This is a genomic window from Prevotella heparinolytica (assembly GCF_002998535.1).
Classification (GTDB): domain Bacteria; phylum Bacteroidota; class Bacteroidia; order Bacteroidales; family Bacteroidaceae; genus Bacteroides; species Bacteroides heparinolyticus.
In genome coordinates this window covers 2,981,443-3,096,785 of sequence record NZ_CP027234.1, presented here as the reverse complement: position 1 = coordinate 3,096,785, position 115,343 = coordinate 2,981,443, and the positions used below count along the sequence as shown (strand labels likewise).

General features: G+C 47.5%; 84 protein-coding genes and 7 pseudogenes (2 of these 91 only partly in view). 59 read left to right on the top strand and 32 right to left on the bottom strand.

The window, feature by feature from the left end; genetic code table 11:
• The 4 genes and pseudogenes from C3V43_RS12310 to queF form a co-directional block, all read left to right on the top strand.
• Positions 1-874, top strand: partial view of an OmpP1/FadL family transporter gene (locus C3V43_RS12310; protein ID WP_106070044.1) — the 3' portion only. It extends 473 nt beyond the left edge of the window; the window shows 874 of its 1,347 coding nt (coding positions 474-1,347); the start codon falls outside the window, past its left edge; it ends in the stop codon at positions 872-874.
• Positions 875-1,106: 232 nt separating this feature from the next.
• Positions 1,107-1,787, top strand: a complete 681-nt coding sequence (locus C3V43_RS12305; protein WP_106070043.1) for a queuosine precursor transporter — start codon at positions 1,107-1,109, stop codon at positions 1,785-1,787.
• Positions 1,788-1,906: 119 nt separating this feature from the next.
• Positions 1,907-2,020: pseudogene (locus C3V43_RS14970) on the top strand (7-cyano-7-deazaguanine synthase QueC); the annotation flags it as partial.
• A gap of 22 nt (positions 2,021-2,042) precedes the next feature.
• Positions 2,043-2,498, top strand: coding sequence for a preQ(1) synthase (gene queF, locus C3V43_RS12295; RefSeq protein WP_106070042.1), 456 nt, complete (start codon positions 2,043-2,045; stop codon positions 2,496-2,498).
• 131 nt (positions 2,499-2,629) lie between these two features.
• Here the strand turns inward: queF and eno are convergent, their stop codons facing one another.
• Positions 2,630-3,910, bottom strand: coding sequence for a phosphopyruvate hydratase (eno, locus tag C3V43_RS12290; protein ID WP_106070041.1), 1,281 nt, complete (start codon positions 3,908-3,910; stop codon positions 2,630-2,632).
• Positions 3,911-3,927: 17 nt separating this feature from the next.
• Positions 3,928-4,266 (bottom strand): DUF6686 family protein, encoded by a 339-nt coding sequence (locus tag C3V43_RS12285; RefSeq protein ID WP_106070040.1) that lies wholly within the window; start codon positions 4,264-4,266, stop codon positions 3,928-3,930.
• A 747-nt stretch (positions 4,267-5,013) separates the two neighbouring features.
• Between C3V43_RS12285 and nrfH the strand changes: the two genes are divergently transcribed.
• From nrfH to ccsA, 4 genes and pseudogenes are all read left to right on the top strand, one after another.
• The gene (gene nrfH, locus C3V43_RS12280) at positions 5,014-5,604 is read left to right on the top strand and encodes a cytochrome c nitrite reductase small subunit (RefSeq protein WP_106070039.1); all 591 of its coding nucleotides are present in this window, start codon (positions 5,014-5,016) and stop codon (positions 5,602-5,604) included.
• 22 nt (positions 5,605-5,626) lie between these two features.
• On the top strand, positions 5,627-7,108 hold the full coding sequence (gene nrfA, locus C3V43_RS12275) for an ammonia-forming cytochrome c nitrite reductase (protein ID WP_106070038.1): 1,482 nt from the start codon (positions 5,627-5,629) through the stop codon (positions 7,106-7,108).
• A gap of 9 nt (positions 7,109-7,117) precedes the next feature.
• A pseudogene (locus C3V43_RS12270) lies at positions 7,118-8,344 on the top strand (cytochrome c biogenesis protein ResB); the annotation flags it as partial.
• Between the two features lie 104 nt (positions 8,345-8,448).
• Positions 8,449-9,240 (top strand): cytochrome c biogenesis protein CcsA, encoded by a 792-nt coding sequence (gene ccsA / locus C3V43_RS12265; RefSeq protein ID WP_106070036.1) that lies wholly within the window; start codon positions 8,449-8,451, stop codon positions 9,238-9,240.
• 19 nt (positions 9,241-9,259) lie between these two features.
• On the opposite strand, the gene C3V43_RS12260 is transcribed toward ccsA, so the two are convergent.
• Together C3V43_RS12260 and C3V43_RS12255 are read right to left on the bottom strand one after the other, a co-directional pair.
• A complete protein-coding gene (locus tag C3V43_RS12260; protein WP_106070035.1) occupies positions 9,260-9,952 on the bottom strand; it encodes a Crp/Fnr family transcriptional regulator in 693 nt (230 codons plus the stop codon).
• Positions 9,953-10,071: 119 nt separating this feature from the next.
• Entirely contained in the window at positions 10,072-10,950 is an 879-nt protein-coding gene (locus C3V43_RS12255; RefSeq protein WP_106070034.1) for a PfkB family carbohydrate kinase, read from the bottom strand.
• A 1,064-nt stretch (positions 10,951-12,014) separates the two neighbouring features.
• On the opposite strand from C3V43_RS12255, the gene C3V43_RS12250 reads away from it, so the two are divergent.
• Genes C3V43_RS12250 through C3V43_RS12235 form a run of 4 tightly spaced genes read left to right on the top strand, consistent with a single transcriptional unit; the run spans position 12,015 to position 14,984 of the window.
• Entirely contained in the window at positions 12,015-12,356 is a 342-nt protein-coding gene (locus C3V43_RS12250) for a helix-turn-helix domain-containing protein (protein WP_097627129.1), read from the top strand.
• 2 nt (positions 12,357-12,358) lie between these two features.
• Entirely contained in the window at positions 12,359-12,748 is a 390-nt protein-coding gene (locus C3V43_RS12245; protein WP_004585374.1) for a helix-turn-helix transcriptional regulator, read from the top strand.
• Positions 12,745-14,793, top strand: coding sequence for a bifunctional DNA primase/helicase (locus C3V43_RS12240; protein WP_039416616.1), 2,049 nt, complete (start codon positions 12,745-12,747; stop codon positions 14,791-14,793). The genes C3V43_RS12245 and C3V43_RS12240 overlap by 4 nt, the downstream gene beginning before the upstream one ends.
• Positions 14,790-14,984: a helix-turn-helix domain-containing protein gene (locus tag C3V43_RS12235; protein WP_013815645.1), complete on the top strand. Its 195-nt coding sequence runs from the start codon at positions 14,790-14,792 to the stop codon at positions 14,982-14,984. Before C3V43_RS12240 ends, C3V43_RS12235 begins: the two co-directional genes overlap by 4 nt.
• A gap of 56 nt (positions 14,985-15,040) precedes the next feature.
• Here the strand turns inward: C3V43_RS12235 and C3V43_RS12230 are convergent, their stop codons facing one another.
• Positions 15,041-16,366: an ATP-binding protein gene (locus tag C3V43_RS12230; RefSeq protein ID WP_074453639.1), complete on the bottom strand. Its 1,326-nt coding sequence runs from the start codon at positions 16,364-16,366 to the stop codon at positions 15,041-15,043.
• A 38-nt stretch (positions 16,367-16,404) separates the two neighbouring features.
• Between C3V43_RS12230 and C3V43_RS12225 the strand changes: the two genes are divergently transcribed.
• From C3V43_RS12225 to C3V43_RS12195, 7 genes are all read left to right on the top strand, one after another.
• On the top strand, positions 16,405-16,632 hold the full coding sequence (locus tag C3V43_RS12225) for a helix-turn-helix domain-containing protein (protein WP_005874658.1): 228 nt from the start codon (positions 16,405-16,407) through the stop codon (positions 16,630-16,632).
• 195 nt (positions 16,633-16,827) lie between these two features.
• A complete protein-coding gene (locus tag C3V43_RS12220; RefSeq protein WP_077083045.1) occupies positions 16,828-18,255 on the top strand; it encodes an ATP-binding protein in 1,428 nt (475 codons plus the stop codon).
• A 67-nt stretch (positions 18,256-18,322) separates the two neighbouring features.
• Positions 18,323-19,441 carry an isochorismate synthase gene (locus C3V43_RS12215; RefSeq protein ID WP_077083044.1) on the top strand — a complete coding sequence of 373 codons (1,119 nt, stop codon included), beginning with the start codon at positions 18,323-18,325 and terminating at the stop codon, positions 19,439-19,441.
• Entirely contained in the window at positions 19,438-21,174 is a 1,737-nt protein-coding gene (gene menD, locus C3V43_RS12210) for a 2-succinyl-5-enolpyruvyl-6-hydroxy-3-cyclohexene-1-carboxylic-acid synthase (RefSeq protein ID WP_235655849.1), read from the top strand. The genes C3V43_RS12215 and menD overlap by 4 nt, the downstream gene beginning before the upstream one ends.
• Before the next feature lie 18 nt (positions 21,175-21,192).
• Entirely contained in the window at positions 21,193-22,017 is an 825-nt protein-coding gene (menB, locus tag C3V43_RS12205; protein WP_021679043.1) for a 1,4-dihydroxy-2-naphthoyl-CoA synthase, read from the top strand.
• Positions 22,017-23,087: an o-succinylbenzoate synthase gene (locus C3V43_RS12200; RefSeq protein WP_106070033.1), complete on the top strand. Its 1,071-nt coding sequence runs from the start codon at positions 22,017-22,019 to the stop codon at positions 23,085-23,087. The genes menB and C3V43_RS12200 overlap by 1 nt, the downstream gene beginning before the upstream one ends.
• A 21-nt stretch (positions 23,088-23,108) precedes the next feature.
• A complete protein-coding gene (locus C3V43_RS12195; RefSeq protein ID WP_106070032.1) occupies positions 23,109-24,191 on the top strand; it encodes an AMP-binding protein in 1,083 nt (360 codons plus the stop codon).
• A gap of 477 nt (positions 24,192-24,668) precedes the next feature.
• Here C3V43_RS12195 and C3V43_RS12185 read toward each other — a convergent pair whose 3' ends face one another.
• The 10 genes and pseudogenes from C3V43_RS12185 to C3V43_RS12140 all read right to left on the bottom strand — a co-directional run.
• Positions 24,669-25,337, bottom strand: a complete 669-nt coding sequence (locus C3V43_RS12185; RefSeq protein WP_106070030.1) for an HAD family hydrolase — start codon at positions 25,335-25,337, stop codon at positions 24,669-24,671.
• 84 nt (positions 25,338-25,421) lie between these two features.
• The gene (locus C3V43_RS12180) at positions 25,422-25,949 is read right to left on the bottom strand and encodes a hypothetical protein (protein WP_014226283.1); all 528 of its coding nucleotides are present in this window, start codon (positions 25,947-25,949) and stop codon (positions 25,422-25,424) included.
• Between the two features lie 10 nt (positions 25,950-25,959).
• Entirely contained in the window at positions 25,960-28,389 is a 2,430-nt protein-coding gene (locus C3V43_RS12175) for a DVUA0089 family protein (RefSeq protein WP_021665022.1), read from the bottom strand.
• Positions 28,390-28,443: 54 nt separating this feature from the next.
• Positions 28,444-29,850 carry a hypothetical protein gene (locus tag C3V43_RS12170; RefSeq protein ID WP_129588763.1) on the bottom strand — a complete coding sequence of 469 codons (1,407 nt, stop codon included), beginning with the start codon at positions 29,848-29,850 and terminating at the stop codon, positions 28,444-28,446.
• A gap of 11 nt (positions 29,851-29,861) precedes the next feature.
• Complete coding sequence (locus tag C3V43_RS12165) at positions 29,862-30,596, bottom strand: outer membrane lipoprotein-sorting protein (protein ID WP_021644789.1); 735 nt, start codon at positions 30,594-30,596, stop codon at positions 29,862-29,864.
• A complete protein-coding gene (locus C3V43_RS12160; protein WP_106070028.1) occupies positions 30,593-32,845 on the bottom strand; it encodes an efflux RND transporter permease subunit in 2,253 nt (750 codons plus the stop codon). The genes C3V43_RS12165 and C3V43_RS12160 overlap by 4 nt, the downstream gene beginning before the upstream one ends.
• 23 nt (positions 32,846-32,868) lie before the next feature.
• A complete protein-coding gene (locus C3V43_RS12155) occupies positions 32,869-33,999 on the bottom strand; it encodes a beta-ketoacyl-ACP synthase III (protein ID WP_023847326.1) in 1,131 nt (376 codons plus the stop codon).
• Positions 33,992-34,555 (bottom strand): hypothetical protein, encoded by a 564-nt coding sequence (locus C3V43_RS12150; protein WP_217349951.1) that lies wholly within the window; start codon positions 34,553-34,555, stop codon positions 33,992-33,994. Before C3V43_RS12150 ends, C3V43_RS12155 begins: the two co-directional genes overlap by 8 nt.
• Positions 34,556-34,842: 287 nt before the next feature.
• The gene (locus C3V43_RS12145) at positions 34,843-35,439 is read right to left on the bottom strand and encodes a TetR/AcrR family transcriptional regulator (RefSeq protein WP_129588761.1); all 597 of its coding nucleotides are present in this window, start codon (positions 35,437-35,439) and stop codon (positions 34,843-34,845) included.
• Between the two features lie 178 nt (positions 35,440-35,617).
• Positions 35,618-37,150, bottom strand: a pseudogene (locus C3V43_RS12140) (helicase-related protein); the annotation flags it as partial.
• Between C3V43_RS12140 and C3V43_RS12135 the strand changes: the two are divergent.
• Positions 37,141-37,338 (top strand): annotated as a pseudogene (locus C3V43_RS12135) (acyltransferase family protein); the annotation flags it as partial. The pseudogenes C3V43_RS12140 and C3V43_RS12135 sit on opposite strands and share 10 nt — an antisense overlap.
• Positions 37,339-37,345: 7 nt before the next feature.
• On the opposite strand, the gene C3V43_RS12130 reads toward C3V43_RS12135, so the two are convergent.
• Positions 37,346-38,524 carry a hypothetical protein gene (locus C3V43_RS12130; RefSeq protein ID WP_106070026.1) on the bottom strand — a complete coding sequence of 393 codons (1,179 nt, stop codon included), beginning with the start codon at positions 38,522-38,524 and terminating at the stop codon, positions 37,346-37,348.
• Positions 38,525-38,652: 128 nt separating this feature from the next.
• Between C3V43_RS12130 and C3V43_RS12125 the strand changes: the two genes are divergently transcribed.
• The 9 genes from C3V43_RS12125 to C3V43_RS12080 all read left to right on the top strand — a co-directional run bounded on the left by C3V43_RS12125 (position 38,653) and on the right by C3V43_RS12080 (position 52,862).
• On the top strand, positions 38,653-39,831 hold the full coding sequence (locus C3V43_RS12125) for an ATP-binding protein (protein WP_106070025.1): 1,179 nt from the start codon (positions 38,653-38,655) through the stop codon (positions 39,829-39,831).
• A 30-nt stretch (positions 39,832-39,861) separates the two neighbouring features.
• On the top strand, positions 39,862-43,422 hold the full coding sequence (nifJ, locus tag C3V43_RS12120; RefSeq protein ID WP_106070024.1) for a pyruvate:ferredoxin (flavodoxin) oxidoreductase: 3,561 nt from the start codon (positions 39,862-39,864) through the stop codon (positions 43,420-43,422).
• A 129-nt stretch (positions 43,423-43,551) separates the two neighbouring features.
• Entirely contained in the window at positions 43,552-44,670 is a 1,119-nt protein-coding gene (locus C3V43_RS12115) for a tyrosine-type recombinase/integrase (protein ID WP_106070023.1), read from the top strand.
• A 398-nt stretch (positions 44,671-45,068) separates the two neighbouring features.
• A complete protein-coding gene (locus C3V43_RS12105) occupies positions 45,069-46,310 on the top strand; it encodes a DUF3575 domain-containing protein (protein WP_106069566.1) in 1,242 nt (413 codons plus the stop codon).
• The gene (locus C3V43_RS12100; RefSeq protein ID WP_106069565.1) at positions 46,307-47,353 is read left to right on the top strand and encodes a DUF5119 domain-containing protein; all 1,047 of its coding nucleotides are present in this window, start codon (positions 46,307-46,309) and stop codon (positions 47,351-47,353) included. The genes C3V43_RS12105 and C3V43_RS12100 overlap by 4 nt, the downstream gene beginning before the upstream one ends.
• 76 nt (positions 47,354-47,429) lie before the next feature.
• A complete protein-coding gene (locus C3V43_RS12095) occupies positions 47,430-48,527 on the top strand; it encodes a fimbrillin family protein (protein ID WP_106069564.1) in 1,098 nt (365 codons plus the stop codon).
• 239 nt (positions 48,528-48,766) lie between these two features.
• On the top strand, positions 48,767-51,466 hold the full coding sequence (locus tag C3V43_RS12090; RefSeq protein ID WP_129588760.1) for a fimbrillin family protein: 2,700 nt from the start codon (positions 48,767-48,769) through the stop codon (positions 51,464-51,466).
• Positions 51,467-51,874: 408 nt separating this feature from the next.
• Positions 51,875-52,411 (top strand): HU family DNA-binding protein, encoded by a 537-nt coding sequence (locus C3V43_RS12085; RefSeq protein WP_106070021.1) that lies wholly within the window; start codon positions 51,875-51,877, stop codon positions 52,409-52,411.
• Between the two features lie 172 nt (positions 52,412-52,583).
• Entirely contained in the window at positions 52,584-52,862 is a 279-nt protein-coding gene (locus tag C3V43_RS12080; protein WP_106070020.1) for a hypothetical protein, read from the top strand.
• A 15-nt stretch (positions 52,863-52,877) separates the two neighbouring features.
• On the opposite strand, the gene C3V43_RS12075 is transcribed toward C3V43_RS12080, so the two are convergent.
• The 11 genes and pseudogenes from C3V43_RS12075 to C3V43_RS12025 all read right to left on the bottom strand — a co-directional run bounded on the left by C3V43_RS12075 (position 52,878) and on the right by C3V43_RS12025 (position 75,000).
• On the bottom strand, positions 52,878-54,443 hold the full coding sequence (locus C3V43_RS12075; protein WP_106070019.1) for a RagB/SusD family nutrient uptake outer membrane protein: 1,566 nt from the start codon (positions 54,441-54,443) through the stop codon (positions 52,878-52,880).
• Between the two features lie 49 nt (positions 54,444-54,492).
• A complete protein-coding gene (locus C3V43_RS12070; protein WP_106070018.1) occupies positions 54,493-57,783 on the bottom strand; it encodes a SusC/RagA family TonB-linked outer membrane protein in 3,291 nt (1,096 codons plus the stop codon).
• 311 nt (positions 57,784-58,094) lie between these two features.
• On the bottom strand, positions 58,095-60,848 hold the full coding sequence (locus C3V43_RS12065) for a substrate-binding domain-containing protein (protein WP_106070017.1): 2,754 nt from the start codon (positions 60,846-60,848) through the stop codon (positions 58,095-58,097).
• A 132-nt stretch (positions 60,849-60,980) separates the two neighbouring features.
• On the bottom strand, positions 60,981-61,868 hold the full coding sequence (locus C3V43_RS12060) for a carbohydrate kinase family protein (protein WP_106070016.1): 888 nt from the start codon (positions 61,866-61,868) through the stop codon (positions 60,981-60,983).
• A 184-nt stretch (positions 61,869-62,052) separates the two neighbouring features.
• Positions 62,053-63,216: an MFS transporter gene (locus C3V43_RS12055; protein WP_106070015.1), complete on the bottom strand. Its 1,164-nt coding sequence runs from the start codon at positions 63,214-63,216 to the stop codon at positions 62,053-62,055.
• A 16-nt stretch (positions 63,217-63,232) separates the two neighbouring features.
• Positions 63,233-65,065 carry a glycoside hydrolase family 32 protein gene (locus C3V43_RS12050; protein ID WP_394336175.1) on the bottom strand — a complete coding sequence of 611 codons (1,833 nt, stop codon included), beginning with the start codon at positions 65,063-65,065 and terminating at the stop codon, positions 63,233-63,235.
• A gap of 184 nt (positions 65,066-65,249) precedes the next feature.
• On the bottom strand, positions 65,250-67,385 hold the full coding sequence (locus C3V43_RS12045; protein ID WP_106070013.1) for a glycoside hydrolase family 32 protein: 2,136 nt from the start codon (positions 67,383-67,385) through the stop codon (positions 65,250-65,252).
• 75 nt (positions 67,386-67,460) lie between these two features.
• Positions 67,461-69,245: a RagB/SusD family nutrient uptake outer membrane protein gene (locus tag C3V43_RS12040; protein WP_106070012.1), complete on the bottom strand. Its 1,785-nt coding sequence runs from the start codon at positions 69,243-69,245 to the stop codon at positions 67,461-67,463.
• 19 nt (positions 69,246-69,264) lie between these two features.
• Positions 69,265-72,335: pseudogene (locus C3V43_RS12035) on the bottom strand (SusC/RagA family TonB-linked outer membrane protein).
• Between the two features lie 83 nt (positions 72,336-72,418).
• Positions 72,419-73,588, bottom strand: a complete 1,170-nt coding sequence (locus tag C3V43_RS12030) for an IS4 family transposase (RefSeq protein WP_106068085.1) — start codon at positions 73,586-73,588, stop codon at positions 72,419-72,421.
• 551 nt (positions 73,589-74,139) lie between these two features.
• Positions 74,140-75,000: a patatin-like phospholipase family protein gene (locus tag C3V43_RS12025; RefSeq protein ID WP_106040735.1), complete on the bottom strand. Its 861-nt coding sequence runs from the start codon at positions 74,998-75,000 to the stop codon at positions 74,140-74,142.
• A 123-nt stretch (positions 75,001-75,123) separates the two neighbouring features.
• Here C3V43_RS12025 and C3V43_RS12020 point away from each other — a divergent pair, with 123 nt between their 5' ends.
• Positions 75,124-76,335 (top strand): C1 family peptidase, encoded by a 1,212-nt coding sequence (locus C3V43_RS12020; protein ID WP_106070011.1) that lies wholly within the window; start codon positions 75,124-75,126, stop codon positions 76,333-76,335.
• Between the two features lie 193 nt (positions 76,336-76,528).
• Here C3V43_RS12020 and C3V43_RS12015 read toward each other — a convergent pair whose 3' ends face one another.
• The gene (locus C3V43_RS12015; protein WP_106070010.1) at positions 76,529-78,439 is read right to left on the bottom strand and encodes a carbohydrate-binding domain-containing protein; all 1,911 of its coding nucleotides are present in this window, start codon (positions 78,437-78,439) and stop codon (positions 76,529-76,531) included.
• 301 nt (positions 78,440-78,740) lie between these two features.
• On the opposite strand from C3V43_RS12015, the gene C3V43_RS12010 reads away from it, so the two are divergent.
• The 7 genes from C3V43_RS12010 to C3V43_RS11980 all read left to right on the top strand — a co-directional run bounded on the left by C3V43_RS12010 (position 78,741) and on the right by C3V43_RS11980 (position 86,322).
• Positions 78,741-79,634 (top strand): electron transfer flavoprotein subunit beta/FixA family protein, encoded by an 894-nt coding sequence (locus tag C3V43_RS12010; protein ID WP_106070009.1) that lies wholly within the window; start codon positions 78,741-78,743, stop codon positions 79,632-79,634.
• A gap of 4 nt (positions 79,635-79,638) precedes the next feature.
• Positions 79,639-80,658, top strand: a complete 1,020-nt coding sequence (locus C3V43_RS12005; protein WP_106070008.1) for an electron transfer flavoprotein subunit alpha/FixB family protein — start codon at positions 79,639-79,641, stop codon at positions 80,656-80,658.
• A gap of 14 nt (positions 80,659-80,672) precedes the next feature.
• A complete protein-coding gene (locus C3V43_RS12000; protein ID WP_106070007.1) occupies positions 80,673-81,494 on the top strand; it encodes an energy transducer TonB in 822 nt (273 codons plus the stop codon).
• Between the two features lie 10 nt (positions 81,495-81,504).
• Positions 81,505-83,211, top strand: coding sequence for an acyl-CoA dehydrogenase family protein (locus C3V43_RS11995; RefSeq protein ID WP_106070006.1), 1,707 nt, complete (start codon positions 81,505-81,507; stop codon positions 83,209-83,211).
• Between the two features lie 493 nt (positions 83,212-83,704).
• Complete coding sequence (gene cysK, locus C3V43_RS11990; protein ID WP_106070005.1) at positions 83,705-84,655, top strand: cysteine synthase A; 951 nt, start codon at positions 83,705-83,707, stop codon at positions 84,653-84,655.
• A gap of 13 nt (positions 84,656-84,668) precedes the next feature.
• A complete protein-coding gene (locus C3V43_RS11985) occupies positions 84,669-85,523 on the top strand; it encodes a tetratricopeptide repeat protein (RefSeq protein ID WP_106070004.1) in 855 nt (284 codons plus the stop codon).
• Between the two features lie 94 nt (positions 85,524-85,617).
• Positions 85,618-86,322: a hypothetical protein gene (locus C3V43_RS11980; RefSeq protein ID WP_129588759.1), complete on the top strand. Its 705-nt coding sequence runs from the start codon at positions 85,618-85,620 to the stop codon at positions 86,320-86,322.
• Positions 86,323-86,329: 7 nt separating this feature from the next.
• On the opposite strand, the gene recQ is transcribed toward C3V43_RS11980, so the two are convergent.
• Complete coding sequence (gene recQ / locus C3V43_RS11975) at positions 86,330-88,141, bottom strand: DNA helicase RecQ (RefSeq protein WP_106070002.1); 1,812 nt, start codon at positions 88,139-88,141, stop codon at positions 86,330-86,332.
• 283 nt (positions 88,142-88,424) lie between these two features.
• Between recQ and C3V43_RS11970 the strand changes: the two genes are divergently transcribed.
• The 16 genes and pseudogenes from C3V43_RS11970 to C3V43_RS11900 all read left to right on the top strand — a co-directional run.
• Positions 88,425-88,892 carry a helix-turn-helix domain-containing protein gene (locus tag C3V43_RS11970; protein ID WP_106070001.1) on the top strand — a complete coding sequence of 156 codons (468 nt, stop codon included), beginning with the start codon at positions 88,425-88,427 and terminating at the stop codon, positions 88,890-88,892.
• A gap of 157 nt (positions 88,893-89,049) precedes the next feature.
• Positions 89,050-91,098: a dipeptidyl-peptidase 3 family protein gene (locus C3V43_RS11965; RefSeq protein ID WP_106070000.1), complete on the top strand. Its 2,049-nt coding sequence runs from the start codon at positions 89,050-89,052 to the stop codon at positions 91,096-91,098.
• Between the two features lie 187 nt (positions 91,099-91,285).
• Positions 91,286-91,954, top strand: coding sequence for a DNA alkylation repair protein (locus C3V43_RS11960; protein ID WP_106069999.1), 669 nt, complete (start codon positions 91,286-91,288; stop codon positions 91,952-91,954).
• Between the two features lie 105 nt (positions 91,955-92,059).
• On the top strand, positions 92,060-92,548 hold the full coding sequence (locus C3V43_RS11955; protein ID WP_106069998.1) for a Fur family transcriptional regulator: 489 nt from the start codon (positions 92,060-92,062) through the stop codon (positions 92,546-92,548).
• Entirely contained in the window at positions 92,545-93,816 is a 1,272-nt protein-coding gene (locus tag C3V43_RS11950; protein WP_106069997.1) for an adenylosuccinate synthase, read from the top strand. Before C3V43_RS11955 ends, C3V43_RS11950 begins: the two co-directional genes overlap by 4 nt.
• A 98-nt stretch (positions 93,817-93,914) precedes the next feature.
• Positions 93,915-95,237 (top strand): alpha-L-fucosidase, encoded by a 1,323-nt coding sequence (locus C3V43_RS11945; protein WP_106069996.1) that lies wholly within the window; start codon positions 93,915-93,917, stop codon positions 95,235-95,237.
• 219 nt (positions 95,238-95,456) lie between these two features.
• Positions 95,457-96,152, top strand: a complete 696-nt coding sequence (locus C3V43_RS11940) for a zinc metallopeptidase (RefSeq protein ID WP_106069995.1) — start codon at positions 95,457-95,459, stop codon at positions 96,150-96,152.
• Positions 96,153-96,351: 199 nt separating this feature from the next.
• Positions 96,352-97,713: a histidine--tRNA ligase gene (gene hisS, locus C3V43_RS11935; protein ID WP_106069994.1), complete on the top strand. Its 1,362-nt coding sequence runs from the start codon at positions 96,352-96,354 to the stop codon at positions 97,711-97,713.
• A gap of 159 nt (positions 97,714-97,872) precedes the next feature.
• Positions 97,873-98,031 carry a hypothetical protein gene (locus C3V43_RS14830; protein ID WP_164996249.1) on the top strand — a complete coding sequence of 53 codons (159 nt, stop codon included), beginning with the start codon at positions 97,873-97,875 and terminating at the stop codon, positions 98,029-98,031.
• A gap of 708 nt (positions 98,032-98,739) precedes the next feature.
• On the top strand, positions 98,740-99,012 hold the full coding sequence (locus tag C3V43_RS11930; protein WP_106070590.1) for a co-chaperone GroES: 273 nt from the start codon (positions 98,740-98,742) through the stop codon (positions 99,010-99,012).
• A 40-nt stretch (positions 99,013-99,052) separates the two neighbouring features.
• Complete coding sequence (gene groL, locus C3V43_RS11925) at positions 99,053-100,690, top strand: chaperonin GroEL (RefSeq protein WP_106069993.1); 1,638 nt, start codon at positions 99,053-99,055, stop codon at positions 100,688-100,690.
• 185 nt (positions 100,691-100,875) lie between these two features.
• Positions 100,876-101,094, top strand: a complete 219-nt coding sequence (locus C3V43_RS11920) for a winged helix-turn-helix domain-containing protein (RefSeq protein ID WP_106069992.1) — start codon at positions 100,876-100,878, stop codon at positions 101,092-101,094.
• A 223-nt stretch (positions 101,095-101,317) separates the two neighbouring features.
• Positions 101,318-102,217 (top strand): IS982 family transposase, encoded by a 900-nt coding sequence (locus tag C3V43_RS11915; protein ID WP_106070589.1) that lies wholly within the window; start codon positions 101,318-101,320, stop codon positions 102,215-102,217.
• 58 nt (positions 102,218-102,275) lie between these two features.
• Positions 102,276-102,740 (top strand): annotated as a pseudogene (locus C3V43_RS11910) (threonine aldolase family protein); the annotation flags it as partial.
• A gap of 84 nt (positions 102,741-102,824) precedes the next feature.
• Positions 102,825-104,045, top strand: coding sequence for an ISL3 family transposase (locus C3V43_RS11905; RefSeq protein ID WP_106069991.1), 1,221 nt, complete (start codon positions 102,825-102,827; stop codon positions 104,043-104,045).
• Between the two features lie 27 nt (positions 104,046-104,072).
• Positions 104,073-104,618 (top strand): annotated as a pseudogene (locus C3V43_RS11900) (threonine aldolase family protein); the annotation flags it as partial.
• Between the two features lie 192 nt (positions 104,619-104,810).
• On the opposite strand, the gene C3V43_RS11895 reads toward C3V43_RS11900, so the two are convergent.
• Both C3V43_RS11895 and C3V43_RS11890 read right to left on the bottom strand, forming a co-directional pair.
• Positions 104,811-107,321, bottom strand: coding sequence for a bifunctional glycoside hydrolase family 9 protein/polysaccharide deacetylase (locus C3V43_RS11895; protein ID WP_106070588.1), 2,511 nt, complete (start codon positions 107,319-107,321; stop codon positions 104,811-104,813).
• A 286-nt stretch (positions 107,322-107,607) separates the two neighbouring features.
• Complete coding sequence (locus C3V43_RS11890) at positions 107,608-107,817, bottom strand: hypothetical protein (RefSeq protein ID WP_106069990.1); 210 nt, start codon at positions 107,815-107,817, stop codon at positions 107,608-107,610.
• Positions 107,818-108,517: 700 nt separating this feature from the next.
• On the opposite strand from C3V43_RS11890, the gene C3V43_RS11885 reads away from it, so the two are divergent.
• The 6 genes from C3V43_RS11885 (at position 108,518) to miaA (ending at position 114,692) form a co-directional block, all read left to right on the top strand.
• Positions 108,518-109,753, top strand: a complete 1,236-nt coding sequence (locus C3V43_RS11885; RefSeq protein WP_106069989.1) for an HD domain-containing protein — start codon at positions 108,518-108,520, stop codon at positions 109,751-109,753.
• 79 nt (positions 109,754-109,832) lie between these two features.
• Positions 109,833-110,873 carry a UDP-3-O-(3-hydroxymyristoyl)glucosamine N-acyltransferase gene (gene lpxD / locus C3V43_RS11880; protein WP_106069988.1) on the top strand — a complete coding sequence of 347 codons (1,041 nt, stop codon included), beginning with the start codon at positions 109,833-109,835 and terminating at the stop codon, positions 110,871-110,873.
• Positions 110,874-110,876: 3 nt separating this feature from the next.
• Positions 110,877-112,262 (top strand): bifunctional UDP-3-O-[3-hydroxymyristoyl] N-acetylglucosamine deacetylase/3-hydroxyacyl-ACP dehydratase, encoded by a 1,386-nt coding sequence (locus C3V43_RS11875; RefSeq protein WP_106069987.1) that lies wholly within the window; start codon positions 110,877-110,879, stop codon positions 112,260-112,262.
• Positions 112,263-112,278: 16 nt separating this feature from the next.
• Positions 112,279-113,055: an acyl-ACP--UDP-N-acetylglucosamine O-acyltransferase gene (gene lpxA, locus C3V43_RS11870; RefSeq protein ID WP_106069986.1), complete on the top strand. Its 777-nt coding sequence runs from the start codon at positions 112,279-112,281 to the stop codon at positions 113,053-113,055.
• A 43-nt stretch (positions 113,056-113,098) separates the two neighbouring features.
• Positions 113,099-113,662: an IS1096 element passenger TnpR family protein gene (locus tag C3V43_RS11865; protein ID WP_106069985.1), complete on the top strand. Its 564-nt coding sequence runs from the start codon at positions 113,099-113,101 to the stop codon at positions 113,660-113,662.
• Between the two features lie 124 nt (positions 113,663-113,786).
• Entirely contained in the window at positions 113,787-114,692 is a 906-nt protein-coding gene (gene miaA, locus C3V43_RS11860) for a tRNA (adenosine(37)-N6)-dimethylallyltransferase MiaA (protein ID WP_106069984.1), read from the top strand.
• A 222-nt stretch (positions 114,693-114,914) separates the two neighbouring features.
• On the opposite strand, the gene C3V43_RS11855 is transcribed toward miaA, so the two are convergent.
• On the bottom strand, positions 114,915-115,343 hold the 3' end of the coding sequence (locus C3V43_RS11855; RefSeq protein ID WP_106069983.1) for a carcinine hydrolase/isopenicillin-N N-acyltransferase family protein. Its footprint extends 813 nt past the window's final position; 429 of the gene's 1,242 nt are visible here — the last part of the coding sequence; the start codon falls outside the window, past its right edge — the gene reads right to left on this strand; the stop codon is at positions 114,915-114,917.

Below are 115,343 nucleotides of genomic sequence, written 5' to 3'. Positions count from 1 at the left end.
TCAATCTGCTCTGAAAAGAGGGCAAGTAGTGACTCCGAATATGTACACCATCAATGGAGGCATGGATGGCAAGCAATATATCTACTCCTTGCAGTTGGGCTTGACTTACAAGGTGAACGAATGGCTCTCTGCATTTGCCGGCGGACGTATGAACTATTTCTTCGGCGGTTACAAAGGATTTGTGGATGCCAATCTGAAGAAAGAGTATGGCGGTGCCGCCCTGATGAACTTGGCTTTGGACTGCGATCAGACCGGATGGGGCCTGACACCGGTTATCGGTGCGAATGCCCGGTTGGGTAAGTTGAACATCGGTGCGAAGTATGAGTTCTTGACTAACCTGAACATCGAGAACAACACGAAAGAGCTGAAAGCGCCGGAGGGTGCGTTGGATGCCTACAAGCACGGCGTGAATACTCCGAACGACATTCCTTCCATGCTATCAGTTGCTGCGGCTTATGAGTTTCTGCCGGTGCTGCGCGCCTCTGTGGAGTATCACTTCTATAACGACAAGAAAGCAGGTATGGCGGGAGATAAACAAAAGTTCCTGACAAAGGGTACGAACGAGTATCTGGCCGGTATCGAATGGGATGTAACTAAGAGGTTGACTTTGAGCTGCGGCGGTCAGATAACGGATTATGGATTGTCTGACAACTATCAGAGCGATACCAGCTTCTCTTGCGATTCGTATTCTTTGGGTTTCGGTGCGAAATTCAAATTGAACGAAAGAGCGAAAGTGAATATCGGTTATATGTGGACTAACTATGAGGATTATAAAAAGACTTCCGCGAATTATAATGGAACCGGACTAAGCGGTACGAACGTGTATAGCCGTACGAATAAAGTCTTCGGCCTCAGTCTGGATTATAGCTTCTAAAACCGAAACTTCGGCATCAGCCATACAATGGATGTTTTGAAACTCAGATAGCTTGCATGGTTATCTGAGTTTTTTCTTGCTTTTAAAAATAGAAATCTTCCGTTGCTCTCTTCTATACGATAGAGAAATTTGTCTGTTTGGAAAAAACATTCTATCTTTGCGCCCGATTAAAAAAGTATGATGCCGCGAATAGCGGTCGTGTATTCTAGAACACCACGTAAAAAACAGGAGTATGAAGCAAAAAGTATCTGTACCTTTTATGCTGCTGGGCATTTTGTTCAATGTCTGTCTGATTGCAGCCAATCTTCTTGAAACTAAAGTCATTCAGGTTTGCGGTATCACCGTGACGGCCGGACTGTTAGTATTTCCGATTTCTTATATTATCAACGACTGTATTGCCGAGGTCTGGGGATTTCGCAAAGCGCGTCTGATTATCTGGAGTGGTTTTGCCATGAATTTTTTTGTGGTAATGCTGGGCCTGTTGGCGGTTGCTTTGCCTGCCGCTCCTTTTTGGGAAGGCGAGGTGCACTTCAATTTCGTCTTCGGCATGGCTCCGCGCATTGTAATAGCCAGTCTGTCGGCTTTTCTGGTAGGCTCTTTTCTGAATGCATATGTCATGAGCCGTATGAAGTTGGCAAGCAACGGGCGAAACTTCTCCGCACGCGCCGTCTGGTCGACGGTGGTAGGTGAGACGGGCGACTCGTTAATCTTTTTCCCCGTAGCCTTCGGCGGAATTATCGCGTGGAACGAGTTGCTGCTGATGATGTGCATCCAGATTGTGCTCAAGTCCATGTACGAAGTAGTGATACTCCCGGTGACCATCCGTGTGGTGAATGCCATCAAGCGGATAGACGGAAGCGACGTCTATGATGAAGGAATCTCTTACAAAGTGTGGAAAATCAGCGATATTTAGAATCTGTGCTGCATTTATTTCTTAGCCTCTTCTGCGTTTGTTTTCTGCTTTTTTCTCCATTTTATTCGTCACATGGTTCGCGAGGCAGAGGTGGAGTTTGAAGCAATGGATGAGCATTATTGACGTGCTATAATGGCATTCAAGGAGACGGCTACGGCTGTTGCCCGACGTGTAAGCTGAGGAATGGAGGGGGGAAGAAGCATCTGGCAGGCAATGACTTAAACGAACTTTAGGAATCTCTTAATAAGAAATGATATGACCGAATTGAAAGAACAACTCTCTTTATTGGGAAGGAAAACCGAATACAGGCAAGACTATGCCCCCGAGGTGCTGGAGGCTTTTGACAACAGACATCAGGACAATGATTATTGGGTGCGTTTCAATTGTCCGGAGTTTACCAGCTTATGCCCTATCACCGGTCAGCCGGATTTTGCGGAAATCCGTATATCTTATATCCCTGATGTCAGGATGGTGGAAAGTAAAAGCCTGAAGCTCTATCTTTTCAGTTTCCGCAATCATGGAGCTTTTCATGAAGACTGTGTAAACATCATCATGAAAGATTTGATTCGGTTGATGAATCCCAAGTATATCGAAGTGACCGGTATCTTTACACCGCGTGGCGGCATTTCCATCTACCCTTATGCCAATTACGGCCGTCCCGGCACGAAGTACGAGCAGATGGCGGGGCATCGTCTGATGAATCGGGAATGATGTTTCCTTTCGATGGTATTTCTTATATATACCGATTGCATTTCCTATATATAATAAGGTATAGGAAAATAAAAATAGCGCCTTTTCCCAAAGACGCTATTCCCTCTTTATGACTTATTCACTACAAAGAGTTATTTTATTCTTTTGTAGCCATAAACAGCAAGGTTGCCCAGCTCTTCTTCGATGCGCAGCAATTGGTTATACTTTGCCATGCGGTCCGAACGGCTCAAAGAGCCCGTTTTGATTTGTCCGCTATTGGTGGCAACGGCAATGTCTGCAATGGTAGCATCTTCTGTTTCGCCGGAACGGTGCGAGGTTACGGTTGTATAACCATGACGGTGTGCCATCTCGATGGCATCCAGCGTTTCGCTGAGCGACCCGATTTGATTGACTTTGATAAGAATGGAATTGGCGCATCCTGTGGCAATGCCCTTTTCAAGGAATTCCACATTTGTCACGAACAAGTCGTCACCAACCAATTGGCAACGGTTGCCGATGCGTTCGGTCAGCTTTCTCCAGCCTTCCCAGTCGTTTTCGCTCATACCGTCCTCAATGGAGTCAATCGGGTATTTATTAATCAAATCTTCCAAGTATGCTATTTGTTCGTCGGCTGTACGTTTTTTGCCTTTCTCGCCTTCAAATATCGTATAGTCGTAGATACCGTTCTTGAAAAACTCGGATGAAGCACAGTCCATGCCGATTTTTACATCCTTGCCCGGCTCGTAGCCTGCTGCTTTGATGGCGCTCATAATGGAGTCCAGCGCATCTTCCGTGCCTGCCAGTGCCGGAGCAAAACCTCCTTCATCGCCGACAGCCGTGCTGAGACCACGGTCGTGTAGAACTTTCTTCAAGGCATGGAATACTTCGGCTCCCATACGCAACCCTTCGCGGAAAGAAGTGGCGCCTACGGGGCGAATCATGAATTCCTGAAAGGCGATAGGCGCATCGCTGTGAGAGCCTCCGTTGATGATGTTCATCATCGGGACGGGCATTACATAGGTGTTTACGCCGCCGATGTATCTGTATAGGGGGATGTCGAGATAGGCAGCCGCCGCTTTGGCCACAGCCAACGAAACGCCCAGAATGGCGTTGGCTCCCAATTTCGACTTGGTGGGTGTGCCGTCCAGCTCCAGCATCTTATGGTCGATGGCGCGTTGTTCCAATGCCGACCGGCCTGCCAAGGCGGGAGCAATTATTTTATTGACATTTTCTACCGCTTTCAACGTTCCTTTGCCGCCATAACGTTTTTTGTCACCGTCGCGCAGCTCCAAAGCCTCGTGCTCGCCGGTTGAAGCGCCGGATGGCACAGCCGCGCGTCCCATGACGCCGCATTCCAGAATTACGTCCACTTCTACTGTGGGATTGCCGCGTGAATCAAGAATCTCACGGGCTACAATCTTTTCAATTTTCATACTTAATATTCATTTAGTTAGTTTAAAGAGTAATGTTCCAGATGTATTGATAAACTTGCTTCGTCTTCTGTCGTTGTAAAGTCCACCAACCTTTTCAATTCGGCCAATTCCTCAGGATGAAGAGCACAGTAAAAACCTTGTATGGGCATTCGCAGAAAGATTTTACGGGCATTTCTCATATCCCGGTTCAGGTTTTTATAATATTCGCCGTCGATAGAGCATATATACCGGCGGAAATGCCGGAACTCATCGTCGGTAAATCTGAAAAACAAATTCCCGAACTCCAGATGATAAGCATTGCACTTGGCGCAAAAAGATACAAAACCGTTGGCAGTCTGTTTCAATAAATTGTCCATAGTCTTTGTTTGAATTGTTGCAAAGGTCGTGCTATTTACGATATTTGTCAATACCTATAAATTGCGGTATTGGGGTGGGGCGAAGCAAGAATTAGGTAGCGGCCGATGATCTGTTTGGTTCTACCGGCTCGAATCTTCGAAGCCGATTCGCTGAAGGAAACTAAAATAAATTTAACCGGAATTCTAAGACTCAGAACTCCGGTTAAATTTGAAACATATTCTCAAAAACAGTTTCTAAAGTAACATCAGCTCGAGATAAGAAAAGTGTACTAAAAGTTGGTAATCTCACTTATTTATAGTTGAATACCAATAACTGTGTAAAAAAAATCCTTTATCCCTGTCATTTGTAAAGATATTCTGTAAGGATTATAATGCCATCATCTTCGTTTTACCATCTTCGTATCATCTTCGTATCAAGTTCGTATCATGTTCGTGTGGAGTTGCTCGCTATAGACACGAAGAAAAGACGAAGATGATAAGAGTGAGTATCAACTTTTTTCAAAGGAAGGAGAGGCCTTTATCGGGTGATGTCTTTTTCCGGAAATAAAAAGAAAGAGTTTCCTCTTGTCAGGGCTGACAGCTTATAACCTGCTACCAAAGAAGCCGTCTATGAATATTGACATTATTGACAAAAGCAGATTTATTGCATAAGATTTATATCGAGTTCGCGTTAAAATATTAAGATGTAATCTTTATTACACTTTTTTTATTTATAATAATGTATTTTCGCCAAAAATATATTGTCGTATGGCGAAACTATCTATCATAAGCAGACTGTTTCCTTCTTATAAATGGAAAGTGACGGCACTTATTGTATGCGGTATTCTTGTTGGCGGGGGCGGATTGTTTATGTATCTTCTCCGGGCTCACACTTATCTGGGCAATGACCCTGCCGCGTGTGTCAACTGCCACATCATGGCTCCTTTTTACGCAACGTGGTTTCACAGTTCCCATAGCCGGAACGCTACGTGCAATGACTGTCATGTTCCTCATGAAAATCCGGTGAAGAAATGGGTGTTTAAAGGCATGGACGGTATGAATCATGTCCGTGTTTTTCTCCTCAAGGGCGAACGGCAGAGCATTCAGGCACATGCGGCTAGTTCGCAGGTCATCATGAATAATTGTATTCGTTGCCATACGCAACTCACTAATGAGTTCGTCGGTGCAGGGAAAGTGGACTACATGATGACACTCGTGGGAGAGGGCAAAGCCTGCTGGGATTGCCATCGAGACGTGCCTCACGGTGGGAAGAACAGCCTTTCGGCCACGCCTGCCGCATTGGTTCCTTATCCGGAATCACCCGTGCCGGAATGGCTTCAGAAATTAATGAACAGATAATAACAACAAATCTTCATATCTTATGGAAAAGAAACTCAAATCATGGCAAGGATGGCTGTTGTTCGGTGGTTCAATGGTTATTGTGTTTGTGTTGGGACTGTGTGTATCGGCTTTGATGGAACGGAGAGCCGAATTGGCGAGTGTGTTCAATAATCGCCGAACAGTTATCGAAGGAATTGAAGCACGCAACGAGGTTTTTAAGGATGATTTTCCGCGCGAATACCAGACGTGGACTGAAACCGCCAAAACAGATTTCCGGACTGAGTTCAACGGGAATATCGCAGTGGATGTGCTGGAGCAACGACCGGAAATGGTGATACTGTGGGCGGGATATGCTTTCTCTAAGGATTATTCCACTCCGCGCGGGCACATGCATGCCATTGAAGATGTTACGATGACGCTACGCACCGGCTCACCTGTAACGGCAACCGATGGCCCGCAACCTTCTACCTGCTGGACTTGCAAGAGTCCGGATGTCCCGCGTATGATGGAAGCCATCGGGGTAGATGCTTTTTATAATAATAAATGGGGGGCTTTTGGTGAGGAAATAGTAAACCCTATCGGGTGTGCCGATTGTCATGAACCGAAAAACATGAACTTGCACATCAGCCGTCCGGCATTGATAGAGGCTTTTGAACGTCAGGGCAAAGATATAACGAAAGCCACGCCGCAGGAAATGCGTTCATTGGTATGCGCCCAGTGCCATGTGGAATATTACTTCAAGGGCGATGGGAAATATCTGACTTTTCCTTGGGACAAAGGTTTTAACATAGAGGATATGGAAGCCTATTATGATGAGTCCGGCTATTGTGACTATATTCATCAATTGAGCCGCACTCCGATATTAAAGGCACAACATCCTGATTTTGAGATTTCCCAAATGGGCATTCATGGACAACGTGGTGTTTCGTGCGCCGACTGCCACATGCCTTATAAAAGTGAAGGTGGTGTGAAGTTCAGCGACCATCACATACAAAGCCCGCTGGCAATGATCAACCGTACTTGCCAGACTTGTCATCGCGAAACTGAAGAAGTATTGCGTCAAAACGTATATGAACGCCAACGCAAAGCCAATGAAATCCGTAACCGTTTGGAACACGAATTGGCAAAGGCGCATATCGAAGCCAAATTTGCATGGGACAAGGGTGCTACAGATGGCCAGATGAAAGATGTTTTAGCGCTGATTCGTCAGGCACAATGGCGTTGGGACTTTGCTGTGGCTTCTCATGGTGCTGCTTTCCATGCACCGCAGGAAACTCAACGTATCTTGTCTCATGGTTTGGATAGGGCTATGCAGGCACGTTTGGCCATTTCCAAAGTCTTGGCAAAGAATGGTTTCACCGGTGATGTGCCTATGCCGGACATTTCTACCAAAGATAAAGCACAGAAGTATATCGGGCTGGATATGGATGCCGAAAAAGCCGCAAAAGATAAATTCTTGAAGACAACTGTTCCTGCCTGGTTGGAGAAAGCAAAGGCTAATAATCGTTTAGCGCAAAAATAAAAGTGTTTTATGTGGAAGAAACCGTGGGGGTATAAAGAAGGCTTTATTTGTGGTGCAGGCTTGTGTGTCACCGGTTTGTTGTTGCAGTGGACCATAGGGGGTGTTTGTTGGCAATTGTTTGCTTGGCCGGTTAACTTTATTGTCTTGATATTATATCTGTGTTTGCTGGCTGTTATGCATGCGCTTCGCAAACGGGTGTATTGTTTTGGCTGGCTCAGCCACTATACGGCTGCGGTTTCTTCTCTTATATGCGTAGCGGTTATCACCGTCGTTATGGGATTGGTGCGGCAAGTGCCGTCCACTCAGCCGCCGGCAGAACTCATCGGTTTCTCAAAGATGCTCTCTTTCTGGCCGTTCGTGTTATTCTATGTGTGGTTGCTTTCCACTTTGGGATTGACTATACTTCGCGTGAGTTCTCCTTTTGAAATGCGGAAGATTCCTTTCCTGCTCAATCATGTCGGTCTGTTCATCGCTTTGCTGGCTGCTACTTTGGGTAACGCTGATATGCAGAGACTGAAGATGATTACCCGGTTGGGACAGACCGAATGGCGTGCAACGGATGAGAACGGCAAACTGATAGAGTTGCCGCTTGCCATTGAATTGAAGAATTTCACGATACATGAGTATCCTCCGAAGCTGATGTTGATTGACAACGAGACGGGACAGGCACTTCCGAAAGATGATATCCCGGAACATCTACTATTGGAGGGTGGGGTGGACAAAGGCAAACTGCAGGATTGGGAAATCGTTGTTCTTCAGTCTATTCCGATGGCAGCTTCTGTTGCAACAGAAGATACACTGAAATTTTCGGAGTTTCATTCAATGGGGGCCACTTATGCCGTTTATCTGAAAGCAAAGAATGTAAAAGATGGACGGTTATGCGAAGGGTGGGTGAGTTGCGGAAGTTTCATGTTTCCTTACAAAGCATTACGCTTGACCGAGCAAGTCAGTCTTGTGATGCCTGAACGTGAGCCGCAGCGGTTTGTCTCGGATGTGACGGTTTATACGCGGGAAGGCAGTGTGATAGAAGATACGATTGAGGTGAACCATCCCTTAAAGATAGCCGGATGGAACATCTATCAGTTGAGCTATGATGAGACGAAGGGGCGTTGGAGCGATGTCAGTGTGTTCGAGCTTGTGCGCGATCCTTGGCTTCCGGTAGTCTATATCGGCATTGTCATGATGATGATAGGAGCTGTATGCCTGTTTGTAAATGCTCCAAAAGGAAAAGAAAAGAAGGTCGATAATAAAGTGAATCCGGAAGAGATGTTTGAAAAAGAGGAAGTATCTGTCCAGACCGAAAGGATATTATGGAGCAGAGAAGAAAAGGAGGAGTGCGTATGAGTTGGAATAGTTTTGCTCCGTTTGCTGTTTCCGCCTTGCTGCTTTGGGGGCTGGGGGCTTGGTCTGCATGGCGCGGTAAGCGGCCGGGAGTTGTGTATGTTTCCACTTTCTTGGGTTTGGGTGTATTCTTCAGTTTTATCGTGGCTATGTGGATTTCGTTGGAACGTCCTCCCATGCGCACGATGGGCGAGACCCGTTTGTGGTATTCGTTTTTCCTTCCGTTGGTGGGGATAATTGTTTATAGTCGCTGGAAGTATAGGTGGATTCTCTGTTTTAGTTTTATTCTTTCATTGGTGTTTATTTGCATCAATATCTTCAACCCCGAGATTCACAATAAGACGTTGATGCCTGCTTTGCAGAGTCCGTGGTTCACGCCGCATGTCATAGTCTATATGTTTGCCTATGCTATGCTGGGTGCTGCTGCACTTATGGCGGTCTATCTGCTTGGATTTAAGAAGAAAGAGATTGATGGCCGTGAGATGGATTTGTGTGATAATCTGGCGTATGTGGGACTTGCCTTCATGACGTTGGGCATGTTGTCCGGGGCAATCTGGGCAAAGGCGGCTTGGGGGCATTATTGGGCTTGGGACCCAAAAGAAACATGGGCTGCCGCCACATGGTTTTCTTATTTGGGATACCTGCATTATCGTCTGGGCAGACCTTTGGCATACCGCAAGGCATTGGTGGGGTTGCTTCTCTCTTTCTTATTGTTGCAGATGTGTTGGTATGGAATCAATTATCTGCCTTCGGCGCAGGGTGTGAGTGTGCATACCTATAATCTGAACTGAAAGAATGTTGGCGACGGCATTACCCGACATATCCCTTTAAAGCAGCTTCATTCAGTACCTCGATACTTTTTCCAGTCATTTGGATGATTCTTTCTTTAGTCATCTTATTGATTTCTTTTGATAGTGCCGGACGGGTCACGTTGAGGTATTCGGCCAGTTCAGATTGTGTATGGGCAATGGGGATGATTCTGCTACAGTTTCCCTTGTTTTCAAAGAGGTAAACTACAAATCTTTCGCGGACGGTCTTGCGAGAAAGGATTTTTAAGCGCGAAACGGTGCAGACGTTGCAATTGCCGGTTATACAAAGGAAATTGTGCAGTACTTTGGGATTCTGACTTATCAGATTGAAAGTGGATTCTTTGGTCGCTGTGAATAAGGTACAATGCTCCATGGCTGTGAAAGTTGCCGGTAATGTAGTGTCGGTTCCGAAAAGATGAGGCGTGGCAAAAGCGCGAGGAGCGATGATGTTTTCTATCATTACTTTGTTGCCCAATCCGTCGATGATGTCTACACGCAGTTTGCCTTCCAGTAATATATAAAGTTTCTTGCAAGGAACTCCTTGATGGGCTATGACGTCTTTCTTTTCTACGGAATAGACGGAGTAGTCCAGCTTGTCAAGTATCGACAGTTTGGCATCTTGTTCCAGTTCCCTTAATAAAGGGATTTGGAACAGCAGCTGCTTATGCTTTTCACTTAACAAGATTTTTTCCATAGCATACGTTTCTCTGACAAAGGTATAAATAATATGCAGATGCAAAGGCCTTTTCAATCGTATTTTTAAGAGCCCCTTTGCAAAATAAGCGTGAAGGGAAGTTTGGAGAGGTGTGACTCTCACATATTGGTAATGCTTCTCACTTGTGCCTCCGTGCCGCGAAACGGACCGTGGGATTGCAATTTCAATGTACACATGGCTGCTGCAAAACAACCTGCTTCCTGATAAGAGGCTCCTTTGTTTCGCATGTACAGGTAGCCCACCATATAGGTATCTCCGCATCCGGTAGCATCTACAACTTGTAGCGTAGGGTAAGCCGGGATGTCATAGAATTGTCCGCTTGCATAAATCAGTGAGCCTTTGTCGCCCAGTGTGAGTAGTACCTCTTTTACGCCCCAATCGGCAATCAGCAAGGCGGCTTCGTGAGGGTCGGTACATCCGGTAAGTACTTCCATTTCTGCTTCATTGGCTTTCAAGGTATAGATATATTTCAATGCTTCCTTTTTCTCCGGCCAATCCACCGGCAATACTTGCTCGTTATCTACTTTACGCAGAAAGCCTTGCACGTCTGCGGAAAGGAGACTTTTTCCTGACAGAAATTTGATGACCTCTAATGAAAAATCATCGGCCAGCAGGGTGCCAAGGTGAATGGTTTTCGCACTAATGTCTTTCAATGCTTCCACTGTGAATGGGTCGGCTTTTGCCGTAACGCGTTGTGTGCGCTCATTCTGGTTTTCGCCATATATATTTTCAAAGCAGACGGAATGGTTGCTGTGTAAAGCTTTCACCTCGATGCCTTCTTTCTTTATTTCCTCCACGACATGCATATCGGCATCAGCCAAGGCAGTCACAAGCAGAAAGCCTTCTGCGCTCAAATGCTTGATGCCATGGGCGAAATAGAAAGAGGTGCCTCCCGGCATATATATAGTACTTTGAGGAGTCACCACTTTATCTTGGGTGATATATCCGATGCAACATAGATTGTGCCGTATGTTCATTATCGACTTTTATTTCTTATTATTCTGATACTCTAAATTTTGCGGCGAAGATACTTCTTTGTGCTCAATGGGAAATAAGTATCGGGAGAATAGACCAATTTTGTCGTGGAATATACGATAAATAGTTGTTCTCATGATTTTTCAGGAATGGATAGAAGAGAGGTTGATGTTTGTTTCCTCTCAGCTAATCTCTCCTGAAGTGCGGGCTTATGCTCTCTAAAGTGCGGGGATGTTCCTCTTTAGGTGTGGGCTTACGTTTCTTTAGGTGTGGGCATAGACTTGCTAAAGTGTGGGTTTAAGTTTACTCTGATGTGAGTTTACATTTACTTATGTGCTTCTCCATTATTGGGAGATCGGACATAAAAAAAGAAGTCTTTAATTGTTTTTGTAATTAAAGACTTCTGATATAATTGCGGTGCGTACGGGATATGAACCAACCCATATCAACAACCTTATTTCCAACTGTTTAATGAATGGCATTTGTCTATTGTAACCAAAATGAAACCATAAGCTGCTTATCTTCGGACGATGTTCAGATGACATCTTTTATCCCTGATCACAAATGCAAAGGTATTACTTTTTTGAACCTAAGCCAAACTTTATGTGAAATAAATAATTGGAAAAATTTTTGGTTACATTTTTAGTGCAAGTGCAAGCTCCCCTTATATATAGGGAGCTTGCACTTGCACTAACGGAACCTGTATCTGTATTATCCTGATTTTAGTTGACTATTAGTCATTAAATCTACGTAAGCCAATTTTATCGGATAATATAATCCTCTCTTTTCTTTCTTCCTTTTTGTGTCATTATTCAAACCTCTAAAATATAATCATAGCAAATAATGAGGTTCTCCTGCATATGTATTGAAAAATCATAACAAATTGCAATGATGTTAAATATTTTCCATTGAACGCAACGGCTTATACTTTAGTCTCATTTTAGATATATAGAGACGTAGATTATAAAAACCATTGCATCCTACGCAAAATTCTTTACGGAAAGCGAAAAAAGATGTGTAATAAAAGTAATGGAAGCTGCCGGGGTGCAACTAACTTTACATTGTTATGCAGAACGTAGGATTAAGACTCAAACAGGAGCGGAACAGAAAAGGCTATTCCTTACAGTATGTTGCTGCTTCACTGAATGTTAGTACCACTACAGTCTATCGGATCGAAGCCGGAAATAAATATTTAAGTATGGAGCTTTTCGACCGGTACTGTGAACTTTTGGAACTGAATCCCGGAGACGTGTTTTCGAATCCTGCAATGGAAGAACGAGACCGGATTGCTCTTGAGATCGGCCGAAGGTTTATAGAGATAATGGAGTTGGGGGTAACAATTATCCTGCCCAAGATTATGAATATCAATATCCGACCCGGGCCTCTGGACAGTAAAATGAAACAATAGATATGATGGAAAGCGATGAAATAAAAAGCATTCAAGAAAACCTCAAAGATATTCAGGGGGTGTTATCGGAGATACATGGTTTTATGAGAGACCTGAAAAAAGATTACAGCCCGGTGGATGAAAGCATCAGTCTGGATTCGAGTATGCTCGCCATGCTTTTGAATGTCTCTCCTACTACTGTTTACCGATGGAGAGCAAGGAATGAGTTGCCCTACACGATTCTGAGCAGCGGAGCATGTGCCTATCGGTTCGACGAAGTGTACGTGGCCGTCAAATGCGGTCGGTTAAGAGCCCGCGGATTCAATCGGATAGAGGCATTAAGGACTTTATCCGTCTATCGGGACGGTATCATCAGAGGGTGTGGTTTTGAAGCAAAGGAAAAAGACGCATGAATCATATCAAGGAACAAATACTGGAAAGAACGGATGGAGGGTTACTTGTATTCAACTACTATATGCCTTTTCCTTTCAAGCCGAAGAAAAAATTTCAAAACCCGCTCTACGAAGACAGACGAGCTTCCTGTTATATCTATAAAGTGGCAAAAACGGGAGTTTACCGGATGAATGATTTTGGCGATCCCAATTATTCGGGAGATTGTTTTTGGTTTGTCGCCGCCATGTATGGCATGGACGTACAAAAAGATTTTGTGCATATCCTGAAAAAAATTGTCCGTGACCTTTCTCTTCCGATAGCTATACCTGCATACTCGAAAGAGCCTTTTCCGGCACGAAACAGAAAACTCCCATATCTCGAACAAACTTTATCAGAACCGAAAGAAGCATCCATGAGACCTTATAAAATCACAGAAAAACCTTACACCCGGAGCGAGCTTTCTTTCTGGGAACAATATGGTACCGGACAAAATATTTTGGATCGATATCATGTCAAATCTCTGCAAACTTTCCAAAGCGAAAATGCCGAAGGGAAAAGCTACTGTTTTACGAATACCTCAAAAGAGCCGATCTTCGGCTTCCTGCGCAAAGACTATGTAAAGGTATATCGCCCTTTCAGTCAATGCCGGTTCGTTTACGGAGGAATATTGCCGGAAACCTACGTGTTCGGGATGGAGCAACTTCCGCAAAGAGGAGATATACTTTTCATCACGGGAGGAGAGAAAGATGTATTATCCCTTGCCTCTCATGGATTCCATGCCATCTGTTTCAACAGTGAGACAGGCAATATCGAAGAATCCGTCATCGAAATGCTTGCACGAAGGTTCAGGCATATTTTCTTTTTGTACGATATGGACGAAACGGGCATAAAAGCCTCTACACGCTGGTGCGAACGTTTTTCTCACCATAAATTACAGCGGATCGAATTGCCTTTATCCGGGAACAAACAAGAGAAAGATATCTCCGATTACTTCAAGCTGGGAAACAGCACAGAAGATTTCAGGAAGCTGATATCCGCCCATTTGGAACAATTATATACACAGACCATTATGCTTTTAAGTTCGTGTGAAATCAATTATAACAATCCGCCCGATCGTTCCAAAACGGTTATTTCCGTGAACGACGTTCCTTTGGGAACCTACGACAATCTGTTCTGCATTACGGGTGGTGAGGGAACTGGCAAGAGCAACTATATCGCGGCGATTATTTCCGGAGTGTTGCATACTGAAAAGAGGGATTTCCCGATAGATCTGCTCGGACTGGATGTTTGTCCGAATATGCGGAGCAAAGCGGTTCTGCACTACGATACGGAACAGTCGGAATACCAACTTCATAAAAACATCGGAAAAACACTCCGAAGAGCCTCTCTTACGTCTGTTCCCGATTTCTATCATCCCATATTTCTTGCAGCTCTTTCACGTAAAGAGAGATTGCAGTTGATAAAAGACAGCATCGATTTGTATCATCACCGGTATGGAGGAATTCATCTGGTCGTCATCGATGGAATAGCCGACTTGATCCGTTCGGCCAATGATGAAAGCGAGAGTATTGCCATTGTGGACGAACTCTACCGGCTTGCCGGTATCTACAATACCTGTATTATCTGTGTGCTCCATTTCGTCCCGAACGGGATTAAACTGCGTGGGCATATCGGTTCGGAGCTTCAGCGCAAGTCGGCGGCCATCCTCTCCATAGAGAAAGATGAGAATCCGGCTTTGTCGGTCGTAAAAGCCCTTAAAGTAAGGGATGGCAGCCCGTTGGACGTGCCTTTGATGCTGTTCGGATGGGACAGGGAAAAGGAGATGCACGTTTACCGGGGAGAGAAATCTCCGGAAGACAAAGAGAAACGGAAACTTACGGAATTGGGACAAATCGCAAAAGAAGTCTTTCACGCCCAAGAGCATTTATCTTACAACGAACTGGTCGAAAGAATCATGCAAACGGTCGACGTCAAAGACCGTACGGCCAAGAGTTATATCAGTTATATGCGAAACAATGGAATTATTGAACAACAAACGAATAATCTTTACAATCTGAAACTATGATAACAGAGAAAAATTTGAAAAAGGAGGAACAAATCTATTACGATGCTTTTGATGTAGCAAGGATTTTGCGAATACATTTCAAAACAGCTTTGAGGTGGGGAAGAAATGGGAAATTACCATCTTTCAAAATTGGGAACCGGCGTTATTTTCCGGCAGAAGGCATTCTGTCTTATAAAAAAACGATATGGTAAGTTTATACAATTCCATTCTACCTCATGTTGCACCCGGATATTAGGTTTTTGTTTATTTATCCAATTGCCTCCGCCACAATATCTTCTAATAAGAATGGTATCACACCCACATACATTACACCATCCTCGTCCGACCAAAGTTTGCGGCTACCGTCCAACACGACAATCTTACGAAAAAAGTCGCCGGTGTTTCTCAGAGAGAAAGTCTCCTGTGCCTTCTTCTCAGGAGTATCCACATTCAATGCCGACTGAATATACACCTTATTATTACCTGCGTTAACCACAAAATCAATCTCGTATTGCGACAACTTACGCTTACCGTCTATTACACGAGTCAACTCTACAATGCCCACATCCACAGAGTATCCTCTGCGAATCAAATCATTGTAAATCATATTCTCCATCAGATGCGAATGCTCTTGTTGTCGAAAATTCAATCTGGCATTCCTTAAGCCTAAATCCATGGCGTAATACTTCAGAATCTTGTCGAAATATTTACGCCCTTTTACATCCCATCGTCTTGCGCTATGGAAAAGGAATGCCTCCTCCAAATAGTCCAGATAGTTCTTAATTGTATTGTGTGAAGGTAACTTCCCCATCAGAGAACCGGCCGTATTGGCAAGTTTATTTGGATTCGTCAGTGAGCCTACCGACGACGATAGAGCATCAACCAAAGCACTTAATATGTTGTCATCTTTCAGGTTGTAGCGTTCCACAATATCCTTGATATAGACATTCGAGAAGAGCCCTTGTAAGTACTTGCGTTTTTCCTTTTCATCCGGTTCAAGAACCGTCAAAGGCATACCGCCGTACATTAGATACTCCTCCAGAGCATCGGCTTTCTCCATCCGGGACACCGACAAGTATTCTGCAAAGGATAGCGGATAAACTTTTATTTCAGAACCACGGTCACGAAAATTAGTCACGATATCATGCGACAACATCTTGGAATTTGAACCGGTCACATACACATCCAGATTCGGGCGTGCCATCAGATCATTCAAGATATCATAGAACGTGATGTAAAGCATGTCTCTGTCCTCTTCAGGCACCAATGATTCGTCAATGTGTTCATTTTTAATCTTATATGATAGCTGTATCTCATCAATCAAAACATAGTATTTCCTGCCCATATCTTTTGTTTGCTCCATGATATAGTCGTATAGGAGATTGGGATTACGATACTTGATATCCGATTTTCTATCAAGAGCTACCTCCACGAAATCTTCTTTTTGAGCTCCTTCCTCAATCAATCGATTCTTAAAGAGAGTGAAGAGTAGGAATGACTTTCCTGAACGTCTTAATCCCGTAACAATCTTCACCTTACCATTCCATCGCTTTGCGAATAACTGTGCAATGTATTCATTTCTGTCTATTATCATAAATAAGGTCTCTTGATGATTTCTCTGAAATTTTAGTCGTGTATTACAACTGTTTTGTCAGTGCAAAGATATTTTTTTGCTTCGAACTAACAAAAAAAATAGAGGAACAAATCTATTACGATGCTTTTGATGTAGCGAGGATTTTGCGAATACATTTCAAAACAGCTTTGAGGTGGGGAAGAAACGGAAAATTACCGTCTTTCAAAATCGGGAACCGGCGTTATTTTCCGGTAGAAGGTATTCTGTCTTATAAAAAGATGTGGTAAATGAAATAGAAACAAAACGGTTAAAAGCACATCTTTGTTTATTTGGATTATCGTACACAAATAAGAAAATTATAGATATATATCTATCGAAATAAAGATTATCGGATTGACAAATCGGAATTTATATTATAATAAATCCTATCGCAAAAAATATTTTCATTTATTTGAAGTATATTTGCCGATATAAATAGGCACATGAGGGAAATAACGCATATTGCTGTAGCCGAATCTGGTGATAGTGACTTCAAAGAACGGCTTGAGACTAAAAATGCTAAAAGCTGGCTGAAAAGTGTAAGCGCTTTTGCCAACGGAATTGGAGGAACGCTCTATTTCAGCGTAGAAGATCGCACGCGCCGGATAATTGGTGTGCAGGATATTCAATTGACAATCAGTAAAATTGCAGAGCTGATTGTGGCTCGTATCACCCCTCGTCCGGTTTTTGAGTGCATCCCCCTGCAACAGAAAGGAAAAGATATTCTGGCTGTCAGAGTGGATTCCGGAAAACATACTCCTTTCTACTATGTTCACGATCATCACCATACAGCATATATACGTATGGGAGACGAATCTGTTCCGGCGACTGATTATCAGCTTAATGAGCTTATACTGAAAGGAAGAAACGAAACATATGACAGTCAAATAACGGAGAGACTGCGCACAGACTATAGTTTTACATTGTTGGAGGCGACATATTTGCATACCTTGAATCAGCATATGTCAGATAGCGACTATGTTTCTTTCGGTCTGGCGGTAGAAGATGGTCGTTTGACAAACGCCGGATTGCTTTTTGCCGATCAATGTCCGTTACCTGACAGCAGAGTCTTCTGTACACGCTGGAATGGGTTGCAAAGAGGATCAGTGCATGAAGATGAGACGGATGATGCAGAATACAGTGGCAATCTGATATACTTGTTAAAAAGTGCCACTGAGTTTATTCGCAGAAATACCCGCAAAGGATGGACTAAAACAGCTAATGGAAGAGTGGAGAAACCCGACTATGCCGAACGTGCTTATTTTGAGGGAGTGGTGAACGCTCTTATCCATAGGACATATGATTTTCGAGGGACTGAAGTTCATGTGGAAATGTATGACGACCGTTTAGTTATCTCATCTCCCGGGGGAATCTATGGAGGGGGAGAATTGGAGCCCATGAGCGACGGTTCTTATATTTCTAAAAGGCGTAATCCGATATTAGCTGACATTTTCAGCCGGCTAAGGTATATGGAACGTCGGGGAAGCGGGATAAAGAAAATCTTTGAAGCAACGAAGAATCTTTATGGCTATACGGAAGAAAAAAAGCCGTTTTTCCTTGTGAATAAACAGAATGACTTCTTCCTGACGATTCCGAATGTTAATTATCGTTCTGAGTCTGTTACCCCACATGACACCCCACATGATGCCATACATGACACCATACATGATAAAATCGCCTTGTTACTTTCCTTTTGTCAAACGCCTCGCAGCAGAGAAGAGATGATGGAGCTTGTTGGGTTAAAAGATCGCGTTCATTTTCATAAGAAATACCTCCGTCCTTTATTAGAGCAGGAAAAGATCGAAATGACCATTCCTGAAAAGCCCCAAAGTAAGAACCAGAAGTATCGAACGAAGGAGGTAGTCAAATAACATATCCATTCTCTAATATTAAGAGTTCAACAAATTGAGTTTTTATAAGAAATATCTTCCTGTGGGTATGAAAGAGGCGGTGACTCATTGTCTGGATTCTTTCGTGCCGTTTTATTTATATCGTTTGCCCGAACGGGAGGGAGGACGGCTGGGTTTCGGAGTTTCGCTGAGCGGACGAATAGAGCGTAAGACGGCGGATTTTTCCGTTCCCGGTTTTGTCGCGGCTCCTTTCGATTCGGAAGAAGAGGCTTACTTCATTCCGGGGGAATTCGAATGCGGGGGAGATTTGACGGATAAGGCGGTGCGGGATTTGAAGGATGCCGTATTCTCCGGTATCCGCATGCCTTGCCCGGAATCCGGAGATATGGATAAGGAAGCTTACTGTACGGCTTTTGAGGAAATCATGCGCCGGATAGATTCCGGGGTATTGGAAAAGGTGGTTTTATCCCGCACCTTGACCCTTAAGAGGGGCGATTCCGGATTCTCCGACGTTTTTTCTTATTGGGAGTTGCTCCGGAAGGCTTATCCCCATGCTTTCGTTTTTCTCTATTTTATTCCGGGAAAGGGAATATGGGGGGGAGCGAGTCCAGAACTCCTGTTGGATTATGCGGAAGGACGCGTGAAGACGATGGCTTTGGCCGGAACCAGACCCATATCTTTCGAAGGCGAGTTGCTTAAGCCGTGGACACAAAAAGAGATAAAAGAGCAAGGAGTAGTAAGGGACTATATCCGGGAAGTGCTTGAAAATCGTTGTCGCAGCGTAGAGATGTCGGAGACCCGCACCTTTATGGCCGGGAATATTTGCCATTTGTGTACGGATTTTACGGCTTTGACCGGAGACGGCTTAGAAAGCTTGCTCAAAGCGCTTCATCCGACCCCGGCTCTCGGCGGATTCCCCCGTAAGGAAGCTTTGGCGTGTATCCGGGAGGTCGAGGTGCATGAACGCAAATTTTACGGAGGATATTTGGGACCTGTGGGTAAGGATGTTGCAAGATTGTATGTGAACATCCGTTCGATGGAACTGTTTCCCGGGGCATTCCGGCTTTATGTGGGAGGAGGTATAAACGGAGATTCGGTGTTCGAAGACGAATGGGAAGAGACCTCGGATAAGGCGGCTACTCTTTTGAATGTGCTTGGAGTACGTTCCGTCGGGGATAAGGCGAATTTTAATGATAATGCAAGATGATGGATTCGGATTATTCGGATAAGAAAGGCGTAAGCGTATTGATGGATTTATTCGCGATGAAGGGCATACGTAAACTCGTTATGTCGCCTGGTTCGCGAAATGCACCTCTTCTGTTTTCTTTCTCCCGGAATCCCGCTTTCGAGAAATACGTGATTGCGGATGAGCGTTCCGCCGGTTTTTTCGCTCTCGGATTGGCTTTGGCCTCGGGTGAAGCCGTAGGATTGGTTTGTACTTCGGGTACGGCCATGTTGAATTATGCTCCTGCCGTTGCCGAGGCTTTTTACAGGGGGATTCCTTTGGTCGCGGTAACGGCCGACCGTCCGGCCGAATGGATCGACCAGGACGAGGGACAGACGATTCGACAGGAGGGAGCTATGGCCGGTTTCGTTAAGTCGTATTGCAGCCTGAGAGCGGAATTCGATACCTCCGCCTCGGCATGGTATGCCAATCGCCGTTTGAATGAGGTGTTGAACCATGCGCTGATGCCCCGGCGAGGACCCGTGCACATCAATATGTCGTTTTGCGAACCGCTATACGGGACTTCCTCCGGATATTCCGGAAAAGAGCGGGCGATAACGTTCGTGAGGGAACGGCAAGAATTGCCGGAAGAGGTATGGGATATGCTCGTAAGGCGGTTTTTAGAAGCTCCCAGAGTGATGATCGTCGCCGGTTTTTATCCTCCCGACGAAGACGTGTCCGCCGCATTGCGGGATATATGCAAATTTCCCCATACGGTTCTGTTTGCCGAGAGTCTCTCCAATATCCGTACGGATACGGGGATATGTACGGTAGACCGGGTATTGGCTGTAGCCGGAGAAGACGAATCGCTTTATCCGGAACTCCTTATTTCTTTCGGAGGCTCGTTGGTTTCCCGTATGTTGAAAACTTTTTTACGGAGGGCGAAACCGGCGGAGCATTGGGGGATAGACGAGAGGTTCCCGGCTCCGGACACTTTCTGTGCGCTTACCCATCATATATGTACGGGAGCTTCGGGCTTTTGGAAGGAATTCGCCGGACGGTTGAAAGACAAGGCACCGGAGTCCCTCTCACCGGAAGGAGTTTCCTATGCCGGCTCGTGGCAGAAGATAAAACGGAAGGCGTACCTCCTGCACCGTACCTTTATGGCGGATGCGGGGTGGAGCGACCTCAAGGCTTTCGAAGTGATTTTAAGGCATATTCCCCATGATGCTGCTTTGCATGTGGCTAATTCCACGCCCGTACGTTATCTTCAATTATTCGAACACGCGCATTATGCGGGAGGAGAATGGAGCAATCGCGGAACCAACGGAATCGAGGGGGCCACTTCCACGGCAATGGGGTTTTCCGAAGTATATTCCGGAACCACCCTTTTGATTACGGGAGATCTGAGTTTTATGTACGATTCCAATGCTTTGTGGATGCCTTATGTAAACGGGCGGATACGGGTGATCGTGATGCGTAACGGCGGCGGCGGGATATTCCGTTTTATTCCCGGGCCGGATTCTTTGAAGGAATTGGAGACCTGTTTCGAGACTCCGCTCGAAGTTCCCGTAAGGGAAATGGCCGGAGCTTACGGATGGAGATATATGAAGGCCGCTTCCGCCGAAGAATTGGAAACGGTGTTACCTTCGTTTTTCGCATCCGGCGACAGGGCGGTCCTGCTCGAGGTGGAAACGCCGAGGTTTGAAAACGCCCCTGTATTGAAATCGTATTTTACATATATTTCGGGGGAGTCTTACCCCGTAAACCGATAGAACTTACAATTAAAATAGATGAATATGAGAGAATGGAAGGAAATAAAGAAATACGAGGATATTTTATTCGGGTATTTCGAGGGAATAGCCAAGATAACCATCAACCGGCCTGAGGTTTATAATGCTTTCCGGCCGCAGACGAATGCCGAAATTCTGGATGCCATGGATATATGCAGGGAGCGTCCGGATATAGGCGTAGTCGTTTTGACCGGAGCCGGCGATAAGGCTTTTTGTTCGGGAGGAGATCAGCATGTGAAAGGGATGGGAGGATATATCGACGGAGGAGGAGTTCCCCGATTGAATGTATTGGATGTGCATAAGGCCATCCGTTCTCTGCCCAAGCCCGTCATTGCCATGGTCAACGGTTATGCCATAGGAGGAGGGCATGTGCTTCATGTGGTATGCGATTTGACGATAGCGGCCGAGCATGCCCGTTTCGGGCAGACCGGCCCCAAGGTCGGGAGTTTCGACGGAGGTTTCGGTTCTTCTTATCTTGCCCGTTGTGTAGGTCAGAAGAAGACGAGGGAGATCTGGTTTTTATGCCGTCAGTATACCGCTGCGGAGGCCGAAGCTATGGGGATGGTAAATAAGGTGGTACCTGCCGCGAGGTTGGAGGACGAAACGGTGGACTGGTGCAAGACGATATTGAGCCGGAGTCCGATGGCGATCCGGATGATTAAACGGGCTTTGAATGCGGAGCTCGACGGTCAGAGAGGATTGATGGAGTTTGCAGGGGATGCCACCCTTATGTATTATCTTATGGAAGAAGCTCAGGAGGGGAAAAATGCCTTTTTGGAAAAGCGGACTCCGGATTTCGACAAGTTCCCTAAATTCCCGGGTTGATGCTTAAGGCCGATTATATCCCCTATACCTTGAAATTCAGGGAGCCGGCAGGGACGTCGCGGGGCGTTTTGCATACCAGGCAGACTTATTTCGTGAGGGTATACGACGATGCATTCCCCTCTCGGGCAGGTTACGGAGAGGCGGCTTTATTCCGGGGATTGAGTGCGGAAGAGGGAGCGGATTACGAAGAGCGGCTGGCGGAGGTTTGCAACGGCGTTTGCGAGTTTACTCCCGACGCCTGGCAGGCATATCCTTCTTTGTGTTTCGGGATGGAAACGGCGCTTGCCGACTTCGAGGGCGGGGGATTGCTTTTTCCCTCGGCTTTCACTTCCGGCGAGGCGGGGATTCCCATAAACGGTTTGATATGGATGGGGAGCTTCGAAGCTATGCGAAGGCGTGTGGAGGAGAAACGGGAGGAGGGTTTTTGCTGTATAAAACTTAAAATCGGGGCTATCGATTTCGAATCGGAACTCGCTTTGGTACGGATGGTCCGCGAGAAATTCGGGAAGGATGCCGTTATTCGTCTCGATGCGAACGGAGCTTTCGAAGAAGAGGAGGCTATGTATAAATTGGAACGTTTATCCGCCTTCGGAATCCATTCGGTGGAGCAACCCGTCAGAGCCGGGAATTACGCGGCTATGCGCAGGATTGCGGCGAATGCCCCTGTTGCCGTGGCCTTGGATGAGGAATTGACAGGCTTATACGATGAAACGTCCAAACGGGAAATGTTAGCTTATATCCGTCCGGCCTGTATCGTACTCAAGCCTTCACTTGTCGGAGGTTTTTACGGCACGGAGCAATGGATAAGGATTGCCGAATCCATGGGGATAGCGTGGTGGATCACTTCCGCTTTGGAGTCGAATATAGGCCTGAATGCCATTGCCCAGTGGACCTATATTCACGGGAATCCCCTGCCTCAGGGATTGGGTACGGGCGCTTTGTTTACGAATAATACGGATACGCCTCTTTATACGGAAGGCGGTTATTTGAGATATGCCGCAGGGAAGAGACCTTCCCGTTGCGATATCGAGGCCTTGTTCCGGGAAAAATACGGGAACGGGGGATTGTAAACGGATATGGAAAGGGGGGGGATGAAAATTCTGTATGAAGACAGGTATTTCGGTTTGTGGGAGATAGCCGCCGGCGCCTTGGGAGATGATGTTCCATGGAAATCCGCATTGCGTGCATTCGTGTCGGAATGGTGCGATTCCCGGGATTTTATAGAGGTGCGTACTTCCGGCTCTACGGGTATGCCCAAGCTTATCCGTCTGCCTAAAAAAGCGATGGCGGCTTCGGCACGGCTGACCAATGCTTTTTTCGACATATCCCGGGATTCCGTACTGATGCTCTCTCTTCCGCTTTCTTATATAGCCGGTAAAATGATGGTGGTAAGGGCATTCGAAGCAGGGGCCGTTCTGTTGCCGGAATCTCCCTCTTCTTTGCCTCTTTCCTCCCTGCATACGAAGGTCAAACTCGGAGCGCTCGTACCCCTGCAGGTGGAGGACATCCTGTCTTCGGGGGAATGCCACCGGTTCGAAAAGGTAGAAAATCTTTTGATAGGAGGAGGCCCCCTGGCACGGACTACGAGAGAGCGGTTGGCGGATATTCCCACCCGTTTTTTCGCTACTTACGGAATGACGGAAACGGCATCCCATACGGCTCTCATGCGATTGAACGGAGAGGGAGCTTCCGCTTGTTTCGAGGCTTTGGAAGGAGTGCGTTTCCGCCGGGACGAATCCGGATGTCTTTGCATACATGCTCCCCATATTCGGGAATCGGAGTTTTGCACCCGGGATATGGTGGAGCTCGTAGATGAAAGGCATTTCGTGTGGAAGGGGCGTTTGGATTACGTAATCAATAGCGGGGGAATCAAATTCTCCCCCGAGGAACTGGAAGACCTCGTTTTCCGGGAGATGGAAGTCCCTTTTTATATCAGTTCTCTGCCCGATAAACGTCTCGGGGAACGTATCGTTATGGTGGTGGAGGATATGGAGTGGTCGCCGGAAAAGCGCAGGAGGATGGATGCGGTTTTCAGAAGACTGTTGCCCCGTCATGCCATCCCCCGGGAGATTATATATAGGGAACGCATTCCGAGGACGAAATCCGGAAAACTTATCCGTTCCCGAAATATGGACTCTTACCCCCCTTCTGATCTGCACACTACGAGACAATAAACCACACACGCCGACCCCGACAAAAAGTAAGGTCGACCTAACAGAGCATTTAGGTCGACCTAACAGAACGATTAGGACGACCTAAAACAGACGGAGGGTCGTCCTTGCCGGAGCGATACGTCGTCCCCGGCAAAATGGCAGGCTCGTCTCTGTTCTTTGTAAACTATCGTTCTTATCGATGGAAAATGACGACTTGTTTTTGTATTTCTATTGATGTATTCGGAGTATATACACTTTTCGGTCTTTTAAGTCCGGTTCTCTATGCTGACTGTGATAAAGATTATCCGGACAAAATAGAATTCTATCCTCCTGTAGAATGTATAAAGGATTGGGAGAACGACTAGGCTGCTTTGCAGGAATCTTTTATTTACGGAAACAAAATTTCTTTCGGACAACTTTTGCTTCGCATTAAAGAATTACAGCAGCGATTCCGAAGTATCGGCACAACGGGCAAGTAGAAAGTTTTTGCAAAATATTCTACTTCCTAAGGGCGTAATCGTTTTCCATATTATCTCTCAAAAGGTCTCTCAAACCCTCGAAAGAGGAGACAATATAATCGGTGTAGGGGTTGGAAAGGTATTCCTTTCTGACCATCAGGACGGTTGTAAATCCCAACTCCCGTCCTGCTTTTATTTCGGAAGCGGGATCATCGCCTACCACATACGTCTTTCGGTCTTTTAGGTCCAATTCCCTGCTTAATTCACGGAAGATATCCAGTTTGCTCGAATTCGCATAGACGGGATCGTTGATGATTATCCGGTCGAAGTCTTGACTTATCTGCAGTTTTCTCAATTTTTCCTCTTGTAATCTTTTGAATCCGGTAGTCACCAAAATCTTATATGCCGGTATCGCTCTGAAAGCGGCGTAGTCCTCATACGGCACCATGGCAGAATGCTCCAGAGAGATACCGTTCAATTCATCCAAGACAGGTAATATCATTGATTTGGGCAATCCGTACTTCTCGCATACCCTGTCGAACGGATTGGATACGATGTCTTGAATGATCGAGAGGATGATTTCCGCGGTAAAGCGTCCTGATAAATAATCGGTTGCTTTGTGAAGCAACGACGCAAACAATTCAGGATCGATGCTCGAAGTATCGAATATCGTGTTGTCCAAGTCGCAAATGATAACCTGATCCTGCATCTTGTTCTTTGTGTTAATGCTTCAATAAAATGAGAGAGGATGCAAGGGAGCCGCATCCTCTCTCTCTACAGGAAAATGATTAAATCATTTGAGTTTGCCTTCCTTCTTCAATTGCTTTAGGAATTTAGCCCATCCGGGAGCTCTTTTCTCCGCATTCCGGCGAGTACCCTCCGGGTCCCAATAATCCGGCCAATTATCGTTCAGAAAATAGGCATTCTTCTCCATGTCATAAAATAACACAAGATTGTTGTACGCCCGATTGACAGCATCACTTATATGCGCAACAATCGTAAAGACCGTTTCTTCCCCTACCTTCATCTCTATTCGTGCGTAGACCGGAATAGAGTTGATCTTTCTGAATCTAATTTCCCGTGTTCTCGGATTGAACCATTCGATATCGTCTCCCGTGAAAGCGAGCCTTGCAGAAATCGAACCATATTGTGATTCATCATCGGATGCTGTTTCATATTCCGAGACGATCCCTTCCACATTGCCGCTCCTTGTGACGGCCGTTATCAAAGATTTCCCTTCGGTAGCCGGTTCATTGTCCGTTTGGCTGCAACCGGCGAAAACGATCAGACATAAAATAAATACATACATTTTTTTCATCATACAATTCCTCCTATAATAATTTATTAAACAATCTTTTTGCGAATTTCTTCACGAACATTTCAGGAACCGGTGCGATATAAGCTCCCTTTTGATTGTACTGATTACGTCTCCAATCATTTTTTATCGCCTCGATTTCTGCACCATATTCTGAAAATATTACGCAAAACATATAGTGGGACACTGCCTTGGTGGCAGTCTCGCGACTATCGTTAAAATACAGGTTGATAAAGAATACCAGAGCCTCCTGTTGTTTTTCCCGGCAATATGCGATCAGGTTTTTCCCTTCCTGAATCTCCATAAGCACATACGGGTTGCTGATATGAGCATATTGAGAAGAGATTTTTTTGTCCCAGGCCTCATACAGCTTTCTTATTTCGGGATTGTTTGCAGTCAACCCTTTCTCTTTGCTTTTCCGTGTGAACGTTTCTTTTTCGACCGGAGTAAGTTCCACCTTTTCAATCACCGTCAAACCTCTCCGTACCGATTCTTCGAAAGAAATGGATTGGGAAGAATTTTTCCTCAAACCGGGATTGGGATAAGGACCGGCCGGCTTATTAGCATCTCTATAATAAGCGAACACTTGACCATACGAATACATGCCTTGACCTCTAAGAGCATCGCGCGGGTGAAAGATTCTTCTGAGTGCTCCGGGTTTGCTTTCCCATGCGTAACCGTGCGGATGGTCATTGGCTGTACCTCTGCACGAGAAATGAGTAACTCCGCTTATGTTTCCGTTATAGGACCATACGGCTACTTCTCCATTGGTTGCATCGGCATTTTCACGTGTGTATACAGTCGCGCCGGCATATCGTTGCGGGTTGTTGGCAAAGAAAGCGTCCCAACTGCTCCATACGTTAGGATCGCCGTAATAAGGACCAACCAAATAGGGACTTGTATTGCTTTCATAGATGCCTCCCCACGTCCAGCCGTATGTTAAGCCTCCGGCCCATGACGCGCAGTTATATACGTTGGTCTCTCCTCCGCTACTGTATATGCCATCGTTTACCATCAAGTTGGGAAAACTGTTGGCAACCAAGTCTCCGGACATTACCTGCTGGCAGGAACCATACACGTCGCAGTTGCCGTAATAAGCACCGAAAGCACCTACGGAAGATATAATCATATTGTATCGGGCCTGACTCGATGGCTTCGTCAACCTCACGCGTGCATCGTTGAACCACATCTGTTCCATGGGGGGAACGTAGAAATAGGATTCGCCGAAGAATTTCACTTTTTTGCTTCCTTTTTCTTCCAGAAAGAACTCTGCTATACCTGTCGTGTACGCTGTAAAATAGTTGATGATACCCGTGTTCGGAGAATCGACATCCACGGAATAACCGGCTATCGGACATTGTGAATTCAGGATATAACCATCCTGGAAGACATTGACCAAGCCTTGTCTTCCCGTCGTAGTAGAGGCATAATAACTGCTGTATGCCCGGATAACCAGATAGTATTCTCCGGCAGGTAATGTTGCGGTTATTTGGGCGTGATGTCCCAGCCCGGAGGCATCATCATTATAATACGTATAGTTGTGAGGATCATCGATTTTGTATAAATACATAACCGGATCGACGGTGTAATAGCTGTCTCCTTCGATGGGAGTGGTCATAAATGTATGCGTTCCGCTGCTCAATGACAGCTTGCGATGATAAGTATAAGTTACCGGGACACAAACCAGGTGCCTGTAATTTCCGTCGGGATTACTGAGTTCGCGTGGGGTCACTTGCCAGTTCCAGCCCTGGTCATAAGCTGACCTGCCCACAGAGTGGGAAAAAGCACTTAGTCCGTCGTCGCTCTCCGATGTCATCCGGATGATTTCTTCCTGCTCCAACTTGCTCGTCGAAGCATTCCGCTGTTGTTTCAATAGAGCGATAAAGGCATTATACTGAGGATCTTCTTTTATGAGTGCCTGCCGCGCCGATTCAACTTGAATAGCGTCTATTTCGGGAAAATACGGCAAAGAGGACAAGAAAGTAATTTTGTTGGCTCCTTGACGCAGCCGGACTGTTTTTCCATCCTTGAGCGTAACAAAATCCCATTCGGCTTTACGAATGTCAAGCTCTCCGGCATATTCGTCATTAACCCACACTTCGATTTGCTGCAATGTTCCATCCTTATCGGTATAACATGCCATGACGTGTACACCTAAGTAATTGCTCCCCACAGAACCGGTCTGAATGTTAAATGTACGGGCCAGCATTTTCCTTTCTGCTCCGGATCGACTGTCCGAAACCACTTCATCCGAACTTGTCAGGTAAAAATTACGGCCCAGGTATTCTCTGCCGTTATCTGCTTCACCTACGGTCGAGCGTGTCCGGATTTCCGCTTCTTGCGGAATGTCCTCCAAGTCAAACCGGTTTTCGCACCCTGTCAGAAATACCATCAGAACAGCAGCAGCGAAAAATAGTCCAATACTCTGTAACGATAACTTTTTCATCTTTTTACTCTTTTAGGGGTTAGTATTTTATATTGCTTCTCGGTATGATTGTTCCTAAAACGAGTATTTCACTTTCAGATATGCATCTCCGTTTTTTCTTATGGGGTAAAACGGAGCATCTTTTCCGGCGAAGATGCAGTGTGCACCGGCCTTGAGTTCGACATTGTCGACCGGCTTATACGAAAGCTCCGGCAACCAGAACAATGTGCACCCTTCTTTGATGTTATTGAAATCGGCAACCTGAAAAGCTCCGTTCAACAATGATAATTTCAGTTTTTCATCAGCCGATTTCCATTCGCATGTCCACGCCAGCCAGTCGGTCAGGCTCTTCCTCCCTTCCTCGTGAAAGAACCCATGTACGTATTGTACATTCAGGTAGATATTAGCCGGAAAAGTGTAATCGAATCCGAGTGTATATTTCAAATACGGATTGCCGTCAAAGATTGTACTGTCGGGAAGAACCGGATTAAATGTTCCCATAGGACTTTCTATAGAGACCGAACGCGTGAGTATCGTTTTTTCAGGAATAAATAAAGCCGCCTCTCCCCATACGCCCACACTTCCGAGGGAACCGGAAAAATCGGCACTCACGACGTTGCGCAACGAGTATGAGAGCATTGCATCGACAGTCGTATTCATCGGAACAGGCATATCAGGGGAAGTGGGCAGGCTCGTTATTTTCCCTTGAACGGATAAACGGGTCAATACCGGAATCGGTGCATATTGGCGCAACCATCCGAACGAAACGGTATAATTACGTATATCCCGGGCTATTTTGACAGCATAAGTCGATGCTTTCAGTTTCCGTTCGGGCAGATTTTCCATCGGGGAAACAGACAGAGGCTGAAGCCATATATCCGTCATCGTCCCGTCAGGCAACGGCATTTGCCAGCGATCGGGAACTTCAGGCATAAACGCTGCTTTCCAACTTTGGTCGGGAAGTAAGGATGGAGAAAACCGGGGCGTGAATACAGCCGTAAGTGTGAACCCATTCCAATAGTATTTGGCAAGAAGACTATTGGTAGGTGTATGCCGTCCGAAATCCCAAAAGTCCTCCAGCTCCCAAGGGTTGATATTATCCGAAGGGTTGAGCCGGTCGGCCGTTCCCCAGGCAATGCGCTGTCGGCCGATACGGACATCGATATGCTCACTTAAAAAGCCGTATAAATCGACGTATGCTTCTCGAAGCTGTACATTCTCGACCGGTTGGTCGAAAGGTGAAGCTGTGATAAGTTTGCGAATCCAAATATCGGCATGGAGCCGTGCCTTATCGTTTACCTTATACACGGGTTGCAGGCTCATCCGGTATTCCTGCCAGTCAAGCCCTCCGCTTTTCAGGCGGATACGGTCATCGAGTTGCAGACTGCCATTCAACTCGAAAGGTTTATCTTCAACGATTTGAGCGTGCGCCTTGGCAAATATCGTCAGACATGCCATCAGGATAAACAGAAGAAATCTCATGGTTCAATGGTTTATTTCATCAGATTCCGTTCGGTGAAAACATCGTCTTTTAAGCCTGTATTCAGTTCCACATGCTGAAGATGCGTTTGTGTCGAACTGCCTCCTGAAAGGTCTTTCATTTCAGATGTTTTGGCAATAAGAAAACCTTTGTGATTGGAGATTTCCGAGACGGTCATCCGTTTGGAAGCCACTCCTTTCTTGTTGTAGAAAACAACTTCCACGGGGAAATAGGTATCCGCTTTTATCCGGATATCCATCTTGGCATAATCTGTCTTGACCCCCTTTTTCGGTGTAAGCGACAATGTGTATTCGCCGGCTGACCGACTTTTCAGTTCTGCATCCCATTTATCGGCATAACGTTTGGCCTCCAAATCTTCATAGGTGTAATCCGTTCCGGCAAAACGGGTGTTCTTTACGTGCGAAGCTATCCGACGCGTTTTTCCGAAAGCCGGCAAATAAAGAATCTGATTGTCGTTGGGGAGCGAGAGAAAAGCGATGCCCTTCTGATCTGCAGGCGAGAGGAACCGAACCAACCGTTTGTCGGTTCCTTTCTGAAAGACCTGCATGGTGCGGACACTCCGACTGCCGTTTTTGGCAGTGATTGTCATCGTGCTGGTTGCTGTCACATCTTTAGGTGCATTCAGCACACTGTCTGCTTTTTCTAAAATGGTTGTAGCATTTTGAGCCGATGCTGCCGAATACGAAAGCAGAAAGGCAGCCATGAAGAAGAAAGATAATTTTTTCATTGTTTCTGAGTTTTATTAAGATTGATATGAAAACATAGAATTATCGAAGGCAGGAGGAGAGTTGCCGCCAAGCCGGATACGAACATGGTAGCAAACATGATCAGACCGAACTCTTTCAATGGTACGAGATCTGCAAACACCAAAACCAGAAAACCGAATGCAACAGCCGTTACATTGAACAGGATGCCCTTTCCGGAAGTCTGAAGTGTTTGGATGACAGCTTCATTGCATTCTTTCCCCGATACGAGCGCATTCCGGTAACCGGAAATAAAGTGGATGGAATAGTCTACCCCAATCCCTACGGCAACTCCGGCAATCAGCACAGTCGCCAGATTAAGGGCGATGCCGAGATAGCCCATCAGTCCGAAGATGAAAAGGATGGCACTCATAAGCGGTACAAATCCGACAAGGGCGCTTTTAAGCGATTTGACCAGAAATGTCATACAGATAAATACCAATATGCAGGCTAACAGCAGACTCCAGAAGAGATTCTGCATCAAATTATAGTCAAAATTCGAATAGATGGAAGGCAATCCGGTTGTTTCGAATTGCACCGTACCGGATGAATGTGCGGCGGCATATTCGTCGATTTTCCGGCTTACCGCATGATAATCTCCGGTCGGTGCATTACACATGGTAGCATGGATCATGCCTTCACTTTTGTCGGTATTGCAGAGCTGCTCCATTACGGGTTCTCCTTCGAGCAGGAACCAGAGGTTTTGTATTTTCTCTTGTGTGTCGGGTATTTGCTTGCCTTCCCCCATAGCCTGATTCATTTCTTTGATAAGCTCCGTTACCGATTGCGGATTATGCACATGCGGAAGTCTGGAAAGGAAATCTTCGAAATCTTGCATGGCTGCCAGCGTTTCGGGACGTCTCAGGTCAGCAGTCACCTTGATCTGAATTGGGAGGGTTCCTCCGAATTCCCGGTTGAGAAAGGCCGCAGATTGTCTTAACGGATGCTTTTCTGGGAAATAATAGAGTACATCAATGTTACTTTTTAGTCGGAAAAGGCCGGCTCCCATCAGAAGAATCAAGCCACCGGCACAGTAAAGAACCATTTTGTTGCGATGTATGGAAACTCCGGCAAGCCATTGCAAAATATCGGAAAGAACGTGTTTCTTCTGTTTTCTCTCCTGATGTTTCAAGGGTGGAAGATAGGACTCGACAGCCGGAATAAAGGTAAGTGACAAAAGCAGGCAAAAGAATGTACCCAATGCCATAAAAATACCGAAATCACGAATGATGCTCAGGTATGTTCCCGGAATAAATGAAAGGAAACCGACAATGGTCGTCAGTCCGGCCAGCATTACGGGAACCCCTATAATCGTTATTCCCCTTACGACGATTTCCTTATGATTTTCGCCGTTTTCAAGCAATTTGAAAAAGTTCAGAACATGTATTGTGTAAGCTGATCCTACGGCAAAAAGGACAACCGGAATCGAGCCGGATATGGGAGAAAGTTGAACATGGAACAGTCCCATCGCCCCCATACTCCAAATGCTGCCCATCGCCACGGAAAGCAGCGGAAGGAATATGCCTCGCAACGAATGCAGTGTCAATGCGAGAATAAGAGCAATCAGCAAGCAGACAAGGGGAACAAGCCGGATCAGATCCTTTTCCGTCGATTCCGTAAGGCTTTGTTGCTGCATCGGCAAACCGTCGCAATAAACAGTTAATTCGGGATGCGATCGCCTGACTTCATCAAGCAGGTCATTTACCTCCCGGGCAGCTTTTTCCTTGTCGGCAGCTGTTCCGACAAAAACAATGATTGTCGTACTTCGCCCGTCTTCCGACAACAGTCGACCACGATACATCTCTTTATTCAAAATATACGACTGTAAGGAGGGTAAAGAGTCGGAAATTATCTCTTCATCCATCAATCGGCCTATTTCCACTCCGTCATTACGATGCCTGATATCGATTACATTGGCCAGGCCGGTTACCTTCTCCACTCCTTCTATTTCGGAAATGGAGTCGGTAACCTGCCGTATAACCGATATTCCTTCTGGCGTTATAATGGTATTTTCCGTATTGCTCATCCCGATTACGATGATATTTCCTGTGGCATATAAGCTGTCCGTTCGCTCAAACAGCATAACTTTCCGATCATCATCGGGTAAGTAGGACATAAAATTGGAGTTGATGGTCAGCTTGGTCGAAAAATAGCCGAGTATCAACGTAACTGCTACGCCGGCCGTAATGATGGCAAGACGTTTTTTGACGATAAATTCTGCAATACGGTTCATATACGATATAATTTGAAATTTACTTATACAACTGTGAGTAACGCCACTGAATAGGAGAATCGACTACTTTCGGGTACGATAAGTAAAACCCGGTGCCCTTGCTTGAGTTTACCCGAATGGAATAATTCGTCGAGCATTAAATAAATAGAAGCCGACCCGACATTTCCCACATAAGGCAAATTGAGGAACCACTGTCCATCCGCCACCGGATAACCTTTCATCTCAAAGCCTTTTTTCAGCTTATCGAAAAAGTACATTGAGGATATATGAGGAAGCACGTAGTCTATTTCATTGAAGCCGATATCATGTTTGCAAAGATTCTCGCAAACGAAGTCGACTCCTTTTTCTATGACATGGGCTCCGAGAAGTCTCGTATCCTGTTTAACAGCGAAGTAAGATTCTCGTCCCCATTCCAGGGGATCGGCTTCTTTCCAGCTTTTGAAACGTTCGTTCTCGAAAATGGCTCCTGCATACATGCAGACCTCCAGTTCATTTGCGTAAGAGATGGATTCGAGCCAATCGATTCTCAAAGACAAATCTCCTCTGCATCTGTTTTCGAATAAGAATGCTCCGGCACCGTCCGATAACATCCAACGGAGAAAGTCTTTCTCAAAAGCAATAATCGGCTTTTCTTCGACCAGACTCAGCATTTTATATTCTTCTTCAAAATTATCGGCACGAAGTACAGGTGAGACCAGTTCCGATCCTGTCGATACGGCATTCTGGGACATGCCGGAAAGAACGGATAAATAAGCATGTTTGAAAGCATGCATACCCGCACAACAGACACCCGAAGGAGAAAGCAGATCTATCGGCTTATTCCCCAAAAGACCATGTGTCATAACGGCATGTGATGGGAAAAGTTGATCCGGAAGCGACGTTCCGCAGGCTAATAAATCTATGTCCTTAAATGAAATAGCCTGATCGAATAACTTGTTTACGGCAATAGCGGTCAATTCTGCGTTTGTGTAAACAATCTTTCCCTCTCTGTCAAGAGAATAATAGCGTTTCTTAATCCCGTTTTGACGAAGAATGATACTGCGGACTCTGGAAGGATGACCACCGACCATCCCCAGGATTTGTTCCATGTTGTCATTCTCAACGGCTTCGTTAGGAAGGAAAGAAGATGTTCTTGTAATAAAGACTTCATTCATAACTGTTCTTTGTTTTTTTTGATTTGATTATACGGTTCATGATTGGTGAAACAAATATCAATGCCATTAAAATCCATATTTGAAACAGCAATAAACGAAAGCGATATATTTTGTCTGCAGGCTGAATAAAATGTGCCCATCTTTGAAATTTCCCAAGTATATATTGTTCTTTCAGAAGTTGTTTTTCTTGATATTGAATTCTGATTCGGTTCGACTTATGCAATACTTCATCTAAAACATTCCAAACTTTTTCCTGCTGCTTTTCCATGTTTCTAAACGGGTTATTCTTTCCTGTAAAGAACCATCTGACAAACCGGAAAGCGCTTGACCGCTCTTTGGATTGATCCGAGATTTCCAGCTCGGCAACTATATGCCCGCCACGACTTTCTACATGCGCCGCCATTTGTTTCCTTGCCATGGCTCCGGTATTGCGATAGCAGGTAAAGAGAATAACTTCTCTATCTTTCACGATTCGACCGAACTGCGTAGAGTTTATGAAAGACTGTATGGGTAATGAAAGATGAAGGAACCACGGCTGAAAACCAAGTAAAATCATATCATCTTTCTCAATCTTTATTTCGTCGCATACAATCCGGCATCCTTTCTGTAAAACAGAGTCGCAGAAGACACTAAAGAAACGTTTCCTGTTCCAAGGAAAAGGAAATGGTTTCGCACAATGAATGGGATTCCAGACAAGGACGTAATCTCCCAGATAAGGACGCATCGATTCTTCTATCAAGTATTTCAAAGAACCCGATTGCGAATAATAGACTATTTGTATCCTTCTTTTTTCCATATCCTTTGTAAGATACCGACCGCTCGGTTTGTGTTGGGGTAAAAAAATTATTCTTTCAATGTCCGATAAAATTTTTCATATATCTCCTTCAGTGAGTCGGTCGAAATACCGGAAGAAAATGCCATACTCAATCCCAATCCTCGTGGGATAAGCATAAGAAGAGACAGTGTTAAATCAATATCCGTATTTTTATGGATTTCTCCCTTTTGAACAGCCATTTGCAGCACTTCTCTCCATTCATTTTCTTCTTCTGAAAATGTATTTTCAACTTTGCTCTTAAAATCCGGATAAAATTCTTCTACCTGAAAGGCCAGCTTGAAAAAATAAAAGTCATCAACTTTGAAATCGGTCATTTCCCGCAATTTATCAATATGTCCTTTTCTATGTTCAATAGCTTCATTAAGTGCATTTTTCAATGGAGTGTTTGTTTCATCATCAGAATAATGAAAACTTCTGAGAGCCGGGAAAAAGAACAAATCCATTGCTTTGGCAAAGATTTCTTCCTTGCCTTGGAAATGATGATAGATGGCCCCTTTTGATAAGCAGGTTTCTTCTTGGATATTTCTGATTGAAACACCATTATAGCCTTTTTGAAGAAAAAGGCCGAACGACTTTTCTAAAATAAAGTTCTTTGTTGCGTTCATATCATTATCCTTTGCTGCAAACAAGACCGAGCGGTCGGTTTACAGGTGCAAAAGTAAGAAAGATTTTAAGAGATGCAAAAAATACAGCATAAAAAAATCGTCCGTGTTGAATAATCCAATGTAGAGTTGACTCATATATATGAAAACAGCAGGCTGATTTTTAATTTCTAAGCTCTTCTCACCACTTTCCGGGCTTTATGCTGGGTTTGATTTTTTCATCCTCCCGTATTTCTTTCCAATCGGTATGATTCCGCTCGGAAGACCGTTCCCTTTTTAGCTCCTCCCGTAAGGGCGCATCGACTGCGATCGTCGCATTAGGAGCTACCGTTTCTTCCGGTTTCACTTCGCTGTTGTCCTCTTTTTTGAGCGAAAGGGCGATCTTGCGATCCAGCTCCGCGGCCTGTCTCTTCAGCTCCTGCAATTCCTCCTCTTTCTTCCATACGGCAGAAACCATCGTTTCGAACGTCGGCATCTTGGCTTGTGTCGCAGCCAGTTCTTTCCGATGACTCTCGACGACTCTGGGAATCTTCTCCAAGGCATTCAGAAAGTTCATGCAGGCCAGTTTGGGGTCTTCAGCCAAATGTCCGTTGTTGTAAGTATAATAGATGCTGCCACAACCTTTCACAAAGAACCGGTTATCCACGAAGTCGAAACTCTCTTTCATGGAGGCTTCGCTCTTGACGGATAATTGAAAGCCGTATAATTCGCCGATCGGCATGTGCTCACCGCCTGTCCGGGCTTTCTCTTCGTACTCTTTCAGCCTGCGGGCGATCGTTTTGATATCCCTGCCGTCTTCCACTCCATCGATCCGTATCGGGTTTTGGTATGTCCCGTCTTCGTTTTTCTTTACCCGCTCCTCGAAAACCGTCCGGTCTTTCCCGGCTTCGGCGATCTTCTTCTCATGAAACTCGACTGCGCCCTGAAGTTTCGCCAGTTGCGAACGTGCCGTGTCTCTTTCGTAAAGAAAGTTCTTTCGCTCGCTCTCCATCGCCATCACCTTCTTATCCAACCGGGCTTTCTCCAACAGGTCGGTATTACCGGATAGCACGGCTACATATTCGGAAAAGTTCATGCCTGTTGCTTCGTCCATGCCACCTTCGTCGATGCTTCGACTTCCGAGGGAGTTTGTCTTCAGCTGATTGATGAAAAGCTGCTTGTTGTGCAACAGGTTGAACTTGTAGCTGTCGAGCGACTTTTCCACGGCGTAGATGATGACATCGACCTTGTTGCCGGCATGGAACTTGGCTACTTCATTGCCTTTGCGGATTGCCCTGCCATCCCGTTGCTCCAGGGCACTGGGCACCCAGGGCGTGTCAAGATGATGCACCGCCACTGCCCTCTGCTGGGCATTGACGCCCGTTCCGAGCATTTCGGTGGAGCCGAACAGGACACGTATGCTGCCGGCATTCATGCCTGCGATCATCGCTTTCTTGGCAGCCTCCGTTTTGCATTCCTGAATGAAACGGATTTCCGACGCAGGGATGCCGTAATCATCGGTCAGTTTTCGTTTGATTTCGCTGTAAACGTTCCACTCGTCGGGCTTGTACGTGCCCAAATCCGAGAAAACGAACTGGGTACCTTTCTCCCGTTCATATTTCCGGTAATAATCGTGGATCAGTCGGGCGCAGTGCGAAGCCTTGTTGTCGATATGGTCTTCGTAAGAAGGAGAGATCATCCGCATGTCGAGCGACATCTTTCGGGCATTATCCGTTCATGTATTTGTTCTACGCATGGTTGATAAAGAACGGACTGTTCACTTTCGGCCAGACTTGGCAAGTGGCACTATGTGTTTATGCGTGGAACATATTGGTGGCCTATCTATGCCTGAAACTATATGACGAACCTGTACGCAAGTATTTGGCGAAACGTTTTTCAGACAGAGGCAAGAAGCAAAAATGATATCTCTTCACCAGACCAGCACATAGGCCCGGTAACAGCTTTTCGTCGTTACCGGTACTAACGGAAGATAACCGGAGACCAATTTCCCGTCATTTACCACAACAGGATGTGCCGCCCTGTCTTGTTCGTGTTTTTCGCGCAATTCCTCATTGGAAGGACAGTAGTCGATGGATAGTAGTCCGACACTTTCCGGAGCCATGATATGTTCTTGCAAATGGAGGGCAACCACCCCCATATTCATCCGCATATTGATTTCCACACAGGGATGAACGGCATAGCGGCCATCCGGCATAAGACACACCATCATATCCACGCCCAAATAACCGTCGTAAGTTGATCCATATCGTTCCGAAAGCATGAGGCACAACCTGTTGCGCACATCGTGCAACAATTGAAGAGGAACATATCCCGCAATGCGTTTTTCTATATCCTGCGAAGGCATCAGGACATTGCCGCTATACGCACCGCTTTTATTCGTAGAAAACAAAGAATAACCCACAAAAGAGACTTTTCCACATCCGTCGGAACAGAACTCCATAGCAAAATCCTCGACTTTATGATAGGCAGGCTCTCCCAACACGAATCCCTGCTCTCTGATAACACGTTCACACCAGCCTTCAATGGATTGGGTAAAAACGCCCTTACACCAATTCAATCCCTTACCGCTACCCGACCAAGGAGCTTTCAGCACACAAGCATCGTATCTTGTCACGAACTCCCTGCAATCGGCAATAGCAGACAAACGACAAGAGACGCCGCAGAACCCATCCTTCTCCGAAATCCGAAAAGCGCCCATTACTTCCATCGCCTCGCCGCGAGAAGAAAGCCGACGGTAAGCGGTAAGCTTCTCCGGCAAGGGTAAGTTATACTCAGGAAGTCCTGCTTTCAACAGATATTTGCGGATGGCCGGGTTCCAGCCCCAAGGCATTGCTTGTACATCCGCATAGTCAGGTAACTCCGGCACAGTCAGCAATTTCACATCCAGCCGGAACAGTTCCCCCATCCGTTTCAGAAAATCGGCATTGTAGGCAGAAGAAGCCAATACCGCGCTGCCCGGCTCGGCATACCAGAGGGGCAACAAAGCCAAGTCTTCGCCCATACGACGGATAGCAGCAGGCGGCATGTAGTTCTCCTCATTGTTTCCCAAGGCCATATCTGCATCCGGATTGAATAGGTAGAGCTTCATCTTTCAATTGTTAAGTATTTATACACATTCTGTGCGAGCATGCAAAGTTATATAATATTTTGTCATCTCCACTTTGCAATTTCACAAAAAAAGAATATCTTTGTCGCCTGATAAACCGAATTTAAAGCATGGAAGCATTTTACCGTACACACGCTTATCTTGTAGAGCACACCAATGCTCCCGTACGCCGCGACCTCATGGACGAGATTGACTGGAACGACCGCCTTATCGGCATCAAGGGGACAAGAGGGGTAGGTAAAACCACATTCCTCCTCCAGTATGCCAAAGAAAAGTTCGGCACGGACCGTTCCTGCCTCTTCATCAACATGAACAACTTCTACTTCTCCGGACACAGTATTGTAGAATTTGCCGCCGAGTTTCAGCGTCGTGGAGGAAAAGTGCTGCTGATAGACCAAGTATTCAAGTATCCCGACTGGAGTCAGGAACTGCGCATGTGTTATGACCGCTTCCCTAATCTGAAGATTGTATTCACCGGCTCGTCCGTGATGCGGCTGAAAGAAGAAAACCTGGAGTTGCGCGATATTGTCAAAAGCTACAACCTCCGCGGATTTTCATTCCGGGAGTACTTGAACCTGCAAACAGGCATGAAATTCCGGGCTTATACTTTGGAAGAGATTCTGAGTAACCATGAACAGATAGCCAAAGGCATTCTTTCCAAAGTGCATCCGCTGGACTATCTTCAAGACTATATGCACCATGGGTTCTACCCTTTCTTTCTCGAAAAACGGAACTTCTCGGAGAATCTGCTTAAAACCATGAACATGATGGTGGAGGTAGATATTTTGCTGATTAAGCAAATAGAGCTGAAATATCTTTCAAAGATAAAGAAACTGCTATACCTGCTGGCCGTAGACGGACCGAAAGCACCGAATGTCAGTCAACTGGCAAACGACATACAGACCTCACGCGCCACTGTGATGAACTACATCAAATATTTGGCAGATGCACGTCTCATCAACATGTTGTATCCCAAAGAAGAAGAATTTCCCAAGAAGCCTTCTAAGATAATGATGCACAATTCAAACTTGATGTATTCCATCTACCCCGTCAAGGTAGAAGAGCAAGACGTATTGGATACATTCTTTGCAAACGCAATGTGGAAAGACCACAAGGTAAATAAAGGAGACAAGAATATGTCATTCATGGTAGATGAAGTGATGCCCTTTAAGATTTGTCTGGAAGGAATGAAAATAAAAAACAATCCGGGCGTAACGTACGTACTGCATAAAGCTGAAATAGGCCGGGGCAACCAAATACCCCTCTGGCTGTTCGGCTTCTTATATTAATAGATTTTTTCACTTAATAAATAATTAGTTATGACTAAACAAAAGAAATTCATTACTTGTGATGGTAATCAGGCTGCTGCGCATATCTCGTATATGTTTTCCGAAGTAGCTGCCATCTACCCCATCACTCCCTCTTCTACGATGGCTGAATATGTAGACGAATGGGCTGCCGCAGGTCGTAAGAACATCTTCGGCGAAACTGTATTGGTGCAGGAAATGCAGTCGGAAGGCGGTGCGGCAGGTGCCGTTCACGGTTCTTTGCAGGCCGGTGCGCTCACCACCACGTACACCGCTTCTCAGGGTCTGTTGTTGATGATTCCGAATATGTACAAGATAGCCGGTGAATTCCTGCCTTGCGTATTCCACGTATCGGCACGTACTTTGGCAAGCCATGCGCTGTGTATCTTCGGCGACCACCAAGACGTCATGTCTGCCCGTCAGACCGGCTTCGCAATGTTGGCAGAAGGTTCCGTACAGGAAGTAATGGACTTGGCCGGTGTGGCCCACCTCTCCACTTTGAAGAGCCGCGTGCCGTTCGTTAACTTCTTCGACGGTTTCCGCACTTCACACGAAATCCAGAAAATCGAGATGCTGGAGAACGAAGACCTCGCTCCGCTCATCGACCAAGAAGCTTTGGCCGAATTCCGCGCACGTGCATTGAACCCGATGAATCCGGTAGCCCGTGGTATGGCGGAAAATCCCGACCACTTCTTCCAGCACCGCGAATCTTGCAACAACTACTACACAGCAGTTCCTGCAATCGTAGAAGAATACATGAACGAGATTTCCAAGATTACCGGCCGCAAATACGGTCTGTTCGATTATTACGGAGCAGAAGATGCAGATCGTGTCATCATCGCTATGGGCTCTGTAACGGAAGCCGCACGCGAAGCCATCGACCACCTCAGGGCCAATGGCGAGAAGGTCGGTCTGGTTGCCGTCCATCTGTATCGTCCGTTCTCGGCCAAGCACTTCCTTGCAGCAGTTCCCAAAACAGCCAAGAAGATTGCCGTACTGGATCGTACCAAAGAACCGGGCGCCAATGGCGAACCGTTGTATCTCGACGTAAAAGACTGCTTCTATGGCATGGAGAATGCGCCGGTCATCGTAGGCGGCCGCTACGGTCTGGGTTCTAAAGACACCACTCCCGCCCAAATCATCGCCGTTTACAAGAATCTGGCCATGCCGATGCCGAAGAACCACTTCACTATCGGCATCGTAGACGACGTGACATTCACTTCTCTGCCTCAGGAAGAAGAAATCGCATTGGGTGGCGAAGGCATGTTCGAAGCCAAATTCTACGGTTTGGGTGCTGACGGTACGGTAGGTGCCAACAAGAACTCCGTGAAGATTATCGGCGACAACACCGACAAACACTGTCAGGCTTACTTCTCATACGACTCTAAGAAATCGGGCGGTTTCACTTGCTCTCACCTGCGCTTCGGCGATACTCCGATTCGTTCTACCTATTTGGTAAATACGCCGAACTTCGTTGCTTGCCATGTTCAGGCCTACCTGCACATGTATGACGTGACACGCGGCTTGCGCAAGAACGGCTCATTCCTGCTGAATACCATCTGGGAAGGCGAAGAGCTGGCAAAGAATCTTTCCAATAAGGTGAAGAAGTATTTTGCCCAGAACAATATCACCGTTTACTATATCAACGCTACGCAAATTGCACAGGAAATCGGTTTGGGCAACCGCACCAATACCATCCTCCAGTCCGCATTCTTCCGCATCACGGGTGTAATCCCTGTCGACTTGGCCGTTGAACAAATGAAGAAGTTCATCGTGAAGTCTTACGGCAAGAAAGGTGAAGACGTGGTGAACAAGAACTATGCAGCCGTTGACCGCGGCGGCGAGTACAAGCAACTGACCGTCGACCCGGCTTGGGCCAACCTGCCTGACGACGCTAAAGTGGAGAATAACGACCCGGCGTTCATCAACGAAGTGGTTCGCCCCATCAACGCGCAAGACGGCGACTTGCTGCCGGTATCTGCATTCAAAGGCATCGAAGACGGTACTTGGTATCAAGGAACCGCCAAATTCGAGAAACGCGGTGTAGCAGCTTTCGTTCCTGAATGGAATCCGGAAAACTGTATCCAGTGTAACAAGTGTGCATACGTTTGTCCTCATGCTTCTATCCGTCCGTTCGTGCTCGACGAGGAAGAGCAGAAGGGTGCAAACTTCACTCAACTGAAGGCCGTAGGAAAGGTATTCGACGGCATGACGTTCCGCATTCAGGTCGATGTTCTCGACTGTCTGGGTTGCGGCAACTGTGCCGATGTTTGTCCGGGCAACCCGAAGAAGGGTGGCAAAGCTCTGACAATGAAGCATCTTGAAAGTCAATTGTCAGAAGCAGACAACTGGACTTACTGCGCCGAAAACGTGAAGAGCAAGCAACACCTTGTCGACATCAAGGCCAACGTGAAGAACTCTCAGTTTGCCACTCCGTTGTTCGAGTTCTCCGGTGCTTGTGCCGGTTGCGGTGAGACTCCGTACGTCAAACTGATCACCCAGTTGTTCGGCGACCGCGAAATGGTGGCCAACGCTACCGGATGTTCTTCCATCTACTCCGGCTCAGTACCTTCTACTCCTTATACAAAGAACGAAAAAGGTCATGGTCCTGCATGGGCTAACTCTTTGTTCGAAGACTTCTGCGAATTCGGTCTTGGTATGGAACTTGCCAACGAAAAGATGCGCGAACGTATCGTGAAGCTTTTCAAACAAGCAATCGAAAACGAGCATACGCCTGCCGATGCCAAAGAACTGATGCAGGCATGGATCGACAATATGTTCGATGCCGATAAGACCAAGGAATTGGCTCCGCAGCTCGAACAAGTAATCGATGGCGGTATTGCCGCAGGTTGTCCCGTATGCAAGGAACTGAAAGGACTGACGCAATACCTCGTAAAGCGCAGCCAGTGGATTATCGGTGGCGACGGTGCTTCATACGACATCGGTTACGGCGGTCTCGACCATGTTATCGCTTCGGGCAAGGATGTCAACATTCTGGTTCTGGATACTGAAGTTTACTCCAACACAGGCGGCCAGTCCTCCAAAGCTACTCCGGTAGGCGCTATCGCCAAGTTTGCAGCTTCCGGCAAACGCGTACGCAAGAAAGACCTCGGCTTGATGGCCACTACTTACGGCTACGTTTACGTTGCGCAGATAGCTATGGGAGCCGACCAAGCTCAGACTTTGAAGGCTATCCGCGAGGCAGAAGCATATCCCGGCCCGTCGCTCATCATCGCATACGCTCCGTGTATCAACCACGGTCTGAAGGCAGGTATGGGTAAGAGTCAGGCCGAAGAAGAATTAGCCGTGAAGTGCGGTTACTGGCATCTGTGGCGCTACAACCCGTCTTTGGAAGCCGAAGGCAAGAATCCTTTCACGCTGGACAGCAAAGAGCCCGACTGGACAGGCTTCAAAGACTTCCTGAAAGGCGAAGTGCGCTATGCTTCGGTGATGAAACAATATCCGCAAGAAGCAGAACAGTTGTTCCAGGCTGCCGAAGACAATGCAAGGTGGCGTTACAACAGCTACAAGCGTCTGTCTAAAGAGAACTGGGGCGCCGAAGTGGCCGAATAAGTTTGATTATCGAGATAAGATAAGACCGGTTGGGCGGGATGGCATGACGAGTGCTTCCCGCCCAACTTCTTTTCTTCCTCCATAATCCCTACTTTTGCCCTCTGATCAACCAATTAAATCAATCAAGAGATGTTCAGTATTCTATCTTATTTCAGGAGTGCGGACGGGCTTCAAAGAACCTGTTCCGCCGGCAAAAGGGAAAAGGGAAAAGAAGAGAAAGCGGAGAAAGAGCGGCAGGAGGAGAAAGCGGATGCGGTGAAAGAGCGGCAGGAGAAAGAAGAAAAGGAAGGAAAGGATGCGGGGAAAGTGCGGAAAGCGCGCACCGCCTCCCCCACGCTTTCAAGTTTCGTCCGGGTGGCAGCCCGTGGCTTAAGCCGCTCCACCGCCGACAACTACCGCACGGCGGTGCGTTCGTTCGTCCGCTTCAACGGCGGCAGGGACCTGCCGCTATCCGCGCTGGATGCCGACACCCTGCGCCGCTACGAGCGGTGGCTGCGCGAAAGGGGCGTATGCCCCAACACGTCCTCGTGCTACATGCGCTCCCTGCGCGCCATCTACAACAAGGCGGCCGCAAAGCGGCTCGTGAAGGACAGGACGCCGTTCAAGGGCGTGTTTACGGGCAACGAGCGTACCGTCAAGCGGAGCATCGGGGCGGAGGAGATGCGCAGGCTGATCCTCACCCCCTTTCCCCCTCCCTGCGGGGGAGGAAAGGGGAAAGGGGCCGCACCGGCTCTGGGGGCTTCCGCCCTCGACCTCTTCCTCTTCTCGTTCTACGCCATGGGCATGCCCTTCACCGACCTGGCGCACTTGAGGAAGCGGCAGGTAAAGGACGGGGTGCTTACCTACCGGCGCTGCAAGACGGGGCGGCAGGTGAGGGTGAAACTCGAAAAGTGCATGCTCGACATCTTGGGGAAGTACAAGGCTGAGGGCACGGACTATCTCTTCCCTATATTATATAAGGTGAAGGACGGACGGATATGCCCCGTCTCCTATCCCTGCGCCCTGAACCGCTACAACCGCTCGTTGAAGCAGCTTGCCCGGCAGGCCGGGATTGCGGTGAACCTCACCTCCTACGTCGCCCGACACTCGTGGGCGAGCATCGCCTACGAGCATGGCGTCGACCTGCCCGTCATCTCCAAGGCGCTGGGGCATACCGATACCAAGACCACGCTCATATACATCGAGGGTATAAAGGACGAACGGCTGGCGGAGGCCAACCGCGGACTGCTGGAAAGAATCGGGGCATGAGCCCCCAAAGGCATGCGCCTTACCGACAACATTTTACATCCCACCTCTTACGAAGAGGTGTTGCCTTGCCCGTAAGTCTCTGCAAATAAACCACTTTTATCCCATATTAACAAGCTTTAGGACGAATATTTTATAAATATTATTTACACGAACATTTGCGTCCCCCGCCATTTCGCCTCTGCATCCGCCGGGAAGCGTGTCCCCGCCATAAGGAATCCGCCCCGGAAAGTCTCGCCCATGCCCCCTCCCTCCTTCTTTCCCCCACCTCTTCGTAAGAGGCGGCTTGCCCTGACCCCCTTGCCCACGGCTTTTGCGGGAGATTCCGTCAGGCTTCCTCCCTCTTTCCGTGCACGAGGGCAGGCAAGATGAAAAAGATGTATAACCCTTAAGCGTCAACGATGAAAAGACCCTTTATCCTCCTGTTGCTGCTGCTCCTGTCCGGGCATTCCCGGGCGCAGGATCCCGGCATCCGCCGCGGCACGGATTCCGTGCGCGTCTATTTCCGTCAGGGCGAATCGCGCCTCGACCCCTATTTCCGTGAGAACGGCGCGCGCGTGCGCGCCTTCACCGAGCGTTTCAGAACCCTGCTGCAAGACCCCTCGCGGCGCATACGGGGCCTGCGGGTCACCGCAGGCGCCTCCCCCGAGGGAAGCACGGCATTGAACCAGCGTCTCTCCGAGCGGAGGGCCGAGGCCATCCGGCAGCTGGTCTCCGGCTACTTCCCCCATGAGTTCGGGTGGCTCTCCACCGTGCCCAAGGGCGTGGACTGGCAGGGACTGGAAAAGCTCGTGCAGGCGGACGAGTACATGCCCTACCGCTACGAGGTGCTCGACATCCTGCGCTACACCCCCGAGTGGATTACTCGCGAGGGCAAGGTGGCCGACGGCCGCAAGCGCCGTCTGGCCATGGCGGGCGGGGGCTACGCCTGGCGCTACATGGAGAGCCGCTTCTTCCCCGAGCTGCGCGCCTCCACCCTGCACGTGTGGTACGAGACAGAGGAGGCGCAACAGGCCGTGAAGGACACCGTCTACATCCTCCCGCCCGAACAGGCTGAGGCCGTACCAGCGCCGCAGGATCGCAGACCTTTCTACATGGCGCTGAAGACCAACCTGCTCTATGACGCCCTGGTCGTTCCCAACATCGGGCTGGAGTTCTACTTGGGCCGCGGCTGGTCGGTAGCCGGCAACTGGATGTACACCTGGTTCAAGAGCGACAGCCGCCACCGTTACCACCGCATCTATGGCGGCGACCTGGAGGTGCGGCGCTGGCTGAGCTACGGCAAGAAGCCGCTGACCGGGCACCACATAGGGCTTTACGGCCAGCTGCTGACCTACGACTTAGAGTGGGGCGGCAAGGGCTATCTGGGCGACCGCTGGAGCTACGGGGGCGGCATCGCCTATGGCTACTCCGCCCCCATCGGACGCAGGCTGAACCTCGACTTCAGCATCGGCATCGGCTACTTGGGCGGCGAATACTTCGAGTACATCCCCAAGGGATGGTGCGAGACCCACCGGAAAGAGTGCTACCTGTGGCAGGCCACCCGGCAACGCCGCTGGTTCGGCCCCACCAAGGCCGAGGTGTCGCTCGTGTGGCTGCTGGGCCACGATAACGTAAACAAAAAGAAAGGAGGCAAGAGATGAAAACCTATAATACGATGAAAACGGGAAAGCACCCGTTCCCTTCCCGCACCCTGCGGGCCCTCGGCACCACAGTAGCCGCCATGGCGCTGGCACTCTGCGCGGCCTTAGCAGCCGCCATCATCGCCGGCACGCTCTCATCCTGCGAGCACAAAGGGTTCTGCGAGCCCGGGGCCGTCGTGTCGAGGGTGCATGTCGTCTTCGACTGGCGCAACGCCCCTGGGGCCACGGCCAAGACCATGAGCCTGTACCTCTACCCCGAAACGGGAGGCGAACCCCTCCGCTACGACTTCGACAACGCCGCAGGGGGGACGGTGGAGATCCCGCCCGGCACCTACAAGGCCGTGTTCCTGAACAACGACACCGAGGCCGTGCTGCTCCGCGGTACTGACGGCTACGGTACTTTCGAGGCCTACACGCGCCCCTCCTACCTGCTCGAGCCGCTGGGGCTGCAGGGCAACCCTGCCGGCGCCAACCCCTCGGGCGAGGCCGTCTGCCTGCCCCCCGACCGCCTTTGGGCGGGAAGCCGCACGGATGTGGAGATACTGCCGCCGGAAGGGCCGTCGGGAGCGGCCTACGACCGGGAAGTCACGTTCTATCCCGTGGAGGAGACCTCCCGCTACACGGTGGAGATACGCAACGTCCGGAACCTGAAGTTCGCCTCGGCACTGGGGCTCTCGCTGTCGGGGCTTTCGGGCAGCCTGGCGGTTGCCGGCTCCGCCCGCTCGGCCCTGCGCACGATGCTGCCCTTCGAGGCGAGGGGCGACGAAGCGGCTTCCGTCATCACGGGCGGTTGCCACGCCTTCGGCCTGTCCGCATCGGCCAACAAGATGCGCACGCTGGCGCTCTACGTCATCCTGACGGACGGGAGCAAGCAGTACTACACTTTCGATGTGGCTGCCCAGGTGAACGGGGCCCCCGACCCAAAGAACGTGCACATCGTCATCGACGGGCTCGACCTTCCCAAACCCATCGTGGAGGAGGGAGGAGGCTTCATGCCTTCGGTGGACGACTGGATAGGGGAGAACGTGGAGGTGGAGATGTAGGCGGCAGACATTTGAGATTGTGATGTGACACCTATATATTATCAATTATCAATTATCAATTTAAACGATTAAAGACATGAAAAAGAATGTATTGTATTTGGCAATGGGTCTTCTTGCCCTTGCCTCCTGCTCGCAGGACGAGACCACGGGCCTGGACAACGGCGCGGGCATCAAATTCCGCCCCAGCGTTGGCAACGTGACGCGCGGCCCTGTCATCACCACGGCCAACATCTCGCAGTTCAAGGTGAGCTCTTACCTGGCGGGTGCGGCTGCCAACTTCTTCACGGACCTGCAGGTGAACAAGGCCGGTTCCGTCTGGAGCACTGCGCAGACCTACTACTGGCCGGGCACGGGCACGCTGAACTTCTTCGCGTACTCCCCGGTCGACGTGACGACCGTTGCCGTGAGTCCCACGGCGCGCGCCATCAACAACTTCTCGCCCGCACCGGCCGTTGCCGACCAGAAAGACGTCGTGGTGGCCTTCGCCACGGGAACGAAAGCGGCCAACGAGACTTCCGGCGTTGCCCTGCAGTTCAAGCACATCCTCTCCCAGATACAGGTGAAGGCCAAGTCGGCCAACACCACCGCATATGAGATCAAGGTGCTTGGCGTGAAGCTGGGTCACGTGTCCTCCACGGCCAACTTCACCTTCCCCACCACGGTGGTGACGGGCACGCTGCCCTCCAGCCACTGGACGGTTCCCGGCACAGCGAAGGACTACGCTACCAACCTCGACTCCGAATTCACGCTCACTTCGGACGCCGAGAACATCACCAAGAGCAACTTCCTGATGATTCCCCAGCAGCTTACGCCTTGGACGAAGGGGAGCGGCGCCGACGGTGCCTACATCGCCGTGCTTTGCCGGATTTCGAGCAAGAACGGGGGCAACCTGACGCAGATCTTCCCTCCCCAGGCGGACAAGTTCGCCTATGCGGCAGTGCCCGTCGGGACGAACTGGCTGCCGGGTAAGAAGTACACTTACACGCTGAATTTCCTCGGAAGCGGCGGCGGTGGCAACATAGACCCGAATCCCACGAACCCCGACAATCCGGTAGACCCGAACGTGGACCCCAACCCGGGCACGGGCGGCGATCCTGTATTGGGCGGTGCCATCAAGTTCACCGTTACGGTTGACGAGTGGGACAACCAGCCCGAAGAGGAGATAGGCCTGTAATCCTCGTGTTACGGGCGTCACACCACATACCGAAGGACGGCGGGGGTTGGACCGGCCCGATACAGGCGGCCGGGGAGGGCGCAAGCCCTCCGTCCCCCGACGTCCGCACGTAATATAGCGGTGAGCGGTTAGCGATGAGCGGTCAGCAGGCTGCGCTATCGACTAATCACTGACCACTGACCGTTAACCACTAATCAACTGACCGCTAATTAACGCTAATCGCTAAATAAACTTTGCTTATGAGAACTATTGTAACTATGAGATTTATCCGCCCGGCCACGGCCTCCCGATTGTTGCCGGGCGGCCTGTTGCTGTCCGCCCTGCTGTTTGCGGCGTGCTCGGACGAACATGAAACCGGACACCGTGCGGGGGCGTCCATCGGGTTTGCCGTGACCGCATTGCAGGGGGCGGGGGACGCCCCCTCAACCACGCGTGCCTCCGCCGACAGCGTGCCGCACTTGGAGATAACCCCCATCGGTGGGGAGACGTCGGACGGCGGGCAGGAATTGTACCTGCACACCCTGACGGAAGAGGGCATCGCCACGGATGAGGCGCGGGAAGCCGGCGCCGGCGTTGCCGGGGAAAGCGGCGGCGCAACCACCAAGGGCGCCCCGGTGACAACCGCCACCATGCATGCCGACGCCACGGTGTTCGCGGCCGTATATCCGTCCACCGACACGTGGAACAACACCGTCGCCCCTAACTACTTCTTCGACACGCAGGTGAAGAAGTCGGAAAGCTGGGCGACGACCTACTACTGGCCGGGCACGAACAAGCGGGTGGCTTTCTTCGCTTACGCCCCTCACCACTGCGCGGGCGTTACCCTGACCACGGGCATCACCACGCCCGGAGCACCGGCGTTCAGCTACACCGTTCCGGCGGCCGTGGCTGCCCAGACCGACCTGCTGACGGCCTCGTCGGTGGACGTGGCGGGGGTGCTGCACGCGCCTGCGCCGCTGACATTCAGGCACGCGCTGACGGCCGTGCGCTTCGAGACGGGCAACCCGCTGCTGCCGGGTACGGTGACGAAGATAACGCTGAAGGGGGTGTACGGCACGGCTACGCACCGCATAGGGGAGACGGCGTGGAGCGGTCACTCGACCACAAGGGATTTTGCGCAGACGCTGAACGTGACCACGCCCGACCCCAACGTGTTGGGGGCACCCATCACGCAGCCGGCGGCAACGTTCATGATGATACCGCAGACGCTGCCCGCAGGTGCGCAACTGGAAGTTGTCTACACCGACAAGCTTACGAACACGCAGCGCACGCTCACGGCAAGCATAGCGGGTAAGGCATGGCCTATGGGCAAGACGGTGACCTACCGCATCAGCACGTCGAGCATCTCGGTGGTGCCGAGGCTGAACGTCATCGCCCCGGGTGACTTCGAGCATACGGGAGGCACGCAGAACTACACCGTATCCAGCTACCTGGAGGTGACACGTCCGGGAGACGCGACAAAGACGCTACCCATGGCGTGGACGGTGGAATACTCCACGGACAACGGGCTGAACTGGAGCAGCACCAAACCGGCGTGGCTGACGACGTTCACCGAAAGCGGGCCCGGGGGTAACACCCCGGCGGCGCACCAGGCCACGGCCGCGGCACAGGTGAAGGTGATGTACGAGCCCAACAACGACAACCTGCGGGCTGCATCGCCGAAGACGAACTGGAACCTCTCGAACGCCACGGGGGCGGACGCCGTGCAGAACACGGCCAACTGCTACGTGGTGAACGCGCCGGGTACGTACCGGTTGCCGCTGGTGTACGGGAACGCAATCAAGAACGGAAGCACGAATGCCTCGGCCTATACCTCCACGGCAAGCGGGGCCAATGTGCTGGTGAATTTCATCAACCACCTGGGAAATGCCATTACCAATCCTTATATAGGCAGCAATGCGGGCTGCACGCCTGCCAATGCCACACTCGTGTGGCAGGACGAGCAGGACCTTGTGACTGGTGTGGGGCTGTCGGGGGGATTCCTGACGTTCACGGTGGCGCAAAGCACCATCAAGCAGGGCAATGCTGTGGTGGCGGTGCGTGACGCATCCAACACCATACTCTGGAGCTGGCACATCTGGGTGACGGACTATGTGCCGGGGACAGGCTTGAAGACCATTACCAACTTCCAAAACTATAATTACACCATCCTGCCTGTAAATTTGGGCTGGTGCGACGAGAGAAGGGAGAACTATGCCGGACGGGAGGTGAAAGTACGCTTCAAACAGCAGGCAACGGCAGGATATGCGGGAACAACGGAGACGGTAGTAGTGAAGCAGAAAGCACACATTAACACCATTTTAGGTGATAATACCTATTTCCAGTGGGGACGTAAAGACCCATTCGTGGGAGGAATACTCGACGGCTCCACTGTTAAGAATAAGGCTTGGTATGATGCATCGGGGACAACCCACACCAACCAACTTCCCCCGACAAGCAGCTTTGCCTTCGAAAATGCCTGCATCACCTCCTGCATCACCAATCCTAATGCATTCTGTACGAATAGTTACATGGACCAGAAATACGCCAATCTTTGGAATGCTGATAATACAGCCAACGACAATGAGGTTGTAAAGACCATTTACGACCCTTCACCCGTAGGATATAAACTTCCTCCGAGTAACACCTTTACCGGTTTTACTTCAACGGGGCAAAGCTCATCCATTGAATCAGTCTTCAACGTAAGCGGTGCTTGGAACAACGGTTGGAACTTCTATTGCAACCCAAGCAAGACCGAAACCGTCTTTTTCCCCGCGTCGGGCTATCGGGACAGCGATTCCGCCGTGCCGCACAGCGTGGGCAACTACGGCGCCTGTTGGTTGGCACCGTACAACAACATTGTCTATGGGTGGAGCCTGAACTTCAACCCGGGCAACGTGTACCCATTGCTAAGCAGCAATCGGAGCTATGGGTTTGGGGTGAGATCGTGTCAAGAATAAAAAAGGAGCGAAATGACCGCGTCGGCTTCATTTGTTTCATTTGCTTTATTTTCCTGCGGCTTGCAGCCGCAGGAAAACATATACCGGCTTTGCCGGTCAACGTCACCGCAGTGAAGTAAGCGATGAGACCGCAGTGAAACAAGATGCGTCACCGCGGTGAGGCAAACAGTGTCACCGCAGTGAGGCTGGCGATGAGACCGCAGTGAGACAGATAGCGTCACCGCAGTGAAGCAAGCGACGTCACCGCAGTGAGACATGCGACGTCACCGCAGTGAGACATGCAGCGTCACCGCAGTGAGGTAATCGCCTTTCCTGCGGTGACATTCAAGCGAATTGAAAGAAAAGGCGTTCACACGCCGATTGTGAGTTATTATCATTTAATTATCAACTAAAAACTTTTTTTTCAGTATGAGTATCAGCTACAAATTGGTGCAGAAGAAGCACCCGATGAAAAAGAACGAACCGGCCAAGTGGTATGCCGTGCCCAACAGTGCAAGACCTTTGTCTCCCAAAGCCTTGACCCGTGCCGCCACGGCACACACCACCACCGCGCCCATCGAACTGGAGGCCGCCATGGAGTTGCTGGCAACCTTTATCCCGCAGCAGCTTCAGCAGGGTCACACGGTGAACATGCCCGGGTTGGGCACGTTCCGCATCACCTTCAAGAGCGCGGGCGTGGAGAAGATAGACGACTTCAACGCAGGCACCATGATCAAGTCGCCCCGCATCGTCTTCACTCCCACCAAAGAACTGCGCGACAGCATTGTCCGCGACCTCCGCTTCGAGGACGGAGGCGTATTGGAGAACAAAATCAACTATGCCTCGATGGCGGACTACCGCAAAGCCAAAGGACTGCCGACGCCTGCACCGGGCGGCAGTGGCAGCGGCACGGGCGGCGGTACTTCCGGCGGCTCGGGAGAACAGGGAGAGAATCCGCTTGGTTAGCGGTTGTTAGCGGTTAGTGGTTAGTTGTCAGTGGTGAGCGATTAGTGAGTGGTGAGTGAAAAACAGAAAGCTTCAAAGCCACACGAACAGCGCTCACCACTTATCACTCACCGCTCATCGCTCACCACCCATCGTTAACCGCTCATCGACTAACCGTTAAACACTACTACCCATGGCTCCCTATCGAACTACCAAAAGAATACGGGCGGCGAAATTCCGCAAGAGTTGCCTGATAAACATCGACATGACGGGCGCATCGCCCACAGCCTATGACCGCTCGGCCTTGATATTGCACGCCATATACCCTCAATTAGTATTGCGCCACGTGACCGGCGAAGATGGACAGAAGCATCCGATGGTGACGGACATCCCGCAGAAAATCATCCGCGAGGTGTGCCGCAAGTACCGGTTAGTGGAGGCGACGGCAGCAGTAATCAGCGGTGGGCGATGAGTAGACAAAGGGAACTTATTGTTCTTTCATGTCCGGGCCGGTAGAGAAAGCCTCGTTATAAGCAGTCTCTTTGTAAGGATACACCCAAGTCCAGCCATTGGCGTCCGAAGGCTGAAGAGTTCCGGCAAAATTACTCTTAAAGCTTCCCCCTTCGTCAGACGTTTTACGCACCCTCGGCAACTTCCAACGTTTATAATCGAACCAGTCGAACCCCTCGCCCCACAATTCTATGCGGCGATAGAGCCTGACTTCCGCCAGCAGTTCGTCTCCGCTTTTGGAGGAAACATATCCGGGGTCGCGGCCACTGTCTTTAATCAGTTCCTTCAGCAAGCTGTGCACCTTCGCCCCTTCGTTGAGATGACAATTGGCTTCGGCCTCTATCAGATACATTTCCGAAGCCCGAAAATGATTGACATCGCCGCAGCCATAATACTCTTCGGCACACTGAAACTTAAATTGCATATAAGGGAAGATGTAAGAGGTGGAATACAACTTGGCTCCATATTCTTTCTTGGCGCGATTGTATAGCGCTCCTTTGGTGACACGCAAAGAATAATCTTTTATGCCATCGCCCTTGGCCGGAGCAAGGAACATGCCACGACGGATGTCCGTCTCGGGAATCTGTTCGTACAACTCCCTGCTGATGGCACAGGGATGGGTACGGCAATTGCTTGTATTGGAATTGCTGCCCTGATAAGCAAAAAAGCCATAATAGTGAAGGGATTGAATCTTAGAACCGTCGCTGCACCATATCCACTCCTTGTTAGGGGCGTTGAAGCCGCTATTCTTATATTCGTCGGCGCTCATCAACGGATAGTTCTTCCGCGCCAACGAGGCATATTGCGATGCCGTCTTCCAATCTTCGCGCACCAAAGCGGCACGGGCATAAACACAATGGGCAACGTCGAGATTGAGCGTATAAACGTCACTCCTGTCTTGTTTGCTCGAAGTATATAAAGCGATGGCATCATCCAAATCTTTGTAAATGCAGGAATAGACTTGGGCCAGGGTGGAAGGGGCAAGCCGGCCCGTGCTTTCGTCCAAACGGAGCGGCAGACCGCGGGTGGCGCCATCGTTGCTGTCTTGCCAGCGGCTGCAATAGAGCTGCGACAGCATCGTGTAGGCATACGCGCGCACGGTAAGCGCTTGTGCCTTAATAAACTGCTTATCGGCAGCCTTACCGGTAGCCGCATCGATATTCAAGATAACGGAATTGGCATTCCTTATCAATTTATAATAGTAGAACCAAGGGAAGTAGTCGTGATGGATGGTGTTATTCAATACATACCCCGAGTTGATAGACGTCTGCCAACCGGTGAGATTACATTTCTGAAAGTCATTCCCCGGATAGTTCCCATAGAAAGTCTTTATGGCGCCTTCGCCATTGAACCCCTGTGTACTGAGATACTGCCGATACATCATGCGTCCTATTCCATTGATGGCCAGCCTTGCATTCTCGGCAGATTCAAAAATAGTCACTTTCCCGGCAGAACTTTCGGGAACAACATCCAAGTAGTCATTTGCACACGAGCCGCACACCAATGCCATGCCCATGATATATATATAATTTGTAAGCTTCATATCTCTTAATGTTTTACGGTAAAAAAACTCTTTTTCATCGGTCGGTGCATCATAGCTTGATGTTCAGCCCCACGGTGAATACACGCGGCGTCACCAGATAGTTGCCTTGCGAACCGCTGAAGGTTTGTTGCGGATTCATGCCTTGGCGTGCCGTAAGGGTGAAAAGGTTCTCACAAGTAACGCTGACTCCCACATCCTGCAGATCAATCTTCTTCACCCAGGCCTTGGGCAACCGATACGACAGATTTATATTCTTCAGCACCAAATAGTCCGAAGAAACAAGAAAACGCGAGGACATGCGGTTGTTGTTCGTATTGAGGTCGTAGTTTATTTGCGGGATGCCATCTCTGTCGATACGGTCGGACGACGTTTCCGTCATTCCCTCGGGGATATCGTTCCACGCCTTCATCACATCCACATGATAGTTTTTCGGAGTTCCCGAAGAACTCATCAAGGATTGGTATACCCCGTCCATCATCTTGCCCCCCAGCTGATAAGTAAACAGCATGGAGAAAGCCAGCGACTTATAACTCACACTGCCTTGAAAACTGCCATAGACCACGGGGAGCGCCGAGCCGTGAAATTCTTTGCCGGCATAGGTAATGTTGTTGACGTAAGGTTTGCCATTAATGACGGTGACGTGCTGCGTGATGTCCGTTGCTCCGTCGTGCTTGTTGCCCAATACGGTTCCGTCGGGCATGGTCAGGAAGTTGTTCTCCAGATTCGGCTTATACAGAGAGTTTCCGGTCAGCCTGTCCACTCCCTCGAACGTATAAGTATAAAATTCATAACGGCTTTTCCCTTTGACTATTTTATAGCTCCCCGACTCTATGCCGTCCTTATTCTGCTCGGGCAGTTTCATCACCCGATTTCTGATAAATGTGGCGTTGGTTCCTATATTCACAGCCCAGTTCTTGTTGCGATACACGTCCACATCGGTGGAAAACTCCCATCCTCTGTTAGAGATGGTTCCCACGTTCTGAGTGATGACGCTCTCTGCAGAATCGGAACTCGTGGCGCCGGCCGAGAGTGGCTGATAAACATCGAAAATGAGGTCCTTGTTGCGCTTGTCGAAATATTCCAGAGCCAAGTTCCAGCGGCCGAACAATCTTCCTTCCAAGGCAAATCCGAAAGCCTCGCCGGTCTCCCATTTCAAATCGACAGCCTCCAATTGTGAGAGGTAATAGGCACCTTGCCCGTGGTATACCGCACTTGTATAAAGGTTCATGAAAGCATAATATCCCGAACCGGAATCATTGCCCACCTGCCCGTAGTTGGCCCGTAGCTTGAGATTATTTACCCACGCCAACGATTTCATGAATTCTTCGCGGCTAATCATCCAGTTGGCCCCCACACTGCCGAAATTTCCCCAGCGGCTGTTTTTATGGAAGCGCGAAGAGCCATCGCGCCGGAAAGAAGCTTCCAGATTATATTTGTCCTGCCAATTGTAGCGCACCCGCCCCAGATAGCTTTCCGTCCGATAGTTGTTCTCGTAGCTTGTCAGACTTGTAGGCTCCGCAAAGTTGGAGAGATTGTCCATGCCGGGAAAGGTTTCTTTAATCTTATATCCATACAGATAATCGCTGTTGTAGGAGTAGTTTTCATGCCCCAACAGCACATCGACCGTGTGTCCGTCGAAATCGTGGAGCCAACGCAACTGCTGCTGGAAAGTATAGTTCTTGTATCTGTTAGATATACGCTTGCCGCGTCCCACATCCTTTCCATCTCCGATGACGGCGCTGTTGTATGTTTTATTATCCGAATTCCTTAATCCCATGTTCCCTTTCAGTGAAAACGTGAAATCTTTCAAGAACTTCAAATCCATATTTGCGGTGGCATTGATAGTGTTACGTACGGTCCTGTCACGGTTCAGCTCGCTCTCCCAGATGACGTGCCTGTCCACATTCTGGTTGCGTGTGGGAAATTGTATCTCATTGCCATCTTCTCCCAAAACGCTGTAATGTCCGGGGTCGTACCGCTTGTTTCCGTTCTCGTCGGTCATATAAGCCCCGTCGGCCCGATGCAGATGCACAGGATAGATAGGCGCGATGTTCCTACAGTAACTGAATGCATTGGTAAATTTATTCACATCATCGCTGCTCGTTCCGCTCGTATTGGAAAAGTTCTGATGCGTCACGTTCAGGTTCAGTCCGGCATTAAACCATTTTCTTGGAGAAATATTTACCGAAAGGCGGGCAGAAAGGCGGTCGAAGTCCGAGTTCCTCACATATCCCTCTTCGTCCAGATAGCCTAAGGAGAAATAGTAGTTACCTTTCTCGTTGGAGGCGCTTCCACTGAAAATATACTCTTGCCTGTAGCCGCTGCGGGTGGCCTGGTCGTACCAATCAAGATCGCCCGCATAGCCCGGCAGAATTTCCGTTCCTGCGGCCAGCCTTCCGTTGTTGTCGAACAGTTCATTGTCTGCTTTATTAAATATGTTCAGATAAAGGTAGTCGGGAATCAGCTTTTCATTGGCATATCGGGCAGCATCTTCGGCACTCATGCCGACAGAACTCATCTGGCTGTTTTTCACGTTTTGCCAGAAAGCCTCCATGAATTGTTTGGCGTTGGTACGTTTATACTCCTTTATGCCGCGCGTATAAGTTCCCTGATTGATTTTAAGGTCGAAGCTCAGTTTTCCGCCTGTTCCTTTCTTTGTGGTGATCAGGATAACGCCATTCGATGCACGGTTGCCGTAGAGTGCGGCCGAAGCGGCATCCTTCAACACCGAGATGTTCTCTATGTCGGACGGGTTAAGGTCCGATATACTGCCTCCATAGGGTGCTCCATCCAGCACATAAAGCGGCGAACTCACTCCATTTACGGTGCCGATGCCGCGAATGCGGATGCCGGGATCTGTGCCCGGTGCTCCCATCGTACTGTTCACCTGTATGCCGGCGGTGTTTCCTTCCAGAGCCGACGTCACTGAAGAAACAGGCCGCGCCTCGATCATTTTTTCGCTCACTGTAGAAATAGCTCCGGTGAGCGACGATTTCTTGGCACTGCCGTAGGCCACCGTCACAAGCACCTCATCCAGCTGCGTGGCATCATTCTGCAATATAATCTTTAAAAAAGGCTTCACCTCTACCTCCTGCGTTTTCATACCGATATAGGATATGACCAGCGCCTTGGCGGAAGCGGGTATTTTGTCAATCACAAACTCTCCGTCCACATTCGTAACGGCTCCCATCGATGTTCCTTTTACCGATACGGATGCCCCGATTACGGGTTCGCCGTCTTCCTCGGAAATAACAATTCCGGATGTTTTGGATGTCTGAGCCATTGCCAATCCCATACTCAGGAAAAAACAAGCCAATAACATCAGTGTCTTTTTCTTCATGCTTCCCTTCGTTTTAAGATTTATATTAACACATACATTTAATTCTCAAAGACATATTGGTTGCAAAACTATATACTCTTGTTCAAATAAACAATAAAAGCCACAATAAAAGTAAAAAAACAGTTAAGTGAAGGTGCAGATAACCTCTCGAGAGCCAGGCACCTGTTTAAATGTTCCCCAGTATTATTTTGAGCAGAATTTAAACAGGCGCTTAAGAAGCTGTTTGCACAAAAGATAAGAAAAAGAGAGTGCGGCCGTCATTCACCCTATACGCTCCAAAAATCTCTACCACAGACTTTACACCTTGCAGCCTATCCCTTTCTCTTCAAGAAATCGGTGGGGCTTTCGCCGAACTCTTCCTTATAGCACTTAGTGAAGTATGACGGCGATGAGAATCCCACCTCATAGCCTATTTCGGCCACTGTCATTTCAGACGAAGCAAGCAAAGACGCAGCTTTCCGCAGCCTCATCCGGCGCAACAACTCGTTGGGCGAATAATTGGTGAGCGACTTCAACTTACGGTAAAGCTGCACGCGGCTCATGCCCATCTCACGCCCCAAGTCCTCCACATTGAGTTCTGCGTCTTTCATTCGTTCCTCCACTAATGTCCTGAAGCGGGAAACGAAATCCTTATCCATATCGCTGACAGCTTCACGCTCACCAGAGCGGTTATCTCCGAAAAACTGCTTTAACTGATGCCTGTTGGCTATCAAATTATGGATACGCGACAACAGCAACTGAGAGTTGAACGGCTTGGAAATATAAGCATCGGCACCACCGTCATATCCCCGGATGCGCTGCTCATCCAGCGAGCAGGCCGTGAGCAGAATCACCGGGATGTGGCATGTCTGCATTTCGCTCTTCAAACGGCGACAACACTCCACACCGTCCATGCCGGGCATCATGACGTCCGAAACAACAACATCGGGCACATACTTCATGGCCAGACGGATTCCTTCAGCTCCATCCGCCGCTTCCAACACCCTATATTCCTTGGACAATAACGACCTTACATAACCACTAATATCCGCATTGTCGTCAATGATGAGCACAACAGGAGTATCGGCCTCGATCGGTTCGTCTGCCACTGCCACTTCCGCATCCATCAAAGTCGATGCAGCCTCCTCGGCAGGCACGGGCGCCGTAGCAGGACGATAATCGGAGATGGTTGGCCGGGAAAGCGTGACAGTGAACGTAGTACCTTTTTCATCACTATGCGCAGCGATGCTTCCGCCATGCATCCCGACGAAGGCATGCACCAGTGCAAGCCCGATGCCGGTGCCGGCCTGATGTCCGCCTACCTGATAAAAACGTTCGAATATGGCCTCCAAATCGGACGACGAGATGTAGCTCCCCGAATTGAATACGGACAAATTGTAATTCTGCTCCACAGCAGACAAGCGTATGACAATCTTTCCATTCTCCGGCGTATACTTCACTGCGTTGGAGAAGAGATTGAAATAGATACGCTCCATCTTCTCCGCATCCGCCATCATCCGGAAATCGACATCAGGAGATGCCTCAAAGCTGAAAGCGATATGTTTCTTCAACAATGCCATGCGGAACGAGTCGTTCCACCCACGAAAAGCCGTCAGCAAATCAAAAGGTTCGAGATGAAGCTCCATGCGCCCGTTTTCAACCTTACGGAAATCAAGTATCTGGTTCACCAGCCTCAGCAATATGTGCACGTTCTTCTTCATCAACTCCAGAAGGCGGCGCGACGGTTCGCTGATGGAACAATCGGCCAAGAGTTGATCTATGGGGTCGGCAATCAAAGTCAACGGAGTGCGGAAGTCGTGTGAAACGTTCGTAAAGAAAACCAACTTGGCATGCGTGGCCTCTTCCAGCTCGCGAGAAAGCTGTTCCAATTGCGACTTCTGCATTTCCAGTTGTTCTTTCTGTTGTATCAACCGGGTTCTCTGCTCCTCCAGCTTCGTTTTCTGTGTGGACAATTCACGGTTCATCCTACTCTTAGCACGCAAAGCAAGATAAACCATTACCAACAAACCTACCAGCAAGAGGAGAGCCGCCAGACTGCCGTACAGAACCACCCGCTGTGTGGCATAGAGAGCCAGAAAGCGACTTATCTCACCATTCAGCATCTCTATCTTTCCGTCCAACGTGCTGATGTGCGCCGTCTGCATTTTCATGACAGCCGCATTGGAAGCATCTACAATGGACGTTCCCAATATCGTCTCACGGGGAAACTCCTTCCCTTGCAATATATCCATGGCAATCTGTACAACCCGGTCGCCCCCCGTGGGATAAATGAAAGAAGCCGTCAGCCTGCCAGCCAGAATATCTTCCAGCCCATAGTGCTCGCCGGGCAAGGCATCGATACCGATGAAACGCATCTCCTCTGCACGATGCCGGCGGCGGGCGGCTTCATAAGCCCCGGAGGCCATACGGTCGTTTTGGGCAAAAACGGCATCGACGTGAAGAAAACGATCGAGCAGGGTCTCCATCTTCTCACCTGCTTGTCCATGCAACCAAGCGCCGTCCACACTTTCCAGCAACCGGATGCCGGGATAAGCAGCGATGCCGTCCAGAAACCCTTCGTGCCGTTCGATGGCCGGGGTGGAGCCCGACAGTCCCGTGATTTCCACCACCGTGCCCTCACCATGCAGCAGATTGCCGATGTAAGCTCCCACCTCCTTGCCGATTGCATAGTTGTCGGCCCCGACGTATGCCGTATATTTGTCGGAGGAAATCTTGCGGTCTACCAATATGACGGGAATCCCGCAATTGTAGGCTTCCTCCACGACCGGCGTAATGGAACGGGCTTCATTGGGAGCAACAATCAGCAAATCCACCTTCCCATCAATGAAATGGCGGATATCCGCTTCCTGCCAAGTATTATTGTCTTTCGAAGTACGTATCTCCACCTCCACGTTGTCATAGAAACGGGCTTCGCGAAGAATCTCATTGTTCATTTGCTTCCGCCACTCGTCGTCGCTGCATTGCGAAACGCCGATGCGGAAACGCGCTTCGCGGCGTGAACAGGATGTGGCCACTCCTCCAAGAATGACCCAAAGGAATAAAATCCGAAGGATATGCTTTCTCATCTTTATTGTCCGATTTAAGATTGCAGATGAGCAAAGATAAAAAAAAAAACGATACCTAGAATCTGTTTTGGATTCACTCAAAAGTTTTTTATTCCCGCCACAAGGATTATTCCTCCTGCAAGCATAATTGCCTTAACCCAGCCTCTCCTTATAAATCTGCGGCAATTCCGGCATGGCACCGCTTTGCGTACACACATACGCCGAAACCTCCACCGCCAGCTTATGCGCTTCGGGCACCTGTTTTCCGCTCAGTATGGCGGCAGTGAAAGCAGCCGTAAACGAGTCGCCGGCACCCACGGTATCGGCAACCGTCACTTTCGGTGTTTCCTGAAAAGAAACGACACCCGGAGTAAACACATAACTCCCGTTCGTCCCGCACGTCAGAATCAACATCTTCAGATTGTATTTAGCCAGCAGAATCCAGCATTTGTCTTGCAGGTCGATGCCCGGATAGCCGAAGATACGGCTGACGGTCACCAGTTCCTCATCGTTTATCTTAAGCACATTGCAACGGCGCATGGACTCGCAAAGTATCTCCTTCGTATAGAATCCCTGACGCAGGTTGATGTCGAATATCTTCAGGTGTCCGTCCATATCGGGCATGGCATCCAGAAAACGGTTGATGGTGGTGCGGCTCACCACGCTGCGTTGCGCCAAAGAGCCGAAGCATACCGCACGGGTGCTCAATGCCAAACGCTTCAACTCCTCAGTGAAAGGAATATTATCCCAAGCCACACCCTCTTTTATTTCATAACAAGGCACGCCCACGGCATCGAGCGTCACCTGAACCGTGCCCGTAGGATAAGGCACCCGCTCTATCTGGGTACGCAGCCCTTTTTGAGCAAAAACTTTCAAGATCTCATCTCCGTCTGCATCGGCGCCTACGGCACTGACCACGCGACTGTCGAAACCGAACTGCGATACATGATAAGCAAAATTGGCCGGAGCACCGCCTATCTTCTTTCCTTCGGGAAGGCAGTCCCACAAAGCCTCTCCCATTCCTACGATAATTTCATTCATGGTAATTATTCTTTAATAAATTATACTTTCTGCAATCCTTTTCAAGAGAGTGGCGGAATCAATCCTAAATCGAGGGTAGCTAAGTAGTATACTTAGGGGGTCTAAGTCGTATACTTAGGGTACCTCAGTCGTATACTTAGATACCCCCCTCTCAGAACATATCCTGACGCTGCATCGAACAATGTCAGCGTTTCATCTTCAGCATGTAGAAAATTAAATACAATACACCGATTGTCATTACAGCTACCGCCCCACTTTGTCCCATGGCATCGCTTGCCAGTCCCATGGCTATGGGGAAGACCGTGCCACCGAAGAGGCCCATAATCATCAGACCGGACACCTCGTTCTTCTTTTGCGGCATGGCAAGCAATGCCTGCGAGAAAATAATCGGGAAGATATTCGAGTTGCCAAAGCCGATGAGGGCAATGCACACGTAAATCATTGTTTTTTCATGGAAGACGAACAGCCCAGCCATAGCTGCCAACATGCACAACACACTGACTGCAAAAAATGGTTTAGAAGCCACCTTCTGCAAGACGACAGCTCCCAAAAGACATCCCGCCGTACGGAAAATGAAATAAAGGCTGGTGGCAAAGCCGGCATCAGATAAGGTCATCCCCAAACGCTCCATCAGAATCTTGGGAGCCGTTGTATTGGTGCCCACATCAATGCCCACATGGCACATGATGCCCAGAAAGCAGAGCAGGATGAACGGCTTGCCCAGCAAGGCGAGGCATTCGCCGAAAGTAGACGGACGTCCTTCTTCCTTTTCTTCCTGAATGGAAGTAGCGCCCAGCCAAAAGATGGCAATCACCGCAACGACCATATAGATGGGAAACAGTATCCTCCACCCCATACCCAGCGACGGTATGGTTTGCGTAGCTCCCCACATGGCAATGTAAGGAGCAAGAAACGAAGCGATAGCCTTGACAAACTGCCCGAAAGTCAGCGAACTTGCCAATCTTTCGCCACTGACGATATTGGAAAGCAACGGATTGAGCGATGTCTGCATCAGCGCATTGCCGATGCCCAGCAATGAAAACGAAAGCAGCATCAGCACATACCCGTCTCCGAAAACCGGAAGAAGCAGCGAAGCAAAAGTCACGAACAGGCTCAACAATACCGTCTTTTTCCGTCCGATACGGTTCATCAACATCCCCGTGGGTACGGAGAAAATGAGAAACCAGAAGAAAACCAGAGAGGGGAATATGTTGGCCTGCGCATCGGTCAGCCCCAAATCGGCCTTTACGTAGTTGGAAGCAATGCCCACCAAGTCTACAAAGCCCATGGCAAAGAAGCAAAGCATGATGGGCAACAGCTTTGCCAATGAAGAATTCTTATTATTCATAGCTATTAATAAAAAGTTAATTGTTCATATTCAGTGGATAGACGGTCAGCTTGTTTACCCGGCAATGTCCCCCGTCGGTAGAAATGCAGATTTTGGTGTAAGGGCGCTTCGGAAATACCAAGTTTGTCATGGCAAACCGGCCGCTCCCCTCGAAAACCTCGACGCTGCAACGGTCTATAAAGAAGCGTAACCGCTGTTGCTCTCCATCGGCAACGGGAGCAACGGTCACAGCCGGAAAGTCTTTGCTGAAATCCGTCAACCCACTCTTGGCACGATCCATGCTGAAGGTCTTATTCACAGCGTCGTACGTCATGACAACCTGTTCATCCTCCTCGTTGGCAAGCACGATGTTCACCTTACCGGCCGAATGTGCATTAATATCCAATTCAATCTCGCATATACCGCTGTTATCGACAGGCAGTTTGCGAACCGCCGCTTTTTTCCCCACGGAGAATGCAGCATACTTCAATGCCTTTTCCCCCCGCAAAGCCTCGATTTCTTTCGCCGGAACGGTAGCCAAGCAAAGTTCGCCGTCTTCGGCCCGATAAAGCTCCAGATCGCGCGGCAGAGAGTTGGCGCTGCGGTATTGCTTGGTAGGCACATTGTTGGCATATTGCCAGTTACTCATCCAAGCAATGATGGTATGGCGGTTTTCGGAAACATTGCTCCACGACACTGCGGCATAATGGTCTTTTCCATAGTCCATCCACTTCGTCACTTCGGGCTTCGTGTCGCACGTGAAAGTTTTTCCGTCGAAATCACCCACAAAATATTGTGCCGCACTACCGCCGAAAGGTCCTCCGGGATTGATGTTACAGATAAGCACCCATTTCTTCTCATCCGTGCCCCGAACGGGAAGTTGCATCAAGTCGGGACATTCCCAAACCCCGTCCTGCGCACCATATCCTTTCCCGAAAGCGCTCTCCTTGGTCCACTCCTTCAGATTATCGGAAGTATAAATCCACATCTCTTTCTCGAGAGCAGCGGCAAGGATAAGAACCCACTTATGGCTTTCAGCATGCCAGAACATGTTCGGGTCGCGACATTCTTTGTCGGAAGTAATGATAGGATTGCCCTCATAAAATTGGAAGGTTTTTCCGTTGTCCCGGCTATAAGCCAGACTTTGAATTTGGCTCGCACCCGCCGAAGTATAGATGGCTATGACCGCATCTTTCCCAAAGCCTACGGTATTTTCCTTATCCACCACACTGCTTCCACTGAACACCATCCCCAGCCCATTCGGTTCTATGGCCACCGGATGATGCTCCCAATGTATCAAGTCCTTACTGGAAGAATGTCCCCAATTCATATTCCCCCACATGGAGCCGTAAGGGTTATACTGATAATAAAGATGATATTCCCCATCCTTGTAGAACATTCCGTTAGGATCGTTCATCCAACCGTAAAGTGGCGTGTGGTGATAAAGAGGGCGAAATTCTTCACGATTGGCAGTATCAAAAATATCAGCCAGCTTGATGTCGTCCCAACAGACATCCTCCATAGCGTCCCGTACATTGGAGCGACTATTCCCAGAATGAATATCAAAAGAGACGGTTTTCCCCTTGTATTGTTCCAAATCAAAAGGAACCAGATAGTCCGCACGATTCATTGCCAGCCTGACGGTGAACGTCCGCTCTGTCTTATTATTCACAAGCACATGAACGGTTGCTTCGGGAGCCGCCTCTTCAACGGGTAGCAAAAGGAATTTCTTAGGAGAAACTACTTGTATCAGACTATGGTTAGCACCCAGATAATGGACTTTCAGCCCTTCTTGATTTTGCGCCGCACAAAATCCAATGCTTATCCAAAGCAAGAGAAGCAACACGGCCGGATTTCTTTTTACGTTCATATAGATTACTGTTTTATGTTTATTCATGGTTTTATGTTTTTCATCTGCCGCAAAGATACGACCTTGAGTAATTACGAACTATCTTTTTTGTTTCAAAGCATATTACAAATGTTACATTGAGTCTAATAGATATAGATTAGAACTCACTTTAATATAGTTGGCATCTTCATCTTTCGTATTTTCATTAAAAATTCATTTTCACTTTTGCATCTTTCAGTTTCCATACATCGGCCGCCACTTCCGTTGTATTTTCATCAGAAAATAGTTCCAATAGCGTACTGTTTTCTTTCAGAGGAAAGATTCTTGTAGTAAATGCATCCTCGTCATTAATAAACCCTTCCACCACAGAACCGTCAATAAACAATCGAATCTCCACCGGTTTAGTTGTATCCAACCGATAATGATCCTTACGAATCTTCAAAGGAATATGTGCACGCAAGGAAGAGTGCGTCTGATCCACAACAAGCTCTCGCTTTTCCACATCATAATAAATCATGCTGTATTCACTATTATCCGGATTTTTGCACAATGTAAATCCAAAACGTTTTGCATCACCGGGATAAAAAGTGGCTTTGATTTCAAGCTGATGCTCCCCTCTGCTCACAATACACGGTTTTGCAGATGTCAATGCCCGTTTAGCATAAACAGTCTGCTCTTCACGCAATCGTTTCGCCACGGGATGGGGCGTCTGGCAGAGTTTCCCATCCTTCAGCAGCCATTTTCTGGGGATGCTGTAAAGATGTGCCCAGCCTTGCTCATAAGTGACTTTTTCTCCTATTTCATCGGGTATAATGGCAATGGCAGCGACATCCCCTTCCGGAGTCTCAACAACAGAGGGAGACAGTAAACGATTGATTACTTCCAGATTTTGAGGAATCGGACTGTCCGGTACAAATTTCTCATTCTTAAAGTCTCCTATCCAATATTGACAACGTGCAGGTATGCCATTATGAGGAACTCTATTCAGCAAAAGCACATATTTGTCGCCCATCTTCTTAAAGACCGGCATTTCCCAGAATATGCCGGATTCGTCCATTTCCGGATTACCCTCGAACAATAAATGTACAAAATTCCATTTCTTCAGGTCTGCCGATCTATAAAGCAGCAAAGCTCCATGAGGCATATCAGCCTTTTCAATACCGAAACCAATAATCATATACCACACATCCCTCTCTTTCCAGACATATTGGTCGCGCATATCCGTGCGGGTATATTCGGCTGGCTTCTCGGCAATGACCGGATTGCCCGCATACTTCTCCCATTCTATCAGTGCAGTATCTTTGGGGAAAGCAATCCCCACTCCCATCTTATCTCCACCGGCTGTATATATAAGCTGTGGAATGCCATCGTCATTGATAACAGCATGTCCGGACCATATTCCATTTTTATCATAAGCAGTATCAGGAGTCAAAGCCGGTTGTTCCTCGGTCCAATGAATCAGATCGGGACTGCTGAAATGTCCCCAATTTATCTGCCCCAAAAAGATTGACGAAGCATTCTTTTGGTTAAAGATGTGATATTTGCCTCTATAATGAAATAAACCATGAGTCTCATTCGTCCAATTGGCAGCCGGCAACAGATGATAGCGAGGACGATTGAAATCTCCTGCAAAACGAGTCTCAGGAACGGCTAAGACCGGAGTCTTCTTTAATCCTGAAGCAATATCATCCTTCCATACAGACAAATCATTGGAAAACGGGATGAGGCTTATTCCATCAATCAACCCGTTAATAGCTGTAACATCATACATCCCAACTTTCTTTTCCCTGAAATCCTTGCCTATTCGAAGTGCCATTTCTCCATTCTGCAAATTCCAAGACCATACCTCCGCATTTATCCTCTGTCCATTCAGAAAGACCGACTTATTCTCCAAATCAAGCACCAAATGCAACCACTCGAAACGGTCGACCTTTGCCTTTAATGAATGATAAAAGTATGCGCCATTCTGTCCCATTCCCAACAATAAGCCACCATAACGATCCACACATATTGCTACGGATGTTCCGGCCATATCCCTGATTCCCATAAAGGCAGCAGTATCCGTCGGGTAAGATTCCAAAGCAAACCATCCGGACAATAACGAGAAATCCCTTTCCATAACAGTATCCATCCAAGTAGAATATCCATCCGTACGAAGAGCTTTACCTTCAACCCCGGCAACAAATTCCGGTATTTGTTTTATGGTGTATAAATTCAGCAGTGATTTGCCGTCAGTGGAAAGTAATGGTTCTTGTCCGTCAAACGACCATACCTTTTGGGCAAAGGCTACGTTCAAAGAAAGCAATAAACAGCCTAATATAGAATAGATGAAGCGTTTCATAATAAAAGATTGTTTTAAAGGAAGAAGGGGAAACAAACCTTCCCCCTCTCCTTACGTTTCTATTTTCAAATATTATCAGTTGAACGGAGCATAACCCGGATTTTGTACATATTTGCCTCCTGAAAAACCATACTGATTGTTCGGCACAGGATAATATTCGTCTTTTCCTCCCGAGAAACGCGCATTGACATAATAAATGCGTTTATCTGCTTCCGCCGCAATATATTTATTCATGACGGTTTCCGCTATTCCCCAACGAACCAAATCAAAAAAGCGTTCTCCCTCCAAAGCCTTTTCAAGACGCACCTCACGACGCAGAGCCTGACGGGCATACTCCTGATTCCAGCCATCGGCAGGATAAGGATTGACGAGGTAATTGGCCGCATTCTTGCTGCGGTCGTTGAAGTCTTTCACATATACACTGTTACGGGCACGATTGCGAATTTGATTAATCAACCCACGTGCAACTTCAAGACCATCGCCTTCATTGAGTTCGATAAGCGCCTCGGCCTTCCAGAGAAGAATATCCGCATAGCGTATGATTTGCCAATTCAACTGCGAAGCACCCCAAGGCCAACCGTTAAACATATCGCTACTCTCGGGAGAAACCCAGAAACGCTTAGCACAATTGTAACCATAGGTTTCTTTGTCGCGCACCCATCCCTCGCATGGCTTTTCAGAATATGTTTTCCATGTGATATTGGGACGGCCTACCACAAAATCAAGACGCGGGTCGACATTGGGTGTAGTATTCTCTAGCGTGTAAACACCATTATTCAACACAGCCCAACTATAGTCGGCCTTCGATTGATAATTAAAATCGGGCAAACCTGCCGCATCCGTTTGGTAAGCGTTAATCAGGTCTTGGCTGGGCAAGAAGAAACCGTCGCCGCCATAAGGGCTGCCTCCGCCCGGAGAATTCAACAAATTACTCCAGTTGATGCGTCCGGCATTTTCTGTTCCATCATTCATGGAATACTGGATGGCAAAAACAGACTCTTTACCGTTTTCATTGGCTACAAGGTCCAAACCCTGAAAGTCGTTAAGCAAACCGTAACGGTTGCTGGCTGTAACCCGATCGCAAAGCGACACCACCTCTTTCAGTAAATCTTTATTAATGGAAGTTACGGCATGCGAAGCCTCGTCCTGTTGGTAGGCCCGATATAGCTTTATCTTGGCTGCATATGCCAAAGCAATGTATTTATGAATGCGTCCTACTTCGGGCTGAGACTCAGGGAGCTGCTCCGCAGCATCAAGCATCTCTTTGGCCAACTTACCCAAAATCTCATCACGGGTAAACTCATTGTTCGGGATATCGGGATAACGAGTAAGCTCAACGTTCTCATCAAAATAAGGAATCTTGTTGAAAAGGCGGCTCAATTCAAAGTAATAATGGGCACGAAGCACTTTCATCTCGGCAATACGAGACGCACGACCGCTCACTTGTTCATCCGTTGCGCTATTCAATACACGCAAGGCAGAGTTGCAACGCTGCACACTGCAATACAGATGGTACCATTTACTATCCAAGAATCCATTGGTTGCATCCATATCGAACGTCTCCATGCGGTGCACTTCGTTAAGGTCGCCGACACCGCCACCGCCTTTATAGGCATTATCCGAACGAACTTCACCATAAGTCCAGTTGGAAGTAGGATGACACCACACACTCCAGCTTTGTCCCTCCGGACCGCCTAAGGCCGCATATGCAGCATTCACAAGCAAATCGGCTCCCTCCGTCGAGGTCATTATAGCTTCGCTTAAGCTTCCTTGAGGCTTCAAGTCCAGAAAACTATCTTCGTTACAGCCTGCATTCATCAGTGCAACAACACCAAGTATATATAAATGTTTCAATTTCATAATAGTATAGTTTTAGAGTTTAGAAACCAAATGATAAACCCAAAGAGAATGTACGAGGCAAAGGATAGGGATAGCCCAGTCCTTCCGGGTCGGCCCCGGTATAGCCGGTGATTGTAAACAGATTCTGCGCCTGGAAATAGACACGCGCATGACGCATCTTTATTTTGTCAAGAACGGCTTTCGGAAGCGTATAACCCAACGTAAGACTCTTCAACTTGATATATGAGCCGTCTTCAATATAAAACTCGGAGACTTCGTGTTCGTTATTATTGTTGAGGGTGGTAAGAGCCGGCACACTGCCATTATAGACACCTGTTTTCTCAAAATTATTGTAAGCATGCATGGCGTCGAGCAAGCGGGTTGAGTGGTTGCCGCTCCAACACTGGAACAAATCCGTATAGTATTTGGAGTTATTATAAGCATCGCGAATCATGCCATTGAAGAACATGCTCAAATCAAAATTCTTCCACGACGCACCAAGGTTCAAGCCTGCAATAACCTTTGGATTATCAGAGCCCAACCACACCCGGTCGTTCGTATTTATTTATTATCTCCGTTTGCATCGACATACTTGACACGCCCCACACCGGGAGCACCGAACTGCACATCATATTTGGACTTATATTCGTCCACTTCTTGCTGTGTACGGAACACACCGTCTGTCTTGAAGCCCATCCATGAGCCGAACGGTTGTCCCACCAACGTCTTATCCACGCCATTGCCCCCACCATAAGTGTAATAGATGTCCCCTGTCAAGTCCGTAACTTCATTCTTATAATACGAAAGGTTGAATGAAGCGTTGTATCGGAAATCTTTAATCTGGTCATTCCAGCTCAAGGCCATTTCAAATCCCTTATTTGTCATCGTCCCACCGTTATACCAACTATAACCGCCTTCGCCAATAACGGCAATATATGGCTTCTCAACCAGCATGTCGCTCGTCTTCTTATCAAAATAATCGAGAGAAGCGTTTAAACGTCCGTCCAAGAAAGCGGCATCCACGCCGATATTGAACTGTCGTGTACTCTCCCATTTCAAATCGGGATTCGTAGACCGCACCTTATACCCACCGGGAGCAAGAGTTGTCCCGTCGCCATTCATGTTATAGCTTGCATCTTTCAAACTAATCAGATATTTGGTATAGGGAGCTTCATTATCAATAATATCGTTACCGTTGATACCCCATGAAGCGCGCAATTTCAAGTCGGACAACCAATCTTTGGCTGTTTCCATAAATTTCTCGCCCGAAATACGCCAACCGGCCGAAACAGAAGGAAAATAATCCACATTATTACCTTTAGCCAAACGGGAAGAAGCATCACGGCGCACCGTAGCCGAAAGCAAATAACGTCCTTCATAATCGTAGTTCACCTTACCGAAATAAGACACCATGCCGTAGTTGGAAGCACCGGCACCGACATTCTTGCCCGCAGTGACGCCATCCAGATAAATATAGTCTTCTTTTTCCACTGCCAATCCAGTGCCATAACCGAACATGGACTCCGCATGATTTTTCTTCGCTTCCGTACCAAGGAGGGCAGTAAAGCTATTCTTTCCGAACACCTTATTATAAGTGACAGTATTTGTCCACACCCAGTCCAATCTTTTATGAGACGACTGGGTCAGTTTGTTGACGGCATCACGTGCCCATACAGGCTCAAAGTTCTTGTTGGTTTCATCATAAAAGTTCATACCGAAATTCGTTCGCAGCACCAAATCCTTAATCGGCTCTATTTCAATGAAAGCATTACCGAAGATACGCCAATATCCATGCTTATTCCGTTTCTCGTTCTCAAGAAGCCGAGCCATATTGGGAGCATCGCCCAAAACATCATTAATGGCATCGTTATAGTTGCCGTCTTCATCATAAACGGTTTTAGCAGGATGCTGCTTGATGGCATTTTCGTCTATACCACCCGGACTTAACGTTTGTGTCCAACGGTTGATGGCCACGTTCTCGCCGATACGCAGACGATTGTCAAGATAATGATAGTTGGAGCTTATACGGGTATTGATGCGTTGGAAATCGGTATTCCTTACCAAACCTTCATGGTCGAGGTAGTTCAACGCTAATGAGAAAGAACCATTATCAGAACCTTTAGAGAGAGTAGCGCTGTAGTTTTGCATCAAAGCAGTATGATAAACCACATCACGCCAGTTGGTATCAACCGCATGCACTTTAACTCCATTCAACCCGATGTAGTCTTGAAGTTGCGGCGTGGCACCATTACCGTATATCTCACTACTTGGTGTGGCGCCATTATTGGCATACTTATAGGCCGCCCAATAAACCTGCCCCCATTCGTCGGCATTCAACATATCAAACCCGCTCTGATAGGTCTGCAAAGTCAGCGACATATCAAAATCCACACGGGTTTCACCTTGTTTGGCACGTTTGGTCGTAATGATGATGACACCGTTGGCCGCCTGCGCACCGTATATGGAGGCAGAAGCCGCATCTTTCAGAACCTGAATGGATTCCACATCATTGGAAGAGAGAATGGATGAGATGTTCTCACGGGTCATCACACCATCAATCACGTACAAAGGGGAGTTGGCATCACCACGGAAAGACGACTTTCCGCGAACCAAAGTAGAGGTGTTACCTCCTCCCGGAGTACCGTCTGTGGTGATGTTCATACCGGCCACACGCCCCTGCAAACTCGACAGCACGTTTCCGGTAGGTATATCCACTACGTCTTTCATCTTTACTACGGCCACCGAGCCCGTCAGGCTGGCCTTTTTCTCGGCCATATAGCCGGTCACCACGACTTCATCAATCAATTGAGAGTCTTCTACCAACTCGACACGCAAGGTGGGTTGAGCCTTCACCGTGATTGTTTTATATCCGATATAAGATACCGACAGCATGGCACCCGAGGCCACAGTCAAGGTGAAATTTCCATCAATATCCGTAATTGTTCCATTGTTATTGGAACCTACTTCAATGACAGAAGCGCCTATAACGGTTTCTCCCGTCGATTTCTCGACCACAGTACCTTTTACTTGAATTTGTTGGGCAAAAGATCCAATGCCCGCAAAGAGCAGCACAATGATTGTGCAAATCCTGAGACTGATGCATTTTAACATACTTATTAGTTTAAAGTTTATAATGTATTCCCTTCAACTCAATTCATCAATCGAGTTTTATGTCTGCAAACACTGCTGGGCACTTAATCCCATCTGATTTTCAATTGTTTATAATTTAGTTCTTTGACATTTTTGTAATCGCAATCGGTAAGTATCTCTCTTACAGACGTTTTATCCAGTAGAGAAAAGCTCAAAATTTGTAGAATTTCGTAGATTGGACGGTTAACTTTCAATCTGTAAGCGACAATGGCAACCAGACAGTATGTTATGATGGCACAGTACACTTGTATCTTGACTGCATTCATCGTGGTGCCCCAAAAAGATTTTACTTTCAGGTGTTGCTTTATCCATTTGAAAAATAGTTCCACCTGCCAACGGTTCTTGTATAGCAAAGCAATTTCCTCTGCTGATAGTTCCATGTTGTTGGTGATGAACACAAATTCTCTGTCCAGTTCTTCATCGTAGTATTTAACCCGCCGGAGTTTGTCCGGATATGCTTTGAGCGATTTATACGTTTCAAGCATTCCAATCTGATCACATTTTATTCCGGTTGTTTTATCGACTTCACGGGAATACATTCTACGGAATCTCATATTATCTTTTGCACGTGTAACGAAGTAAGCACCACTGGTGTGAAGCTTATGCAAACGGGTGAAGTCAACATATCCTTTATCCATGATATAGAAACTTCCCTTTTCATAACTCAACTCATCCAGCATGTTTACGTCATGTACTTTAGCATTGGTTACCAGTACGATTGTCGGTATGGAAGTCTTTACATCATACAAGGTATGAAGTTTGATGCCTCCTTTGTGTTTCTTAAATTCCGCCCACCAAAAAACATTCAGACAAAGGTCTATGGTGGAGGAATCAAAGGCATAAACATTACCGTCAACTTTCACCTCGAAGTCATTTTTGTTGTAGCTATTACGGGCTTCCGCAATCAGGGTATAAGCAAATTCTTCGTAGATACGATAATCTCTATTCCGGTTTGCTTTCCCCAGATTGGTACGGCTAACTGTTGGACCGAATCCCAAGTGATAATACTTGTTCTTGTGTGCCTCAAGGCTGAGCATAAGGTCACGCATACTGTCTCGGGCGGTCAGTTGTCCGAAGATCATGCACAGCATCTGATTCCAACAGGTGAATGTTCTGATTTTCTTATTCCCGGAATACTTCTCTACCAAACGGTCAAAGACACGACGGGGAAGAAAATCTGTAAGTTGAGCGAAGATATATTTGCCTTGATTCATTGTTTTGAGCTTTTGGACAAAGCTAAAACAACTTTTCAATTCAAATCGTCACGCTACAAAAAGATACATAACTATGCGATTATCAAAGATTTCAAAGAACGATGTTTAATTTAAAGTGCCCACTAGTGGTCTGCAAAAATAGAGCAAAGCCTTTCTCGGACATATAACAAATGTTACGAATGATAGCACTTTTGATACTTCCTACTCCGTAAGGCGTTGTGAAGGCATTTTGGGAAATAAAAAAGCCTTTGTGATACTGTTCTTTATATCCGGATACAGCTTAAGGAAACAGTTCCAAGTTTGATAGGAAACCGCCCTTGCTGCCTGAAGTGACCGGATATATGGAATGGCTGTGGGCTGTGTACACGGGATAAGGCGGATGTATTAGAGAAAGCGATGCGGTATATATAGAAAAACGGTGAGATGCACGGAGAAAAGTTGTTCGGTACACGTATATTCCTTTATTCGCACCGCGCGAATATAAAAACGCAGTGCGCGAACAGACAAACGCACCGTGCGAACAAGTGTTCGCAAGGCGGAAACAAAGATTCCTAATAGTGCGATTCAAACTCAAACTCCTCCGCGCACCGGTATCCTTCTTCATAAAGGTCTGTCAACTTTCTGATATTGCGTTCTATGCGGTTTACTTCTATCGGATTACGCGGACGTATCACAGTGATTTCTCCGGCTTCCTCCATCTGCTCCACCAAGTCCAGTTGCTCGTTGTAGACCACACTGCGGCGGTTGATGGCTTCGCGAAGCTGCGGATACCTCTTATATATAAATGGAGGAACTTTCGTCCCTTTAACCTCTTTACGATAACCACGATTGCGCGTCAGCACCACCACATTGTTGGTGAAGCCATCATGCCGGGCACGCATCACCGGAATGCTGTCGACAATACCACCATCGAGCATCGGGATGTTGTCCACATAGGTTATGGGGCAGACAAAAGGCAGGCTGCTCGAAGCCCTTACAATATCTATGAGACGTTCTTTACACTGCTTTTCCTCGAAATAGTTGGCCTCGCCCGTCGTGCAATTGGTGGTCACCATGACAAAACGCTCCGGACAACGGAAATAGGCCTCATAATCATAAGGCAGTATATGCTCTGGAAACTCCTGAAACAGCAGATCGAAATCCATGATATTGCGTTTCTTCAACAGATGCCTCAACCCTATGTACTTGTACTTCTCCAGCAAATCGATGTTGCTGTATTTGGCACGTCCGCGCTGACCGGACATATAAGAAAGCCCGTTGCAGGCTCCTGCACTGACACCGATGGCATAGGGAAAGCGAATGCCACGGTCCATAAAACTGTCGAGGACACCACAAGTGAAAACACCGCGCATGCCTCCGCCTTCTAATACAAGTCCGCTTTGCGAGGTGAGAGATATAGCGTGCCGATTCATATTATAAAAAACAGATTAATTGTTATTTAAATGTCATTTTGCGCCTCAAAGATAAACTTTGTTCATAATATTCTAATTATATTTGTGCCATCAAACTAATTATTCATATATTAATTAATCAAAATGAAAAAACCTATACTGATTGCCGCTTTGGGATTGCTGAGCCTGAACATGACAGCTCAGGATGCCCCGGAAACAGACAAGCCGGAAGAAGGCTTCGTGTTTACAACCGTCAAAGAGTTGCCCATCACTTCTATCAAGAATCAGAACCGTGCCGGTACGTGCTGGAGCTATTCCGGTATAGCTTTCCTTGAATCGGAACTGCTGCGTATGGGAAAGGGAGAATACGACTTCTCCGAAATGTATATCGTGCACAAAACTTATCTGGATCGTGCAGATGCTGCCGTGCGTACTCATGGAGATGTTTCCTTCTCACAAGGCGGTTCTTTCTATGACGTGATATATGGCATGAAGACATTCGGACTGGTGCCCGAAGAGACCATGCGTCCGGGCGTAATGTACGGCGATACGCTGAGCAACCACACAGAACTTTCGGCAGTTTCAGACGCCGTGGTAGCTGCCATTGCCAAAGGAAAACTGCGTAAGTTGCAGACCGATGCCGGCCGCCAACCTTTGTGGAAAAAGGCTATCTCCGCCATCCACAACATCTATTTGGGCGAGTGTCCTGAGACATTCACTTATCAAGGGAAAACATACACCCCGCAGTCTTTCTACCAATCTACCGGTCTGAATCCTGACGACTACATCTCACTGACTTCCTACACCCATCATCCGTTCTATGAATCGTTTGTTCTTGAAATTCAGGACAATTGGCGCTGGGCACGCTCGTACAACCTGCCCATCGACGAGTTGATGCAGGTATTCGACAATGCCATTGCCAATGGTTATCCCATCGCGTGGGGAGCCGATGTCAGCGAAGACGGATTTACCCGCGATGGCGTCGCTGTGATGCCCGATGCAGACAAAGTACAGGAACTCAGTGGTTCGGACATGGCTCACTGGCTGAAGATGAAACCCGCAGAGAAGAAGCTGAACAGCAAGCCCCAGCCTCAGAAATGGTGCACGCAGGAAGAACGCCAGGAGGCCTACGATAATTGGGAAACCACCGATGACCACGGCATGCTGATATACGGTACCGCCAAAGACCAAGAAGGAAACGATTACTATATGGTAAAGAACTCTTGGGGCAAAGCCGGAAAATATGAAGGTTTGTGGTATGCTTCCAAAGCTTTTGCCCGCTACAAAACCATGAACATCTTGGTGAACAAAAAAGCGCTTCCCAAAGAAATTGCCAAGAAACTTGGCTTGAAGTAAATCAATCAATTGGCAAGAAAAAGAGCTTCTTGATTCAGGCAGAAGAACATAAGAACAGGAAAAGATAGACGTTTAGATTTAGGGCTGAGCCATTTCCCGTTTCTTTCAGTACGCTGTTCTTAAAGCCTGTTTGAATTTTACTCAAAAGAATACAGAGTAAAATTCAAACAGGCTCTTATGTGCTTCTGCTTTTTTATTTTCTCCCACCGGGGAATCCACCCCCACCGGAAGTGCTTCCCACCGACGTCACCATACAGCTTGCCGTAAAAGTTCCGATTTGTGTGCCGACTTTATAAGTGCCACCCGTAGTCAGACCGCAATAGGAGTTACCGCCACTCACACTGCCACCGGTATATATCGTGTATCCGGTGTCATGTGCCAGTTTGGCACTGCTGAAGAGCATTGTCATTTGGCTATAAGCACGCGGAAGGGTGAAAGACATGACATGCGTACCGTCCGACGCTGCCACACTGACAAGTGTACCGCCACTACCCGAACCTCCGTAGACTACGGAACGTTGCGTGCATACACTGCTTGTAGGCATACTGGTGCTGCCACCCACACCAATCAGTGTGCCACCTGTAATCTTGAACGTATTTTGATCGCAGTCGAAGCCTTCTTCGGGACTGGCAGTTCCGCACGATACGATTGTTCCTCCTGTCACGGTAAGCGTACCGTTGGAATCAATGCCATCATTGCCGCTACTATAGCAGTAAACAGTACCACCATTCACAGCGATGCTTGTAGTGGCATTGATACAGTCGTCATAAGCATAAACACGCACATCTCCGTTGTTGATGACAAGCGTACTCTTACTCTCGATACCTTCGCTGCCTTCACCTCCGGTAGTGCGTACCCATACGCTACCGCCCGAAATGGTGAGTGTCCCGTCTGCCTTTAAGCCTTTAGGCGAAGAGTCAAGGCTGCCGTAGATGTATTGCTTGCCGGTGGTAATAATTCTCAGCATACCGTCGGTCATGGTAAACATGCCGTCGCAGTTAATACCCTTGCCTGCCGCACCGGTACTCTTGATGAATACGGAAGCTCCGCTCACGGTCAGGTTGCCGTCGCATTTTATACCGGCAGCAGAACTAAGGTCATTATCGTCAGAATCATATTCGGCATCTCCCAAAGTAAGAAGTATCATCTGTCCGCCACTAAGGGTAATATCCGTCGTAGCTTTAATGCCCTTGGAGGCAGTACCCGTAATGTTTGCTTTCAGCAATCCGCCACGAATATCGATACCTCCCTCCTCGCAATCCAGCCCATCACCGGAAGGTGTGAGTTTGAGCAATCCCCCTCCCACGATGATATTCTCATTGGCATGCAAAGCATCTTTGGGGGCTGAAGCCACCACGATACGGCTGCCGCTACGCAAACGGATGTAATCATCGCTACAAATGCCATGTTTATAGTTACCATTCACTGTAAGTAATCCGGTTCCGCTAAAGATGAGCTGCCCCTCGGCAAACAAGCAAGCCTTCTGATCCTCACCATCCACATTGTTGGTATATGAAACAGCATCGGTCAGGTTGTTTACCGTACCCGCAGCACTCTCCACAAAGATGCGTTTCTTGCTCTGAATGTTGATGGCAGCCCCTTTCGTACTGGTCAGACTCACTCCGTCAAGGGTAAGCTTGAATTTCTTTTCGCTATAAACCTTCAATGCGCCGTCTGATGCAGAACCGCTAAGCTGATACTCCACACCTCCCACGGTAGAGTTTACAGTGACATAAGCCCCCTCTACAGTGACTGTGACGCCCGCAACATCTCCCGATACGGTAGCAGAACCGTCGGCATATACAATTTTTATCACCGAAGAAAAAGCGGAGTTCTCCACATAATCGTCATACTCATCGTCAGAACTGTCGGTAACAACCGTTTCAGCAGCATCCACAAATGCATCGTCTGCCACATCGTCCCATGACACATCAAAGTTGAGCGAATAGACTGATGCGAGCGATCCCCCGGAAGAATTCTCCTCTCCACCACTTGCACTACCGCTTTCCTGCGTATCGCTATCATTCCAATCCCCTATGGGATCATCCGTTGCACATGCCACGCACAAGCAAAGGCATGTAGCCATTAAAATCTCTTTTTTCATATCGCTTGGTTTTAAATAAACTCTAACTTTCCACAGCGAATATAGCGGGAAGAGGCAACGAAAAGAAATAATTTCTACCAATAGGTCTTTTTTCTATACGAATAAGCTTCTTTTTCCTTCTTGCTCAGATTTTAGCGGTTTGTGCATTTTTCACCCCTTTTTCTTGCCAAACTCAACTCTTTGCGTAAATTTGCACGCTGATAATGAGTTAACCGGACAAATTCAGTAGCAGGAATTCTTCTCTCACTACTCCTATTTCCCCGGTACTGACAGAGAAACACTAATACTAATAACTAATAGCATGAGTTTGAAAATTGTTGTATTGGCAAAACAAGTTCCCGACACACGCAACGTCGGGAAAGATGCCATGAAAGCCGACGGAACCATCAACCGCGCGGCGCTACCCGCCATCTTCAACCCCGAAGACCTGAACGCTCTTGAACAAGCCCTTCGACTGAAAGATGAACATCCGGGCTCTACCGTGACCCTTCTGACCATGGGGCCGGGACGGGCAGCCGAAATTATTCGTGAAGGACTTTACCGTGGTGCCGACAACGGCTATCTGCTGACCGACCGCGCTTTTGCCGGTGCAGATACCCTTGCCACGTCGTATGCCCTTGCCACTGCCATCAGAAAAATAGGCGATTGTGATATAATCGTCGGCGGACGCCAAGCCATCGACGGCGATACGGCACAAGTAGGGCCGCAAGTGGCCGAAAAATTAGGACTGACACAGGTGACCTATGCGGAAGAGATTCTGGATGTGGACAAAGCTGTCGGGAAAATCACCGTGAAACGTCATATCGACGGCGGTGTGGAGACCGTGGAAGCTCCTCTGCCTATCGTCATCACCGTGAACGGGAGTGCGGCTCCCTGCCGTCCGCGCAACGCCAAGCTGGTGCAGAAATACAAACGTGCCCTCGGTGCACAAGAGAAAGCAGCCATTGCCAAAGAGGGCGCCGAATTGGCTTATGCCGACCTTTATGAGAAATATCCCTATCTGAACATCACGGAGTGGAGCGTTGCCGACGTCGAGGGCGACCTTGTGCAATGTGGTCTGAGCGGTTCGCCCACCAAAGTGAAAACCATTCAGAACATTTCATTCCAAGCCAAAGAAAGCAAAACGCTGACAGGCAGCGACAAGGATGTGGAAGATTTGATTGTTGAACTGTTAGCCAACCATACGATAGGATAAGATTATGAACAACGTATTTGTATATTTAGAGATAGAAGGCACAACGGTTGCCGACGTCAGTCTCGAACTCCTGACCAAAGGTCGTAAATTAGCCAACCAATTGGGCTGCCAACTGGAAGCAGTAGCAGCCGGAAGCAATCTGGCAGGCATTGAAAAGCAAGTATTGCCCTATGGTGTAGACAAACTCCACGTCTTCGACGCTCCGGGGCTGTTTCCCTATACTTCCCTCCCCCACTCTTCGGTTCTCATCAATCTGTTCAAGGAAGAAAAACCGCAAATCTGCCTGATGGGCGCCACGGTCATCGGCCGCGACCTCGGCCCGCGCGTATCTTCCGCCCTGACCAGCGGACTTACGGCCGACTGTACGTCTCTCGAAATCGGCGACCACGAAGACAAGAAAGAGGGCAAGGTTTACAAAGATCTGTTGTATCAGATTCGTCCCGCATTCGGCGGTAACATCGTCGCCACGATTATAAACCCCGAACACCGTCCGCAAATGGCAACCGTGCGCGAGGGCGTGATGAAGAAAGAAATTCTGGATGCCGGATACAAAGGTGAAGTCATCAAGCACGATGTGGCTAAATACGTTCCCGAAACAGACTACGTGGTGAAGGTGATTGAACGCCATGTAGAGAAAGCGAAGCACAATCTGAAAGGTGCTCCCATCGTGATTGCCGGCGGCTACGGAATGGGTAGCAGAGAAAACTTCGATATGCTGTTCGAACTGGCCAAAGAACTGCATGCGGAAGTAGGTGCCAGTCGCGCCGCCGTCGACGCAGGCTATGCCGACCATGACCGCCAAATCGGACAGACGGGCGTAACGGTTCGTCCGAAGCTGTACATCGCCTGCGGCATCAGCGGACAAATACAGCACATCGCCGGCATGCAGGACAGCGGCATCATCATCTCCGTGAACAACGACGAGAATGCTCCCATCAATGCCATTGCCGACTACGTCATCAACGGGTCGGTGGAAGAGGTGATACCGAAGATGATTAAGTATTATAAACAGAACAGCAAGTAATAATAAAGGTAATCATGAAAAGACTGATTCTTATATTTACTCTTCTTTCAAGTATGTCTTCCGCCTTTACCCAAGAGAAAGTCTGGCTGGACAAAAACGATCAATGGATAGCTGACTCGACCAAAGCAATCAGATACGCACTTGTCGCTCAAACAAGCCCCAATAGTATCAAGGTAGAAGAATACACTTTGGAAGGGCAGAAAAAAGATATTTGGCACTTCTCAGACTATAACAGTAATCCTCGCAGAAGGATAAGAGAAGGGATACATATTGCTTTTCATGCAAATGGTAAGGACAGTCTGACAGAAGTATATAGCAATAACAAGTTAGAAGGAGAAGCAATAACGTATTATCCTAACAGCTCAATACATTTTGTTATGAACTATAAAAACGGAAGGCTTAACGGAAAACTCCTGCAATATTATCCTGATGGCAAACTTCACAGAGAAGAAGACTATTCGAATAACGAATGTACCAATGGGAAATTATTTGATGAAAGCGGAACAGAAATAGAGCACCAGCCGTATTTTAGATTTCCATCATTTCCCGGAGGTATACAAACAATCAGAGAACTGATAACAAATATAATAATATATCCGGAAAAAGCCCGAAAGAAAAAAGTGGAAGGAAGAGTCCTCTTGCAGTTCACCGTTGATACTGAAGGAAAGATGGTCAATCCCCAAATACTCCAGTCTGTGCGTCACGACATTGATAGTGAGGCCATAAGAGCTTTCAATTCCATTGCAAAGGCCCATCGTTGGTTACCTGGCTATCAAGATGGAAAAGCAAAGAATGTCCGTTTTGTAGTGCCTATATACTTTACAACACCTAAATAATCAATAAATTATGGCAAATTTTTATACCGAAATACCGGAACTCAAGTATCACTTGAACAATCCGATGATGGAACGTATCTGCGAACTGAAAGAACGCGGATACCAAGACAAAGACAAGTACGACTACGCTCCGCAGGACTATGCGGACGTAATGGACTCGTATGACAAAGTGCTCGAAATCACAGGAGAAATCACAGGAGAAATCATTGCTCCCAATGCAGAAGGTGTAGACGAAGAGGGCCCTCACTGCGCTAACGGTCGTGTGGAATACGCCGACGGAACTAAACAGAACCTCGATGCCATGGTGAAAGCCGGACTGAACGGCATGACCATGCCCCGACGTTTCGGCGGATTGAACTTCCCGATTACTCCCTACACCATGTGTGCCGAAATTGTAGCCGCGGCCGATGCAGGCTTCGGGAATATCTGGTCGCTGCAAGACTGTATAGAAACGCTCTATGAATTCGGCAACGAAGACCAGCACAGCCGTTTCATCCCCCGCATCTGTGCCGGAGAAACCATGTCGATGGACTTGACTGAGCCGGATGCCGGCTCAGACCTGCAAAGCGTCATGCTGAAAGCCACCTATGACGAAGCCAACAACTGTTGGCGTCTGAACGGCGTGAAGCGCTTCATTACGAACGGAGATGCCGACTTGCATCTTGTATTGGCGCGCTCGGAAGAAGGCACGAAAGACGGTCGCGGCCTATCTATGTTTATCTACGACAAGAGAGAAGGAGGCGTAGACGTGCGTCGTATCGAAAATAAGTTAGGTATCCACGGCTCTCCCACCTGTGAGTTGGTTTATAAAAATGCCAAAGCAGAACTTTGCGGCGAGCGCAAGCTCGGCCTGATAAAATATGTCATGGCTCTGATGAACGGTGCCCGCTTGGGTATTGCTGCTCAGTCGGTAGGTCTTTCGCAGGCCGCCTATAACGAAGGACTGGCGTATGCCAAAGACCGCAAGCAGTTCGGCAAAGCCATCATCGAGTTTCCTGCCGTATATGACATGCTGGCCATCATGAAAGCCAAACTGGATGCAGGGCGCGCATTGCTGTATCAGACTTCACGCTATGTAGACATCTACAAAGCATTAGACGACATTGCCCGCGAACGCAAACTCACTCCCGAAGAACGTCAGGAGCAGAAGAAATATGCCAAACTGGCCGACGCCTTTACTCCGCTGGCCAAAGGTATGAACTCCGAGTATGCCAACCAAAACGCATACGACTGCATCCAGATTCACGGCGGTTCCGGTTTCATGCTGGAATATGCCTGCCAGCGTATCTATCGCGACGCACGTATTACCTCCATCTACGAGGGTACCACGCAGTTGCAGACCGTGGCTGCCATCCGCTATGTGACGAACGGTTCGTACATCGCCACCCTGCGCGACTATGAAACCATCCCTTGCAGTGCGGAAACACAACCGCTGATGGAGCGTGTGCAGGAAATGGCAAACAAGCTGGATGCCTGCACCAATGCCGTGAAAGAAACCACCAACCAGGAGCTGCTGGACTTCATGGCCCGTCGCCTGTACGAGATGGCCGCCGTATGCGTGATGTCGCATCTGATTATCCAAGATGCCACAAAAGCGCCGGAACTGTTCGGCAAATCGGCTTTGGTTTATGTGAACTATGCCGAAGCCGAAGTAGAGAAACACTTCAACTTCATTCGCAAGTTCAAGGCCGAAGAGTTGGAAAGCTACCGCAAGTAATCTTACCGGGAGAGGACAAAGCATAAAGGTGTACCGACACACCACGTATTTATAAACTTTTCAGAAGGCACGAAGTTTCATGGGTTCATCGTCAATCTATGAATTCCGTGCCTTCCCTGTTTGGTAAGGAAGAAACGGTTCTTTCTTACCAAACACGCTTATGGCACAGAATTGTATCCTTGCTCTTGCCATCTCAAAAGACCTTATAGAAAAGAGGCTGATTTACTGTCGATTACAAACAAGCAATCACCGGTTTTCTCAGGTACAAACGTTTGAAATGACAGACACTTGTGTCTGTCGTGCAAAACACTTGTGTCTGACAAATGAGGCACAACAGGGGGCAAGAGGCTATTTATTCTCCCTACTCCTGCCCTCTGTTCCGTATAAATTTCTATCTTTGCCTTCATATAACCAAACGTGCATCCGAACGACGCCCGTCTCGCGCGACGGATGCCGATAATGGAGGATAAGTAAAATATATACAGAACTGATTATGGCAAGAATAGCAAAGAATCTGACAGAGCTAATCGGGCATACACCTATGATGGAATTGTGCGGCTACAGCCGTAAATACGGGCTGAAAAACAATATAGTGGCCAAATTGGAATCTTTCAATCCTGCGGGAAGCGTGAAAGACCGTGTGGCTTTTGCCATGATTGAAGATGCCGAAGCACGCGGAGCTTTGAAGCCCGGCGCCACCATTATAGAACCCACCAGTGGCAATACCGGTGTGGGACTGGCCATGGTGGCAACCATCAAGGGGTATCGGCTGATTTTGACGATGCCCGAGACAATGAGTCTGGAACGCCGTAACCTGCTAAAGGCCTTAGGTGCGGAAATTGTGCTAACTGACGGACTGGCAGGTATGGCAGGCTCCATTGCCAAGGCAAAGGAACTGCGAGACGCGATACCGGAAGCGGTTATTTTGCAGCAGTTCGAGAACCCGGCGAACGCAAAAGCCCACGAACAAACCACGGGCGAAGAGATATGGGCGGATACGGAAGGTAGGGTCGACGTCTTTGTGGCAGGCGTAGGCACAGGCGGCACTGTCTGCGGAGTGGCACGCGCCCTGAAGAGACACAACCCCGATGTCTATATTGTTGCTGTGGAGCCGGCATCCTCTCCGGTATTGGAAGGAGGAGACGACGCACCGCACCGCATTCAGGGCATCGGCGCCAACTTTATTCCTTCCATTTATGACGCCTCCGTGGTAGACGAAGTGGTTCCGGTTCCTGACGACGAAGCCATCCGTACGGGGCGCGAGCTGGCCGCCACCGAAGGCCTGCTGGCCGGCATCTCATCCGGTGCGGCGGTATATGCGGCACGGTTATTGGCTGCACGTCCCGAATTTGCAGGCAAAACGATTGTCACCCTATTGCCCGACACGGGCGAACGGTATTTGTCAACTGAGTTGTTTGCTTTCGACGCCTATCCCTTGGACTAAAAACAAAACAACAATGAAGAAGCTTTTTCTTTCTTTTTTACTATGCGGAGGTATAGGCGTGTCGCCCGCCTTTTCGCAGACTTACGAGGAGCTGAGCGAACGTGCGGCCACCGCCACGAAGCAAGACAGCCTGACGCAAGCCGAAGGCTACATCCGACAAGCCTTAAGGCTGGAGCCGGCCAATCCGCACAATGCACTGCTGTTTTCCAATCTGGGAATCATACAGCAACGCCGGCAGCAATACGAACAGGCGTTGGAATCCTATACGCTTGCGCTGAACATTGCACCGCGTGCCGTACCCGTTTTGTTGAATCGCGCAGCGCTTTATCTCGAATCGGGAAAAGAAGATTTGGCCCGGATAGACTATTCGTTAGTGCTGGATATGGATAAAGACAACCAAGAGGCTTTGCTGATGCGTGCTTACGCCTATATGCAACAACGTAATTACAAATTTGCGCGGGCAGACTACGAACACTTATTGAAGATTGTTCCCCAAAGCTATAACGGGCGGCTCGGACTGGCCATGTTGGAACAGAAAGAAAAGAAATACGAAGCAGCCCTTTCAATCTTGAACAGCATGCTTGCGGAAAAGGAGCTCTCCTCGGCCGTCCTGACAGCTTCGCAAACAGCCGTGCTCTACACGGCACGTGCCGGCGTTGAGAAAGACATGGAGCATACCGACTTGGCAATGGTCGATTTGGAGGAGGCCATCCGTCTCGATTCATCGCAGCCGGAAGCCTACCTGATGCGCGGGCAGCTTTATCTCTCGCAAAAGAAAAAGGAGTTGGCAAAGCGCGATTTCGAGAAAGCCGCATCACTGGGAATACCGCAGGCGGACGTCAGGGAACTATTGCTGCAATGTAAATAAAGCAATATAGTATAAAGGAATCCTCCTGATGAAAAACGAACTTTGCGTATTAAGCGCTTAAGGATAAGAAAACGAACGAGTAATCAAGGTAATCATGGAAAATATATTTCCCAATATTGGAGTTATACTGATTCTGTTGTTATTTGCTCTTTATCTCCACAGATTGTTCCGGTTCATCTTGCCCGTTGAAAACCTTGCCGATAATCGCAAATACATAAAACTCTCCAGATATTTATTCTTGGTTGCAGCCATCGTATATTCATTGCAATATATAGGAGGAATACCTCTATCAAGTACAAGTGCCCGAGTGATAACACATCTGGTCCTATCGGGAATTGTACTTATCATAAGTTTGTGTTTTGTAATAATCACAAAAGGGCACAGGTGGCAATATGCAGCTATCGGCGGCTTCGTGCTATCGGTAATCGGGGCAGGTTATTGTTTCAATGAGAAATTAGCTTCCTCCATGTCTTTTGAAATAACCCTAAGCGAAACACAGATTGAACTTAGAGGCGGTTATACGCTGAATATCCCATTTGCCACTGCCTCCGGGATAGTGCTGGAGAATAAATTCCCTGACGTCGCATATCGAAGTAACGGTATATCTGTAAAAGACAAGAATATAGGATATTATGTACTCAACAACGGGAAAAAGTGTTTTTTGTTTCTGAATAATAAATCGTCCCCTTTTATACATATAGAGAGGATAAATGATATACCGGTATTCATAAATTGCAGTACACTGGAAGAGACAGTGAGGCTATATCGACAAATCTTAATAGTTGGCAAATATAAGTAAATCATCTTCAACAGTATTTCCGTATCAGCTCGACGAATTCCTTCCCGTATTTTTTCTTCTTGTATTCGCCGATGCCGCTGATATTTCCAAACTCCTCTACGGTTGTGGGACGGGAAGTGCTGAGCAGGTGAAGCACCTTGTCGGACAGAACGATGTAGGCAGGAAGCGCTTCTTGGTCGGCCAAGCGCTTGCGGAGCAACCGGAGCGCCTCGAACAATTCCCCGCTTTCCACATTGGGTAGACCCAATGGCAGTTCTTTTACAGGAACGGTGGATTTTCGCTTACGACCTCGGACAGGTTGTGTTTCTTCGCCGCGCCGAATAACGGCAAGTTGCACAGATGCCCTACCATATAAAACATCCGTTCCGCTTGAGGTAATTTTCAGGTGGTTGTTTTCATTGTAAGCTATTTCAAAATAACCCAATTGCAGCATTTGCAACAGGTAGTCGTGCCAATCGCGGGCAGGCACTTCACGCCCGGCTCCGAAAGTTTTCAGCCGGTGATAGCCCCTTTCCGCCACCTCGGTACTCATGGTTCCTCTGAGTATATCCACCAAGATGCCAGTTCCTATCTGCTGGTCGGCACGCACAATGGCACTCAGTGCCTTTTGTACAATGACGGTGCCGTCAAAACGTTCGGGAGGATTTCTGCAAACATCACAATTTCCGCAATCGTGAGCCGTACTTTCTCCGAAATAGCTTAACAATATGCGACGCCGGCAGATGTCTGCCTCGGCATATTGCTGCATGCGTTGCAGTCGCTCCAGATTGATGCTTTGCTGCCCACTGTCTGTTGCAAATTTTGTAAGCAGGATAAGGTCAGCCAATGAATAAAACAAAAGCGTGTCGCCGGGCAGTCCGTCTCGTCCGGCACGTCCTATTTCCTGATAAAAGCTTTCGATGCTTTTGGGCAGATTATAATGAATCACCCAGCGCACATTACTTTTATCTATTCCCATTCCGAAAGCAATGGTAGCACATACCACCTGCACCCGGTCGTTGATAAAGTCATCTTGAGCCTTGTCTCTTTGCGCAGCAGGTAAACCCGCATGATAAACGGCGGTTTTTATTCCTTGCTTCTGAAGCATTTGCGCTACCGATTCGGTTTTGCTGCGGCTCATGCAATATACAATGCCACTTTCATCCTGATGGCGGGCGATGAAATCGAGAATAGCCTTGCTTTTTTCCTTTTGCTGATACCCCCGTTTTACAGCAAGGCTCAGGTTAGGACGGTCGAAGGAGGAGATAAAAATTTCAGGTTCGTTGAGGTGCAACTGCTTGATGATGTCCTCGCGGGTTATCTTGTCGGCCGTAGCCGTCAATGCTATAATAGGAACCTGTGGAAACTGCTCGTGCAGCACCCCCATCTGCGTATATTCCGGACGGAAATCATGTCCCCATTGCGATATGCAATGAGCTTCATCGATGGCAAACAAAGAAATCTGCATGTCCCTCAGCAAATAGTTCACTTCTGCCAGCAGCTTTTCCGGCGAAATATACAGCAGCTTCAGTTTACCCTCTACGCACGCACGCCTTAAAGCAGCATTTTCTGTCTCATCGTTGTTGCTGTTCAGCGCGCCGGCAGCAACACCGTTGGCACAAAGCGCTTCTACTTGATCCTTCATCAGAGAGATAAGAGGAGAAACCACCACTGCTGTTCCTTCACTCAACAGAGCGGGGAGTTGGTAGCAAATGGACTTGCCGCCTCCCGTAGGCATTAGTACCAAAGCATCTTTACGAAGCAGTACATTGCGGATTATCTCTGCCTGCAAAGGACGGAAACTATCGTAACCGAAATATGTCTTAAGCGTTTTCAGCATAACCTGGGATCTAATTTTCTGCCGACAAAGGTACACTAATTATTGTATAAACTACAAATAGAGACTCTTCAAGATTTTATATCATAGCACCCGCCAATATAAGTTAAAGTTTCTTGTTAAGAATTTAAAAGTCCTCCTTTTCAGCCTTTATCTTTGTTCTTATATCAAAATTCCATACTTGAAAAGTTGCATATCTAAAAAAAAAATATGACTTTTGTAAAATATAATAGGCTAATCCTTTGGATTTTCCGATTTTAACAACAACCCTAACCAGTTTAATTCAATGAGTGATTTAGAAAACAAGACCCAGGAAGAAGGAACAAAGAAACGTCCTTACAACCTGCGTGAGAAAAAAGAAAAAGATGCTGCCTATCGTTCTTTGATAAGACCGGAATTGGCAGACGAGTTGTATGACAAGATATTGAATATCGTTGTTGTACAGAAGAAGTACAGAGATGCCGACTACTCCGCGAAGGATTTGGCTAAAGAGTTAGAAACCAACACCCGCTATTTGTCCGCAGTGGTTAATTCACGCTTTGGAATGAATTATTCTTGCCTGCTGAATGAATATAGAGTAAAAGAGGCACAACATTTATTGACAGACAAAAGATATGCTGACAAGAATGTTGAAGAAATCAGTACAATGGTAGGTTTCGCAAATCGACAATCTTTTTATGCCGCTTTTTACAAGAATGTAGGTGAGACACCTAACGGCTATCGTAAAAGACACACAGAAAACAAGAAGAAATAATTCTACATGACTGAGTGAATACAAAAGGAAATATTTCGGAGTTATAAATTCGGAATACTTCCTTTTCTGCTTTTAGAACATGATTACTTTCGTATTCGGAACACTTTCCAAACGTTCTTTTTGAAGATATTTGTCTGTTTTTAAACACCTCTCACACATGAAGAAACAAATCATTACCGTGGCTACCGCCCTCTCTTTGCTGACAGCTTGTGGCGGAATCCAAAAAACAACTGCCGAGGCAGAAAACTTTGATTATACAGTGGAACAATTTGCAGACTTACAGATTTTGCGCTACCGCGTACCGGGATTCGAGAGTCTATCCCTCAACCAAAAGAAATTAGTTTATTACTTAACAGAAGCTGCCTTGCAGGGCAGAGATATACTTTTCGATCAGAATGGGAAGTACAACCTGACCATCCGCAGAATGCTGGAGGCCGTATATCTCGGCTATAAAGGTTATAGGTACACACCTGAATTCAAGGCGTTGGAAGTATACCTCAAACGAGTATGGTTCTCTAGCGGAATCCATCACCACTATGGCTGCGAGAAGTTTGCGCCGGGCTTTACCTCCGACTTCTTCAAGCAGGCTTTACTCAGCGTGGATGCTTCCACATTGCCTCTTGCCGAAGGGCAAAGCGTAGAGCAACTGTGCGAAGAAGTGTTCCCTGTGATTTTCGATCCCCATATCATGCCGAAACGAGTGAATCAGGTAGCAGATGAAGATCTGGTGCTGACCTCTGCCTGCAACTATTATGATGGGGTGACACAGAAAGAAGCCGAAGATTTCTATAACGCCCTGAAAGACCCCAAAGATGAAACTCCGATCTCCTATGGTTTAAACAGCCGCCTGGTGAAGATTGACGGCAAGGTGCAAGAGAAAGTTTGGAAAATAGGTGGTTTATATGGTCAGGCACTTGAAAAGATCGTATACTGGCTGAGGAAAGCGGAAGAGGTGGCCGAAACGCCCGAACAGAAAAGTGTGATAAGCAAGCTGATAGCATTCTATGAAACAGGTGATTTAAAGAGATTTGACGAGTACGCCATCCTGTGGGTGAAAGATTTGAACTCGCGCATCGACTTCGTGAATGGTTTCACAGAGAGCTATGGCGATCCGCTTGGCATGAAAGCAAGCTGGGAATCGTTGGTCAACTTTAAAGACCTTGATGCCACCCGTCGCACCGAATTGATCAGCAGCAATGCACAGTGGTTCGAAGATCACTCTCCGGTAGAAAAACAATTCAAGAAAGAGACGGTGAAAGGCGTATCGGCCAAAGTCATCACTGCCGCTATTCTGGCTGGTGACTTATATCCGGCAACAGCTATCGGCATCAACCTGCCTAATGCAAACTGGATACGCAGCCACCACGGTTCCAAATCGGTTACCATCGGTAATATCACCGATGCCTACAACAAAGCCGCACACGGCAATGGCTTCAATGAGGAATTTGTATACGGCCAGACCGAGCTGCAACTGATTGATAAATACGCCGACCTGACCGGCGACCTGCACACCGATCTGCACGAGTGCTTAGGACACGGTTCGGGCAAACTGCTGCCGGGCGTCGACCCTGATGCACTGAAAGCTTACGGCTCTACCATCGAGGAAACCCGTGCCGATTTGTTCGGGCTTTACTATGTGGCCGACTCTAAATTGATAGAACTGGGATTGACACCCAATGCCGAAGCCTATAAGGCCGAGTATTACACCTACCTGATGAACGGACTGATGACTCAGCTTGTCCGTATCGAACCGGGCAACAACGTGGAAGAAGCCCACATGCGCAACCGCCAGCTTATTGCCCGTTGGGTATATGAAAAAGGTGCTGCCGACAAAGTGGTAGAGATGATGAAGAAAGACGGAAAGACCTACATTGTAGTGAACGATTATGAAAAACTCCGCACACTATTCGGACAATTGCTTGCCGAAGTGCAGCGTATCAAGTCTACCGGCGATTTTGTCGCTGCCCGCAATTTAGTGGAAACATATGCCGTGAAAGTCGACCCCGTATTACATGCCGAGGTGCTGGAACGCTATAAGAAATTAAATCTTGCTCCATACAAAGGCTTTATCAATCCCAAATACGAGGCTGTAACAGATGCCAAAGGTAATATCACCGATGTGACAGTTACCTATAATGAAGGTTATGCAGAACAGATGCTACGCTATAGCAGAGATTACTCCACATTGCCGGCTATCAATAACTAACCCTTTGTTTTTTAATCTACTCAAGCTGTCTCCTCAAAGGATGCCAAACTACTTTAAGAAAGATACTTTTTAGATAGACCAGATGCAGATGGCACGGGTTCAGGACAACCACCCTGTGTCATCTGCATTTGCATCCAATAGAGTATCATGGTTCTCCGACAGCTCCCTGTGGACAATTATACAAGTTATGGAAATCAAAGAACAACTCAAAGAAATCAAGACACAGCTTCGCCTCTCAATGAATGGTGCCGTGTCTCAAAGTATGCGCGAAAAAGGATTGGTGTATAAACTGAACTTCGGCGTGGAACTACCCCGCATCAAGGGCATTGCCGCCAAATACGAGAAGAGTCATGCCTTGGCACAAGCTTTATGGAAAGAAGAAATTCGAGAATGCAAAATACTGGCCGGACTTCTGCAACCGATTGAAAGTTTTCTGCCCGAAATAGCCGATATCTGGGTAGAAGATATCCGCAATATCGAAATAGCAGAACTCACCTGCATGAATCTATTCCAGCATCTGCCCTATGCCCCTGCCAAATCGTTCCATTGGATTGCCAATGACAGAGAATACATACAGATTTGCGGCTTTCTGACTATAGCCCGTTTGTTGACTAAGAAAGGCGATATGGACGAGCGGGTTGAGAATGAGTTCCTCGATCAAGTAATCACCGCATTCCTATCAGGTTCTTACCACACTCGTAATGCAGCAATGACAGCCATCCGTTGCTACATGCAGCATAGCGAGGAGAACGCATTTCGGGTTTGCCGTCAAGTGGAAAAGATGGAGGATTCTTCGCAAGAGTCGGAACAGTTGCTATACAGATGGGTAAAGGAGTATACAGAAACACCTTTTTAACAGAATCCGAAGCCTTTTCCCTTCATCCTGTATTTTTTATATCTTTCTCTCTTGCTTTCCGCAAAAAAGGATTAACTTTGTTCGCTGTAAAAACTGTGCGGTCAAATGGAAAATCAGAACGTGAAAGATACAGTTAGGCAGATATTCACTGAATATTTGAGTGCGAACGGGCATCGGAAGACCCCCGAACGTTATGCTATACTCGACACCATTTACTCCATAGACAGCCATTTCGACATTGACACGCTCTATTCACTGATGGCCGACCAAGGTAATTTCCGCGTCAGCAGGGCAACGCTTTACAACACCATTATTTTATTGATAAATGCCCATTTGGTCATCAAACACCAATTTGGCAACTCTTCCCAATACGAAAAATGTTACAACCGTGATACGCACCATCACCAAATCTGTACGCAGTGTGGAAAGGTGATGGAGTTTCAGAATGAAGAGTTGCAGCATGCTATCGAGAATACCAAACTGACTCGTTTTAACTTAACGCACTATTCCTTATATCTGTATGGATTATGCAATAAATGCGACCGAGCCAATAAACGGAAGAAAAAGAACAATAATCATAAGAGAGAAAAATGAAAGTAGACGTACTATTAGGATTACAATGGGGCGACGAAGGCAAAGGCAAAGTCGTTGATGTGTTAACTCCGAGATACGATGCCGTAGCTCGTTTTCAGGGTGGCCCGAACGCCGGTCACACACTTGAGTTTGAAGGACAGAAGTATGTACTCCGTTCCATCCCATCGGGCATATTTCAAGGTGATAAGATTAATATCATCGGTAATGGCGTGGTGTTGGACCCGGCTCTTTTCAAAGCGGAAGCAGAAGCGTTAGAGGCATCCGGTCATAGCTTGAAAGAACGTTTGCACATTTCTAAGAAAGCACACCTCATCCTGCCCACACACCGTATATTAGATGCTGCCTACGAAGCAGCCAAAGGTGACTCGAAAGTAGGAACCACCGGCAAGGGTATCGGACCGACCTATACTGATAAAGTGAGCCGTAATGGTATACGGGTGGGTGATATCCTACACGATTTTAACACGAAGTATGCTGCCGCCAAAGCACGTCACGAACAGATCCTGAAGAGTTTAAACTACGAATACGATCTCACGAAAATAGAGCAATCCTGGCTTGAAGGCATAGAATACCTCAAACAATTCCGGTTGGTAGATAGCGAACATGAGATGAACCATCTATTGGCTTCAGGCAAGTCGATATTATGCGAAGGGGCACAAGGAACAATGTTGGACATTGATTTCGGATCTTACCCATTTGTTACGTCTTCCAATACGGTTTGTGCCGGAGCTTGCACCGGCCTTGGCATAGCTCCCAATAAAATTGGTGAGGTGTACGGCATATTCAAGGCTTATTGCACACGTGTAGGTTCCGGTCCGTTCCCCACAGAATTATTTGATAAGACAGGCGACCAAATTTGTACGTTGGGACACGAATTCGGTTCGGTAACAGGCCGTAAACGCCGTTGCGGCTGGATTGATTTGGTTGCATTGAAATATGCCATTATGATAGACGGAGTCACCAAACTGATAATGATGAAAAGTGATGTGCTTGATTCATTCGAAACCATCAAAGCGTGCGTAGCTTATAAAATCAATGGTGAAGAAGTTGATTATTTCCCATTCGACATTAAAGAAGAGGTAGAACCTATTTATGTTGAATTGCCCGGTTGGCAAACCGACATGACCAAGATGCAAAGCGAAGATGAATTCCCTGAAGAATTCAATGCCTACTTGTCGTTCTTGGAAGAGCAGTTGGAAGTTCCTATCAAAATCGTATCGGTAGGCCCCGACCGCGAACAAACCATCGAGCGTTACACAGAAGAATAACACCAAGTATCCCCAAAAACAGAGACACAAGATTACACTCTTTCTACGGTTTCTAGCCGTGAATATCCGGATAATCTTGTGTCTTTTTATCTATTATCATGAAAGCACTTTTTATATCTTTTTTATTACTGACTCTCCTTCCGGCTTCCATGAAGCCGCAAGCTTATCACCCCACGAAGGAAAACCTGAAGTCCCGTCAAGAATTCCGTGACAGCAAATTCGGCATCTTTCTCCATTGGGGACTTTATGCAATGCTGGCTACCGGCGAATGGACCATGACCAATAAGAATTTGGATTATAAAGAATATGCCAAACTGGCGGGTGGCTTTTATCCTTCCAAGTTCGATGCCACCCGATGGGTATCTGCCATCAAGGCTTCCGGAGCAAAGTACATCTGTTTTACGACCCGTCACCACGAAGGCTTTTCTATGTTTCACACCCGGTGTTCCGATTACAACATTGTTGATGCCACTCCTTTCAAACGCGATATACTGAAGGAGTTGGCGGATGAATGCCACAAGCAAGGCATCCGTCTGCATCTATATTACTCGCACATTGATTGGTTCCGTGAAGATGCTCCGTGGGGACGTACCGGACGTGGCACCGGGCGACCAAATCCGAAAGGAAATTGGAACAGTTATTACAGCTTCATGAATAACCAGTTGACCGAACTGCTGACCGGCTATGGAAAGATTGGAGCCATTTGGTTTGACGGTTGGTGGGATCAAGACCAGAACCTGGATTTTAATTGGCAGCTACCGGAACAGTATGCCATGATACATCGCCTGCAACCTTCCTGCCTAATTGGAAACAACCACCATCAAGAACCTTTTGCAGGAGAAGATATCCAGATTTTTGAGCGAGATTTACCGGGCGAGAACCGTGCAGGGTTATCGGGGCAAAATATAAGTTCTCTTCCTTTGGAAACTTGCGAAACCATGAACGGCATGTGGGGGTATAAGATTACGGATCAAGACTATAAGTCGGTAAAGACATTGGTCCATTATCTGGTAAAAGCCGCAGGCAAAGATGCCAACCTGCTGATGAACATCGGACCTCAACCCGACGGTGAACTTCCGGCCGTGGCATTGGAACGTTTGGCAGAAGTGGGGAAATGGCTGGAACAGTATGGAGAAACAATTTATGGCACTCGCGGAGGTTGTATCGCTCCACGACCTTGGGGTGTGACTACGCAGAAAGGAGATAAACTGTATGTGCATATCCTAGACTTGCAAGACAAAGTCCTTTTCCTGCCATTAGAAGGGAAAAAAGTGAAAAAAGCCGTCCGCTTTGCAGATAGAGTTTCTTTGAAGTTTCAAAAAAGTGAAAAAGGAATTGTGCTGTACTTACCGGATATTCCGACCGCCATTGATACGGTTGTAGAGTTACAGCTTGCCGACACGCAACTCGCAGTCCAATGACGCCATCCATAAAAATCCGGGGAAGTCTTTGTAGGTTTCGTTTAGGGAGGCTTGGATATTCCTGCCTTGTGCTCTTTTGTTGGCAGCCGCTTCTCTAATTCTTCTTAAAAGAGAAAAAAAACGTTCGGATAACCAACGGTTTTATTATTATCTTTGGCAAACAATTTGTTAGACAGTTACAAACAACAGATTTTATTCACAAACTAAAGAAAGAAGATTATGGGAACAGGAATGATAGGAATGCAATGGATTATCTTTATCGGTATTGCCGTTATCAGCTGGTTGGTACAGATGAATTTGCAGAATAAGTTCAAGAAATATTCCAAAATAGCAATAGGAAACGGCATGACAGGAGCAGATGTAGCTTTAAAAATGCTACACGACAATGGAATTTATGATGTTACCGTAACACACACACCGGGACACCTGACCGACCACTATAACCCTGCCAATAAGACAGTAAATCTGAGTGAGGGCGTTTATAACAGCAACAGCATTATGGCTGCTGCCGTTGCTGCGCACGAATGCGGACATGCCGTGCAGCATGCACGTGCCTATGCTCCGCTCACCATGCGCAGTAAATTGGTTCCGGTAGTATCCTTTGCCTCACAGTGGATGACGTGGGTATTGTTGGCCGGCATCCTGATGTTGAACTCTTTTCCCCAACTGCTATTGGCCGGTATCATCTTGTTTGCCACCACCACCCTATTCAGCTTCATAACTTTACCGGTGGAGATTGATGCCAGCAAGCGCGCATTAGTGTGGCTTAGCAAATCCAGTATTACCAACTCTTACAACCATGCACAGGCAGAAGACGCACTGCACTCGGCAGCTTATACTTATGTAGTGGCCGCTCTTGGCTCTTTAGCCACCTTAATCTATTATATCATGATATTTTTAGGACGCAGAGATTAAAGAATGGTTTATTACAACATAAGGCTTCTTGCGGATTTACTTCGGCACACAGGCATATAAACATGATATTAGTGTAAACCCTTGCATAGTCAGATAAAGAGATACCCGCACCACAATAAAGAGTGCAGGTATCTCTTTTTCTTATTCAATAAAAAAGCGTAACTTTGCCGCATTCTATTTAAAAGAAACCAATACGATTATGGCAACAAAACCAAGTATTCCGAAAGGAACCCGCGACTTCTCGCCCGTAGAAATGGCGAAACGGAACTATATATTCAATACCATCCGCGAAGTATATCACTTGTATGGATTCCAGCAAATAGAAACATCTTCGATGGAGATGCTTTCTACTTTGATGGGAAAATATGGCGAAGAAGGTGATAAACTATTGTTCAAGATACAAAATTCCGGCGACTATTTCTCCGGTTTGACAGATGAGGAATTATTGAGCCGTAATGCAACCAAACTGGCCTCTAAATTCTGCGAGAAGGGTTTACGCTACGACCTTACAGTACCTTTTGCCCGTTATGTGGTAATGCACCGCGACAAAATCACTTTCCCTTTCAAACGTTATCAGATACAACCCGTCTGGCGTGCCGACCGTCCGCAGAAAGGACGTTATCGTGAATTCTATCAGTGCGATGCCGATGTAGTGGGCAGCGACTCCTTGCTGAACGAAGTGGAATTGATGCAAATTATCGACACCGTATTTACCCGCTTCGGCATCCGTGTTTGCATCAAAATCAATAACCGCAAGATATTGAGCGGTATTGCCGAAATCATTGGCGAGGCAGATAAAATTGTCGACATAACCGTGGCCATAGACAAATTAGACAAAATCGGATTGGATAATGTCAATGCAGAACTTAAAGAAAAAGGTATCAGCGATGAGGCTATCGCTAAATTGCAACCCATTATCCTGCTGAGCGGCAACAATGAAGAGAAGCTTTCTACTCTGAAGGAGGTACTTGTAAACAGTGAGACCGGCCTGAAAGGAGTGGAAGAAAGCGAATTTATACTCTCCACACTTAGAAACCTCGGGCTGAAGAATGAAATGGAACTTGACCTGACCCTTGCCCGCGGCTTGAACTATTACACCGGGGCCATCTTTGAGGTCAAGGCCTTGGATGTACAAATCGGCAGTATTACTGGCGGCGGGCGCTATGACAACCTGACCGGGGTCTTTGGTATGTCAGGAGTCTCCGGAGTGGGTATCTCCTTTGGAGCCGATCGCATTTTCGACGTACTGAACCAGCTTGACCTTTATCCCAAGGAAGCGGTAAATTCCACCCAACTCCTGTTCATCAATTTTGGAGAAAAAGAAGCAGCTTTTTCTTTAGAAGTATTACTCCAAGTGCGTGCGGCAGGCATCCGTGCCGAAATTTTTCCCGATGCCGGTAAGATGAAGAAACAGATGGGTTATGCCAACTCAAAAGCCATCCCGTTTGTTGCGTTAGTAGGAGAAAATGAGATGAACGAAGGAAAAGTCACATTGAAAAACATGGAAACCGGCGAGCAGAAGCTTGTTTCCCCGAAGGAACTAATTAGCGAATTGAACTAATAAAAAACGAAATACTTTTAAAAAGGAGCTTTTTATTGCTCCTTTTTTTGTATATTTAGGGCATGAAAAGAAGTTGTACTCAATTCGTCACGACAGTGCAAACCGGATGCAATACGCAACTTCTAAATTTGCATGACAATAAAAACAAAGGAGGTTCTTATGGTTTCTGTTGAACTAAAACAAGAAAAGCACAATGCCCTCGTCAGTTTCCTGATGATTGTCATTGCGATATTATTCCTGCTCTATATGGGCAGTTCGCTGGTACATTCCACCAAAGCATTCTGGGAAAACTACTCCATAGAAGAAATGCTGGAGTAAAACAGCCTGACACAAGCTTGTTTTTGTTACCCTTGCCAACAAAAGCAAAGCACATGGTTGCACGTCCTGCGGTGCATGTGTCAGCGGCAAGAGGAGAACATCAGGCCAAAAGTCATGTGCCCCCGGAATAAAACCGGCTTCCGAAGAGTTAATCCCATGAGCCGATTGAAACAGAGCCGACATGTAACAATAATTTATCACGCAAAAACCCATCATTCACAAAAAAAACGAAGGCTGAAACACCCCCTCCAGAACACCTTCTGGCGAGGGGGTATCTAAGTATACGACTGAGGTACCCTAAGTATACGACTTAGGCCCCCTAAGTATACGACTCAGGTATCCTAAGTATAGAACAGAAGACAGCTTGTCTTTTTCCTCCGGCTCACCAAAAAAGATTTTTGGTTAGATTTTTCAAAAGAAGAAAGACAACCGCGGATATCGCAGTTTAGCGAGATTGCAGGCAGTGAAAGTATTCATTCCAAGACTTGATAAAAATAAAACAATCTTTCAAAGAGATTCCGATAGGGGATATGTTATGCAACATCAGCAAATCACACAAGATTCTTTTACAAGCGCATATACAATAACGCCATTTTGTCAGTTTTTGTCTGCCAAATAAACACTCACACGCTTTTGGCACAGTTTTCGTAAACCTTTCGATGCTTACCTGAAGCAAAAACAATAATGTATAACATAAAACAAAAAGCTATGAACATTAAACCATTGGCAGACAGAGTGCTGATACTCCCTGCACCTGCAGAAGAGAAAACAATTGGCGGTATCATTATTCCTGATACGGCAAAAGAGAAACCTTTGAAAGGTGAAGTCGTTGCAGCAGGCAACGGAACAAAAGACGAAGAAATGGTATTGAAGGTTGGCGACACAGTGCTGTATGGCAAATATGCCGGAACCGAATTGGAAGTTGAAGGAACCAAATACCTTATTATGCGTCAAAGCGATGTGCTTGCAGTTTTGGGATAAATCATAAAAAGAGGCTAACAATTAAAATATAAATAGAATTATGGCAAAAGAAATATTATTCAATATCGATGCCCGCGACCAACTGAAGAAAGGTATCGACACACTGGCAAATGCAGTTAAGGTGACTCTCGGCCCGAAAGGACGTAACGTAATCATAGAAAAGAAGTTCGGTGCTCCTCAAATTACGAAAGATGGTGTGACAGTGGCCAAGGAAGTAGAATTGGCAGATGCTTATCAGAATACCGGTGCGCAGCTTGTGAAAGAAGTTGCTTCCAAGACCGGCGATGATGCGGGCGACGGTACTACAACCGCTACCGTATTGGCTCAGGCCATCGTAGCCGAAGGCTTGAAGAACGTTACTGCCGGCGCAAGCCCCATGGACATCAAACGCGGTATCGACAAGGCAGTTGCCAAAGTGGTAGAATCCATCAAGAACCAATCGGAAAAAGTAGGCGACAACTATGACAAGATTGAACAAGTAGGTACTGTATCTGCCAACAACGACCCCGTTATCGGTAAACTGATTGCCGATGCCATGCGCAAAGTTTCTAAAGACGGTGTCATCACCATCGAAGAAGCAAAGGGTACAGATACAACCATCGGTGTGGTAGAAGGTATGCAGTTTGACCGTGGTTACCTTTCTCCCTACTTCGTGACGAACACGGAGAAGATGGAATGCGAGATGGAAAAACCCTACATTCTGATTTACGACAAGAAGATTTCCAATTTGAAGGATTTCCTGCCTATCCTTGAACCGGCAGTACAGACCGGTCGTCCATTGCTGGTTATTGCAGAAGATGTGGACAGTGAAGCGTTGACAACCTTGGTTGTGAACCGTCTGCGTTCGCAATTGAAGATTTGTGCAGTGAAAGCACCGGGCTTCGGCGATCGTCGTAAAGAAATGCTTGAAGATATTGCCGTACTGACCGGCGGTGTTGTTATCAGCGAAGAAAAAGGACTGAAGCTGGAACAGGCCACTATCGAGATGTTGGGTACCGCAGATAAAGTGACCGTGTCTAAAGATAACACAACCATTGTAAACGGTGCCGGCAATAAAGAAAACATCAAGGAACGCTGTGAACAAATCAAGGCGCAGATTGCCGCAACGAAATCAGACTATGACAGAGAGAAACTGCAAGAACGTCTGGCCAAATTGTCAGGCGGTGTCGCCGTTCTCTATGTAGGTGCGGCTTCCGAAGTCGAGATGAAAGAAAAGAAAGATCGCGTGGATGATGCACTTCGTGCTACGCGTGCAGCCATCGAAGAAGGTATCGTTGCCGGTGGAGGTGTAGCCTATATCCGTGCTCTCGAAGCTTTGGAAGGGTTCAAGGGCGACAATGCAGACGAAACGACAGGTATCGATATCATCAAGCGTGCCATCGAAGAGCCGTTGCGCCAGATTGTAGCCAATGCCGGAAAAGAAGGAGCCGTTGTCGTACAGAAAGTACGCGAAGGCAAAGGTGATTTCGGCTACAACGCCCGCACCGATGTTTACGAGAACTTGCATACAGCAGGTGTGGTAGACCCTGCCAAGGTTACCCGTGTAGCCCTTGAGAATGCAGCTTCCATCGCCGGCATGTTCCTGACTACCGAATGTGTGATCGTAGAAAAGAAAGAGGATAAGCCCGAAATGCCGATGGGCGCTCCCGGAATGGGAGGCATGGGCGGAATGATGTAACAATCGTTTTCCCCTGATTTCTTGACTAAATATGAGGAGACCGCAATGTTTTTATAGGCATTGCGGTTTTCATTTATCATAAAAGTCGTAAAAAACATTCTTTTTTGCTCTTTACACACCCCTTTTTCAAGAAAAAGTGTTATCTTTAAGAACAAAACCTAATCAATAACTAAATCGATATCGTTATGAACAAAACGGAAATTGGACTTAATGCAGGAAGAATTTGGTATTTGCTTAGCGATAATGCCAAATGGAGGTATGAGACCTTGAAAGAGAGGTCTGAATTGGGTGATAGAGAACTGGGGGCTGCCTTAGGATGGCTGGCTCGCGAGGACAAGATTGAAATTCACCTTGAAGGGGATGAACTTTATGTTTCATTGGGTGTAAATGTTTATATCGGATGAGAATAAAACCGATTGAATTGACCTATAAAGAAGCACAGGTTTTGTGACAGGAGAAAAACCGTATAGTTACAAAATCAGTGCTTTTTTGTTTTCCAATCTTACAGAATATTCTTTCCTTTAACGTGAGTTCGACGTAAGAAAAGTGTCTAAAAAGTTGTAGGATTGAGAATTATTTTGTATCTTTTAGTTGAATATCAAAAAGTTACAAATAAAACTCAATCCTATGACAACTGTAAATTTAATAGAAATTTTCTGTATTCTCGACGATTTCTGTAAATATTTTGAGCCGGAGTTGAAAAAACGTATGGTTTCGACAGACGGGAAGCGCCACCGCCACCGTTCCTGCCGGATGTCCGACAGCGAGGTAATGACGATCCTGATACTCTTCCATACGGGGCGGTACCGCGACCTGAAGTCGTTCTATCTGGGGTATGTGTGCCAACACATGAGCAATGAGTTCCCTCGTCGCCTGTCGTATAACCGCTTCGTAGAACGTCAGGCAAAAGTGGCTCTTCATCTGCTGCTGTTCCTGCAGACCTGTGCCTTGGGCAAATGCACAGGCATTTCCATCATCGACTCAACCCCATTGGTATCCTGCCACATCAAGCGGATGCATATGCATAAGACCATGAGGGGGTGGGCGGCCAAGGGCAAGTGCACGATGGGCTGGTTCTACGGATTCAAGCTGCATTTGGTCATCAACGACAAGGGGGAGATTATTCAGTGGCAACTCACACCAGGCAATGTAGACGACCGGGCACCGCTGAAGGACAAACACTTTACGGAGAGGCTCTTCGGGAAACTCTTCGCAGACAGGGGATATGTCAGTCAGGATCTCTTCGAGCAGCTCTTTGTGGATGACATCCACCTCGTCACGAAAATCAAGAGGAACATGAAAAATTCCCTGATGAACCTTTATGACAAACTGATGCTCAGGAAGCGTTCGGTCATTGAAACCGTGAATGATGAACTGAAGAACATATGCCAGATAGAACACACAAGGCATCGAACCATTGATAACTTTGCAACTAATCTATTCGCCGGGATTATTGCATACAACTTGTTGCCCAAGAAGCCTGGGATGAACATCCAAATCATTGACAAAAGTAGGCTTATAGCATAGCGATTATACCGAACTCACGTTCCTTTACATCCGTTTTCAAAAAAAGGAAAAGATAGTTATGAGAAGTTTTGCTTCAGACAACAACTCCGGAGTGCACCCTTTAGTCATGGAAGCACTGAACCGGGCAAACAGCGACCATGCCATAGGCTATGGCGATGACCCATGGACAGAAGAAGCTGTCCGCAAAATCAGAAATGCTTTCGAAACGGAATGTGAACCATTGTTTGTATTCAATGGCACCGGAAGCAATGCAGTGGCCTTGCAGCTTTGCACACGCCCTTACAATTCTATAATCTGTGCGGAGACTGCACATATATATGTCGACGAATGCGGTTCGCCGGCTCGTATGACCGGTTGCCAAATACGCCCCGTCACTACCCCTGACGGCAAACTGACGTCGGATTTAATCCGCTCGTACCTATGTCATTTCGGCGAACAGCATCATTCTCAGCCGGGCGTCATCTATATATCGCAATGCACAGAACTGGGTACAGTTTATAAACCGGAAGAAATTCTGGCTCTTCCGACATTTCGAGTGATGGTATGTTAAAGAAGAAAACCGCTGAACAAATTGTATATTTGAATAACCACAAACAAATGTACATTTATGAACAGCAGTTTTCTATATCATGCGTGGGGGCTATACAATCACAAATGCACCCGTGAGGAATACAAAGGTAATACAATTATTCTGCATGTTGAAGCAAAAGAACGTCAAAATGAGTGTCCCAAGTGCGGATGCCGCCATTTGGTGAAGAATGGTTACCGTATGCGTGACTTTATCGGTCTTCCTGTTGGCGGCAAAAAGGTGATAGTCCGCATGAAAGTACAACGCTACAAGTGTAAGAACAAGGATTGTGATTACGACCGCCAAGAGAATATCCCCTTCGCCACAGGCAGTTGCAGCTACACCCACCGTTTCGCAAGGTACGTGGTCGGATTGTTAAAGGCGATGACTTTGAAAGATGCGGCCAACCTGTTGGGAGTAGCATGGGACACCATCAAAGACATACATAGCCGGTATTTGGAATACCATTACACCCCTCCTTCGTTGGAGGGTGTGGATTGTATCGGCATAGACGAGCTCGCCGTAAGAAGAGGGCACATATACAAGACAATAGTTGTCGACCTGAGGAGCGGACGTATCATATATGTTGGCGAGGGCAAAGGAGCTGATGTCTTGAACGGCTTTTGGAAAAGGGTAAAGCGAAAAGGCATTGACATCAAGTATGTTACCACAGACCTTTCTGCGGCATTCATTTCGTCCGTATATGAACATTGTCCCAATGCGCTTCATGTTTTTGACCATTTCCACGTGGTCAAGCCCATGAACGAAAAGCTGGATGACATACGCAGAGTACAGTACAACATGGAAAAGGATATCAATAAGCGGAAGGTCCTCAAAGGCACGAGATACCTCCTGTTAAGCAATGGTGGGGACATCTTTGACAAGGAATATAAAACGAGGCTTGACAATGCTCTGGACATGAACAAGCCTCTCTCGCAGGCATATTACCTCAAGGAGCAGCTCCGGGAATTTTGGACACAGATCAACAAGGAAGAGGCGGAGAAAGTAATGCTGGATTGGGTAAACCAGGCTAAAGAGAGCAAAGTGCCACAGCTGATGAAAATGGCTGCAACCATTATGGCGCATCGAACGGGAATACTCGCATGGTACGGCTGCCATATCTCTACCGGCAAAGTGGAGGGCATCAACAATAAGATAAAAGTAATGAAAAGGAATGCGTACGGATTCAGGGATGAACGATACTTTGAGCTTAGGCTTTATGCACTACACGACTGCCGTATCACTCGAAATGTCGGATGAGCCGAAATTCTTGCTTTAGCGGAATTGGCTCACCGATATGGCATGTATGTCCATATGGATGGAGCTCGATTGGCCAATGCTTGCGCCGCCCTGAACCTCAGCCTCAAGGAGCTGACTGTGGATTGCGGCATTGACATCCTAAGTTTTGGCGGAACGAAAAACGGATTGATGCTGGGAGAAAGCGTGATAGTTTTTAATCCGGCTCTAAAGAAAGAAGCCCGTTTTATACGCAAACAATCGGCATAGCTCGCTTCCAAAATGCGTTACTTATCCTGTCAGTTTACCGCTTACCAGACAGATGACCTTTGGCTGAAAAATGCCAGGCATGCCAACCGCATGGCCACGTTGCTCCATGAGAAACTGAGAGTACTGCCCGGCGTGCACATCACACAAAAGATGGAAAGCAATCAACTCTTCTTAACAATGCCTCGTCCGGTCATTGACGAACTCCTGAAAACATATTTCTTCTATTTCTGGAATGAAGCCATCAATGAAATCCGCTTTGTAACTTCGTTCGATACAACGGAAAAAGACATCGAGGAATTATTGCAATCAATAAAGAAGCTCCTTTAAGAGATAAAAGCTCCCGACCTTCACAGGCGGGGAGCTTACTTTGAGACTTTCTCCTCTTGGAGGTAAGGAAAAAGTCTACTGAAAACAAACCTATTGAATCTTTACCTTAAAAATACCTGAAAACAAATTAGTTCCTGTTTTATCAATCTTCTTAATCAAGCTTTTCTGACAAGCTTTCGCTGAAAACATAACTCACAAGCCTACTGCTTCGCGTATCGGCATAAAAGAATACCCTTTCCGTTTCAACATCCTGATTGTTTTATCCAGATACCCATTATAGAATTTATCGATACGACGATCATCCGTTCCTAAATGTATCAGTATCAAATGCCCGTTCAGCCCCTCTTTCTTTTCCAATTCCATAATTTTGTCATAGATGAACCGACTGCTACGGTATCTCTTTCCCATATCCGGAGTGGTGTAGTCTGCATTGCTCATGGTGCCGGGGGTATAATTGACTATCTGAATACCCATACCTTTGGCCCAAGCCGCTATTTCTTTGTTGTAGTATTCGTAGGGCGGAACATAAAGCGGAGCATCCTTGTAGTCAATGCCGGCCTTTCGCATGGCCTCGTAACTTTTCAGCATATCATCTTCAAACTCTTCGTGGGTCAGTAACAATGAGTCGCGCTTTTCCCATGGCATATACAGCAGGTGCCCGTAACTGTGGCTACCCACATAATGCCCGTCGCCGAGCAAGCGTTTCACTACACCAGGGTAGCGTTCATAAAATTCTCCCGTAAAAAAGAAAGCGCCTTTGACACCGTGCTTCTTCAAAGTATTGATGATGGCATCGGCACCATCCGCTTTATCAGCAGCAGTGAATATGAGTGTGATTTGCTTTTTCGACGGGTCGGTGCGCACAATGCCTCCTGCTACGTATATGTTTTTATCGTTCAAGATACCGGCTTGCTTCATTCCGTCTTTCTGCATGGCAGAGAGACAGTAAGTGAGGCAAGCAGTTCCGTCCATGGTAGGTTCGTTGGTGGAGTAGTCGTGAACGACATCGTGATATACCATCAGGCCGGGTTGGAAACGCTCGTAGTCCTGACCGGGGATTCCCGGAACACCTGTCATATCGACACCGCGCAAGCTTTCGAATATAGTGCGATAGACAGGACCGTCCACCAAGCCGCCGGTGGTGTTGCCCACACCTGCATTCAGCAGTGAAGAATGAGGTTGTGAAGGATAGTCTCCATAGAGAGGAAGCTCCACCACCATGCTGCTTCCCCACGGATTACAGCCGAACAACCAATCGCGGAGAGACGCTTCCATTTCGGCATACCTTTCGTCTCCGGTCAGTTCACGATAAAGTCGGCATTGGGTCAGCATGGCCGTGGTGAGATTGTTGGAGCACCAAACGTAAGGGATGCCATGCAGGAAAGGACTTTCCACAGCCTTCTCATAGGTGCGTTCAATGCCTGTGCGCATGTTGCGTATAAATTCTTTGCAGATGCGCCTGTCGTTCACTCGGGCAAGATGGTAATGCCCCATATTCATGAACGGATACCACTGATAATGGCGTGCACTGTCGGCCCCCATCCAAGGAGTGACGGGTTCACGACGTCCGTATTCGAGGGCCTGAAACAGATACTTGTCGTCGCCGGTTTTCTTGTACAGCTCCATAGCTCCCAACTCCATGTCGTCCACCCAGTTGTCTTCTTCATAAATATAAGGAGAAAGCACCGAGGCGGTCTGACATGCCCCCGGCTTCTTTATGCCCTCCTGATAGGCGGCATCGGCTTTCGATTCGATCTCCACAGCAAACTCGGGATAATATTTCTTCAGGATTCGAGCTCCCAAAGCAAAGCAGGAAGCAAACTTGCCGGCGGTACTTGCCACTCCGGTCGTTGCGTTCTTGAATTTTCCGCGTACCTGAGATTCGCCGCTGCAAAAGTAAACGGGACGCCCCTTGCCCGGCCCGTAGCCGTAATCCACCTCATCCTTATTAGGCAGGCGCATACCTGCATGGTCGCGGTCGTCGGCAATCTGATTATAGAGTTCGCCCAGAGCCGGATTCATCCGGTTAAGCCAATCCAAGCCCCATTTTATTTCATCGACAATGTCAGGAATGCCGTTTGCACCCGGATGTCCGTCCGCATCATATGCATCGCCGAACGATTCCGGATTCTCCTGATAGGCAAACATCATCTGGTAGATGGCGTTGGCGGAAGTGGTGGTATATTGCAGGTAGTCCGTAGCGTCGTGCCAACCTCCGCGAACATCTATGTGTTCGCCGGTTTTGGTGGGATGATATACGATATAACCGTCGTGAGTATGGCAACTGTCTTTCAAGAACGGGTTGTAGCCGCAACGTTGCTGCCGCATGTAGTTCAGCAGATAATCGGCAGTGCCATTGTAGACGTGCACATTGATGGGGAAACGGGGAGAGATGGCTTTACCCGCTTTCAGGTAATAAACGCCCGGCTCCGTGAAATCGCTGAAGTTCAGCCGGCAGGTGGTCTTCATGCCTCCCATCCTACCTGTGGACTTGGTTGTATTGAGAGTATACACCACCTTTTCGGTAAAGGCGTCAATCAAGGAAAAATTTTCGATGTTTGTTTCTTCTTCACTCATGAATACCGCCACTTTTACGGATTGCGGCAGATAACCAAGTTGGTTGATTCTGATCCATTCGCCTGCCTTGCTCGTGACGCATGCAAGGAGTAAGATAACCATCGGCATCCCATATCTACTTCTCATCATAACATATCAATTTAAGGTTGCTACTTTTATCAATCTGATTTATAGCTACAAAAAAAACATTTTTTGCCTATGCCGAACCTATCCAACTACAATAATTAAGAGACATTAAACATCGTTTGCGTTGTTTCTGTTTTCTCTATACATGCGGCAAACCGACCACAAGAGTTCCCTCTCAAACGTGAAATTCGGAAACATACAAGCAGACCAATCCGAAAACACAACAAGCAGACTCCTCCTTTCTTTATGTTTCTCTAAAACGGCTCTTGACTTCTTGAGTGTTCTGTCATTTATCCGTTTTTTCTTTGAATTTCTTTTGTGCCGCTTCGGTTTCTTCTTTCAAAAAAGTTACGTTCAGCTTCTCGTCAATCAGATAACAACCCTTTGGTGGAAATTCTTTATCCAAGTTGTGCGAATCATAATCAAGACACACTTCCTCCAACCACACCGTTACTTTGCCGGGCTTCAATGATTGCCACCGATAATAGGAAGCCATGATACCCTCAATATACGTTCTACTACGCTATGCTACTAGATTTCAAAATTACGAAAATATTCTTTGTTATTGATGAGTTCTCCCAAGTATTTGATGCTACCATGGGTTCAACCTACATTTGGTTACAATGATAAAGGAGAATCGCTCAACTTTCTCAACACGCCAGAAAATGTATTTGAGGACCTGAGTTCGGCATAGACGGTTGCTTTTGCTAAAGATGAGGGCAGTCATATCGGGCTGATATTTCTTGAATGCGCCGGTTTAGAGCGGTCGGCTGGAAGAAGAAGCGCCTTTTACGCCGACCTCCCTCCTCCCCTATTTTGACAGCTGCAATCCTTTGTCGTGACAGACGCAAGTGTTCAATACGACAGACACTTGTGTCTGTCACGTCAGGCACAAGTGTTTGAGCCGTCAGATACAAGCCTCTGACAGGATAGGATAAACACCTGATAACCAACAATTTTTAACTTTAAGATACAAGTCGCCGGGCGAGGTTATTGACCTGCTTCTTATCCCGAACTCAGATATTTGAGGATGCCTAAGTCACACTTTAAGGGAGGTAAGTCCACGTATAAGGAAAATAAAGCGGGAAGGGACAGAAACCGGCAACAGACTTTTCGGATTGTCAATACCCGGAAATAAAACAATCCGTTTTGCCGTCTCCTAAAAAGGCATTACCTTTGCTGCAAATTTTAAGCACATGTCCTACGAAAGGAAAATCATCAACGACCCGGTCTTCGGGTTCATCAACATACCCAAGGGACTGCTCTATGACATCGTACGGCATCCTCTTTTGCAGCGTTTAAACCGCATCCGACAAGTGGGCTTGTCGTCTGTGGTATATCCCGGTGCGCAACACACACGGTTTCAGCACTCGCTGGGAGCGTATTACCTGATGAGCGAGGCCATACAACAACTCACAGCCAAAGGCAATTTTATTTTCGACAGCGAGGCTGAAGCCGTAGAAGCGGCCATCCTGATGCACGACATCGGCCACGGTCCTTTCTCGCATGTATTGGAAGATACCATCGTGCGCGGCGTGTCGCACGAAGACATATCGTTGATGCTGATGGAACGCATCAACAAAGAGATGAGCGGACAGTTGACGCTTGCCATCCAAATCTTCAAAGACGAATATCCCAAACGCTTCCTTCATCAACTGGTGAGCGGGCAGCTCGACATGGACCGCCTCGACTATCTCCGCCGCGACAGTTTCTACACCGGAGTAACGGAAGGGAACATCGGTTCTGCACGCATCATCAAGATGCTCGATGTGAAAGACGACCATCTCGTAATCGAATCCAAGGGCATATACTCCATTGAGAACTTCCTCACCGCACGCCGTCTGATGTATTGGCAGGTCTATCTGCACAAAACATCTGTGGCTTATGAAAGAATGCTAATCAGCACTTTGCTGCGCGCCAAAGAACTTGCCGGCCGGGGAGTGGAATTATTCGCCTCTCCCGCGTTGAGTTTTTTCCTCTACAACGATATCAACAGAGAAATATTCTACAACAACCCTGAATGTCTGGAGAATTTCATCCGATTGGACGACAACGATATCTGGACAGCCCTCAAAGTATGGAGCGACCATCCTGACAAGGTTTTATCTACCCTTAGCACCGGCATGATCAATCGAAATGTCTTCAAAGTTGAGATTTCTACCGAACCTTTCAGTGAGGAAAGGAAAAAAGAACTGACTTTGCAAATCAGTAAACAATTAGACATTCCCCTTTCCGAAGCGAGTTATTTCATTTCTACTCCCAGCATTGAGAAGAATATGTACGATGAGGCAGATGACAGTATCGACATCCTCTACAATGACGGCAGTATCAAAAACATTGCCGAAGCATCGGACATGCTCAATATTTCCCTTCTGTCCAAGAAAGTAAAAAAATACTACCTGTGCTACCAACGTTTGCATAGGCAAGGATAAAATATTCATCTAAGGGCAAGGATATATTAAAAAAAAATCCGTTATTTGCGCTTTGAAACCATCTAACAAGAATAGTAAAATGGAGTTTTCGGCCAAACAAATTGCAACATTTATCCAAGGAGAAATTGTTGGAGACGAGAATGCTACCGTTCATACCTTTGCGAAAATCGAAGAGGGAATGCCGGGAGCCATTTCATTCTTATCCAACCCCAAATACACCTCCTATATATATGACACCCAATCAAGCATTGTTCTGGTAAACAAAGATTTCATTCCGGAACAAGAAGTAAAAACAACTCTGATTAAAGTAGACAATGCCTACGAAAGTCTTGCCAAACTGCTCAATCTTTATGAACAAAGCAAACCGAAATTGACGGGAATCACTCCTTTGGCTTTTGTTGCCGAGAGTGCAAAGATTGGCAAGGATGTTTACATAGCTCCTTTTGCCTGTATCGGCGAACATGCAGAAGTCGGAGACAATACGGTCATTCATCCGCACGTCACCATCGGCAGCGGCGCAAAGATAGGCAGCAATTGCATCATTTATGCCAATGCAACCGTATATCACGACTGCCGTATAGGCAATCATTGTATCCTGCATGCAGGTTGTGTCATCGGTGCAGACGGGTTCGGTTTTGCTCCAACTCCCGAAGGATATGAGAAGATTCCCCAAATAGGTATCACCATTCTGGAAGACAATGTGGAAGTAGGTGCAAATACGTGTATAGACCGTGCCACCATGGGAGCCACGATTGTACATAGCGGCGTGAAACTGGATAATTTAATTCAGATTGCCCACAACGACGAGATAGGTTCGCACACTGTAATGGCTGCACAAGTAGGCATTGCCGGTTCCACGAAAGTGGGAGAATGGTGCATGATGGGCGGACAAGTTGGTGTTGCCGGCCATATCCACATAGGCGACAAAGTCAATCTTGGCGCACAGTCAGGCGTTCCCGGCAGCATCAAGGACGGAAGCCAATTGATTGGCACACCTCCTATGGAGCCGAAGCCTTATTTCAAATCCGCAGCCATTTACCGCAAGCTGCCGGATATGTATACGGAACTGAATGTGCTCCGCAAAGAATTGAATGAACTTAAACAACAATTAAATAAGTAACCAATGTTAAAACAAAAGACTCTAAAAGACAGCTTTTCGCTCAGTGGAAAAGGTCTTCATACGGGACTTGACCTGACCGTTACTTTCAATCCAGCTCCGGATAACCACGGATACAAGATTCAGCGCATCGACATCGAGGGGCAGCCCATCATAGATGCCGTTGCCGACAATGTGACCGAAACCACCCGTGGCACCGTACTTTCCAAAAACGGAATCAAAGTCAGTACGATAGAGCATGGCATGGCAGCCCTTTACGCATTGGGTATAGATAACTGCTTGATACAAGTAAACGGACCGGAATTTCCTATTCTGGACGGAAGTGCCCAATATTATGTCAACGAAATAGAACGGGTAGGCATCATAGAACAAAATGCCGTAAAAGATTTCTATATCATCAAGTCAAAGATCGAGTTCCGCGACGAAGCAACCGGTTCGTCCATCATTGTATTGCCGGACGAGAACTTCAGTCTGAACGTATTGGTATCATACGATTCGACCATTATCCCCAATCAGTTTGCCACCTTGGAGGACATGTCTAAGTTCAAAGACGAAATAGCGGCCAGCCGTACTTTCGTATTTGTACGTGAAATCGAGCCTTTGTTGCAAGCCGGCCTTATCAAAGGCGGTGATTTGGACAATGCGATTGTTATTTATGAGCGTGAGATGTCTCAAGAGAACTACGACAAGCTGGCCGACATAATGGGGGTTCCTCACATGGATGCCAAACAATTGGGCTACATCAACCACAAACCCTTGGTATGGTCTAATGAATGCGCCCGTCACAAGTTGCTTGATGTAATCGGAGATTTGGCCTTGATAGGTAAACCCATCAAAGGGCGTATCATCGCCACCCGTCCGGGACACACCATCAACAATAAGTTTGCACGCCAGATGCGTAAGGAAATCCGCCTGCACGACATTCAGGCTCCCACCTACGATTGCAACCGCGAACCCATTATGAACGTAAACCGCATCCGCGAACTTCTGCCGCACCGTTATCCGATGCAATTGGTGGACAAAGTAATCGAAATAGGAGCAAATTACATTGTGGGGATAAAAAATGTGACCTCCAACGAACCGTTCTTCCAAGGGCACTTCCCGCAAGAACCCGTAATGCCCGGTGTATTGCAAATAGAAGCCATGGCGCAAACGGGTGGCCTGCTTGTACTGAACTCCGTAGACGAACCGGAACGTTATTCCACATATTTCATGAAAATAGACGGTGTGAAATTCCGTCAGAAAGTAGTACCGGGCGATACACTGATTTTCCGCGTAGAATTAATGGCGCCCATACGTCGCGGCGTCTCTACCATGAAAGGCTATGTATTCGTAGGCGAAAAAGTAGTCTGCGAAGCAGAATTTATGGCACAAATAGTCAAGAACAAGTAAAGAAACCTGCAATAATATGATAAGTCCCTTAGCGTATATTCATCCCGAAGCAAAAATCGGTGAAAACGTAGAGATTGCTCCTTTTGTTTTCATAGACAAGAATGTGGTAATCGGCGATAATAATAAAATTATGGCGAATGCCAGCATTCTGTATGGTGCACGCATCGGTAACGGAAACACCATTTTTCCGGGAGCCGTCATCAGTGCTATCCCCCAAGACCTGAAATTCAGAGGAGAAGAAAGCACTGCCGAAATCGGCGACAACAACCTTATACGTGAGAATGTAACCATCAATCGCGGTACAGCCGCCAAAGGCAAAACGGTTGTAGGCAACAACAACCTGCTGATGGAAAGCGTACACGTGGCCCACGATGCCATCATAGGCAATAATTGCATCATCGGCAATGCCACAAAAATGGCCGGTGAAATCGTAATCGACGATAACTCCATCATCAGCGCAAGTGTCCTGATGCACCAGTTTTGCCATGTCGGTGGGTATGGGATGGTGCAAGGAGGCTGTCGCTTCAGTAAAGACATTCCGCCCTATATCATTGCCGGACGAGAACCTATCTGTTATGCCGGAATCAATGTCGTAGGGTTGCGCCGTCGCGGTTTCTCCAACGAAACGATTGAAAACATCCATAATGCCTACCGCATTATCTATCAAAGCGGGCTGAATAATACCGACGCTCTGAAGAAAATTGAGAACGAAATGGAAATGACCCCTGAGATAAGCTATATTGTAAATTTTATACGCGAATCGGCTCGCGGAATTATTCCTGCAAGCAAATAAAAAGATTCAGAGCTTGTTTTAATATTATAAATCATACATCAAAATGATCTACAGATTTACAATCATCTCGGACGAGGTGGACGATTTTGTCAGAGAAATACAGATAGACCCGGAAGCTACGTTTTATGACTTTCACAAGGCTATTTTACAGTCGGCGGGGTATGCCGATGACCAGATGACTTCTTTCTTCATCTGCGACGACGACTGGGAGAAAGAAAAAGAAATCACCTTGGAAGAAATGGATGACAATCCGGAAACAGACAGCTGGGTGATGAAAGATACCCGCCTCAACGAACTGATTGAAGAAGAAAAGCAGAAACTGCTGTATGTATTCGACTACATAACGGAGCGTTGCTTCTTCATCGAACTTTCTGAAATCATCACCGGAAAAGACATGAAAGGAGCCAAGTGTACCAAAAAAACAGGCGAAGCCCCCAAACAGAGCATTGACTTCGAAGAAATGACAGCAAGCGGAGGTTCGCTTGATTTGGGCGAGAATTTCTACGGAGATCAGGATTTCGACATGGAAGACTTCGACAGGGACGGATTCAGCGGTTTTGACGACAGTGCTTCTTCGGACGGTTCATACGAGGAAGACAGATATTAAGAGCCTGTTTTTGAATTTATCGAAATACAATATCGGGCACGGCCTCCACGGAATGGAACGGTTTTTATGAATTAAATCCGTAAAGTCCGCGTAGTCCGTGCCCGAATTATCCTTTACCGCCAACATGCATACCCTCATTGTACTTATCGGTCCCACCGGAGTGGGAAAAACGGAGCTAAGCCTCCGGTTGGCAGAGCAATTCGACACTTGTATTGTCTCGGCTGACTCAAGACAGCTTTATGCCGACTTGAAGATAGGTACAGCAGCCCCTACTACGGAACAACTTCAACGGGTGGAACATCACTTTGTGGGTATGCTGAAACTGACGGACTATTATAGTGCCGCCCAATATGAGGCAGAGACACTGAATCTCCTCGAAACGTTATTTACCAAGCATGACATCGTAGTGCTGACCGGCGGTTCGATGATGTATGTCGATGCCATCTGCAAAGGCATCGACGATATTCCTACCGTAGATGCCGAAACCCGCCGGCTGATGCTGCACAGATACGAGACAGAAGGCTTGGAAAGATTGTGCGCAGAATTAAAACTCCTTGATCCGGAATATTACAAGATAGTAGACCTGAAGAATCCCAAACGCGTAGTCCATGCCTTGGAAATCTGCTACATGACGGGAAAGCCCTATACATCCTTCCGCACACAACGAATCAAGGAACGCCCTTTCCGCATCATCAAGATAGGCTTGACGCGCAACCGCGAAGAGCTATACGACCGCATTAATCGCCGTGTGGACCGAATGATAGCGGACGGACTGGTAGAAGAAGCCCGGCAAGTCTACCCTTACCGGGCGCTCAATGCACTGAATACAGTAGGTTATAAGGAAATCTTCAAGTATATCGACGGCGAATGGACATTACCGTTCGCCATTGAAAAGATAAAGCAAAATTCCCGCATTTATTCTCGTAAGCAAATGACTTGGTTCAAGCGGGATGAAGAAATCCGCTGGTTTCACCCGGACCAAGAGACGGAAATTATCGAATATCTCGCCTCCGCCACAAATACGCCCTGAAAATCAGTGTTTTTACACTTATGCAAGTGTAAGGTCTCACTTGTAGGTGAGTAACTTCGACCGAAGCCGTACTGTAAGTTCGACCGAAGCCGTACTGTAAGTTCGACCGAAGCCGTACTGTAAGTTCGACCGAAGCCGTACTGTAAGTTCGACCGAAGCCGTACTGTAAGTTCTCGCTTGTGCAAGTGTAAGCCTACGCTCCTGCAAGTATCAAATGGCGGTTCATTCAAGCAGTAACTTATAAATAGTTTGAACCGGTTTTTCAAGCTCCCGGTATAATGTTTTCATCTCATCCACATTTACTTCTCCTTGCCTACGCCAACTGTCCAACACCGGCACAGTGAGCCTGAATACTTCTTCCTCCACGGGTGCAAGCCGTGTCATATACCCATCGCCCCTCGCCGGGCTATACAACCTTTCCCAATTCAAATAACGATTTGTCCCCATTCCCTGCTTGTAGCAGTAAACGTTGTCGGCAAGACGAAGAGACCAATCGCTGAGCGGAGCAGCCGCAAGTTTCTTGTCCAAACACACCATCGGAGGAAGCAACCTGTCGGCTCCTTTCACCCAAAGAGGTATGGCAATCCCCGTAGGAGGATAGCCCAAGAGTGTCCACATGGTAGTAAGCTCCGCCTTTTCGCCCGGCCTTAC

Bases quoted from the DNA above. Each gene is read 5' to 3' on its own strand.
- C3V43_RS12305 (WP_106070043.1), top strand. From the start codon at position 1,107: ATGAAGCAAAAAGTATCTGTACCTTTTATGCTGCTGGGCATTTTGTTC.
- queF (WP_106070042.1), top strand. From the start codon at position 2,043: ATGACCGAATTGAAAGAACAACTCTCTTTATTGGGAAGGAAAACCGAA.
- eno (WP_106070041.1), bottom strand. From the start codon at position 3,910: ATGAAAATTGAAAAGATTGTAGCCCGTGAGATTCTTGATTCACGCGGC.
- C3V43_RS12285 (WP_106070040.1), bottom strand. From the start codon at position 4,266: ATGGACAATTTATTGAAACAGACTGCCAACGGTTTTGTATCTTTTTGC.
- nrfH (WP_106070039.1), top strand. From the start codon at position 5,014: ATGGCGAAACTATCTATCATAAGCAGACTGTTTCCTTCTTATAAATGG.
- nrfA (WP_106070038.1), top strand. From the start codon at position 5,627: ATGGAAAAGAAACTCAAATCATGGCAAGGATGGCTGTTGTTCGGTGGT.
- ccsA (WP_106070036.1), top strand. From the start codon at position 8,449: ATGAGTTGGAATAGTTTTGCTCCGTTTGCTGTTTCCGCCTTGCTGCTT.
- C3V43_RS12260 (WP_106070035.1), bottom strand. From the start codon at position 9,952: ATGGAAAAAATCTTGTTAAGTGAAAAGCATAAGCAGCTGCTGTTCCAA.
- C3V43_RS12255 (WP_106070034.1), bottom strand. From the start codon at position 10,950: ATGAACATACGGCACAATCTATGTTGCATCGGATATATCACCCAAGAT.
- C3V43_RS12250 (WP_097627129.1), top strand. From the start codon at position 12,015: ATGCAGAACGTAGGATTAAGACTCAAACAGGAGCGGAACAGAAAAGGC.
- C3V43_RS12245 (WP_004585374.1), top strand. From the start codon at position 12,359: ATGATGGAAAGCGATGAAATAAAAAGCATTCAAGAAAACCTCAAAGAT.
- C3V43_RS12240 (WP_039416616.1), top strand. From the start codon at position 12,745: ATGAATCATATCAAGGAACAAATACTGGAAAGAACGGATGGAGGGTTA.
- C3V43_RS12235 (WP_013815645.1), top strand. From the start codon at position 14,790: ATGATAACAGAGAAAAATTTGAAAAAGGAGGAACAAATCTATTACGAT.
- C3V43_RS12230 (WP_074453639.1), bottom strand. From the start codon at position 16,366: ATGATAATAGACAGAAATGAATACATTGCACAGTTATTCGCAAAGCGA.
- C3V43_RS12220 (WP_077083045.1), top strand. From the start codon at position 16,828: ATGAGGGAAATAACGCATATTGCTGTAGCCGAATCTGGTGATAGTGAC.
- C3V43_RS12215 (WP_077083044.1), top strand. From the start codon at position 18,323: ATGAAAGAGGCGGTGACTCATTGTCTGGATTCTTTCGTGCCGTTTTAT.
- menD (WP_235655849.1), top strand. From the start codon at position 19,438: ATGATGGATTCGGATTATTCGGATAAGAAAGGCGTAAGCGTATTGATG.
- menB (WP_021679043.1), top strand. From the start codon at position 21,193: ATGAATATGAGAGAATGGAAGGAAATAAAGAAATACGAGGATATTTTA.
- C3V43_RS12200 (WP_106070033.1), top strand. From the start codon at position 22,017: ATGCTTAAGGCCGATTATATCCCCTATACCTTGAAATTCAGGGAGCCG.
- C3V43_RS12195 (WP_106070032.1), top strand. From the start codon at position 23,109: ATGAAAATTCTGTATGAAGACAGGTATTTCGGTTTGTGGGAGATAGCC.
- C3V43_RS12185 (WP_106070030.1), bottom strand. From the start codon at position 25,337: ATGCAGGATCAGGTTATCATTTGCGACTTGGACAACACGATATTCGAT.
- C3V43_RS12180 (WP_014226283.1), bottom strand. From the start codon at position 25,949: ATGATGAAAAAAATGTATGTATTTATTTTATGTCTGATCGTTTTCGCC.
- C3V43_RS12175 (WP_021665022.1), bottom strand. From the start codon at position 28,389: ATGAAAAAGTTATCGTTACAGAGTATTGGACTATTTTTCGCTGCTGCT.
- C3V43_RS12170 (WP_129588763.1), bottom strand. From the start codon at position 29,850: ATGAGATTTCTTCTGTTTATCCTGATGGCATGTCTGACGATATTTGCC.
- C3V43_RS12165 (WP_021644789.1), bottom strand. From the start codon at position 30,596: ATGAAAAAATTATCTTTCTTCTTCATGGCTGCCTTTCTGCTTTCGTAT.
- C3V43_RS12160 (WP_106070028.1), bottom strand. From the start codon at position 32,845: ATGAACCGTATTGCAGAATTTATCGTCAAAAAACGTCTTGCCATCATT.
- C3V43_RS12155 (WP_023847326.1), bottom strand. From the start codon at position 33,999: ATGAATGAAGTCTTTATTACAAGAACATCTTCTTTCCTTCCTAACGAA.
- C3V43_RS12150 (WP_217349951.1), bottom strand. From the start codon at position 34,555: ATGATTTTACTTGGTTTTCAGCCGTGGTTCCTTCATCTTTCATTACCC.
- C3V43_RS12145 (WP_129588761.1), bottom strand. From the start codon at position 35,439: ATGAACGCAACAAAGAACTTTATTTTAGAAAAGTCGTTCGGCCTTTTT.
- C3V43_RS12130 (WP_106070026.1), bottom strand. From the start codon at position 38,524: ATGAAGCTCTACCTATTCAATCCGGATGCAGATATGGCCTTGGGAAAC.
- C3V43_RS12125 (WP_106070025.1), top strand. From the start codon at position 38,653: ATGGAAGCATTTTACCGTACACACGCTTATCTTGTAGAGCACACCAAT.
- nifJ (WP_106070024.1), top strand. From the start codon at position 39,862: ATGACTAAACAAAAGAAATTCATTACTTGTGATGGTAATCAGGCTGCT.
- C3V43_RS12115 (WP_106070023.1), top strand. From the start codon at position 43,552: ATGTTCAGTATTCTATCTTATTTCAGGAGTGCGGACGGGCTTCAAAGA.
- C3V43_RS12105 (WP_106069566.1), top strand. From the start codon at position 45,069: ATGAAAAGACCCTTTATCCTCCTGTTGCTGCTGCTCCTGTCCGGGCAT.
- C3V43_RS12100 (WP_106069565.1), top strand. From the start codon at position 46,307: ATGAAAACCTATAATACGATGAAAACGGGAAAGCACCCGTTCCCTTCC.
- C3V43_RS12095 (WP_106069564.1), top strand. From the start codon at position 47,430: ATGAAAAAGAATGTATTGTATTTGGCAATGGGTCTTCTTGCCCTTGCC.
- C3V43_RS12090 (WP_129588760.1), top strand. From the start codon at position 48,767: ATGAGAACTATTGTAACTATGAGATTTATCCGCCCGGCCACGGCCTCC.
- C3V43_RS12085 (WP_106070021.1), top strand. From the start codon at position 51,875: ATGAGTATCAGCTACAAATTGGTGCAGAAGAAGCACCCGATGAAAAAG.
- C3V43_RS12080 (WP_106070020.1), top strand. From the start codon at position 52,584: ATGGCTCCCTATCGAACTACCAAAAGAATACGGGCGGCGAAATTCCGC.
- C3V43_RS12075 (WP_106070019.1), bottom strand. From the start codon at position 54,443: ATGAAGCTTACAAATTATATATATATCATGGGCATGGCATTGGTGTGC.
- C3V43_RS12070 (WP_106070018.1), bottom strand. From the start codon at position 57,783: ATGAAGAAAAAGACACTGATGTTATTGGCTTGTTTTTTCCTGAGTATG.
- C3V43_RS12065 (WP_106070017.1), bottom strand. From the start codon at position 60,848: ATGAGAAAGCATATCCTTCGGATTTTATTCCTTTGGGTCATTCTTGGA.
- C3V43_RS12060 (WP_106070016.1), bottom strand. From the start codon at position 61,868: ATGAATGAAATTATCGTAGGAATGGGAGAGGCTTTGTGGGACTGCCTT.
- C3V43_RS12055 (WP_106070015.1), bottom strand. From the start codon at position 63,216: ATGAATAATAAGAATTCTTCATTGGCAAAGCTGTTGCCCATCATGCTT.
- C3V43_RS12050 (WP_394336175.1), bottom strand. From the start codon at position 65,065: ATGAACGTAAAAAGAAATCCGGCCGTGTTGCTTCTCTTGCTTTGGATA.
- C3V43_RS12045 (WP_106070013.1), bottom strand. From the start codon at position 67,385: ATGAAACGCTTCATCTATTCTATATTAGGCTGTTTATTGCTTTCTTTG.
- C3V43_RS12040 (WP_106070012.1), bottom strand. From the start codon at position 69,245: ATGAAATTGAAACATTTATATATACTTGGTGTTGTTGCACTGATGAAT.
- C3V43_RS12030 (WP_106068085.1), bottom strand. From the start codon at position 73,588: ATGAATCAAGGCAAATATATCTTCGCTCAACTTACAGATTTTCTTCCC.
- C3V43_RS12025 (WP_106040735.1), bottom strand. From the start codon at position 75,000: ATGAATCGGCACGCTATATCTCTCACCTCGCAAAGCGGACTTGTATTA.
- C3V43_RS12020 (WP_106070011.1), top strand. From the start codon at position 75,124: ATGAAAAAACCTATACTGATTGCCGCTTTGGGATTGCTGAGCCTGAAC.
- C3V43_RS12015 (WP_106070010.1), bottom strand. From the start codon at position 78,439: ATGAAAAAAGAGATTTTAATGGCTACATGCCTTTGCTTGTGCGTGGCA.
- C3V43_RS12010 (WP_106070009.1), top strand. From the start codon at position 78,741: ATGAGTTTGAAAATTGTTGTATTGGCAAAACAAGTTCCCGACACACGC.
- C3V43_RS12005 (WP_106070008.1), top strand. From the start codon at position 79,639: ATGAACAACGTATTTGTATATTTAGAGATAGAAGGCACAACGGTTGCC.
- C3V43_RS12000 (WP_106070007.1), top strand. From the start codon at position 80,673: ATGAAAAGACTGATTCTTATATTTACTCTTCTTTCAAGTATGTCTTCC.
- C3V43_RS11995 (WP_106070006.1), top strand. From the start codon at position 81,505: ATGGCAAATTTTTATACCGAAATACCGGAACTCAAGTATCACTTGAAC.
- cysK (WP_106070005.1), top strand. From the start codon at position 83,705: ATGGCAAGAATAGCAAAGAATCTGACAGAGCTAATCGGGCATACACCT.
- C3V43_RS11985 (WP_106070004.1), top strand. From the start codon at position 84,669: ATGAAGAAGCTTTTTCTTTCTTTTTTACTATGCGGAGGTATAGGCGTG.
- C3V43_RS11980 (WP_129588759.1), top strand. From the start codon at position 85,618: ATGGAAAATATATTTCCCAATATTGGAGTTATACTGATTCTGTTGTTA.
- recQ (WP_106070002.1), bottom strand. From the start codon at position 88,141: ATGCTGAAAACGCTTAAGACATATTTCGGTTACGATAGTTTCCGTCCT.
- C3V43_RS11970 (WP_106070001.1), top strand. From the start codon at position 88,425: ATGAGTGATTTAGAAAACAAGACCCAGGAAGAAGGAACAAAGAAACGT.
- C3V43_RS11965 (WP_106070000.1), top strand. From the start codon at position 89,050: ATGAAGAAACAAATCATTACCGTGGCTACCGCCCTCTCTTTGCTGACA.
- C3V43_RS11960 (WP_106069999.1), top strand. From the start codon at position 91,286: ATGGAAATCAAAGAACAACTCAAAGAAATCAAGACACAGCTTCGCCTC.
- C3V43_RS11955 (WP_106069998.1), top strand. From the start codon at position 92,060: ATGGAAAATCAGAACGTGAAAGATACAGTTAGGCAGATATTCACTGAA.
- C3V43_RS11950 (WP_106069997.1), top strand. From the start codon at position 92,545: ATGAAAGTAGACGTACTATTAGGATTACAATGGGGCGACGAAGGCAAA.
- C3V43_RS11945 (WP_106069996.1), top strand. From the start codon at position 93,915: ATGAAAGCACTTTTTATATCTTTTTTATTACTGACTCTCCTTCCGGCT.
- C3V43_RS11940 (WP_106069995.1), top strand. From the start codon at position 95,457: ATGGGAACAGGAATGATAGGAATGCAATGGATTATCTTTATCGGTATT.
- hisS (WP_106069994.1), top strand. From the start codon at position 96,352: ATGGCAACAAAACCAAGTATTCCGAAAGGAACCCGCGACTTCTCGCCC.
- C3V43_RS14830 (WP_164996249.1), top strand. From the start codon at position 97,873: ATGGTTTCTGTTGAACTAAAACAAGAAAAGCACAATGCCCTCGTCAGT.
- C3V43_RS11930 (WP_106070590.1), top strand. From the start codon at position 98,740: ATGAACATTAAACCATTGGCAGACAGAGTGCTGATACTCCCTGCACCT.
- groL (WP_106069993.1), top strand. From the start codon at position 99,053: ATGGCAAAAGAAATATTATTCAATATCGATGCCCGCGACCAACTGAAG.
- C3V43_RS11920 (WP_106069992.1), top strand. From the start codon at position 100,876: ATGAACAAAACGGAAATTGGACTTAATGCAGGAAGAATTTGGTATTTG.
- C3V43_RS11915 (WP_106070589.1), top strand. From the start codon at position 101,318: ATGACAACTGTAAATTTAATAGAAATTTTCTGTATTCTCGACGATTTC.
- C3V43_RS11905 (WP_106069991.1), top strand. From the start codon at position 102,825: ATGAACAGCAGTTTTCTATATCATGCGTGGGGGCTATACAATCACAAA.
- C3V43_RS11895 (WP_106070588.1), bottom strand. From the start codon at position 107,321: ATGAGAAGTAGATATGGGATGCCGATGGTTATCTTACTCCTTGCATGC.
- C3V43_RS11890 (WP_106069990.1), bottom strand. From the start codon at position 107,817: ATGGCTTCCTATTATCGGTGGCAATCATTGAAGCCCGGCAAAGTAACG.
- C3V43_RS11885 (WP_106069989.1), top strand. From the start codon at position 108,518: ATGTCCTACGAAAGGAAAATCATCAACGACCCGGTCTTCGGGTTCATC.
- lpxD (WP_106069988.1), top strand. From the start codon at position 109,833: ATGGAGTTTTCGGCCAAACAAATTGCAACATTTATCCAAGGAGAAATT.
- C3V43_RS11875 (WP_106069987.1), top strand. From the start codon at position 110,877: ATGTTAAAACAAAAGACTCTAAAAGACAGCTTTTCGCTCAGTGGAAAA.
- lpxA (WP_106069986.1), top strand. From the start codon at position 112,279: ATGATAAGTCCCTTAGCGTATATTCATCCCGAAGCAAAAATCGGTGAA.
- C3V43_RS11865 (WP_106069985.1), top strand. From the start codon at position 113,099: ATGATCTACAGATTTACAATCATCTCGGACGAGGTGGACGATTTTGTC.
- miaA (WP_106069984.1), top strand. From the start codon at position 113,787: ATGCATACCCTCATTGTACTTATCGGTCCCACCGGAGTGGGAAAAACG.